The following is a 115,343-nucleotide window of genomic DNA, read 5'->3' on the forward strand; positions in this document are numbered from 1 at the left end:
GACGCTAGTTGTTGTGGAGCCGTCCTTGAAATACCACCCTGGTATGTTTGAGGTTCTAACTCTGGTCCGTTATCCGGATCGAGGACAGTGTATGGTGGGTAGTTTGACTGGGGCGGTCTCCTCCCAAAGAGTAACGGAGGAGTACGAAGGTGCACTCAGCATGGTCGGAAATCATGCAATGAGCATAATGGTATAAGTGCGCTTGACTGCGAGACAGACATGTCGAGCAGGTACGAAAGTAGGTCATAGTGATCCGGTGGTTCTGTATGGAAGGGCCATCGCTCAACGGATAAAAGGTACTCCGGGGATAACAGGCTGATACCGCCCAAGAGTTCACATCGACGGCGGTGTTTGGCACCTCGATGTCGGCTCATCACATCCTGGGGCTGAAGCCGGTCCCAAGGGTATGGCTGTTCGCCATTTAAAGTGGTACGCGAGCTGGGTTTAGAACGTCGTGAGACAGTTCGGTCCCTATCTGCCGTGGGCGTTGGAGATTTGAGAAGAGTTGCTCCTAGTACGAGAGGACCGGAGTGAACGAACCTCTGGTGTTCCGGTTGTCACGCCAGTGGCATTGCCGGGTAGCTATGTTCGGACGGGATAACCGCTGAAAGCATCTAAGCGGGAAGCCTCCTTCAAGATAAGATCTCCCTGAGGCCTTGAGCCTCCTGAAGGGCCGTGGAAGACTACCACGTTGATAGGCTGGGTGTGGAAGCGTTGTGAGGCGTTGAGCTAACCAGTACTAATTGCCCGTGCGGCTTGACCATACAACAGAGATGGTTACTAACGACTAGCTAAGCTAGCGGATTGTGAGTTAGAGACATACGATCGCTTGCGGTGTATTACTACAGATTGTTTTACCGACTTATTTGGGGTTATCGCCGGTCAACAATATGACCGAGGCAAACAGCGATAACACGGCAGGCCAAGCACATTGCTTATAAGACCAACGCCAACCCAAGCCAGTTTGCCTGACGACAATAGAGTTGTGGAACCACCTGATCCCTTGCCGAACTCAGAAGTGAAACGCAACATCGCCGATGGTAGTGTGGGGCTTCCCCATGTGAGAGTAGGTCATCGTCAGGCTTCTAATCCGAAAAGGGCCACCCAATAGGGTGGCCCTTTTTTTATGGCTGAAAATACTTTAAAGAAGCAAAAAACAAAAGAAAAAAATAAGAAAGGGAAGGAAGAGAGAGAAAGCAGAAAGTACTTAGTCGAAATTAAATAGAAAAAATAAAAATAGCTCTGAAAAATTTTAATGCTCAACTTTCTATTTAAAAAGTCAGTCAGTAATTAAAAAAAACCTAAAACTACCTGAGCACCTTAAACAGACGCTCTCCTAAAAAGCCTATAAAAATAGGTCTTTACCGATCTTCTCTCCAAACGCCTTTACACTCACTCAAAAAATAATCCAACAAAATAACTCGCGCAAAAACCAGAAAAGTACCCATACCACTCCCGTCAAAAATTAAATTTAGCCGGTAAAAATATCGGTGATTTTTTAGTCTCTGCAGTAATCCCCTGTAACCACGGGGCCTGTAGCCCGTTTATTAAAGTTATGCACAACTCTATCCAGACTTTCTGTTAGTAACCGCTGGCTGTGGAAATCCACGCAAAAAGTGCTGCTTTTTTACCCGTCTTCAATAGAGCCAAGCAACCACGGGGCTGGCAGGGGATATCCCGGAGTTATACACAACTCTATCCATGGTTTCTGTTGGTAACAAAGACGCCATAAAACGGACATCAGTTATTAACAGTGTTATGAGCGATAAATCTGTGGATTACTGCGGCTGATTGGTACGCCAGTATGCGAGAGAAGAAAAGTTTGGGGATAAAAAAAGCCCCACCAGGTGGGGCTTTAAAAATATCGTCTGTATCTTTTATTTATTCAGAGGCAGTAGGTACTCGCCCCAGGTCTCCTTCCATCTCGGTGGTCAGGAAAGACATTACAACCCAGGCCGCTACATTCTGGCGAAGATTCTCAGGGTCGACTTTATCCAGGGTATCGTTGGGTGTGTGGTGATAATCGAAGTAGTCGGTGCCGTCCTGGTATAGACCAAAGGCTGGCACACCGCGCGCAACAAACACACTGCTATCTGGGCCACCGTAAGATTCATTATTTCCGCGCTCAATACCCAGGGGGGCGAGGAGTTGCATCATTTGATCTGCAATATCAAATTTGCTCTCAGGAAGACGGGTATCGAAACGCCAGACTTTCCCTGCTCCAAAGTCTGATTCGGAGACGGCAATAATATTGTCCAGTTCTTTTACGTGTGCCTCCACATACTGCTTAGCACCTACCAATCCGATTTCCTCTGCACCAAACAGCACGACTCGCAAGGTACGGCGGGGGCGCTGTGGCAGCTCAGCAATTAGACGTGCAGTTTCCATAACAATGGCAACCCCAGCTCCGTCGTCCAAGGCCCCGGTGCCTTCATCCCAGGAATCCAGGTGCGCACCGATAATCATGACTTCTTCAGGTTGCTCACGGCCAGTAATCTCACCGATGACATTAAAAGAGGGGCCGTCACTCAGTCGCTCAGTTTCAACATCAAGTTTTACCTGGACTGGCTTGCCGCGTTGGAGCATAGCCTCGAGCAGGTTTGCATCAGGAGCGGAAAGTGCGAGTGCAGGAACTGGGTTTTCCACATCATCAACCGACATCATACCGGTGTGGGCAAATCGGTCTGAATCGGTTCCTACGGAGCGCAACAGCATGGCAGCAGCCCCTTTTTCAGCGGCAGCGCGCATTCCCAACTTGCGGCCTTGCGCCGCAGGGCCGTAGCCTTCTCCCGTGCGCGCTCTCTCCATACGCTTATTGATAAAAGCAATTTTGCCTTTCACTTGGCTGGCTGGGGCCTTCAGCAGGGCCTGCACATCGGGAAACTCGATAATTTCCGCTGTTAACCCTCCCGTAGGAGTGGCGGCGCCATAGCCGAGGGAGGAGACAACTAGTGGCTGGGGGAAAGGGGATATGACTTCGGCGTGAGCATGGCCACGAATCCAGCGGGGTACCTCAATTTGCTCGGTATAGACGCGATCAAAGCCAAATGCCTTCATTTTGTCTTGTGCCCAGGCAACGGCTCTTTCATCGCCCTCAGTGCCTGTCCGTCGTGGTCCAACCTCGATGGTTAAAGACTCTACAATACTGTAGGCGTCGGAGCTTTCCAGTGCCCGGTCACGTAATACTTCCGCCACAGATACATCTTCCTGTGACAGAGGGGCTGCCTGGGCTATTCCCAGTGCAATGGTAGTGATCAGTCCCCCGGTAAGGGAAAGCAGTGGTTTCAACATCGGTCTATCCTTTGTTAATACTCTTCGGTCTTAAGCTTTTGGCTCGTTATTTGATGAGGCAGCGATCAGTTGCTCGCGAATTTCACGTAACGTATGCAGGCCTTTTTCTGTAAATAAGTAGGGCGGTTCGCCAGTATATTCGCTGTCTTCAATACTGAGGCAACGTTGTCGCATCTCTTCAAGCTTTGGGTCGTGTCGCATTGGGCAGGCGAGGAGTGCTCGCCATTCAGTATCGCTGGCTTGCCCGGTGATTACATCTTCAAGGCCCTTAACAAAACTGCCTCGGTCCATTCGAAATCTGGGTCTGCGCAGGTGCATAAGAACCCAAACCACAATAACAAAGGCAATGAAAGAAAGAATAAGCGTTGCCAGCCAGGTCACGATATCAATCCTCCACTAATAGTTTTATTGCCACAGCAATGGTGGCAATAATGATTACCGGTTTGATAATACTGGCACCTCTTGCAATCACGAGGTTGGAGCCGAGACGAGCTCCTACAACCTGGGCAAAAGACATAGCGATAGCGAGCAATAGAAAAACATGGCCTCCAGCGATAAAAATTAGCATAGAGGTCACATTGGTAGCGAGCACAATAGGTTTTGTTGATGCCGTAGCCGCACGCATATTGTAGCCGAGTAGCGCTGCGAAGGCGGCTGCACAGATAGACCCCATCCCAGGGCCAAAGAAGCCCCCGTAAAAGCCGAGCCCACCGCCAACAACTAGATTAAAAGTAACGTTACTGATTCTGGGTTTTGAGTCAATGTCGGAAATGCGGGGGGACAGAATAAAGTAGAGGGCAATAGCAATGAGCAGGATGGGAAGTAAGGTATTGAGGCCAGCCTCCCCAAGTGAAGCGACTGTTAAGGTGCCTAGGCAGGAACCGATAATTGCAGCAAGTAGTCCTGGCCAGAGGGGGCGTAAATTCAACTGGCCTTTTTGCAGGAAGTTAATGGTGGATGATAGGGTGCCAAAGACGCTTTGAAACTTATTGGTACCGAGAGCATCGAGTGGGGGAATGCCGGCCCAGAGTAAAGCGGGGAGGGTGATTATTCCCCCTCCCCCGGCGATCGCACTGACAAAGCCTGCGGTAAAGGCGATTACTGTCAGTATCAGGTAGGTATAAGTAGAAAGCTCACTACTTAACTGTATCACGAGTGGACTGGTTACCCCTTTTCAAGAGTACTTTCATTATCGTGGTAATACCCCTGATACTTGCTAAAGCGCTTTTGGATCTCTGCCATATCCTGTTCCAGATCACCGATAGGCTGGTACAGGGAGTCAATGCAAATACGCTTATTGGGAAAGTCCCAGGCAACAAGCAAAATAGGAACTTGAGCGGTATAGGAAATCCTTAAAAAACCGTTCTTCCAGCGCCCTACTTTTTTGCGGGTCCCCTCGGGAGTAATCCCCACCCACATTTTTTCATTTTCCCGGTAACTCGATGCAACTTGTAGAGCGATATTACCTGCGGCGCGCCTATCGGTAGGAACACCTCCAAGCCACATAAATAGTCCTTTAAACGGGAAGAAAAAAGCTTCCTTTTTCATGAGCCAGGAAATTTTAATACCCAATGCCATAATAAATGGCATGGCAACCACAAAATCCCAATTGGATGTGTGGGGAGCCAAAGCCACCATGACTTTTCTTTCTGGAGGGATTTCCCCATCCATTCGCCAGCCGAGCATCTTGATTATCAACTTGCCAATAGCTTTGGTGATGCGATTGCCCAGCCGAGGTACTTCATTGGGTACTTCAGTAGGTATTTCTACAAACTGACTCATTATTTGCCTCTTTCTTACTGCTGTCACACTAAGGTTTCAACAAAGGTACTTAGACTTGCTGCTTTAGTGTTCCCGCGTGGCATAAAAGCGAACTTCCGGATAGCGCTCTTCAGCCAATTGTAAATTAACGCGCGTCGGTGCCAGGTAGGTCAGGTGTCCGCTGCCATCGAGTGCCAGGTTGGTACTGGCCTTGCGCTTGAAATTCTCTAGTTCTTTGGCACTTTCACTATCTACCCAGCGCGCAGTGTTCACGTTGACGTTTTCGTAGATGGCTTCAACTTTGTATTCGTCTTTTAATCGGTAAGCGACTACTTCGAACTGTAGTACACCAACTGCGCCCACGATAATGTCGTTGTTATCCAGCGGGAAAAATACCTGGGTGGACCCCTCTTCAGAAAGCTGCTGAAGCCCTTTTTGTAATTGCTTTAATTTGAGAGGGTCTTTTAAACGTATGCGACGGAACAGCTCCGGGGCGAAATTGGGAATGCCGGTAAACTTCAGTGCTTCGCCTTCGGTAAAGGTATCGCCGATCTGGATAGTACCGTGGTTGTGCAAACCAATAATATCGCCGGCAATGGCCTCTTCTACGTGGGTTCGGTCGCCAGCCATAAATGTCACCGCATCAGCAATTTTTACATCCTTGCCAATGCGCACATGCTTCATTTTCATACCGCGATTGTAGGTGCCGGAGCAGACACGCATAAAGGCAATTCTATCGCGGTGTTTGGGGTCCATATTCGCTTGGATTTTAAAAACAAAGCCGGAGAATTTATCTTCGCTGGGCTCTACTTTTCTCTCTTTGGTTTCCCGGGATTGGGGTGAGGGCGCCCATTCAACGAAACCATCGAGCATTTCCCTTACGCCAAAGTTACCCAAGGCCGTACCGAAAAATACCGGGGTCAGTTCACCGGCAAGATAAGCTTCCTGGTCAAACTCATGAGTGGCTCCACGAACCAATTCAATCTCTTCCCGAATATCCTCGGCGTACTCGCCAAGTAGTGCGTCAGCCTCAGCGGAGTCCAGACCCTTAATTTGAATATCATCGGGAATTCTGTGGCCCTGACCCTGGGAGAATACATGGATGGTATCGGTGTAGAGGTTATAGACCCCCTTGAAACCTTTTCCTGAACTCAAAGGCCAATTGATAGGGGCAGCCTGGATATTCAGAACTTCTTCAATCTCATCCATTACCTCGATCGGGTCGCGAATATCCCGGTCGAGTTTGTTGATAAATGAGAGAATCGGCGTTGTTCGCAAGCGGCACACATTCATCAACTTGATGGTGCGGTCTTCCACACCTTTGGCCCCGTCAATCACCATCAGTGCGGAGTCGACGGCGGTGAGTACCCGGTAGGTATCTTCAGAGAAGTCTTCGTGCCCCGGTGTATCCAGTAGGTTTACAGTCCTCTCTTTGTAGGGGAACTGCATAACGGAAGAGGTAACAGAAATACCGCGTTCCTGTTCCATCGTCATCCAATCAGAGCGTGCGTGGGGACCTTTTTTCCCCTTAACGGAGCCCGCTTGCTGGATTGCATTCCCGAACAAAAGAAGCTTTTCGGTCACGGTTGTTTTACCGGCGTCCGGGTGGGAAATAATGGCGAAGGTGCGGCGGCCGGCAAAGCCTGCCAGGGAAGAACTTTGACCCATACTTTAAGATTCGATCACTGGATATTCGAAAAAAATAGGGGCGTATTATACACGCAGGCGTTGCTCCGAGGGTGGGGTATACTGCGAAATTAGACTTGTCAGTTTACCAGCTCGGCGAATGGGGTCATGTCAATGGGCTGAGTTGCCAGCGGGACTGGCACACCTGGACAATTTGCTCAAATCCATTTGGATTAACACTGTACTCTGTTGTGGCCAACAGTCATCGAGGGGCTTTTAGCGGTGCAGTGGCAAACTCAGTTATTGAAGGGGAGAGGTTATGAGCCGGGAGCGTTTACAGGCATTGCGGGAAGAGTTGCAGCGGCAGGGTGTCGATGCTTTCTTGGTACCCCGGGCTGATGAGTACCAAAATGAAAGTGTGCCTGCGGCAGATGAGCGACTGCCCTGGCTGACAGGTTTCACTGGTTCCGCAGGAATGGCTGCGGTAGGCAGTCGAGAAGCGGCATTATTTGTTGATGGTCGCTATACCTTGCAGGCACAGCAACAACTCGGTGATCAACCCATTGAGTTAATGAGCCTCAGTCAAGTCGCGATCATTGAGTGGCTATGTAGTCAGCTGGATGCTGGTCAGTCTCTGGGGTATGACCCGCGACTGCACACGGAGCCGGGATTGGCCTTGATCAAGAAGCGATTGGCTGAAAGGGATATCCAACTACAGCCGATGGAACAGAGCCCGATTGATGCCATCTGGAATGACCGCCCCGCATCTCCCTGTGGGCCTGCACGCCCACACCCCTTCATCTTTACTGGTGAGCATTCCAAAGAGAAACGGCAGAGGATTGCCCGACGTCTCGCAGAAAAACGAGCCGATGCTTTATGGCTACCAAATCCTGAAAGCTGTGCTTGGCTTTTTAATATCCGAGGAGAGGATATTCCGCACTTACCAGTGGCCTTGGCCAATGCAGTACTTTACCGGGATGGCAGTGCAACTCTTTATTTGGGGGAGGGCGCTGTAGGGGATGCGTTGATCGAGCACTTGGATAAAGATGTAAGTCTAGTCGTGGCCAAAGGGGAATTATTTGAAAATATTAAGCGCCGCCACGTCAATAAAATATGGATAGATCCCCTGATTAGCAACAGTTGGACTTTACAGCAATTGCGAGCACTGGATATTGAACTAATGCTGGAAGGTGACCCGGTCACTGAAGCCAAGGCCTGTAAGAATGCGATTGAACTGGCAGGCAGCCAGGCTGCACACGAAAGGGATGGTGCTGCGGTGTGTGAATTCTTGGCGGAAATACCTGAACAGGTTGCCACAGGCCATTTTGACGAATTGTCCGCAGTAAAGCTTTTACGCAGTAAAAGGGAGGCTCGCGAAGGGTTTCAGGGCAACAGTTTTGAGACAATTTCTGGCTATGGTCCGAATGGGGCCATTGTGCACTATCGGGTGAGCCCTGAATCCAGTTTGGTTATGAAGCCGGAAGGGGTATATCTGTGCGATTCTGGTGGCCAATATCCAGATGGCACCACCGATATTACCCGAACTGTTGCTCTGGGTGAGTTCCCGCCCTCGGCAAAAGAAAACTTTACCCGGGTTTTAAAGGGGCATATAGCAATTGCGACTTTGCGATTCCCCAAGGGGACTTGTGGAGAGCAAATTGATGCGCTTGCACGCCGTTCGCTGTGGGAGGTGGGTCTGGATTATGCCCACGGTACCGGTCACGGTGTTGGTAGTTTCTTAAGTGTTCACGAGGGGCCACAGCGGATAGGTAAGGCTGTGACAGGTGTTGCTCTTCAGCCGGGGATGATCGTTTCCAACGAACCGGGGTTTTATCTCACTGGGCAGTACGGCATCCGTATTGAAAATTTGGTGTTTGTGAAAAAGAGTGAAAATTATCCAGATTTTCTAGAGTTTGAAGAACTTACGTTAGCTCCGATCGATCGTAATTTGATTGACGTGGCACTACTCACTGAGACTGAACGGGAATGGCTGAATCGCTACCACCAGAGGGTGCGAGATGTGATTACCCCGCTGGTTACTGAAAAAACTGCTGAATGGTTAAAATTGGCTACTGAAGCTTTGTAGTGTGAATCTGGGGGCTGCGTGCCCCCAGGCATAATTAATTTATCTCAAACTTATAGCCAGCACCGTAGACAGAGTGAATCAACTCTTTTTCAGGCATAAGCACTGATATTTTTTTGCGCACTTTTTTGATGTGGCTATCAATAGTTCGGTCGCTGATTACGCGGTAATCGGAATAGATGCGGTCCATGATTTGTTCACGGGAAAAAATTCGACCGGGCTCACTGTAAAGTAGGTCAAATAGGTGGAACTCCAGCGCAGTAAGGTTGGCGTCTTTACCTCCGATTCGCAGTTGCCCGGTATTTCTATCTAGTTCGATGCCACCATTTCCGACTTCGCCCTTTTGTGGTCGACGGCGCAACACCGCTTTCACCCGTGCGACGAGTTCCCTGGGGCTGTAGGGTTTACAAACATAGTCGTCGGCACCGGATTCCAGGCCGCGCAAACGATCGGGTTCCTCAATTTGCGCAGTCATTATAATAATTGGAACGTCGTTGCCTTTTTGGCGAATCTCTTCGCAAATCTCCATCCCATGCCGCCCAGGTAGCATCAGGTCGAGAAGGATCAAATCCGGTTTCATAGTTTCCACTTTGGGGATAACCTGATTACCATCAGAAATGATCTCGGCTTGATAGTCGGCGGCATGAAGATAATCCAGTAGTAGGTGCGCAAGTTCGGTTTCATCTTCGACTATTAATATTTTGGCGCTCATAACTTCCTACCATTTAATCCTTTGGCTTAGGGGTAAAAAAATACTTATTTCAAGACCGCCCATAGTGGACGGAGTTGCAGAAATGCTACCCTCGTGTGCTGTAACAATATTTTGGCAAATTGATAGCCCCAAACCCGCACCGCCGGTTTCCCGGCTGCGTGAACTATCTGCTCTATACAGGCGCTCGAACAGGTGTGGTATATCAGCACTGGCAACACCGGGGGCGGAGTCGGCGAAAGTGATAATGGCTGTTCGGGCTTCACAGCGCGCAGTTACTTTGAGTTGTCCCCCACTATCGGTGTAGCGTAGGCTGTTGGTTAACAGGTTGCTAAATAACTGATTGAGGCGTGCTTCATCTGCGTAGACTAACTTATCTTCCGATAGTTGGAGGTCGCTGCCCAAGCGAATACCTTTCTGGTCGAATGGAATTTCAAAGTCTTCGATAACACTTCGTAGGATATTTTCCAGGGAGATGTCGGACTTGCAGTAACTTAGTGCCCCCGCGTCGGAGAGAGACAACTCATAGAGATCATCTATCAGGCGGCTCAATTGTTGAATTTTGCTGTGCAGTATACGCAGGTTCTCTGGTGTGGCTGATCTGATACCGTCTTGAATGGCTTCAATCTGCCCTTTTAATACTGCGAGAGGTGTGCGCAGCTCATGCGAAATATCTGCCATCCATCGGTTTCGAGCATGTTCGTTTGCTTCCAGCGTTGCGGCGAGCCGATTAAAGTCAGCACTTAATTGGCCCAGCTCATCTCGTTGCTCTATATCAATACGGGTTTTAAAGTTGCCGGATGTAAGATGGGATGTTGCTTCGGTCAGCTTACGGATGGGCCTTACCAGCTGCCAGGCAAGGGGGATGGCAATGGCTAGTGCCAGAATGAAGGTGGCAACAGAGATAAGAGCGAAAGTCCGCGATTGCTCTTTAACAAACCCTACGGCCAAATCATCATCTAACACCGGTAGTGGATTGATAGCCAGGTAACCTACGGTTTCTCCATCCACAACCAGAGGCTGCATTACCATGTTCTCAGATCTTGAATAACGACCTATCAGAGGTCTTTTCTCTTTGTTCAACAGGACCAGGCGGGCATTAAGCGACTTGCCCACTGCGTGTTCAGGTGGGGGCTCAGGCGGGCGGCGGGGGCCCCTCGTACCCGGAGGTGGACGATGTGGGGGTGGCATATCCTCAAAGTGACTGGACATCACGCGTCTGTGGAGTCTTTGCCAGCGCCTGCTATTGCCGTCGATAGATTGCCAGCTTCCTTCGCTGGCGTAGATTTCTTGTAACTCATCTACTAAATCGCCGACCTCGCGAAGCTCCTGAGACTGGATATAGGTCATAAAACCATGCTTAAAGCTCCACTGAAAGAATACGAACATTCCGCCAACAGTAATTGCTGTAGTCAATAAGAAAGCGAGGCTTAGTTTATAGCGAATATTTAACGACATAGCCGGTAGCTTGGATTTCAGTAGCCTGTGTTCACAGTGAGCTCAGGTGCATTTTACTCTGTTTCCACTGAGGAAACGCGGCTCAGAAGATCAAGCCTACACTTACTGTAAATATCAGGGCAATCTTTTAACACTCCGAGAGTCTCACGATAAGAGCTCAAGCTAAGTGCCAATAAGCTTAGCTTGGTTATCCAAAGCTGTTCTTGGGGCCTCCATGCCCTGAGTCGGTAGGAGAGATTGAGTCCTTACTGGTAGTTACTTCTATTATTATCCCGGTTTGCCTGTGCTTACTCCCGGCTTTATTGGAGATGTAGAAAAACGATGCAATATCAGATCGGGCTTATCGAGCCGGATAAATAGAGTTGCAAGAATTCTCTTCCCTCCCCGGCTCCAGGTACTGTGGTCATGGGCGTTAAGAGTGACAGTAATTTGGTTGAAGTCCGATTTAAACAGCTTGTCGGGAAGGTGTAAGTCTGGACCATAGATTCGCTGTATTTTCTTACCGTTGATATAGAGATGGGCATGACCTTCCAGATATTGCTTTGAGGCATCATTGGCGTGGCGAGGGGATTCTAATTCGAACCGGTCGTAGTCTATATGTAGGTTATATCCGGACATTTTATCGCGACTAATGTCCAGTTCGATGCGCGGTGCAGCATTGTGTAAAGGGATCTCGACTACTGGGTGTTGGTCGCCGTTATGGCCCGTGTGTGAGTCTGGCTGTGCTGTAGCAAGGTTGGTTATTCCCCAGATAAAAGACCCGATAAGAACGGCTCGAAGAATTTTCATTATTGTCTCACTCCCAGGTTTGGCGATGGGGCAACATACTTCATTCAAACTGCTGTTGCTGTGAATACTTCTGGTTACCAGTGCTTTTAGTCTATCGGGTGCTATTGCTCCAGTTACTTCCATTACCTGGGGTGTCGGTCCCCGTAAAAACAAGGGACCGCAAAGCTTACACTTACTGCGACTCCAGGGAGATTTCCGGCGTATTAGGAAAGTGGCTTGGCCTTCAATGTTAGTGCACCGCTGAACTACTGTGTTGAGCACTCATTGACAATAGTTTGATCATCTAGCTTGCCGTAAAAGCGGGGGCCAAAAGTATATGGGAAGGCGGGGACAAGCTCACCATCATCATCGACAGTGACAGTCAGGTGGTAATGGTATCCCCTTTCGTCATCTGAGTGACCGTTATGCTGGTCCAAATATACTCCGCCTTCATTAGTCAGGTCTTCGTCCCAGTAATAGTCCTCGTAGAAAAAGCCCGCTGCTGTAGTGAACTCATTGCCTGACAGGGAGGTATAAGAGCCACTTGTCGTGGGGCCGGTATTCGATGTTGTTTCGACTCCTTGGGAGAGGTCGTATTCATCCACCAAGAGACAGCTTCTCTCGCCTGCTACGCCGCAACCGCTCTCGGAGCTGGGGTCGTCATAATCTCGTACAGCCCAGCTGCTTTCTGCGAGTTCTCCTTCACTCTGCCAGGGGCCATAGATTGCATAGCCGTCGGCGGTATAGCCGTAGACAGGGGAGTGGTCGTCACCTATATCGCCAACAAGATCGGCTAGGCAATCGCTATAAAAGTGATGGTGGTAATCTCCGTTTGCGGCGTGTCCACCACAGATATCCACATCGTAGACCTCAGCAACCGGTGCCAGGGTTTGCCAGGTGCCATCCACTGATTGACCATCACCCCAATCATAAATAGAGACGCCATTTACCCAGTAGCCCTGTACGCCGAGCCCCGTTGCGCACTCCTCCGTTGCGGGCTCGGGTTCGACAGGGATGTATCCGACATGAGAGACGTTCTCTGGGCAAACGAGCCCTGGTGGCCAAAATCCATAGCCGGCATCTACATCACAGGTGCCAATACCCGTATAGCCAATATCTTGCCCAAAGCTGACAATATCTCCAACGCTGACAGTGGGGCTGCCGGTTTCAAAATCAGAGGAGGCTAATGGACGTTCAAGTAGTCCGTCTAGAATACTTTGAGTAATTTCAATCTCGTAGTCGGGAACACCGGTTGCTGATACAACGGTGTATTCCCGGCCATCTACGGTTTCTGATGCTACGCTCTGGACGTTGACCAGAACCTGCTCATTGCTGTTACTTTCATAAATGTAAGGCGCGCGTTCGTCATCAGTATTCATAATCCAGACACCAGTATCAGTGCTGGAATCTGACTCTTCAGAGGAGGTCTCAGAAGAATCATCGCCATCCTCATCTGAGGAAGAGCCACTATCGCATCCCTGAAGAACTCCGAGAGATATTATCAACGCTAGTGTATAAGAGAGTGTAGGATGGCCATTCCGGTCAAAAATTTTAATTATTTTCATATCACACCGTGGCATATGGAGGAGTTGCTCCCCGAACCTAGCGCACAAAAGTGAATGAAATGTGGATGGCCTGCTAGCTACATTTTATATCCTCTTTATCGTCTTAATTTTTTTCAGATTTGTGCACTGCGTTCAAAAGCGATACTCCGTGAGTCAGGTAAAAATATCTTATTGCTTTATTGTAAATAGCCTAAGTAGCCTTTAATTATTGGGCCGGCTATTAATTAAATATTTTTTTGGGTATTAGCTCCAATTCTTTCTTTGAAAAATTCCAGATCTTAATCTAATTATCAGGTCGGCTGACTTTGGCTATTTGTTTGTTGCCCCCGATAGGTGATGTTGAAAAGCGGTGTAATACCAGCTCTTTCTTATCGAGGTGAACAAATAAGGTTGCCAGTATTCGCTTGCCACCGCGGCTCCAAGTGCTGTGGTCGTGTGCATTGAGAGTCACGGTGACTTGGTTAAAACCAGGTTTTAGTAATTTTCCGGGAATATGTAAATCCGAGCCGTAAAGACGTTGGATTTTTTCCCCATTGATGTAAAGGTGGGCGTGCCCCTCCAGAAACTGCTCAGAATCGTCATTGGCAAAGCGAGGGGATTCCAGCTCAAACCGATCGTAGTCAATATGTAGGTTATAGCCGGACATATCGTCGCGGCTCATGTCCAGTTCGATTCTGGGAGCGGCAACATGCAGAGGTATCTCTATCACCGGATGCTGATCGCCATTGTGGCCTGCGTGAGGATTTGGCTGTGCCGCATACGCGGTCATAGAGGCTGAAAAAATCCAGGCCAAAGACCCAGCGATAAAGAACCTGTGCATTTTCATTTAACTCTTACTCCCAAGCTTGAATATGAGTTAGCGGCCAACGGTGGTTGAGCAGCGATTGACGATAGTTTGGTCATCCAGCTTGCCGGCAAAGCGCGGGCCGAAGGTAAATGGGAAAGCTGGGATTAGTTGGCCATTGTTATCCTGTGTAACTGTCAGGTGGTAGTGATAACCTCTTTCACTGTCAGTGTGTCCATTAAATTGATCCAAGTATTCGCCACCTTGCGCTGTCAGGCTTTCATCCCAGTAATAATCCTCGTAGAAAAAACCTGCCGGAGTTTCAAATTCGTTTCCGGATTGAGAGGTGTAGCTGCCGCTGGTAGTGGGGCCGGTGTTATTTGTATTGGATACGCCACGATCAATATCATATTCATCGACTAGCAGACAGCTGCGTTGCCCGGCAACGCCACAGCCGGTGTCTGAACGGGGATCGTCGTAATCCCGTATTGCCCAGCTGCTTTTAGCTAGCACACCTGCGTCTTCCCATGGACCGTAAATTGCGTAGCCATCGGCGGTATAGCCGTAGATAGGGGAGTGTCCATCGGCGGTGTCCCCGGCAATTTCAGCCAGGCAATTACTGTAAAAGTGATGGTGGTAATCGCCGTTAGCTGCATGGCCGCCACAGATATCTACGTCATAGACTTCTGCCATGGGAGCCAGGGTATGCCAAGTGTTATTTACGGACTGTCCGTCACTCCACTGGTAAATTGAGGTTCCATTTACCCAGTAACCCTGTACACCGAGCCCAGTTTCACAGCTGTCAGTGGATGCCTCAGGCTCAGCAGGAATATAGCCTACATGGTCGACGTTTTCGGGGCACACGGGACCTGGGGGCCAGAAGCCATAACCGGCTTCTGAGCCGCAGCTGGAATTACTGCGATAGCCGATGTCCTGGCCGAAGCTAACAACCTCACCAGTTTGTACCAAGGGGTAGCCATTGACGAAGTCTGTAGAGGCTTTTGGACGGCTGATGAGTGCGTCTAGTATTTCCTGGGTTATTTCAATCTGGTAGTCCGGGATACCGGTAGCAGATACGCGGGTATATTCCTTTCCGGCAACGGTTACAGATTCAATACTTTGCACATTAACCAGAACCTGCTGATTACTGTTACTTTCGTAAATATAGGGGGCGCGTTCGTTAGTTGAATTGATAATCCAGGTAGTACCGGAGCTCTCTGTTACCGAGCTTTCTTCGTTACCTGAAATTGTCGAATTATCTGAGGAGCCGGAATTGTCTTCGTTAACGTCCGAAGAAGTGTCCTCGTTATTATTCGATGTATTGCTTGTTTCGTCGGTAGTTGTTTCTGTTGGATTATCTACCGTAGTATCTGTTGGACTTTCCTCTTCAACTGTATTGCTGTTTGAGTCGGTGGAGGAATCTGCAGTGTTATTTCTAGTGTTTTCTGAATTTATCGAGTTGTTGTTTTGCCAGTTTCTTCCATTGCTATTGCGAACAGGTACTTCCCTAACCGAACGTTGATCGTTGTTATGCCCAGAGTTGGGATTAGGTTGAGCCACAACACTGGCTGCAGTTAGCCAGGCTAATGAGCCGGCAAGAAAGTACCCGTTAATTTTCACGAGAAGGTTACCTCAATTTATCTTTATTGGTTACCGCCCCACGGTTGTTGAGCATCGGCTGACAACAGTTTGGTCATCCAATTTTCCGTAAAAGCGCGGTCCAAAAGTGAAGGGAAAGGCGGGGATTAATTGTCCATCGCTATCGACAGTGACGGTAAGATGATAATGGTATCCTCGCTCATCATCCGAATGGCCATTGTACTGATCTAAATAGACTCCACCTTGAGCTGTAAGTTCTTCGTCCCAATAATAATCTTCGTAGAAAAAACCAGCAGCTGTTTCAAATTCATTTCCGGAGGCGGAGGTATATGAATCACTTGTAGCTGGGCCAGTATTAGAAGTAGTTTCCACGCCTTGGGAAATATCATATTCATCGATTAATAAGCAGCTGCGCTCGCCGGCGACACCACAGCCACTTTCGGATGAGGCATCATCGTAATCTCGAACAGCCCAACTACTTTCCGCTAATTCACCCTCACTTTCCCAAGGGCCATAAATTGCATAGCCGTCGGCGGTGTAGCCATAAATTGGAGAGTGGTCGTCACCAATATCGCCGACCATCTCTGCGAGGCATTCACTGTAAAAATGGTGGTGATAATCACCGTTTGCTGCGTGACCACCGCAAATATCAACGTCGTAGACTTCAGCTAGGGGGGCGAGTGTATGCCATGTATTATCAACACTCATCCCGTCACTCCATTGATAAATAGAGGTTCCATTTACCCAGTAGCCCTGTACCCCTAAACCAGTTTCACAACTGTCAGTTGCAGGTTCAGGTTCAACGGGAAAATAGCCAACATGGGAAACATTTTCAGGGCAGACAGGCCCCGGTGGCCAAAAGCCATAACCAGCTTCTGCACCACAGGACGAATTACTTTTATATCCAATGTCCTGCCCAAAACTGACAATATCTCCAACGCTGACATAGGGGCTGCCGGTTAAAAAGTCAGAGGATGCTTTTGGACGTTCCAGGAGTGCATCGAGAACAGTTTGTGTAATTTCGATAGTGTAATTTGGAATGCCGGTTGCTGATACAACAGTGTATTCTTTACCGTCGACAGTTTCAGATTCAACGCTCTGAATATTTACTAGTACTTGTTCATTGCTGTTACTTTCATAGATATAGGGTGCGCGCTCATCATCAGTATTTAGAATCCAAACCCCGCTATCGGTGCTCGAGTCTGAGCTGTCACTATCATCTGATGAATCGTCATCGTCATTATCGTCACCGGAATCTGAGCCGCTGTCACTAGTATCTTCAGATGACGAATCTGAATCAGATGAAGAGCTGCCGCCTCCACCGCATGCTTGGAGTACGCCGGAAAGTAATACCAGAGATATTACATAAGGCAAAATGGACTTTCGGTCCGTGTCAAAAATTTCCGTTAACTTCATAGCACACCGTGAACTAGATGGGGGTTAGTCCAGAAATTAGCGGATAAAAGTGGAGAAAATGTGGATAAATATTAACCTAATTTGCAAAGGGTTAAATTGGCTCTCTATTTCTGCCTAGTTTGTGCGTAAGTTCAAAAGGATGGCTTTTTTTTCGGTATCAACAGTTAAAAAATTTATTTGCTGGAAAATTACTTATCTCGTTAATGACTTTCTTTGTATTTAATTTAAATAAAATATTATTCTTTCGATATTTTTTTGACTAAAAGGTCTAGGGAGCCTCTGAATAACTCCGTAATGCCTCTGCGGGTCTTGAAGGCTGCAGATGTTAGGCGCAGCTCGCCGCGAATGGCCGTAGCCCTTGGCAAGAGCTGCAACGCAGCAGCTGTGGCCTTCAAGGCCCGCCCTTCGGGGCTTGCAGAGCGATTCACACTCCGCGTTGCGACTTCTTGAAAGGTCTAGACATTCCTGCGAAGCCGCGCCTTGATTGTGAACCGCTCTGCATGCCAGAGGTATCACGGAGTTATTCAGAGGCTCCCTAGTAGTTGGCTGGCTGTATCTAGTGAAGCCAGCTACTGAAAGCAGAGGCCTGGATTCTGAGACTGTATTTGGGAGAGTCGCCAGTCTGGAAGCTTTGACCGGTTCCAGGCTGGCGTGGGGCTTTATCAATGATTTATAGGTGATATAGGTAAGCTGTTTTCTGCTGGCCTAGCTACATGGGCGGTGGGCCAGGGGGAAAACCTCCGCCGACTTCATCGGAGCAAACATTCACAATTGTCTGGTCATCGAGTTTGCCGTAAAAGCGGGGCCCAAAAGTATAGGGGAATGATGGTGTCAGCTGCCCTTCATCATTCAGCTCTACCGTTAGGTGGTAGTGATAACCATGCTCGCTGTCACTGTGCCCATTGTATTGATCCAGATAAGCGCCCTCCTGATTGGTCAAATTGGAGTCCCAGTAATAGTCTTCGTAAAAAAAACCGCTGGTGGTTTGAAAAAGGTTGCCTGATAGGGACGTAAAAGTATCGCTGGTACTGGGGCCGGATTGGGCAAGTGTATTTGTGCCCTGTGATAAATCGTATTCATCTACCAGTAAACAACTGCGCTCACCGGCAATCCCGCAGCCGCTGGTAGAGTCGGCATCGTCATAGTCTCTAGTGACCCAACTACTTATTGCAAGTACACCATCGGCCTCCCAAGGGCCATAAATGGGATAGCCATCAGCGGTAAACCCGTAGACGGGGGAGTGGCTATCTCCAGTGTCTCCAACCAAGTCGGCCAGGCAATCGCTGTAGAAGTGGTGGTGATAGTCTCCCCGAGCAGCGTGTCCACCACAGATATCAACATCGTACATCTCAGCGACCGGTGCCAGAGTATGCCAGGTACCATTCACGGACTGTCCATCGCTCCACTGGTAGATAGAGGTGCCGTTGACCCAATAGCCCTGTGGTCCGAGTCCACTTTCACAAGCTTCTTCTGAGACCTCTGGCTCAGTTGGAAAATAGCTGTTGTGGGAAACATTTTCTGGGCAGACAGGGCCCGGCGGCCAGAATCCAAAACCCGCTTCGGCGTAGCAGGTATGTGGATTGCTGCTAAAGCCGATATCCTGACCAAAGCTCACGATATCGCCAATTTGTACCGTGGGGCTGCCGTAGACAAAGTCGGTGCTCGCCTTGGGACGATTGATTAGCTCGTCGTAGATAGCGGTGGTGATTTCAATTTCATAATCCGGGATGCCGGATGAAGTGACTTGAGTGTATTCCCTGCCGTCGACAGTGACGGTTTCGATGCTTTGTACATTGACCAGGACCTGCTCATTACTATTGCTTTCGTAGATGTAAGGCGCCCGTTCATCGTCGGTATTTAGCACCCAGGGGCTGCTGTCATCGCCAGTATCGTCATCTGATGGGGGTGGATCTGAATCGTCATTGTTGCACCCTGTTAAAGGTGCACAGACCAGAAGTATTGTCAGTGCGCTGATTAATAGGGTGCGGGTTTGAAGGGGGGAAATCTCCTGAAGCCTCATCGAATCACCATCCATGTTTCGCAGTAAGAGAAGAAGGCGGGCTATGCTGCTGTCTGCCGGGGTTTGGAGGAATTTGAAGTTATCGGCAAAAATGGCAAGTAATGTGTACGCTGCCCGTTAAGGCACTAATTTCCTTGTGTTGTGTTTTTAGGGGGGGGGATAAATATGGGCCCAATCAGGAGTGATTCGGCCCACAGGTCGATCAGTTGGTTGACAGCTCGGGGCTGGATGTCGTCTCTGCTGTGCGTTGGTGCGTATCGCGGCGCAGCCACCACCAGGAAATAAAGCCGAGAATCAGGTTGGATGCTGCTGTAGCGACAAACAGGCCGGTCATGCCCCACAGGCTGTTTCCAATCCAGGCCAGGGGTAGGTAGAGGCCCAGTACCCGCAGGAAAGAAATAACAGTTGCAGGCAGCGGTTTTCCGAGTCCATTGAATGCGGCATTGGCAGACATCACAAAGCCGTAGCCGGCATAGCTGAGAGGCACGAGGGTCAGGTAGGCAACAGCGACAGCGAGAACCTCGGTGGAATCACTGAACAGACTTACGATAGGTTCTGCAACAAAGTAGAGAAGCACCGCCAGTCCCGCTCCAAATACCAGGCAGAACCTTGCCAGTACGCTCACGGTTTCCCGCAGGCGATCGGTTTTTTCCGCCCCGGCATTCTGTCCCATAAAGGGGCCGACCACAGAGGAAAGTGCGTAAAACACAATGAGTGCCAGGGGTTCTACCCGGAGTGCGACTCCCAGGCCCGCGACGGCATCTTCGCCGTGCACGGCAACGAGTGCAACGACAACACCTCCCGATACGGGAATAATGACATTGGTGAGCACAGCGGGAAGCCCGACAGCTAACACTTTGCGCCAGGATTCGAGTAGGCCGCTCAGCCGCCATTGTGGGGCTGTCATTAGGTGTTCTTTTTTGATGATGAAGTAGAGTGCAGCAATAAAGCTCAGGGCGCGCACGATAATCGTAGCGATAGCTGCTCCCTGGAGCTCAAGCCGGGGAAAGCCGAAAAGCCCAAAAATCAAAATGGGGTCGAGAATCAGGTTCAGCAGGGCTACCGCCACCATAATACGGCCGGTTACCGCGCTGTTACCAATGGCGCGAAGAGCGGCGAGCGCGACGGTCGGGACAATGACAAAGATGGTTCCCAGATACCAGGGGATCATGTAATCGGCAATAAGCGGAAGCATATCGGGGCCGGCGCCCAGCAGCTCAAATAGAGGGCGCATGGTGGCCAGGCCGATTACAGTAATCACAATAGCAATCAGCAGTGCCAGTACAGATGCGTCAGTTACCAGGCGGCGAACGTTCTTTATATCTCCAGCGCCGTAAACCCGGGCCACAGCCGAAGAGGTACCTGCGCCGAGACCGATAGCAAAGCTGTTTATGGCCATCACTACCGGGAAGGTAAAACTCATCGCTGCCAGGGGGCCATCGCCCAGCTGGGAGACAAAATAGGTATCGGCGATATTAAAGGACATGGCGGCGAGAATTCCCCAGACCATGGGTAGTGCCAGTCTCTGTAAGTGACTGGAAACTGAGCCTTCCAGCAGTGATGGGCTGCTTTTTGATAGAGACATGTATAACTCTTGTCAATCCAACGAGGGGGTTGGGAAGTCGGGAATAGTGTTACAGAGCAGGAGTGGTTGCCTGCCGTTCAAGGCCTTGTCGGTAAGGCGGGAATTCCGAATGAGAGGCTCATTCTACGACTGAGTGTCATTCAGAGCGAGACTCATGAGTACAGCGTCCTCGCGCATGCCGTTTTGCGCGGGGTAATAATTTTTGCGTATCCCGTCTTCAGAGAAACCCAGTTTGCGATAGAGGGAGCGCGCAGCGAGATTGGATACCCGCACCTCGAGCAAAATTCGCTCAACTTCGCTGGGTAATTCCGTTTTCACGCTGTTCAGCAGTGCCTCAGCGAGGCCCTGTCGGCGTCGCGCTGGCGATACGGCAATGTCCAGGATCTCTGCCTGGTCAAACAGGCTACTGATCACGCAACAGGCGATAATGTCGTCGCCTTGGATCAGGACCCAGCAGTAGTGGCCGGCGCTGAGACTCTGCTGGTATTGGGCTTCACTCCACGGATGACTGTGGGCACTTTTTGCCAGCTGGGCCAGAGATGCACAGTCGTCGGCAAGGGCGGAGCGCAACTGTAGCTCAGTGTAATTTAAATAGGTCATTCTGCGCGGGTTTCAGTCGGGTAACTAGTGCGCAACAGATTCCACAGGGGGCGTTTTAGTTCGGGGGCTCGCAGTAGTTGCGAGAGGCTGGGCATACTAATTAAGCGGGCCTTCTGCCATTCGACAACCTGGCTTTCCAATGGGATCGGAGTGCAAAAGTCTTGAGCTTCACTGCCCATCAGCCAGATGGATTTAACCGGCATACGGGAATAAGAGGCCTCCAACCAGCTGGAGAATGTATCGCGAGTCTGTGAGGCGTCTTCGGCAGGACCAAAGCGATTTTCTGTTAAAGGCCATTGCAGGCGCTCCTGTTGCCGGGGGAGCTGGTGCCAATGCAAGGCGCGGAGAATATTGTTGAACAGGGCTTCCAGGGGAAGAGCTGCACCGGGCTCGTGGCTGTCCACGGCCAGGAGTTCCTCCCCAATACGCCAGCAGTTCAAAACAAAAGGTTTAACACTTTGCTGGGGGGGGGCAACAGGAGCCGGTGTCACTGCCACCGTCTCTTGTGGGCGTTTTGTCTGGTCGGTGAGAGCGCTTATTTCATCTAGCACACGGGCGTTGCGCTCTGGACTTTGCACCGGCTGGGTAATTATCTGATCTGCTGAGTGGGGCAGTGGGTTTTGAGCTATTCCACTTGCAACCGGAAGCTGCTGAGTCCCAGCAGCTTCTTCGGCGGGAGGCAGTTCGGCTTGGCGAGGATCGGGTGCGAGCGGCAATACGAATCGGGGCACATAGCTTGGAACCCCAAGTACTGATAAATATTCCGCTCGCTGAAGCTCGTTCACTTATACGCCCTGTTTCTTACTCTCACTGCTGGCGAGCAAGTTTAACGCATCCATGTAGGCTTGTGCTGAGGCAATCAGGATATCTGTATCTGCGCCAACGCCGTTGACCAGGCGGCCGTCTTTTTCCAGGCGCACTGTAACGGACCCTTGGGAGTCTGTTCCTTGGGTGACCGCATTTACAGAATAAAGTTTTAAGTCGGCGCCGCTGTTTACCAGCTGTTCAATAGCTTTGAAGGTGGCATCTACTGGGCCGCCACCGCTGGCTTCAGTCTGTCGGGGCTCTCCGTCAATGGTGAGGCTGACAAAGGCCTGGGGGGCTGAGCCGATTTTGGTGCGCACATCCAGGTCACTCAGTTGGAATCGCTCTACCGGTGACTCGCCTCCGCTCACCAGAGAGTGCAAATCTTCGTCAAAGATCTCATGTTTCTTGTCGGCGAGGTCTTTAAAGCGGGCAAATACCTGCTGGAATTCTTCGGTATCGGCGAAATCTACCCCCAGCTCTTCGTAGCGGGCGCGGACGGCAGCCCGGCCGGAGTGTTTACCGAGAACCAGGCGGTTTTGACCCCAGCCGACATCTTCTGCGCGCATGATTTCGTAGGTCTCGCGGTGCTTCAGAACACCGTCCTGGTGAATACCAGACTCATGGGCAAAGGCGTTGGCGCCGACAATGGCCTTGTTGGGTTGCACTGGGAATCCGGTAATCGACGACACCATTCTCGAAGTGGGCACGATATGGCTGGTATCCAGCCCTGTTTCTACCGGGTAGAGATCCTGGCGGGTTTGTACTGCCATAACGATTTCTTCCAGGGAGGCATTACCGGCGCGCTCTCCCAAGCCATTGATGGTGCATTCCACTTGGCGCACACCGTTCATCACAGCCGACAGGGAGTTGGCAACGGCGAGGCCCAGGTCGTTGTGACAGTGGGTCGAAAAGATGGCTTTGTCGGAGTTGGGAACGTTTTCGATAACGCGGCGGAACATAGCCCCATATTCTTCCGGCTCTCCGTAACCAACGGTGTCGGGAATATTGATAGTGCCGGCTCCTGCCGCGATAACCGCTTCGATGATGCGGTACATAAATTCCGGCTCGGAGCGGCTGCCATCCTCGAGGGAGAATTCCACATCGTCGGTAAAGTTGCGCGCTGTTTGAACCGCTTTCACTGCCTGCTGCAACACCGCTTCCGGTTCCATTTGCAGCTTGTATTTCATATGGATTGGAGAGGTGGCAATAAATGTGTGGATACGCGAGGCGTTAGCATTCTTCAGGGCTTCGCCAGCGCGCACGATATCGGCATTGACCGCTCGGGCAAGGCTGCAAACCCGTGATTCGGTAACGGCTTCAGCGACGGCCTTGACCGACTCGAAGTCCCCGGGACTGGCAATCGCGAATCCAGCCTCAATGACATCGACACGCATTCTCTCGAGCATGCGGGCGATACGAATTTTTTCCTCTCTCGTCATAGAGGCGCCAGGACTCTGCTCACCATCGCGCAGAGTGGTATCAAAAATGACTAACTTATCTTTTTTAGTGCTCATTTTCGTTTGTTCTCCTTATTTGCTTTGAGGCTAAACAGGGGGCCTTGCCGCTGTCTATGCATCGCTCAAATAAAGTTTGGAATTCTGTTGGGGGTGGGGGGGAGAAAAATTATATGCCGCGCAGGGGCAGTCGTAGCGAGAAAGCTAGGGCAAGAAAAGACTGGCGCTGAGTGATAAATGGAGTCTTCATATACAACAGTTTCCGCATTAGGTCGGATTCAGGGCATTATGAAGCGGAATCAACCGAGAGGTCAATGTATATCCTAATATTGGCGTATTGTTTTCTTATTTTGTTATATTATTTTCGTTGCTGGCTATTTTTTAGTGTTTATATCCTGTTTTTGAAGGGCCGCCCCACTGAGGGTTTCAATGGGGGCCGCTATTAAGGGGTGGTATCGGTCAATTTATGCAGAAACTGCCACAAGTCTCCGTGTAGTTGCTCTACCTCGCTGCGGCTGATATGGCTGTTGTCCAGCTGTGCTGTCACCCACTCTCTGGCTCTTGGTTTAAGGGCAAGGCCTTCCTCTGTCACAGTGATCAGGGTTATCCGTTCATCCAGATTGCTGCGGCGGCGCTTGACCAGGCCGTTTTGCTCCATCCGCTTAAGCAGCGGGGTCAAGGTGCCGGAATCCAGCATCAGCCTCTGCCCCAGTGCACTGACGCTCTGCTCTTCTTCCGATGGCGCCTTGGTGTTGGCCCACTCCCACAGAACCATTAAAACCAGATATTGCGGATAGGTGATCCCCAATTCCTTTAGCATCGGCTGGTAGGCGCGGGTCATGGCTCGGGATGCGGCGTAGAGGGCAAAACATAGCTGGCGGTTCAGTGCCAGCTCGCCGGAATCGTCATCACAGACAACCATCAGAGCATACGCTCGATTTCTATCTCCAGGGATGCCGGTGCATCCTTTGGCGCGTAGCGTTTAACATTCTCGCCATTCTTACCGATCAAGAACTTAGTGAAATTCCACTTAATGCCCTCGGTTCCCAATAGGCCCGGCGCACGTTTCTTGAGCTCCACAAACAGCGGGTGAGCTTCATCGCCATTGACGTCCAGCTTGGCGTAGACGGGAAAGCTGACTCCGAAGTTCAGTTCACAAAACTCCTGAATTTCCTCATCGCTACCGGGTTCCTGCTTGCCAAATTGATTGCAGGGAAAGCCCAGGACGGTAAATCCACGGTCTTTATATTTTTTGTATAAATCCTCAAGGCCCGCGTATTGCTTGGTGAAGCCACACTTACTGGCCGTGTTGACAACTAGCACCACCTTGTCTTTGTAATCGGCCAGAGTGGTCTTTTGCCCATCAGCGGTTTGCACGGGAATTGAGTAGAGATCGGTCATTGGGAGAGCCTCGACGGTTTGTATTTTGCTAAATTTAGTTGTGCACAATCTTTTTTGCAACCGCTTTATTTGGGAGTAGCCCTTTTGCAGGCTTTATTGTGAGAATGATTACCAATTATATTATGCGCCAGATTGATAAAACCCTTTTGCAATAACAGTAAAGGATTCTCCATGCGCCTCACCTTACACTTGGCCCGCCTGCTAGTGGCGCTACTGGCCATTACGGTTCTACCCGTCCAAGCCCAGGCCTCCGGTCTATCAGAGCAGGAATTGCGCCAGCTGATGCAGATGGCAGAGTACATCGGTGTGGATTATCCGGAAGCGGTGGCAGATGGGGAGATCATTAGTGACGATGAGTTTGCAGAGATGCAGGAGTTCGCCTCGGTACTGATCGATCGCGGCGCACAACTGCAAGAGTCGCCCGAAGCGGTGATGATCCGCACCGAGGCGGATGCGCTGCAAGCGGCGATTCTTCGCAAGGCCAGTGTGCAGGAAGTGCAGGCACATACCGCCAAGTTGCGTCAGGGGCTATTGTCTATCGCCCCCGCGCTATCTTTGCCCACTGCATTGCTGAATGTGGATGAGAGTCGCGCTATCTACCAGGCGCAGTGTGTTACCTGCCATGGTATCGAGGGTAAAGGGGATGGCCCCTTAGCGGCACAGTTGGAGCCGGCGCCTACAAACTTCTACGAGTTGGAGCGCGCTGAGAATCGCTCCCTGCTGGGCCTTTACGATGCTATCAGTAACGGTATCGATGGCACTGCAATGACCGCCTTCAAAAACTTGAATGAGCAGCAGCGCTGGTCCCTGGCATTTTATGTTGGCGGCCTGGCTTTCCAAGGTGAAGTGGGGGAGGGCAAAGGCGTTGAGCCGAGCTTGCAGGATATCGTGATGTACAGCCCCAATGTGCTGCAGAGTGATCGCCCGGAACTGTCCGGCGCGGCAGTTGCTTCCCTGCGTGCCGACCCCACACCTTTCTTTGCTGGTGAAGAGAACCTCGGCGCCCAGCCGATTGAAATAGCCCGTGTACAACTGGAAAAGTCCCTGGTGGCCTACCAGGAAGGTAACTACGATCACGCTCGCACCCTGGCTATTAGTGCCTACCTGGACGGTTTTGAGATGGCGGAGAGCTCTCTGGATTCCCTCGACGCCGATCTGCGTAAAGCCACTGAACGGGAGCTGCTCGGGCTGCGCAGTCAGCTGAATGCCGATAGTAACCCCGAGCAAGTCACGGCTCAGGTACAGGTAATTCTTGAGCAACTGGGGCGCGCCGAATCTTTAATGCAGGAGACAACTCTCTCTGCGGGTGCACTATTTATTGCCAGCTTGGTGATTCTTCTGCGCGAAGGTCTCGAGGCGCTACTGGTAGTGATTGCACTGACAACGATTCTGGTAAAAACCGGTCGTCGCGATGCGTTGAAATTTGTTCACTTCGGTTGGATCAGCGCCGCGGTCGCAGGTGTTGTTACTTGGGTTGCCGCACAGAGTTTGGTTTCCATCAGTGGCGCCAGCCGGGAAGTTATGGAAGGGGTCGCAGCGCTTCTGGCCGCAGTTGTGCTCTTCTATGTGGGTTTCTGGATGCACAGTAAGACCCAGGCGGATCAGTGGCAGCAATATATCCAGAACAGCATCAACCGCAGCCTTAGCGCTGGCGCCCTGTGGGGCATCGCCGGTCTCGCATTTGTCGCTGTGTACCGCGAAATTTTTGAAACCATCCTGTTCTACCAGGCCCTATTGGTGCAAACAGCTTCCAGTCAGTACAGTGCCCTATGGGGTGGCCTCGCTGCCGGTGCGATATTGCTGGTTGTGTTGGGCATTGCCTTTGTGCGCTTCTCTGCTCGCTTGCCTATAGGCAAGTTCTTCTCCATGACGACCTATTTACTGTTGGCGTTGTCATTTGTTCTTGCGGGCAAGGCAGTCGCGGCACTGCAAGAAGCGGCGTGGATTGCGATTTCCCCGCTGCCGGTAAATCTCAGCTTTGACTGGTTGGGTATCTACCCGACTTGGCAAGGTGTTGGTATTCAGGGGGCAATACTGGTTGTCGCTCTGTGGTTGCTACTGAAAGGCAGTCGCTCAGATTCCAGTTCCGCTAAAGCGGCCTAAATGGCCTTCGGGTACCCGCAACTCTGTGGGTACTCTATTTTTAATAGCCGCCCCTCTTTATTCGGCACCCTTCAGGTTATCGAATAGCAGTTCTGGAGAAATTTCTGCAAGCGGTATTGGGCTGCCAACCTGTACTGTTGTCTTTAGGTTTCGTTTATAGCTAAACGAACCTTGGATCGATAGAGGGATAAGTGGCAATGATGCGCTTTGAAAATTTTCCTTGAGCAGAGTGACAAGCTCTGTAATTTCTTTCCTGCTGTTTTCTTCAATCAGGATGCACAGAAGATCCCTGTTTGCCTCTGCCTCATGAATCGCATTGTGCTTTCTCTTGAGCTCTGAAGCTTCGATTTCATAGTAGTTTTTGGGGAAATAGTCACTTTTGCGTAAAAGTGCGTGAAGCCTAGGGCTGTTAGTAATGGCGTCGCTGGGGATAAAGCGAACCTTGCGTTGCGTTGCCCCGCTAACAATAAATGGGGTTAGCAGGTTAGAGTAGCGAGCAATTAGAAGTGCTGAACCTTCGCTAGGGATTTGCTCAGTCCCCTCGTATTTCGTGCGCCTGGGCAGGATATAGATAAGCCAAGAAAGGGTGTCAAATAACATTTCCGGCATTCGAAAAATCAGGAGTACTAAAAGAGCGAAATTTAGTACGGCCAGCAGGGTAAATACCTGGGGAATTGTCATTCCCACAGGCCCGAGTAGCCCAATAATAGAAAAAGAAATAATGACTACAAATACGGCATTAAGGACATTATTTACAGAGATAACCTGCGCGCGAATTTGTTCTGCTGTTCTTTCCTGAATAATAGTGTATAGCGGTACGATAAAAATACCGCCGGCAACGCCAATGAAAGTCGTAATAAATAAGATGGTCAGTCCACCATCACTCTGTAGAAATTGGCTAAGGGATGCGTTGGAGAGCATCTGATAGTTTCCCGATAGGATGCCCAACCAAAGTCCCGCCACCGTCATTCCCAGCCCGCCGGCTGCCACCAAGCCCAGTTCAATACGCCCGCGAGACAAGCTCTCACACATTAGTGAGCCTATAGCAACGCCAACAGTTAGGCAGCAGAGTAGAATCGTGATTATTGGTTCACTGGCGCCAAGCACATTTCTTACAAAGCTGGGAACCTGGGTTAGGTATGCCGTGCTAAATAACCAGAACCAGGAGTTTGCAATAATTGCGTAAAAAACGGTGGGTGTTTTAATCACTTCCCGCATAATTCTCAGCGTTTGGCTGATGGGGTTCCAATCTATTTTTAAATTGGGGGCTGAGGAAGGAGCCGGAGGGATTGCCCTACTGGCGAGATAGCCTAGTACGGCGACAGTGACCATCACCAAGCTCAGATATAAAAGCCCAGGTTTTCCCTGGCCCACATCACCGGCTAGGAGGGTGCCGACAATTGTTCCAACCAATACTCCGGAAAAGGATGCAACCTGGGCTAAACCATTTCCTCCAAGCAATTCTGATTGCTTTAGGTGCTGAGGTAAGATGGCATATCTGACAGGGCTAAAGAAAGCTGTGTGGGTGGCAAAAAGTATCAATACAATGAAACTTAAAACTCGGTCATCAGTGAGTAGCGCAATGGCCCCGAGGATACCGATTAGTATTTCGGCGGCTTTAATAATTCTTATGACTCGACCCTTTTCATACTTGTCAGCTAATTGTCCAGCGGCGAGTGAAAATAGAAAATACGGTATGACATAGAGGCTACTGGCGAGATTAATCAGTGTATTGGCTTCTGCTTTGGCTAAATGAAATGCCAGTATGACTAGCAGGGAGTTTTTAAACAGGTTGTCATTAAAAACGCTGCTTAACAGTGATAGAAACAGTGGCATAAAGCGGCGACTGGCGAGGAGCTTGAACTGGTTGCTTTGCGCCATGGATAGGCCTTCGTCCCTGTGCCGCCCTTAGCAGCTATGTATTTCTATTCTCGCTATCAGAATAGGTGATCGGAATGATTTAAGGGGGGGGCTGGCATCGTGAGGGAGGAGAAGAATTTATGTGCCTACCAGTGAAGTAGGCACATATCCTTGTTGGTCAAGAAAAAGGAGAGGCTAGCGTTTCTCTCCGCGCAAGCCCAGCACCTGGCGGTATAGAGCCTCTGCCTTGGCACCGGCTGCTTCGACAGGCCTGCCGGCAACGACGCTCACCCGCGACCAAAAGCGCTTGGGCAATGTAGTGAAAGCATGGCCGTCTTTATGGCTGAAAAAGCTTCCCCAGAGACCTTGGAGGGCCATAGGAATTACAGGGACGGGGGTTCTCTCCAGAATTTTTTCTATGCCGGCTTTAAATGGCTGTAGCTCTCCGTCTTTAGTCAATTGACCTTCGGGGAATATACAGAGAAGATCTCCATCTTTTAGCCCGTCCTCAATGGCCTGAAAAGCCTGTTCATACCCTTCGGGGTCTTTCTGCTTGGAGCAAATTGGAATTGCCCTGCCTGTTTTGAAGACGAAGTGCAAAATTGGAATTTCATAAATGGGCTTATACATAATAAAGCGGATAGGACGGCGGACAGCGCCGGCGAGTAATAGTGCGTCGACATAACTCACATGATTACAAGCGATTAGGGCTGGTCCCTCTGTGGGTATCTGTTCAAGCCCTTGGTGCTTTACCCGGTACATGGTGTGGGAAAGGGCCCAGATCAAAAAGCGCATAGCAAATTCTGGCACTTTTGCGAACACAAAAATGGCGACCGCCGCATTCATAAGCGCAATAACAAGAAAGAACTGCGGTATGGTCGCGTCCAGCATATTGAGGAACAGAATTCCAAGTAGCGCCGAAGCCACCATAAAGAGGGCGTTCAAAATATTGTTTACGGAGATAATTTGTGCACGAATTGCCGGGTCGGATCGATCCTGGATCATGGTGTACAGAGGAACGATGTAAAGACCCCCAAACCCCCCCAGTAGTACCAGGCAACTGAGAAGAGAGTATGCACCATCGGTACTTAGAAATGCGGTAAAGCTGGGCTCATGGAGTTCTGCAAAGTTTCCCCCGACAATGCCCAGGGCGATACCACTTATGGTGAGTCCAGCAGCACCAACAGGCACCAGGCCAAGTTCAATAAATCCACTGGAGAGGCGCTCGCAGATTAAGGACCCAATCGCAATACCAATGGTAAAACTGCACAGCAGTAATGTAACCACTGATTCACTGCCACCTAGGACATTCTTGGTAAAACTGGGAATTTGTGTCAGATAGGCCGCCCCCATTAACCAAAACCAAGATATTCCAATAATGGAGTAGAAAATTGAGGGAGTATTCGCGCTGGCACGGAGTATTTTATGGGTTTGAGTAATGGGGTTAGGGTTTATTTTGAGATTGGGTGTGGGGGCTGGCGCTGCGGGGATTGAGCGGCTGGCCAGATATCCCAGGGTAGCTGCGCTCATAATTACGAGGCCTAAGTAGAGAATTCCCTGTTGCCCATGGCCTGTGAGGCCTGCGAGTAGGCTACCGACAATTGTTCCCGTTAAAATGGCTACAAATGTCCCCATTTCCACCAGAGCATTGCCCCCTATCAGTTCGGAACGCTTCAAGTGTTGAGGGATAATCGCGTACTTCACCGGGCCAAAAAAGGCGGACTGTATGCCCAGGAGAAAGAGCACAGTTAAACAGAGTGCGTTGCTTCCGCTAAAAAGAGCGAAAACTCCCAGTGCACCGATACCGATCTCTCCTAGCTTAATCCAGCGTATTAACCTCCCCTTGTCGTATTTGTCTGCTATCTGACCGGCGGAGGCAGAAAATAAGAAAAAGGGAAGAATAAACAAACCAGCAGCCAGGTTAATTAGTGCGTTCGCTTCGCTTTCCACCAGGCGAAAGGCGATCATGACAATTAGGGCATTTTTATAAACATTGTCATTGAAGGCGCCCAGGAACTGGGTGCTGAAGAACGGCAAAAAGCGGCGGCTAGTGAGAAGATGAAACTGAGACTGGTTAGCCATTGGCAACTCTCTTCTTATTTAAGTGAGCTAATGGTAAGTCATACTGCCGACGGGAGGTATCCCCCGTGATAGTGGGTACATTGGTTCGATAGATTAGGGGTTGTTGGGGGGAATTGATCGAGGGAAAACCTGGCCGCATGGGCGGCCAGGTGAGGGTACCGGTTTACCAGACAGTTACCCGTTCCTCTTCAGGCAGGTACATACCGTCGCCTTCCTTAATGTCGAATGCTTCGTAGAAGGCATCGATATTTGGCAGTACGCCTTTCACACGATACTCAGCAGGAGAGTGGCTATCTACCTTCAAGCGGCCACTGAGGGCTTTATCGCGCATCTTGCTGCGCCACACCTGAGCCCAGCCCATAAACACCCTCTGATCGCCAGTAAAGCCGTCAATAACAGGTGCCTCTTCGCCATCTAGAGACATTTTATAGGCTTTATAGGCAATTCCCAGGCCTGACAAATCGCCGATATTCTCGCCCAGGGTCAGCTCGCCGTTGATGTGTTCACCCTCAAGCGGCTCGTATGCGTTGTACTGGGACACGAGCTTGCTGGTCAGCTGCTCAAAATTGTTACGGTCGGAGTCGGTCCACCAGTTGTTGAGATAGCCGCGTCCATCAAATTTACTGCCTTTATCATCGAACCCGTGCCCAATCTCGTGGCCGATTACACCGCCGATACCGCCGTAGTTGACTGCATCATCCGCATTCATATTAAAGAATGGTGGTTGCAGAATCGCTGCAGGGAATACGATTTCATTCATGGCTGGGTTGTAGTAAGCATTCACCGTCTGTGGGCTCATACCCCACTCATCGCGATCAATCGGCTTACCCAGCTTATTGCGATCGTAAGAGGACTCAAACAAGTTGGCTGCCAGAACGTTGCCAATCAGGTCGTCGGATTTAACCGTCAAGTTACTATAGTCACGCCACTTGTCTGGGTAGCCGATTTTGGTGGAAAAATTGCTTAGCTTAAACAGAGCCTGCTTTTTGGTATCTTCGCCCATCCACTCGAGGGATTCGATAGATTCTCGGTAGGCGGCTTTCAGATTGTCCACAAGTACAATCATTCGCTCTTTGGCTTCGGGTGGGAAGTGCTTTTCTACGTAGCGCTTACCGACCAGCTCGCCAACAGAACCATTAACGAATTCTACTCCGCGCTTCCAACGGGGTTCCATCTGTTCGATACCGTGAACGGTGGTGCCATAGAAGTCAAAGCGCAGTTGTGCGATTTCGTCATGCATGTAGGGCGCCATTGCATTGAGTACTTTGACCTTCAGGTAGCGCTTCCAGGTTGCCAGTTCAGTATTAGCAATAATCTCATTGGCCGCTTCCAGATACTCAGGCTGGCCGACAATAAAACTATCCGCTTTCTTCAATTGGGCTTTGGCCAGGTAGCTGTCCCAATCTATAACGGGCATTAGCTCTTTAAGTTCAACAATAGTTTTCTTGTTGTAATACTTTTCCGGATCCCGGTTATCAACGCGGCTGCGATGGTGTTTTGCCAAACTTTTCTCGAGTTTGAAGATTTTGTTGGCAAAGTCGTCAGCCTCTTTAAGTCCCGCGAGGTCTTGCAGGTCAGTGAGGTAGGTTATATAGGCTTCGCGGAGTTTCTTACTCTTCTCAGTGTCCTCGAAGTAGTAGTCGCGGTCAGGGAGTCCAAGGCCTGCCTGCCACAGGAAAGTCATGTAGTTTTCTACTTGCTTCAGGTCCTGCCAGATGCTTCCGCCAAATGGTACATCGTAGCCGACGGTATCCGCATAGGCGAAGAAATCGGTAAGATCCTTGCGGTTTTTAATTGCATCGACTTTGGCGAGTTCGCCGGAAACCGCGGAGAGCCCTTTTTTCTCGATCAGCTTTTTATCCATAAAGCTGTTGTAGAGATCTCCAATTTGCTTGGCATCGGCGCTCTTGGCTCCCTGGCTGGCTTCCATAATCAGAGCTTTGACTTGTTCGGTACTTTGGTCTCTCAGAATAGAGAAACCACCCCAGCGGGACTTGTCCGCAGGGATCTCAGTATTCTTCAGCCAAGTGCCGTTTACATAAGCAAAGAAGTCGTCTTGAGGCCGTACACTGGTATCCATAGCGCCCAGGTCAATACCCGAGGAAAGCTGAACTTGCTCAGCGGTAGCTTTACTACCGGTGGAGTGGTCGTGAGCGACAGCAAACAGAGGGAACTGGGCTCCCGCCAGGGTACCGGCAATAGCGAGTGGTAATAGTAACTTTTTCATTTTTGCTCTTTTGGCTGAATATCCGCCGAGCATACTAAAAGCAGGGGGTGAGCTGGGGCAAGAGGGCTGCGCCTAGCTGGGGACAAGTTGAGTTGGAGGGAGTTTAACCAAAAGCCCCGCATCGCGGGGCTTTTGGCACAAGTTGAGTAGCTATTTAATCTGGTAGGCGGAAAGTGATAGGGATAGAAAAGTTATAAGTATCTGTACCTAGCTGCGCAGGGACTCCAGGGTAGGGTCCAGCTCTGCGTACAGCAGCTTGGGCCTCCCGGTTAAGGCTGGCATGACGGGATTCTTGTATCGGCTGGATATCTCGTACCTGGCCTTGAGAATCAATAGTCACATTTAGGCGTACACTGCCTTCATGGCCCCGCTCTTGGGCCCGTTTGGGGTAGCGAATGTAGCGGAAGGTGTGCCGCAGCAAGCTGGAGTGATAGATCTGGCGTGCCAGAATCATATCAGCCGTCAGAGGAGCCTCTTCCTCCTCTTCCATCATATCTTCGGCATCTGCAGCCAGGAGCGGGCCATCCTCAGGAGGTACCGTAATAAGCTCAATCTCTTCCTCAGCTTGTGCTGGAACGGCCCCTTCCGGTTGAGGTCCCTGTTCACTGTCCTCTTGAATACTATCGGCCTCAGTTACAACCGCTGCTGCGGGAGCGGTTGCGGCTAGGGCCAGAGTTGGAGGCGGAAGATCAGCAATTTCAATAGCCGGTTTAGGTTTAGTGGCTTCAGTTGGCGCCTCTTCCGCGGCAGTGGCCTCTTCCTGGCTTATTTGCTTGAGTTGTAATTCGGCAACTCTCTCGCTTGTTGGGGCCAGGGACTCGAATGTAGTTACCAGGCTACCTGACACTTGGCCGGCGGAAAGCAACCCATCTTTAAAGTCAGTAGAGGGAGGGACAGAGCCAATCCAGGCTCGTAGCAAGGTATTGAAGAAGTCGGGGTCAGCAATCTCTCCAAGTCGAATACTGTTGAGGGAGATTGTTGTCGAGCCGGTATCGGCGGCGAACTCGATACTCAATTGATCACCGTGAGCAAAGCGCCCCTTAAACAGATTGGCAAAGGTCACCATGTTTTCTGCCTGGCTGCTGAGCGTATCTCCGCGGTTGTTAATCGCAATGGCTTCCATCCATTGATTGCGGAGTCGCCGTGCCGGCAGACTTTTGGTGATAACACGAACCTCCAAGCGCCGAGGAATATTGTTATCGAGTAGTGTGCTGGAATCCCGGGTTAGATTTTCCGAGTATATTGCAGCGATATAAATGTCTTTATTAAATTGTTTTTCTAGTGCAAGACCGTTTAAAAGTGGTGCAGCTTTCGCAGTGAGAGCAAATGTAAACACCCAAAAGGAGAGGACAATTTTTATCGATTTCATTGTTCTACGGTGTCTCAGTAGCAGGAGCAAAATGTTCCGCTAAGTAAGAATTCAGGGGCCCCAACCCCAATGCACACAAGTCAGATTAAAAAGTGCGCGCCCAAAGCTTGTGAGAGTACAATGTACTACTCACTACACCTAACTCTACTGTAACTGGAACGGAGTTCAAGCCTGATAAGGTCAGACTGTCCTCATTCGCCCAAGATAAAGGGTTGGTAAGGAAACGATTGTCACACTTAGAAACAGGTGTGCTAGGTCGATATCGTTTAGAATGGCACTTTGCAGAGTGGCTTAGGCCACTCTTTTCAGGAAAATGGAATAGTTTTCACTAAATTTGAATTGTGCATGGAAATTAAACCTCTTAGCGAGTATCCACGGGATGCTGTGGATCGTCTTCTCAATGTCATCCATCTATTTCGGGATATTCGTGCCTCGAGTGAGTGGCAATACGATGTATTGCTAAAGCGCTCCCGGTTGGTCAGCCTTCAGTCGGGTGAACAGCTGCTGCGTGCAGGGGATGTGGATCAATGGGTCTACTTCTTGTTACGCGGCGAGTTACATGTGAAGGTGAACAGTCCCGCAGCTGAGGAGGCTCCGGGAAATGAACGTCCTTTGGCGGTAATACGTCCAGGTGAGTTATTTGGTGATTTGTCGATGCTATTGGCGGAGCCCCGCAGTGCTGATGTATTTGCCGCGAATAATAGCCAGGATACTCAGGTTCTAGGCGTTGATTGTACGCTGTTTGGTGACCTGGAAGACTTATCACTTTTACAGTTGCCAGCAAAACTGGTTTTCTATCGCAATATGGTGCATTCATTGCGTTGGAAACTGGAGGTCTATAGGTCCAAGTATCCGGGGCATCAGTTGGCGAATAGCCATAGAAAGCTGAAACTTTATACGGGACCAAAAAATAGCCGGGAAGAGTTAATTGCCTTAGCGGAACAGGCGAAAGCTTTGGCTCAAATTCTGCTCGACTGGAATGCGGAGTTTGGTTCTGGTGAGCTGGTTGATGATGAATCCGACATGCTTGGATTTCTGGAATCTATGTTGTCGTAGAGATTTCCCGTTCAAACCAAGGGCGAGAGAATTATTTCCTCGCTCCAGACTGCTCTCCCTCCTCTTTGTACTTATTTTTATTGGCACATGTGTACACCTTTCTTAAGGGGGGACTATCTGCTGATTCCAGTCTAAATTTGTAGATCACTCGGATATTTCATTTGCCCGACATTAACCACGTATTTATTGACAGAATTCGAGTAGGACACAGCGGAGTTTTTTATAAGTCGCTGTGATTGTGTAAAAATCGCTTCGCTTCAGTTGTTATCGCAGATCCCTTCGATTGGATTTAAGACCCGCTTTTGCGATGGCGCATCATTGCCCAACAGGTTTAGTAAGTTATGAATGTATTGGCATCAATCTGGTCAAGGCGCAATTACCGGATGGCAATTATTGTTTCGGTGATCGCTATTTTATGGCTGCTGAGTGGGCAGTTATTCTCCGATGCAGAGGATGAGCAGTCAGAATCTAAAGAGGTAACTGCCAAGAAGCCAGAGCCTGAATTGCGAATTCAAGCCCAAATCATTGAGTCCAGCCCATACGCCACTCAGATACTAGTGAATGGGCGCACTGAGGCTAACCGGCATGTACGTTTGCGCGCTGAACTGGATGGCATTATTGCTGCACTTCCAGTTGCGGAAGGGCAGACAGTTAGACAAGGGGATGTCATTTGCGAAATCGAGGCTGAAGATCGTATTGAGCAACTGGCATTAGCTGAAGCGGCAAAACGCAAAGCAGAAATAGACTTTGCCGGTGCCGAGAAACTTAAGAAAAAAGGACTGCAGTCGGATACCGCAATGGCCCAGCAGCAAGTTGAGCTTGCCCGAACCAAGGCGGAGTACACACGTGCCAAAGTGACGGTAGAGAAACTGCAAATTCGTGCACCATTTGCTGGAGTAGTGAATAGCCGAGCGGTGGAGCTGGGAGATTTTATTCGCCGGGGAGAGGAATGCGCGACCATTCTTGACTTGGATCCCATCCTAATTGTTGGCGAAGTTTCAGAGGATCAAGTGGGGAGCCTTGTTGAGGGCGGGCCGGCGAGAGCCCAATTACAAAGAGGACTGTTAGTAGACGGATACCTTCGTTATATCAGTCAACAGGCGCAGGAAATTACTCGGGCTTACCGAGTGGAGGTAGCAGTAGATAATCCAGGTAATCAACTTCCCGGAGGCTTGAGTGGTCAGCTGGTCCTCCCGACCGGTGAAATAACGGCCCACCATATTAATGCATCTCTACTCACGCTGGATGATAGCGGTGAATTGGGGGTGCGGACTCTCAATGATAAAAACCGAGTGCAATTTATCAATGTTTCATTGGTTGGGGATGGTGATGGCGGCGTCTGGGTTTCTGGACTGCCTGACACAGTCACTCTGATTACTGTGGGACAAGAATATGTTACTACGGGAGATTTGGTTCGTGCAGAAATACTGAAAACTGGGGAAGAGTTTTCCCGGGAGAACCAAGCGAAGGAAGCTTCCCCAGTAGATTCCGCTGAGGTGACTCCGGTATCCGAAACTTCAGTGATTCCCGAGGGGGATTCGCGATGAAGATGTTGGAAAGCGCTATTCAAAGAAATCGCAGCACAATATGCCTGATGCTGCTGATTGTTTTAATTGGCATAGTTGCTCGCGCAGCGATGACAATTGAATCAAGCCCTGAGGTGAACCCCCCATTTGTAATTGTACAGGTCACTCATGAGGGAATTTCCCCAGAGGATGGTGTACGCCTGTTGGTCCGCCCTCTGGAGAAGGAAATTCGTGCGGTAGAAGGGGTTGTCGAGGTGATTGCTGTCGCCCGGGAATCCCTTGCATATATCGTGATTGAATTTGACTCTGCCATTGGTGTAGATGATGCCGTCGATGATATTCGCAATGCTGTAGAGCGGGCCAGGGCTGAGCTGCCCCGGGATGCCGACGAGCCCACCGTGGAGGAAGTATCCGCTCAACCTTTCCCCACCATTGTCGTTACCCTATCCGGCGAGCAAGTGAATGAACGGGTTTTACTGCGCTCGGCTGAATTGCTTAAGCGAAAGATAGAGAGTATCCCTGAGGTGCTCGGTGCAGATCTCCACGGTAATAGGGAGGAGGTTGTAGAGGCAGTGATTGATCCGGTGCGACTGGAGCACTATCAAATCACCAGTGCGGAGTTAATCAATGCGGTATTGGGGAACAATCTCCTAATTCCTGCAGGGGAGCTGGAAACCAATCGGGGCCGTTTTTCAGTGAAAGTCCCTGGGTTGATTGAGACCGCTCAGGATGTTTATGAAATTCCGCTCAAGAAGTCACGCGATGGAGTTGTGACCTTGGGTGCTGTTACAGATATTCGCAGAACCTTCAAAGATGCAGTGAGCTACACCAGTATCAATGGTCGTCCGGGGCTCGCTATTAATGTTGAAAAGCGCAACGATGCCAGCTCTGTCGATGTCGCGGATCGAGTCCGGGAAGTCGTTCAGGCTGAATTTGGTGTTTTGCCGCAGGGAATTACGGTTGAGTTTGTTTTTGACCAATCTGATTTTGCGCGGGATATGGTCAGTGAGATGCAGGGAAACATCCTGACCGCGATGCTACTGGTAATGATTATTGTCGTTGCCGCGCTCGGCTTTCGCTCGGGAATTCTGGTGGGACTGGGAGTGCCCTTCTCTTTGCTGTTTGGTTCCATCATCACCTGGTATCTGGGTTATTCGTTTAACTTTATGGTGATGTTCGGAATGTTGCTGGCCCTCGGTATGTTAATTGATGGTTCCATTGTGATTACCGAGTTTGCCGATCGGAAAATGGCTGAAGGCTTGTCAGCAAGGGAGTCATATATTGCATCAGTCAGTCGGATGTTCTGGCCGGTAGTTGCCTCAACGGCGACTACCCTTGCAGCATTTTTGCCGATTATGCTGTGGCCTGGAGTGGTGGGAGACTTCATGCGTTACCTGCCCGTTACAGTATTTGCAGTATTGGCGGGGTCACTCTTGTACGCCCTGTTTTTTGCTCCTGTGCTGGGTTCACTGTTTGGCAAAAGCGCAATGGATGCCTCTACTCGTAACTACCTGAGCCAGTTAGAGGATGGCTTACCTCGAGCCCTGCCTGGAATTACCGGCTGGTATGCGCGTATTCTTGAGAAGGTTCTGCAGAGCCCATTGGGTGGGTTCTTAACCACTATTGCCATTCTGGTTGCCATCTTTATTGGCTTTGTCAATTTTGGTGCGGGTGTTGAATTTTTCACGGATACAGAAGAGCAATACGGTAATGTAGAAATTAGGGCCCAGGGCAATTTGTCCATGGAGGAGAAAAAAGCCCTGGTGGTGCAAGTGGAAAGAGCCGTGCTTAGTGTGCCTGAGGTCCGAATAGCTCACACTACTATTGGTTCTGGCGGAATTTCTGGAAATTCTGATCGTTCCCCAGATCAAATCGCCAATATGTTAGTGGAGCTTTATCCCGCAGAGGAACGCGAGCGACGGAGCCGCGACATTTTTGCCGATATCCGTTCCCGCACCTCAGATTTTGCCGGAATTAAAGTAACCGCAAATGTAATGGAGGGAGGGCCGCCGGTAGGCAAGGATATTGTTCTGGAGTTGCGCAGTCAGAACTATGAGCAGCTACTGCTGGAAACCTGGCGACTACACCGTGCAATGGAGGAAATTGGCGGGTTGCGAGATATTGTAAACACCGCGCCACTACCTGGCATCGAGTGGGAAGTGAAAGTCGATCGAGCCAAGGCTGCTCTATATGGTGCCGATCTAACTGAAGTTGGCAGGGCGGTGCAGTTGGTTACCAATGGCGTCCGGGTTGCAGAATATCGACCCGATGATACGGATGAAGAAGTAGATATACGTATCAGGTACCCCAGAAGTGCCAGAGGCATAGCCGCGCTCGATCAGCTAAAAGTTAATACCGTGCAGGGTACCGTTCCGATTAGCAGTTTCGTACATACGGAAGCCATGCCCAAGGTCGATAAGATTGAGCGAATCGACGGAATTACTCGCATGCAAATTAAGGCTGATGCGCAAGAGGGGATTCTGCCGGATGACAAAGTGAAGGAAATAAGGAAGTGGTTGCAGACTAATCCGGTGGATAATCGGGTTGAGCTGCTATTCCGTGGGGCGGACGAGGAGCAGAATGAGTCTTTTCAATTCCTAGGCATAGCCTTCCTCCTGGCTCTGTTTTTAATGTTTATCCTGTTAGTAACACAGTTCAACAGCTTCTATCAGTCTTTATTGGTACTTTCATCTGTGATTATGTCCACTTTGGGAGTGATGTTTGGCCTGCTAATAACACAAAGCACCTTCAGTGTGATTATGACTGGAGTGGGTATTGTGGCGCTGGCTGGAATCGTGGTGAACAATAATATTGTACTGATAGATACCTATAATTTCGTGCGTAAGAATGAGCCGAGCCTCACACCAACAGAAGCAGCAGTAAAGGCATCGACACAGAGGCTGAGACCGGTCTTTTTGACAACGGCAACAACTATCCTCGGGTTGTTGCCCCTGGCGCTAGGCGTCAGTGTGGATATGGTCGGGCGCAATATTGTTGTCGATGGAGTGATAGCCTCTTTTTGGGTGAAGCTAGCCAGTGCAATTGTTTACGGGCTTACCTTTTCCACTTTGCTGACGTTATTGGTTACACCCATTATGTTAGCACTACCGGGCCGCTCCAAGAAGAGGGGTAATCCAGAGGGGGTTATTGAGTCGGTAGCAAGTTAGTGATGGCTATATAAGTACTGTAATCATAATTAGTGATCACAAAGTTCGGGGGCTTAGGCCCCCGTTTTTATAGCGGGGAATTTATGAATAAGGCTAAATGGCCGAATGAAGTTTTAGAGCGTAGTGGACAGCTTAAGGAGAATTTATCGGGACCTTTTAAGGAGCTGTTGCGTGAGCATCAATTACCATGCGATTTCCTCCTGGTGCTCGAACAAATTTTTCTTCCCCTCGGAGTTTGGGTACTGACTCGCCATAAGCGCAGTAATCCATTAATAATTGGGGTTAGTGGGGGGCAGGGTACCGGCAAGTCGACCCTGGCGGATGTGTGGCAATGTATTTACCAGGCGATGGGCTATCGCTGCTGTGTTTTGTCTCTGGATGATATCTATTTAACTCTGGAACAGCGCCGCAAGTTGGCTACACAGGTACACCCTTTACTCGAAACTCGTGGTGTGCCGGGAACCCATGATATTGGCTTGGGGATCAGCACGCTCAAGGCCCTGTGTGCATCCAGTAGTGATTCCGCTATCGCATTACCTAGGTTTGATAAAGGACGTGATGATCGGATCCCTAAGCACTTGTGGCCCGTATTCAGGGGGCAAGTTGATGTTGTTATCTTCGAAGGATGGTGCCTAGGAGCCAAGCCTTCAGAAGGGTATGAAGGATCGCTCAATGAACTGGAGTGCAGGGAAGATAGTACTGGCGAATGGCGAAATTTTGTTAATCAACAGTTGGAAGATTCTTATCGAGATCTTTTTTCGCTTATCGATGTATGGGTGATGCTCAAAGCGCCGAGTATGGAATGTATCGTTGAGTGGCGTAAGTTACAGGAACATAAACTCAGGGTTCGCTCCGGAATGGGGATGGCAGATCAACAAATTGTTCAGTTTGTACAACACTACGAAAGAGTGACGCGGAGCTTGCTAGAGGATATGCCGGATTGGGCAGATTGTGTTATTGAGTTGGGGGAGGACCATCAGGTGAAGGGCTTGCGGATGCAGTAAGATCTGTTTAAACCCTGGCGAGGCCAGGGTTTAAACTAACTGAATAAATCAGTTTTACTTAAGCGCTGGCTTACTTAGCCTTGGGCGGACGACCGCGACCGCGCTTTACAGGAGCAGCTTCAGTTGCTGCTGCGGCTGTGGCTTCTGCTTTTTTGGGGCGCCCTGGCTTTTTCTTAGCGGCTTCCGCTTTTGCTGGGCGACCGGGCTTCTTTTGTGCGGATTCTGCCTTAGGTGGGCGGCCACGACCGCGTTTTACAGGAGCAGCATCAGTTGCTGCGGCGGCTGCGGTCTCTGCTTTTTTGGGGCGGCCGGGCTTTTTCTTAGCGGCTTCAGTTTTTGCTGGGCGACCGGGCTTCTTTTTGGCTTCAGTGGCGTCTTTTTTGGGACGGCCAGGCTTTTTCTTAGCTTCTTCGGTCTTAGCGGGACGACCAGGCTTCTTCTTGGCTTCTTCAGTTTTAGCTGGGCGGCCGGGCTTTTTCTTAGCTGCGGTGGCTTTCTTCTTGTCAGCAGCAGCGGCTTTTTTAGCGGCAGCAGCAGTTTTCTTCGCTTCGGCAGCGGCTTTTTTCTTTTCAGCAGCAGCCAGTTTCTTAGCTACAGCAGCTTCTTCTTTAGCGACGATCTTAGCTACCTGAGAAGCCAGCTTGTTGGCGGCTTTGATTTCAGCCAGTGCATCTTTGGCTTCAGTTGCGGCAGTTTTGGCTTCAGTTGCAGCAGTTTTAGCTGCAGCGGCGGCTTCACGTGCTTTTTTCAGCTGTTGCTGTTGAGCAGCAGTCTTTTTCTTAGCTCTAACAGTCGCTACTTTATCTTGAGTAGTTTTTGCTTTAGCGGCAGCCTTCTTGGCACTGTTTGCCAATTTCTCGGCTTTGACAGTCAGGTCTTTTTCCTGCTTAAGGCGGGCAGTTTCCAGTTTAGCGGTAAGGGAGCGTAGCTCCGCTTCCATTTTTGCGACGTCGCTGGTAGCGACTTGAGCAGCTTTTTTAGTAGCCATTTAAATATCCCTGCAAAATGAATTGTTTTAGTAAGTGGGGGCATTCCTATCAATTATTCTCAGCCATCTTTAACGGAATTAGGCACCGTCCAAGATGCATGTTTTCGGCAGAAAACAATTGATAGTGAGTCCCCCCAAGCTAGCGGCGCTAATTGCAGCTTATTTGTATACCTAATTGCAAGTCCTTTAGATGGTTTTTTTCTATTTAATGTAAAAAAAATGGCTTTTTTTTACATATTTTTCAATTGGGGGCCGTTTGAACTGTGTTTTTGATCTTTTTGGGAACTTGAAAGCACTCATTACTGGTGATTCTTTAACTTCAATATTCTTTGTATCAAGTCAGTATCAGTGGCGTTAAATAGTTGAGTAATTTTGTAAGCTTTATGAACCTGTTGGTTTAGTTGTTTTGGCTTTTATAGTTGGATTTTGATGGTGGCAGATAGTTTCTGTTCATCAATTAACAGAGAGCCGGATTAACAAAACTTAACTGCGAGCTTTTGCCTGCGTCAATTAGCGGGCAACTTCCATAGCTGGTTGTGTAACCTTGCGTATTGAAGTGTGATATTCAAATTGCGGAAAGTTGGCAAGTGTCAAGATGTCAGAGACAGCTTGAGTCCTATTGCCGTACCCTGGTATTTAGTAAGGAATTAAAAACTGGGGGAGAACTCACACTCATGTACGGGATCTAGTGCCGCGTATATAAGTACCAACCGGTTGGGGTATTTGGGGTCTTGGCTGCCGGGATCTGCCATTACTGCTACGAGGTTTACTTTTACACGGCGGAAAGTAAACCAGTGATAAATCTAGTTATAACCATGTATATAATGGGACGGAACTGTATTAGTTTGTGCTCTTCGGTCGAGGTCTTTTTCATTACCGAGAAAGCGAGCGCTTGGTCTCCAGTCATTTGTTTTGCTATCACGTGACATCCCTGCTAGTCATAAAAGGAGTAGAGGGCAGTTATTCAGAGGCAAGTAATACCAGAAGCTATTTGAATGCAGTCCTGATTATCCGTGCGTTGATCAACAATCTTAATGATATTTTTATGGGCAATGCTTCTGCTTTGGAGTGGCTGCTCTTACCAAAGGCAACCTTATGAGTTTTGCAATGGGAGAGGGGGAGAGGACTGACCCAGTAACAGAATATCTCTGTCACTGGGGTGATATGGAGTCAATCGTGTAGCTTTATAGTGGCCCGTAGGGCAAATAACGATTGTTGGAATTCTGGCGAATCCATAACAGTTGTTCTTTTGTTAATGGCGTCGAGCGTTGCTTGAGTACTTTGGCGAGGGGAATTACTGCAGACTCAGCGCCGGCGTCCCAGCCTGGCAGATTCATTTCTGCCAAGGTAAAGAAGCGGATCAATTGCCATAGCTGGGCACTGTTCCAATTTTCGCTCTCTTCAATCCAGTGTTGGAAGGGAAGGCGAATAAGTGTGGAGGGTACTTTTTCAAACGCTCCTACTGATTCTGTAAAAGGTTTATCTGACTCTGCAATTTCGATAAGTCTGAGCAACTGCTCCCGGTTGAATTCTTCACTGGTTTCATTTTGTGGGCCACTTACCTGTGGCTCCCAGGCTCCTACGCTCATACTTACTCCTTATAAAGGTCCGGTTTCTTGCTGTTGCATTATAGCGAGGGGGGCTGTGTTCAGGGGGATCTTACTCTAGATAACAATGAATAAAGAGGTCTTTGAATTAATCCACATTACTTCTTCGAATCTAATGAATCGTTTTGTAGTAATTTTGGAAGTCTTTATAAAGGAGTTGGGTTGCGATAACAGGGACTAAACCTACGGGAAAATCAAATCTGTCGGTGCTTATTTGAGATACTATAGAAGAGATTCTTGATATTGAGGTTCAAATGGAATTTATTGCTAAAGCACTGCCGGCGACAAAGCGAGTGGCTCTGGTAGCCCATGACAACCGTAAAGACGCCATGATTCAGTGGTGTCTCAGACATCACAATCTGCTCAAACGACACCAGTTATTGGCTACGGGGACTACTGGTGGAAAAATTGAAGATGCGACGGGTTTAAGTGTCGAAAAGCTCTTAAGTGGCCCTCTGGGAGGTGATCAGCAGCTCGGAGCGAGGATTAGCGAGGGGCAGGTGGACTTACTGATATTCTTCTGGGACCCCTTTGAGCCCATGCCCCATGACCCGGACGTCAAGGCACTACTGCGTATTGCTGCAGCGTGGAATATCCCAGTGGCTTGCAACCAGAGCAGTGCAGATATGGTGGTACAGTCACCATTGATGGACCAATCCTTCGAGCATGAGGTGCCTGACTATCACAGCTATCTAGCAGGACGTTAGTCGGAATTTTTGCTTAAAATTTGATCTTTTCTGTCGGCTCGATTCTGTAACTTATTGATTTTTAAAGTTTATTTATCTCTGTTATCGCTCGCACTTGCAATGCTTGCGAAATCGCGGCAATCTTGCCCACCAGATTAGACCGGTCAATCCGGCACCCCTGATATTTGAAAATTGCACGGTGTTTTATGAGTAGACGACGCGGAAAGGCCGTAGAAGAAGAAAAGGCAGATATCGACCTGACGCCCATGTTGGACGTTGTGTTTATCATGTTGATCTTCTTTATCGTGACTGCTTCATTTGTTAAAGAGAAGGCGCTGGATGTGAATGTGCCTGATCCGAATGAGACCAGCAATGCTGAGCCAGATCCTACCAAGCAGAATATTCTGTTGATGGTTAGCGCAAATGATGAAATCACCATGGCGGATGGCAGCCGTATTGACAGCCGTGCTGTACGGGCCCGTATCGCCCAAATGTATGCGGAGAACCCGCAGGCAATGGTGATTGTGCGTGCACACAACAAGTCTAGTGCGGATACTTACGTACAGATTGCGGATGCCGCGAAGGAAGTGAGCCTGGGTATTCAGGTCTCCCTGGTACCTTACGAGGACTAAGTTCCCAGTGAGTTACCCGCGCTTAAAAAGCCAGCATATTGCTGGCTTTTTTCATTTGTGAATTATGGTTTTGAACTGGTCACAAATTGGGGGTACTCAAGTACCCCTCAAATGAAATCCGATATCAAAATTCTGAACGAATTGCCCAGAGGTCAGGGAAAACCGGTCTAAATAGGGTTCCCTGTAAATAACCTACCCCGCTCGATCCACCAGTCCCCATTTTCCTGCCAATTGTTCGCTCGACCATTTTTACATGTCGGTAACGCCACTGTTGTAACGAAGTATCGATGTCCACCAAAGCCTCACAGATTTCACTTACCAGTGGATCATTGCGATAGATATCGATCAGTATTTTCTGGACGGCTGAAGAAGGCTCCGCAACTTGGCTAAAATCTCTTTCAAGCTCATTAGCGGGTACCTTATGCCCCTCGTGAACCAAAAAATTTAGGAAAGCATCCCAAAGGGTCGGCGCCTCAAGGCGCTTCATCAAGCGCTGGTAGTGCTCTGAGCCAGGGGTATAGTTTTCCAGTTTTTTCGGGTCCTTGGCGCCGTAAAGAAATTCCAACTCGCGAAACTGGTACGACTGAAAACCACTAGCCGTGGATAGTCGATCGCGGAAAGACATAAACTCCAGGGGGGTTAGGGTTTCCAGGATATCGACCTGCTGAATCAAAGTACGATAAATCGTGTCGACACGTTTAAGTGTATGCAATGCGCGATTGCGTTCACCTGCGTTGAACAGTCGCACCAGGAAATCCAGTTCATGCAACATTTGCTTGAACCAGAGCTCGTAGCTTTGATGAATAGTAATGAAAAGTAGTTCGTCGTGCTCGGGACCATCGGAAAGGGGTTTCTGGCACTGCAAAAGCTCGTCTACTTTTAGGTAAGAGCTATAAGTTATTGTCATAGTCAGCTGCTTCCTGAGTGTGTTTTGACCAGTTACAAAATAATGCTCTCTTTAGCCGGTGTGGATCAAAACAAAAATTACGGCAAAGTGATTTATATTGGACCCATTATAAAGCCCGGAGCTCTTTGAATGGAAAACCCAGCACAAAACCTACGTGTCAATGGCGCTCGCCTTTGGGATAGCCTGATGGAAATTGCTGAGATAGGCGCGACCCCAGCGGGCGGATGCAATCGACAAGCCCTGACAGATGAAGACCGTGAAGGGCGCGACCTTTTCGTGCGCTGGTGCCGAGATATAGGCTGTGAGGTCAGAGTGGACCAGATGGGCAACATTTTTGCCCGCCGACCGGGAGCAGATAACAGCTTGCCTGCGGTAGTGACTGGTTCTCATTTGGATACCCAGCCCACGGGTGGCAAATTTGACGGTGTATATGGCGTACTTGCCGGCCTGGAAGTTCTGCGCACTCTAGAGGATCAAGGTATCAGGACCAAGGCCCCATTAGAGGTGGTTGTATGGACTAATGAGGAGGGTGCGCGCTTTTCCCCTGCAATGGTGGGCTCCGGGGTTTGGGCTGGTGAATTTAGCTTGGAGTATGGGCACAGCCGCGCGGATAAATCGGGTATCACTATCGGTGAAGAGTTGGAGCGGATCGGCTATCTCGGTACTGAGCCCGCTCAGCCGAGGGCTATTAAGGCTTCATTTGAAGCGCATATCGAGCAGGGCCCGATCCTCGAAAAACAGGATCAGGTAATTGGTGTTGTCACTGGTGTACAGGGTATTCGCTGGTATGACGTAACTTTTTACGGAACGCCTTGCCATGCGGGTCCAACTCCGATGGAGGACCGCCGTGATCCGGTCCAGGCAATGTCCATTCTGTGCGAGCGCATGTATCGTGAAGTCCGGGAGTATTCAGAAGATGCGCGTATGACCTGTGGGGATTTAAGGGCGGCGCCGGGCAGCCGAAATACAGTTCCTGAAGAGGTTGTGCTAGCACTGGACCTCCGTCACCCGTTACCTGAAGGCTTAAACCATCTGCATAAAGCCTTGTATAAGGCGGCTGAAAGAGTACAGGAAGAGACAGGTACCAGAGTCGATATTCGTGAAGAGTGGTACTCACCTCCCGTCGCCTTTGATAAGCATTGCATTGATTCGGTTAGCAGTGCTGTGCAGACCTTGGGATATAGCAATCGCAAGATGGTTTCAGGTGCTGGGCACGATTCCGTATATGTTTCCCGAGTCGCCCCTGTCTCTATGATCTTTGTGCCCTGTGAAGGAGGGCTGTCGCACAATGAAGCAGAATCGGCGGAGCCGGATCATCTTGAGGCGGGTTGTAATGTGTTGCTTCACGCAATGCTAAACAGTGCGGAGCAGGCTTAAGTAGCAGTAAAACAAGTGCTTCTGTCAACTCTCGGCGTTGCACTGTCTTTGTTTTGGCATAGTTGATAACAAGTTGGAATTTAGGCGAATGAGTAATTTTACTTTGAAGCACCGTCAGGATAACGGCGGTACGGCACCCCTGAGTGAGTGGGGGATGGATTCAGAATACGGCGTACTGAGAGATGTTCTAATTGGGCCTGTGGATAACTTCAGCTGGCGCACTGGTAATGCGAGTGCGCGACGTGCCGAGCGCCTCGGTATGAAGTTTGATCACAAGGTGGCGATGACACAGCATGGAGAGATGCTCGATGCCTACCGCCATGCAGGAGTGAATACGCACCTTATTCCAGCGGATAACACATTGCCCTACCAAATTTACGGTCGCGATTCCTCGGTAATGACCCCTTGGGGGCCTATCGTGACTCAGATGTTCAGCCCTTGGCGCCGTGGTGAGTGGGCGCCCATAGTGAAGAAATATGCAGAGCTGAATATCCCTATTTACGACATTATCACCGCAGGCTCTCTGGAGGGCGGTGATTTTATGGTGTTAGAGCCCGGCGTTATTCTGTGTGGCTACTCCGGCGAACGCACCAGCCCGCAGGGATTTGAGCAGATGAAAAGTTGGGTGGAAAAAGAGGGCTGGGAAGTTAAAGGCTACCAGTTCGATCCGTTCTTCCTGCATATTGATGTGATGGTAGCCATGCTTGCGGAAAAGCTGGCAGCAATTTGTGTTGATGCTGTTGAGCCGGAGCTGGTGCAGTGGTTTAAAAGCCGAAATATAGAGATTATTGATATTCCCTTCCCGCAGGTATTGGAACTTGGAGTGAATGTCGTTGCCCTGGGGAACGATCGAGTGATGCTACCTAAGGCCAATACCGGACTGGCGGAGAAGTGTCGCGCACATGGCCTGGAAGTTATCGACCCAGATATTTCAATGATTACTCCGGGGGGCGGTGGCGTTCATTGCATGTGCCAACCTCTGCGCCGGGATTCAGCCAATAAAGTTTGATTACTGTTGCTGGTTACCTAGAGGGCCCGGTCACTGGTGACCGGGTTAATCCCGTCAACGAAAGTGGTTGATTAGGAACTCGAACCTCTGGGAGTAGCGGTTAATATGAATCTCCTAAATAGATGGCCTACAGCGGATTAAAAGTGGCTTCCGTTGGGGTTCCATAATTAGGCTACTGAGAGTAGCCCAATCTACTTCTTACCCCGGAGAACAATATGCAAAGCGAATGCGCTGAAATTCAGGCTCAGCTTAAGGACCGCATCCTCGAGATTACGATTAATCGACCCGGTCGCAAAAATGCCCTGACTATGGCCATGTATACCGCGATGGCAGGGTTATTGAATAGCGCTGCTACAAACCCGGATGTTCGCGTCGCGATTATTACCGGTGCTGAGGGCATATTTACCAGTGGTAACGACCTGACAGATTTCCTGGGTGGCTCTGCCGAAGGGGAGGAGTCTCCGGTTTTCCAGTTTATGAGTGCTCTTTACCACTTCCCCAAGCCGGTAGTTGCAGCCGTTAATGGCCCCGCAGTAGGTATTGGTACAACCATGCTGTTGCATTGCGACCTGTCTTTTGCTGGAGACGACGCCATGTTCCAGATGCCATTTGTGGACCTGGGGCTGTGTCCAGAGTATGGCTCCAGCTACTTGTTGCCCAGGATCGCCGGCCATGCCAAAGCTTCTGAACTGTTATTGTTGAGCAAGCGTTTTAGTGCTCAGGAAGCCGTTGAATTTGGTATCTGTAATGCCGCAGTGGCGCCAGAACAGGCCATTGTTCGCGCACGTGAAGCCGCCGCTGAGTTAGCGAGGAAAGCTCCGGCTGCCCTCCGTTTAACTAAACAGCTTTTGCGCAGAGCAACTCTAGAGAAAGGGTTAGAGTTTATTCAAGACGAAGGCCGTTACTTTAAGGAGCGCCTCGCCTCTGATGAGTTTAAAGAGGCTGCTATGGCCTTTATGGAGAAGAGACCAGCGGACTTCTCCAAGTTTGATTAAGTAAAAAAAGGCCGCACTATGCGGCCTTTTTTCTGATTTCATTTTTTAACGATCCCTATGTCCCCGGGAAAGATAGTTAACGGCTCTGTCGGGGTGGTCGGTAAAGAGACCGTCAATGCGCAGCTGATATACAGCGAAATGCAGGAAGTCCTCGAAGCTTTCAAATTCTTCGGGAACCTTGCCTGTATCCGCGCGGAAGGTATAGGGGTGAACTTCTAGCTGTCTGCGGTGTGCCCGGCGGACAACACTGTTAGCTCTTGGTTGGCCATCCGTTACTTCCATTAACATAGGATACCAGGGGCCAATCCCATCTGCGTAGGTGGCGATTTTGCGCAAGCCCCCCTGTTGCAGCATCCAGTCATAATTGTACTTTTCAATTTCTCCATTCACTTCGACCAATTTTTCCCCCCAGTCGGTAGCGGCGATCAATTGAACTAATGATAGATCCATCCCCATGGAGGGCATCAGCTCAAATTTAACTCGCTGGAGCTCCTCTGCGTCAAAGCATTGGAAAAAAACTTTGTGATCGCGATCGGTATAGCCGTATTTCTTGAGTGATTGCAAGGCTATAGAGGCAATATCTTTTCCTTCCCAGTGATGGAAGTAGGGTTTTTTAATCTCCGGGTAGATGCCAATATCGTAGCCCAGGGATCGGTTAAGCCCCTGGATCAATTCCAGTTCTTCCTCAAAGGTGGACAGCTTAAAGCTAGATTTCCATATTGGAAATCTCTCAGGGTATTTTGCTTGAAGTCCATCCTCACTATCTATGAAGGGCTCTGATACCTGAAGCTGCTTAAGTTCGCTCAGGGTAAAATCGATAGTGTAAAAGTGACCATCATCGCGTGCACGCTGGGGAAAAACGTCGGCGACATTAGTTACACTATCTAGATAAATATCGTGCATTACGATCAAGTGATCATCTTTGCTGAGTACCAAGTCTTGCTCGATATAGTCTGGACGCATAGCGTAAGCCAGCGCTTTGGATTCGAGGGTGTGTTCAGGTAGGTAGGCAGAGGCACCTCTATGAGCTACCACAATAGTTTGTTTATTTCTCTGATCAAAGTTGTCCGCGCAGGTTAGTGTTGCGGCTACAGAAAAGCCAATCAACACTACTGATAGAAGGTTTTTTAACATGTGATAAAGGCCCGTGATGAATTGTGGGGCACTTTCTAGCAGAGAAATATGACAGGGATATAACTGAATACGAGAGCCCCGTCGGGGCGAGGCTTTCGCAGAGCGAGCGTAGAGCTATTCAGCGCGGCTTCGTCTATCTGATAGGCATTATGAACCCTGGACACTCTAATTTCTTCTCTCTTGAAGCTTGGCTTTGAAGGCTGCTCGATTTTCTTCTTGAAGCTTTTTGAACTCTGCTAATTGTTGATCCGTCAGTACGGTGGACATTTCACTGAGCGTAGATTTTCTGATAGCGGCCATTTCTTTGCCTAACTGGCGCTTCTCACGAAAGCTCATCTTTTGGATAGCGCCAGAGGGACTTTCTATGTTAACGCCGTATTTTGCAAGCACTTGGCGGCGTTGTTCATTGGCTGATTCCAGGATTGGCTTTACTTTTTCTACCTGCTCATCAGAGAGGTTAAGCTTGGCTTTAGTTGCCTCTAAGCGCTCCGCAAGTTGTGCGGCATGGTCATTATCTGCCCAAGCTAGGGTATTTGCAGAAATGGTAATTATTGCAGCGATTATCAAACTGAATAATTTCTTCATTGTGACTTCCTCGTTAATGAGTAAATGCCGTTGCTGTGAGGAGTATGATAATGGCTAGATTGTAAGCCAGTGCCATCCAACGCAAGGAAGTGTAAATTCCCTATTCCCTCTCATATGGACTGAGATATTCCAGGATATCCACAGTCAGATACTTCTACTCAAGATAATTCTAGACAATTCTGGTTGGCTAGTGCGCCTAGGTAAGTTAATAGAAGATAAACCGACATCCAGTCAGCCCGGGAACCATGAATCGATGAGGGTTAATAGTCAGCAAGCAAAGATTGTCGCCTACAGAGGAACCGGTGAAATAGAGGGTAAGGAGTAGCACTCTATAAAGGGCTTGCTTATAAATTGGTGTATCGTCTTGGACCGCTGGTTTAGGTATTAGTAGGAAGTTAGGCATTCTAAAACGGCGCTATTTCAGCGCCGTTAAAATCTAATCAAGACTTGAGGCAGGTAAAATTGCCTTGTTGGAGTACAACCGCTGTGCTATGCCGCGATGATGCCTGCCAAAAGCGTCTTAATCCCCTTCACACAGTGGCTTCGTGAGACCATAGATAGTCGGCATAGATTTCCCGAAGGTCTTTTTTGCTGACTTTGCCTGTAGCCGTATGGGGGATTTCCTTGGCAATGACACAGTCATCGGGAATCCACCAGTTGGCAAAATGCCCTTTAAAGGATGCCAGAATCTCCTCAGTTTTTAGTGTTTTGCCTTCAGCAGGAACAATGATCAGGAGAGGCCGCTCAGCCCACTTTTCATGGGCAACCCCAATAACAGCGGCTTCGGCTACTCCCGCCTGTGTCATGGCAAAATTCTCCAGCTCAATAGAGGAAATCCACTCGCCGCCGGACTTGATAACATCCTTAGTGCGATCAGTGATTGTCAGGTAGCCGTCAGCATCGATCGTGGCAACGTCACCAGTATCAAACCAGCCGTCTTCGGTAAGTGCTGACTCTTTGGATTGGTAGTAGCGCTCACAGACCCAGGGACCACGCACTTGAAGGGCTCCAAAAGCCAGCCCGTCTTGTGCCAAGGTATTTCCCTCGGGGTCTACAATACGCATCTCGACCCCAAAGCCCGCTCGGCCCTGCTTGAGCCTGAGGGCCTGTGCTTCGTCTTTAGAGAGGTTCTCAGGTATGCGGGCATTGTAGGTTCCCAGCGGGCTCATTTCAGTCATGCCCCAGGCGTGATGGGTATATACCCCATGCTTTTGCTCGAATTCCTCCATAATACTCCAGGGGCAAGCCGATCCACCCACGACTACTCGATTCAAGCTGGGTAGGGTCTCTTCACTTTCCCGCAGGTACTTGAGCAGGGCGAGCCAAACGGTTGGAACGCCGGCAGCGATAGTAACGGCTTCCTTTTGAATTAATTGACTGAGCGTTTCTCCACACCCCATTTTGGGGCCAGGTAACACGAGTTTTGCTCCAACAGCCGGTGCCGCATAGGGTATTGACCAGGCGTTGACGTGAAACATGGGAACAACAGGCAATATGGCTTCGTCCCTTCTAATCGCAAAGACATCTGGCATCAATACGCCGTAGGTATGCAGCATCAGAGAGCGATGGGAATAAAGCACCCCTTTGGGATTGCCTGTTGTGCCTGATGTATAACAGAGTGCTGCTGCACTCTCTTCCTCTAATTCAGGCCATTGAAACTCAGTGGGCTCTGCTGCAATCAATGTTTCATAGCAGTAAACATTGCTCAGGCTTGTGGCGGGCATATGTGCTTTATCAGTTAGCACAATGATGCCTTCAATCGAATCTAGATATTCTGCCAGAGATTCGATTAGGGGCATAAATAGTGGATCAATAAACAGCCATCGATCTGCGGCATGCTCAATAATGTAAGATATTTGCTCAGGGAAAAGCCGGGGGTTAATGGTATGGCAAACGAGCCCGCTGCAAGAAGTTGCGTAGTAGAGTTCAAAATGCCGGTGATCGTTCCAGGCAAGAGTACCAATTCGATCTCCATCATTGGCTCCAAGCTTTTGTAGTGCATTTGCCAATTGCGAGACTCGCTCAAAAGCTTGTTGATAGCTATAACGAAAATCGGGGTTATCCAAGGTAACTGAAACAATCTCACTATCCGGTGAGTTGCTTAGAGCATGCTTCATAATACCGGTGAGGATGAGCTGGGATTGCATCATCATGCCATTCATCACTTACTCCTTATTATTATCTTTTATTTTCAGATAGACACTAACCCTCCAAAATTTTGGGGGGTGATAGAAAAAGGATTAGGGGCTGATTCTTATAAAATTATTGAACGATCTTTATCCATTCTCCGGGCTTGGGTTCTCCTCGGGGATAATAACCATTTAAGAGGCGTAATTGCTCCTCTGCATATTCGCCGATTTCCATATGTTTTGCCAGGGAGGCAAAAGTAGTTTTTTCATTGGCCTGGACGTAGCGCAAGCGTTTGATGTCCTTCTCTTCTACAATGTCAGTTTGTCGTAGCGGCCTGAAGCTTCTAATGCTGGTCAGGAATAAATTGTCATATTTATCAATAGCTTCTGGATCTGAGTCTTCATCATTTGTGACTTTTCCCTGCAGTACAAATTGTCTGCTACCATAAAAAATTACCGCAATTCTGTCTGGATCTGCATCCTCTTTTTCAAGCGGTGGAATTTTTCCGGTATGGCCTTCAAGTCGATATTGATTGAGTTTCTCCCCTTTCTCCAGTTGTCGTAGATCGAACTCTGAGCGCAGAGCCATGTCAGCGGGCTGGTTGCCATCACGTTGGGTCACTGTAATGGTAATTTGTGCACTTTTATCAGGTGCAGAGCCGACAATGGCTGAACGTTGATTTTCTACCAACCAGCCATCGGGAAATAGAAGGGAGAAACCCAGCCGCTTGTGATTGTAGCGATTTTTAGTGGACTGCTGTGTGTTTTGTCCATATACAAGGCCATCTGTTTTTTCCCGATAGTATTCTACTTTGGTTTCTTTGTTATCTTCGGGAAGCTGGCCCGCAGCGTTTACAACTTCCTGTAGGCGAAGGTCATTTCTCGGGTGAGATGCAAAAACACCATGGTAAGTTTGCGGTTTCTTGCCCTCAATACGGGCACGGCGCCGGGCAAATGTCTCCTGATCCTTTAATAGCCCAATAACATTGATCATGGCCTGGGGATCATAACCAGCGTTGAACATATACTGGGCGCCGAAGCGATCCGCTTCCAGTTCCATCTCGCGGCCGTAGCCCTTCACAGCAGCTGTGCTATATAAATTTGCAACATCTCCGACTACACCACTACCGGTAACCAAAACTGACAGTACTGATACAACGCTGGCTCCGGTCGCAGCTGTTTTTTGCCTTACCGCATGACGGGCGGTGATATGGCCAATCTCGTGAGCTAGTACAGCGGCCATTTCAGCTTCTGAGTGCAGGTAAGTTAGAAGGCCTCGGTTGATGTAGATATACCCACCGGGAAGGGCAAATGCGTTGATATCCTGGCTGTCGATGATCGTAAATTGGTACTTGATATCCGGTCTGTCACTGGCGGCGGCAACTTTTTGGCCGACATGATTGACATAAGCGGTTAGGACTGGGTCTTTATAGATTGGAGTACTCTCTATCAGTTTTTCATGCATCTCTTTACCGATAGAGATTTCCTTGTCCTCTGACATTAGAACCAGGTCAGGCTTATTGGTGGCAGGGTTAAATGCACAGCCTGCACTGAGTATTAGGATAGCGCTGGCAAAAACACGCTCGATGAATTTCATTACCCCTGGCCTCCCGTAGCGTCTTAATTTTTATGAACTGGGTGTTACTGCTGGCATCAAGAATTGTTGGAGCTGCAGCGCCATTCCTTTACAGGCATTATTCTGGACCCTGGCGATTAGTGGTATTGGAACCACGATTGCGGGCATATAGGAGGTTCCTTTGGCATCTGCACTAAGTTTCCCAGACAGTTCGCGGTCCCTGAAATCCCATACTGCCGCTTCGTAGTCAGATTCTTTATCCCAAGTCCCAAAGCCAAAGCACCCTGCACCGCCGGTACTGATGGTACAGCTGATAGAGCCGGCACTGGCTGTGGTCTCTGTCGAACCATCAATCCAGACGATGTACTTCACTCCATAGGTTTCCATTCGCTCACGCACACTTTCATTTTCCATCAGGCGATCTAGGGAGCGAACATGCATAGGTGCTGTCCTGGGTTCAAACCAGGGGTACATAAGATCGACAAAGTCTTGCTCTGGAATAATGTTTACACCTAACTCAGGGTTGTGTAGTTCTCTACCAACACAGGCAATTAAATCAGGCTCTGTTTCATATTCACTGGAGTGACGGCGGCCCAGGATGACGACGGAATCTCCTTCGGCAAGCTCACCGTCGGAGCGCCGATACTCATCAATTACGACAGTGGTACAACCGCTAATAAAGATTATCGCTGCAACTAGAAGTGGCTTGAACACGATTTACTCCTCTTATTCAGCCTTTTTGGCTTTCACCTTGATTTCTCTCAGTGATAGCGATCGGCGTTTCCCTGAGAGAAAGGCCTGTAGTTCAGGAACTTTCCCAAACCCGGTATAGAGATTTGCTCCGGCATCGCGCAGGGCGATATTTATCGCCTGAGTTAATGCCTGTTCCTGGGACTGTAAAAATGCGGTAGGGGTTTTTCCGTAAGCGGTTATTACCCAGTTGGCAACCTGCCCGCCACTGGGGTCAAATGCGGTCATGTTGTATTTAATCCATACCTCAAAAATATTGACCCTTGTCTCTCTGGGCATTGTGAACTGCAGCTCTCGCACTTCTGGAACTATCACCAGTTCGACATTGGCGGGGACTTCTTGTGGATAACTGGATAGAGATACGGTATCGGTAAACATGGAACCCAATACTGTTTCAAAAAGATTTTTTTGTGCTCTGCCTGTGCTTATATTCCATTCTTCACGATCTTCACTGTCTTCTTTATAAGTGAAACTTTTAAAGTCCTCACTGAGGTAGAAGCCTACTGTTATTGGCAATTGATCGCCTATTGGGGCTGGGTAATTGCCATCTACCTGTACTGTATGACTGCAAGCACCCAGGAAGAAACTTACAAGAATAAGTACCTTTAGGTGTCCAAAAGAAGTCGACCTATACCTCATATGTTCCTCCTTGAATCATTTAACTAGCGAAAGTCATTCAACCCCACGAAAGTGCCGCCATTTCGATAGGTGAGTTCGCGCATAAGGGCCGCAAAGCGCAGTCCTGTGGTTTGTAGGTGTGGAGGGCGAGAGAACTGTACAGGGAATCCTACAGCATGGATTCTGATATTTCGTTTTCCCTCACCGTGCTTAGCATTTACCCGTTCGACAGCTAACATAACCCTGCGGATTGATTTTCCGGTGAATTCATCGCCAAGCACATAAATACTGATTTTCTTACTGGGATCATAAAAGCTGCGGACGGCTTTCTGGATACCTTCAACAGGGCTGGAGTTACTAAAAGGATTCCAGGACTTCAACCGCTTTAATATCGCTTGGCGGCGTCCTGGGGTATCAGGTATCCACTTGTTTCGATAATTGAAGAACATATAGTCCCCCATATCATTCATGACCTGGATACCTTTAACATTGGGATAAAGGTCTAGAGTATTGACCATCTCCGCCATCATTCGGTCCCAGCCGTAATTAAACATACTGCCGGAGGTGTCGATAATGAAGAGAATGTATTCGCTGTCGACAGGGATTCCGCCAATAACATTGTTTTTACGCTGGTAGTTCTCGCCCAGTAGGCGACGCATTTCATCAGTGATGGATTGTAGTGCAATGGTCAGCTCACCTTTGAGTTTGCCATCCTCACTTTGCCCTTCGGTTTTACTGGCAAATTCCGCTTGAAGTGCTTCCAACTCACCGCGTAGGTTGGCAATTCTCTTGCGCTCGATATCGATTTGTTCTCGCTTTGAATTTAGATCCCGGTTGATAACTGTGGTCTCACCACGGATTTCCGCCAGCTGTTGCTGTAGTTCCAATACCTGCCCTTCGAGGTCTACTTCAGCTTCCTCTAATACAATCGGTTCTGCAGTCTTGGCGATCATCAGCAGCAAAACAATTGCGCCAAATCCGCAGCAGATAACATCCAGGAAAGAAATGCTGAACTCCTCCTGGCGACGCTTTTTTTGTGCTCCTATCATGGCCAGTCCCTCGAAGGTGCAAGGAAAGAGCCTTTGCTTTGCATCGCCAGCTTCCAAAATTCACTAGCCGCAAATGGGTCCCCCTCCATAGGGGCAAGAATGACATTGATGGGGATATTCTTGGGGAGCACTTTAACCGCGCGCTTGAATAGACTGCGCCTGTCTCTACCCGAAATAGTGGGTTTTCTGGGCGCACTCATCCCTTGGGTCGGTAACCCATCGGTAATGAGAATAATGTTGTCGGGCAGTGGCGTCATAGCGTTAATAGCGTTAAATACTCTCTCTAGACTGGTACCATTTTCCGGCACTACTTCATCTAGCCCCTTGATAGCCTGGTCCAACTGGTCGCGGTCATCCACATTGAGCCAGCGATCTTCTGTACCGGCTATTGCGGCACGAAAAGAGGTATTAAAAGTATAGATCTGGTATTGGCTATCCCTGGGAAACTGAGCAGTAAGCCAGGAGACTGTGCTGACGGCCCTGCGCCATTTTTCAGTTTTGCGTTTTACCGGTGAAGACATGTTACGGGCGCGTATTATTTTAATAAGCTCGTCGCCGAGCATAGACGCCGATGAATCTAATAGTATCAGGATGCGATTACCGCCTAGGCGCAGGCCGGTGAGGTATTGACGATCTCCATCACCGACAAATTTGCGAACGTTATTTCCCAGCTTTTTATTTTCTTCCTCAAGGTTCTTTTTCGCCTGCTCCAGTTTTTTGAGTTTATCTTGTAGCCTCTTGATATCCTCTTCTTCATCGATACTGTCGATTTCAGCGATATTGCCTTTGGTTTCCTCTATTTGCTCCAAAATGCGTCTGGCAAGCCCTTGAGCCTCAACCAGTTCATCACTAACGACATCCAGAGTATTTCTGGCTTGAACTAAGTGTTCCTGTCCAAATTCCACCTCCTCTTCCAGAAGGTTCACCTCGGCAGTGAGATCTTCAGTCTCTACTTCAACTTGGTGATCGGAGCCGTGTTTGATAATAAGAAAAATTAACGCTACTGCCCCAAAACCACAGGACATGATATCGAGGAAGGACAGGCTAAATGTGGAAAAACGACGCTTTTTACGCCCCATATCGCTCCACGCTAATCGCAGTTATCACATCTTGATAATCTGCAACTCCAATTGTATCGCCGGCGTTGAGATTAACGGGTGACTCAATCTCTTTTCCATTGAGTGTGAGCTGAATTCCAGCATCCACCCGCAAAGCAAGTCTGCCGGCATGATTTGTGACTGTTGCGGCAGGGTGCTCCGGTGGTGTTGGGGTGACTTGAAATTTCTCGTCATGCCAGAAAACGAATAGAGGTTCCTGGGCGGCCAGTGCCTTGTGGCCAAAAAGTAAATGTGTCGCTACGGTTTCTGAGGATTTCTCTACATGCACCTTGACCTCGTTGGGGGGGAGGGCAGTGACAGAGTTGATCAGTTTCAATGTACTGCTATCACTGCGTAATTCTTTCCAGCGATGATTTATGGCATGTGCAATGGAGTCTCTTGAGAGAAGATGTACACGTTGGGCCAATTGAATTCCCCCTGGGATATCAGCCCAGCGATGGGAGATAAAACTCACACTTTGACTTTCCTCCAGGTTTTCAATCATTGCCCGTATACGAGAAAGGAGAGGGGTTGTTGCATCTTGAAGCTGCCGCAGGCTGATCTTTGCTGTTCGATCATCAAGTTCAGCTAGAACTTCTCCGTGACGCATCGCTCGATCAGTCCACTGGGGCATCAAATCATAGAGTTGCTGTTCTGATTCAGCTGAATGGAGAGGGTCAAATCGGCACTGCATAATAAATGCATCGGTAAATACGCGAGCCCAGGATTCCTGGAAGTTGTGTAGTCCTGCGTCGGCAACAGTTTCTACCGTTTTCACCGTGGCTTGCTTATCCACAGCAATCTTTGTTACCAGTGTCTGGTGGAGTTGTAGGTCGATATGCAGTTGGATTCCTGCAGGAGCCAAATTACCCAGGCACGCGGTTGCTGCATCAACAATGCCTACGATATTGATATCGCTGACTTTAATAACTCCCAGAAGTAAGGCCAGTTGTTCGTGGGTAAAATTGCCGGGAACAGCGAGAACAATTTCATCGGGAAGGTCACAGTGCTCCGCTATTTCCTGAAGGTGGCAGTAGACCAAGTCGGCATGATGGCGGCAGCGTTGATTTTCTGACTTTAGCGACTCGAGGCTCAGTCTTCTCCAAAACTGGTTGTTAACCTGAGTCGGATGGCTCCTGGCACGCATTTGAGCTGAGGTACCAATATGAATTTTATTGTGTTCAATAACTGCAATTCCAGGACTTTCCAGTACCTCGTTAGTATTTGAAAATACACGTAATCCGCAGTCATTTATTTCCAGGACGCCTTGTCCCATGGGTTTATTCCTCGCTACGACTTATTCAGGTAAAACCGCTAGCTGATTTTCAGAAAACGCAGTAAGCGGTTGTCACAGTAACTTTGTGTATCCAACACCAGGCGCTCCTGCATGAGTTGTAGCTGGTGAGTGAAAAACATAATGACGATACTAATTACCAGGGCGATAAAGGTAGAGTTAAACGCGACCCCCAGACTTACCGTCACGCCAGCTATATCCCCCTCTACGGCTCGATGCGCCTGTGATAATGCTTCGCCGATACCTCGTACCGTGCCAATAAATCCGATAGATGGAATAGCCCAGGTAATATAGCGAACCATTGCCAGTTCAGAGTCGAGTCTGTCTCCCTCAGTTTCGCAAACCTCTTTTACAGAGTTGGAAACGGCGGCGACATTCTTGGTAGAACCGAATCTCTGCAGGGCGGTGAGTAGTGCCCTGGGAACTAAATATCGTCGTTCCTCTTCAGGAAGGGCTTGTATCGGGCGGGATAAATCACGGGTATCCTCGGGAAGAATAGGAGTTCCCTCGCTGATATTAAGTAGAGCTTTGTCCAGTAATTTTCGTTCGCGAATGCTTCTCTGTGCCTTTAGTCCCATAATGGCCATTGCCCACAACATCAGAACAAAGCAGGCCTCTTGCTCATAGTCGCGCATCACAATGTAGATAGAGCGTTGTTGAACGTAGGTTTCCCCAGCGGCCTCCCTCGCCAGTTGCTCCTCAATTAGCGCATCTGCATTAGGGCGAATAATGGCGACATAAATCGCGTGGACCAAAATAATAGACCCCAGAAGAGCAAAGACCTGGAAGACAAAATCTGATGATTTAAATTTCATGGCGATACTCGCTAGAGGCTATTTCTATATATCTACGGGAAAGGAAACCGATAAGTCTTCGGAGATTTCTTCCGAGGCCTTATAGTCATCTGAATTACTTTTATTCCTAGTTATTGGTGCTTCTTTCTTTGGAATTACTGCCGCTGTTTGTTGGTTCTCTTCCGGCTTGTTTTCATCTTCTGCGTACGCGAAGTTGATAAATAGAAGCAGTAAGGTAAGTAATAAAAATTTCACACTAGTCTCCTAATTCACCCAGCGGGCAAGGCGGAAGCCAATATCATTACGAGCGGACTCTCCGTAATCACGGTAGGAGAGGCGTAATTCAGTCAAACCCGAATGACGCCAACTGGAACCACGGATTACATGGAAGTCCCCATCCTCCGGACCGACAGGGTTTTCTTCGATACGTCGGGATAACCCGGTCCCTATCGTGTATAGATCGTGAATCCATTCAGAGACATTTCCACCTAAGTCATAAATACCAAAAGCATTAGGACTGTAGCTACCTACCGGTGAGGTAGCTGCGTAACGATCACTGTAGGTGCGAAGGACTGCAGGAACTAGTTTTGTGGCAGTAGTATCTGCGTAGTTTCCGGAATTGTTCTTTATTGGTAGCTCATTTCCCCAAGGGAATTTTTTCATGGTGCCTTGATCGTATCGTGCAACCCAGGCCCATTCGGCTTCAGTCGGTAAACGATAACCGTTGGCTGCGCCATCAAAGCCCACAACACGTCCGGCTTCCGTCAAATAGACCGGTGTGAGACCGTCTCTTTCACTGAGCCAATTGCAAAATAGCACTGCCTCTACCCAACTGACATTTACAACTGGCAGATTGTCATTGTCGAGACTGACACCATTTACATGGCTTGAGGTGTGTAGGCGCTTGAAACGCCGATATTCCCGGTTGGTAACTTCAGTGGTCCCAATATAGAAAGGCCGATTTAGAGATACTTGACGCATAACCTCATTTGCCCGCCGCCCCTGTTCTCGTCGGGATGATCCCATGGTAAATACGGCGTTGGGGCGCATGAGCTTCATGGTGCCGCCAGCTGCGTGACGCAAAGTTGAGGGGGTTTCTCTCCAGCGCGCTTGTTCGGATGTAAGCAGTACCGCTCTGACAGTTTGCTCCAGTTTGGTGCTGGGAATGACACGAGTGTCAAATTCCTGGTAGCCCTGTTTGCGTACGACAATGTTATGGCTGCGAGCTGGTAGGTTAAAAGTTTGTCCACTGTTCCCGGCGTATTGACCATCAATGTAAACTTCCGCATCTGGAGGGACGCTACTGACGTGTACCCTGCCGTACACAGCATTTAGGTTTATATTCAGGTCACGCTGTGTGCCAGCACCGAGGTCAACAGTGTGCTCAATAGAGGCGTAGCCATCCTTGAAGAAGCGAAGTCTATGCCTGTGGCCGGAGGCCAATTCCAGTTCCAGTGGGGTATGACCGCGAAACTCTCCGTTGACTGTCACTCCCGCTCCCTCTGGGGTGGTAACAACGCGTAAAAGTCCATCAGCGGGTCCCAGGCTGACGGTTGCTAGCGTTTGATCGACACCGGCTGTAACAGCGACAGGAATATCGACAGTTTTATGTTCCGGCAGTGAAATGGACACGGTTCTGTCGCCCTGAACTAATTCGGTGGTCAGTGGTGTTCTGCCGAGAACTTTTCCTTCAACCGTGACCGTGGCCCCGGGAGGGTTGCTGCTGACGGTGATATTGGCCCAGGCCGGTCGAAGCGCGGCCTCCAGTGTGTGGGTATTGTCTAGCCCCTCAACATTGATTTCACGGGTGAACGGCAAGTACCGGTCTGATAGGACAGTCACACGCATAGGACCTGCGTTGATCGCTTCCACAAGACCATTTCTATTGGGTACTTCCCGTCCATTAATAAGGATTTTTACTGGTACAGGGGGCGTTGTTTTAACCTGTAGGTGGCCTGGAAGTTTTTCCAGGGAAACAGAGTGGCGACTGTGTCCGTCACGTTTTACTTCGACTTCGCCGCTCTGGGGTAAGTAGCCGTCGGCACTGATCGTGAATTGATAATTACCAGGTAAAACCAAATGGCCATCGCCCAGAGGGATGGCGAACCCACTGACCTTGATGCGGGCATCAACCGGGTTGGTATCAAAGATTAATGACCGCGCCATAATCAGATAGCTGAGTGCAAAAATAGCGAGTAAAAGGCAACCTGCGACAATCAATGCTCGCTTAGAAAGAAAGAGTCGCGCGCGGGTAGATTTTATTTGTACCGGGGTGAATCCAACTGGCTCAATCAGGCTTTGTTCCTGAACTGGCGGCTTTTCATCCTGGACAGGTACTGCTTCCTTCACTGTCATTTATGTTTCCCTATTGCTGGTACTTATAGATTTTTCGCAATGGCATTGGTTTGGCACGCATCGCTTTATGCTCAGTCAGCCTGACCAAAGGTGGGTACACAATTTTCTATCTGCAGAAAGCTTAGCTTGCTGGCGTAATCTGCATGGGGATTTATAGGGTGTTTGTCACAGAACACCTCGTTTCGCTCAGCTCAACGAGGTGTCTGTTGTCATCGCAGCTCATTACGGAAAATCTTATTTTTAGAGTTTATGCTGCTGTCTGGGTTCTCTCATTTAACTATTATTGGCACCGTTTATCCTTTCGGCACATTGGATAACAACTTCCGTTGTGGGCTTACCTGGTTTTACAACAAACTCTTGGCGAACGTCCCGGTAACCTTCTCTGGTACCAATGGCGATATAGCGCCCAGGTTTCAGCGCGATTTCCCTCTGGTCAAAATTACCTAATTTCCCTACATGGTAAATGGTGACACTGGTGGTTCGATCCGACTTGAATTTAACCGGTAAGGGGATCAGGGCTTGTGTCAGGGCATTTTCAAGGTCTTCAATTTGTCTTTGCAGCCTTGGGGTTTTAGTATTGAGTTTGCGAGCGTCTGTTAGTACTTGTCGGGCAAAATAGTTCCTTTTACCTTCGCCAAGGGTTAATGGATCTTGAATTAAGTCTTTTAACTGGTCATCCAGCTTTGCTCTGGCAGCAGCTCTAGCCTTGCCTGTTATTGCGTCCACCAGGCTAGAGTCCTTCTTGACCAGATCTGTATAACTTTTTAGGGCTCTGTGCCATTCTTCCTTGGTTTCTTCCATGCGGGCTTGTTGGAGGAGTTTTTCTATCTGCACTCTGTCAGCTTCATTTTGTGCTTGTGCTAAGCCGATATCGGGGGCTTTTGCTGTTGGCTTTAAGTTCTTTGCTCGATGAAAATAGGATTTTGCCGATTCAAATTTTTCTTCGGCAATTGCACCGTAGCCAGATGACATCGCGCTTTGATAATCCCTTTCTGTAATTGCACCCTCAACCTTTACTAATAGATCCTGAGCATCGGCTGTTTCTGAGTCGATCGCGAGAGATTTCTTGAGCTGTTCCTGAGCCAAATCCAATTTGGCCTGTTTAAATGCCTTTGTTCCTTGAGTTAAGTACCACCAAGCGAGGGGGAGTTTGTCGGCTCGCTCAATACCCTTAAGGCCTCTGGGATGGTTATTGGATATGGTTAATACCATCTTGAAAGCATCGCTGGCGGAATCCTTATCTCCCTGACTCAGAGCTCGATTACCTTCACTAATATGCGTCTCAATGCGCTCGGGAATACTATCTTTCAGGTACTCTAATGCCTGGAGTGATTCCCGGTATTTTTCGAGCGCTGCCATAAAATTGCGTTTGCGATAAATTTCATCAGCTTTTAGAGCCAGGTCTTCAGCAGAGTAGAATTCTTCAAAAGCCCATACTTCTACCTTTCGATCTTTGAGCTCTTCTTTGATTTCAAGAATTTCCTGGAGAACCTTTTGAACCTCCCTGCGCTGCTGCATTATTTCTGCATCGCTATAAGGAGATTTTTGGTTGCTCTCTACAGCTGCGCTGTTTCCAGGCTGTACGGAGACAATTGTATCGGCTGAACGCTTTGGTGGTTTTACAACTTGAGGAAGCCCCCAAAATACACCGACCAGTGCGCTTACCATTATCACCCCAAGAACGGCGGGCCAGTAGGACCTTTGCTCCCGTTGATGAATAGCGTTGGCAGTCGTTGACTTAGGGGATTTAGAGCTTTCCTCTCCGCCGAATGTGAATTCTGCGGGCTCTATATGAACTGTATCTTCCTTGGAGTTATCGCGGTGCTGCATAGTGATTCCGCCGTGTTATTCAATGACCCAGTGAAGATGTTGGGTATTCAGTAATAACTAATCACAATGATTAGCGTGCTTTTTGGGTACCTCTAACGTGATTTAAATGCTGTTACTGACTGCGCCAGTTTCGGCTTCATAGATTTCCTTGAGAATTTCCCGCCATTGCCGATACTGATTTTCAACAGTACCTGTGAGGGTAATAGTGCGATCTTCCAGCTCAACAATTTGCGGTTCTACCTCTGCCTCGATGGAGTCTCCTAATTCTTGCAGAGCTTCCAAATGCATCTTGGCATCGGATTTTCGGTCAAATGCACTTTTAACAAGATAGCCCCCGGCACCGATCCCAACCTGCCCAGCTGCCTGGGCGCTTCCAGTACCAGCGCCAGCAGCTGCAATACCTCCAATAATGGCTGCTGCTCCCATAATTGTGTGATTGCGGGCTTTGCGCTTTAACTCTCGCATCTCCCTTACTTCTTCATAGCTGCGGGCTCGCCATTCCTGATAGGGAACTTCCATACTTTTGGCGAAGGTGCCGTAGTACTCCTGCAGAGTGTCGACAAACAGATAATCTCTTTCCCGTATTTTTCTTACCCTCTGTAACATGGGGTCATTCTCTGCGGGTAAAGCACTTAAAAAATAGACACCCTCAGCACTTTGAGTTAAATAGCGATTGAATGCCTGGGGAGAAAAATCCCGTGCAAACCGCATCTCAGAAATTGTGCGCAGCTCTACGATTTGCTGATTTGAAAGCTTTTGTCGGTAATTCAGCATATCGTTAGCAATACGGTTATAGATTCCCTGAAAAGCATCTCCTTCAGTAGGGTGCTTTCGGTCGTAGGCATAGTGGGATGCGTTCTCTGAATACTGCTTGGTAAACCACAACTGCCCCCGGGAATCGGATACGGTGATTTCCACCGTCAGCTTTTCTCCATCAGATTGCAAAATACGCCCGGATACGGTCACATCAATATTGGTGCGGCTCGATGGAATAACCCTTACAGCTCCCCACCCCAGGCTGGACTGCAATGAATCGGCAAGGGTGACAGCCATATAGCGGGATTCAGCTTGACGAAGCTCGGGAAAAACAAGCTCATCTTCATCTGCTTGTGCTGTATCGAGACCTGGATTGAATTGAATAACGCCGACATCCAGCAGTCTCTCTTCGGGAACATTGTTATCTTCGATTGTTAGCGGAGTAAATGCGGTAGTTCTGACTTCGGTAGTGGTACAACCATTGATAACAACAAGAGTTAGTAAAAATGCTGCGACTCTTGTTATGAACTGATACTTAACCGGTCGGGTTTTTTGGTTGGTCGACATATCGGCGTTCTCCAAGACTACTGCGTTGCACTTTTATACTTGCGATACTCTTCCCAAAGCTTTTCGCGCAATTCGGGGTCAGTCTCGCGTGTGGCAGCTTCACGAATCTGTCGAGCTACGACGTCATCATCTGTACCACTGGGTATATCGGCAGGCACAACTGCCTGTGAACCACCGTGATTAAAATCACCTTTACGTCCAGAGGCGGGCAGTCCGGGACCGGTTATTTGTCCACTGGAGTTATTATTTTTGGGGCCGTTACCTGATGTTGGGCCTGCATTGGGGGGAGGTGGAATTTCGGCTTCTACAGATTGAATTAAGTCTTCTAGGGATTCCCCTGCTGGTGGTGCCTCATCCATCGCCTCTTCTTTATTTTCATCGGAGGCTGACCCCGGTCTGTTTCTTACAAAGTCACGCTCCCGCAAAATCATGCCGTCATAGCTGACCATAGTGGATTCAAACTGGCCCTCAAGTTCTGCAACGCGATCTGCCGATGAAGTGGGAGCTTCATTGGGGGCACTTCCGGAACGTGGCGAACCACCGCCGGGTTGCCCAGAAGCTGAACTGCTGGCAGGCGCGCCGCTGGCCGCTGAGCTACTACTGGATGAGCTGCTGCTAGAAGCTGAGCTACTACTAGATGATGCGCTGGAAGACGAGGATGATTGCTCCTCCTCAGAAAAATCAATTTCTTCGGGAGGCGTTCCATCTTCACCAGACGAAGGATCAGTAGGTTTCTCTCCATTTTGGCTGGTTTGTTCGGGATCCGTATAAATTGGTGACGATGGATCATTTGAACCGTTTGGGTCCGGCATTTGATCCCCAGGTGAACTTTGATCCCTCGACTCTGATCCGCTACTTCCACTACTGGAGGACTGGCTCTGTTCTGATCTTGCTGTAGGCATATTCGCACTGGGCTGGCTGGAAGAGCTGCTACTAGGCTGCCCACTGCTTGAAGCCGTTGATTGGCCAGATCTTTGCGAACTACTGCTGCTACTAGATTGCGATTGCGATTGTGATTGCGATGCAGAACTGGAAGATGAACTGGAAGATGGTAAAGATGGCATTGCTGGTGGCTGTGACTGAGTTTGTTGGCTCTTGCACCCACCGGTTAAGATCGCCGCCAAAGCAATTGGTACCAGTACATTTGACAAACAGCTGTGGCGGTGAATTTTTTCTACCGCTGCTCGAGGTGTCATCTCTTTCTCTCCTAGACTGTTTGCCGGTGTGACCGCGTGAGACACATGAAGTGTTTTTCCGGTACTAGCAAATGCTCAATGTGGAACTTTAAAAATAGTTGTTATTTGATTATTTGCGTAGATTCCACATCGAGCTGGTGTCAGTGGTGATAGGTTTCTCAGTCGAATATAAAGCGTTGCACAATTCCGCGGGTTTCCACCGCCTCTCCATCTTCAAACCTTGGTCTGAATTTAGCGCGTTTTAGAATGTTTCTAACTTTTGAGCGGATCTTCACTTTATCTGAAGGGTAAGCCCTGAGTATTTTTATATTCCTCGCCTTGCCAAAAGCCGTGACATCATAGGAGACCGTAATCCGGGAATTGGCTAGGGCTTTGCTGTCCGACTCCAAAACGGGGAGCGCGGGTAAAGCCACAGGCCGTCCAAATATGTCCTCAATTTCATCGTTAGAGGCACCGTTATCCCAAAGTGCCTTGTAGGCCTCACCGTAGGTTTGGCGTGCGGAGTGCCACTTGTTAAACATCATGTACCAGTCGCCGAGTTCAACTTTGGCTTTGGCTGAGGCTGCCGGGGGGGACTTGGGGTTTCTTTGGTAGACATCAACGATACGGGTAATGGCTTTTTTCCCGGTGTTAAAACTCTTCATCCGGTAGTGATCTAATTTGGTTCGCTGATGTGAGTCGGGGCCACTACCACCAAAGCTGGCGTTAACAAAAACTGGAGAGTTGGGTTCACCCTTATAGGTGGCCAGATAATAGTTAGTTGCTTTTAATCCGCGCAGGGCATCAACAAGGCGAAGGTCGGTGGAACCAAAGTTTTTTGTAATAATATCTACCGCCAAACTGTAAAGATTGGTTGCACTAATTAGATGCTCAAATAGCGTGTCCCCTTTTTCCTCCACATAAGCCTGTAAATGCCAACGACTCAAGTTGTTGATTACTGGCAGCATACGGGGGTCTTTTTCGCCGTAATTTTTCTGGTAGAGCCAGTAGAGGTACTGCTGGTTGTCGTTAGCTTCTTCCCACTGATTGAGCGCTATTTGACTCTCGATCAAGCGCTTGATCATAGGGATTTGGCTTAGTGAATAGAGCCCCTCATTGACTCTGCTAATCAGCATTGCACGACGAAATTCAGTGACAGCCTGCTCATGATCGCCAGCTTTCTGTAATGCGGTGGCCAGCCCCAAAAGCTGTTCATCAATACCGGCGCCATAAGCACCATATTGGGCTTCGAGCTCCTCTATACGTTCACGGTAATTTTCTACAGCCTCGGAGGGCCTTAGCTGTCGAGGTGTTTTCTTGAGTGGTTTCGAGGCGGCTTCAATAAAGGCTTTTGGAGGTGCATTAGTTTGGACTGCCACAGGTGCGCCATCGTCGGCCAGGGCGCCATTACACAGCAGTGCTGTGGCTGTAAACATCAAGCCGATAGCAAAGGAATTGCTGGTATCTATCTGTGTCACGATTGAACCACTTCCGTTTCATATTTGGCTTCACCGAATACCAAACAGCTGAGGTTGGAACCTGCACCTGTCAGTTTTCGGGTCTTATTTCCGCTCGCCCACTGCAACAGCGAATACGGCGGAAGTTCTCTCCTGAATGTGGTTCTCTCGACCCTGAGCGCATTGAGGGGGTATCCTCAAGCTCACAGTGACGGCGCGACTGGATGCTTATAAGTGCCTGCCTGGCCGCGTATTAGTCAGTATAGCTAGCACTATGTGCCAAGAAGGAAGCTGCGGCGGGTACTTCAGCCACTTAATGCCCATTGCGCCAGCATGCCTGTGACCACCCTTTTGGTTTAGCAGTTGGGAGTGCAAATTAGGGGTGAGGGACTGTAAGTAGATGCCAAAAATTTGTTGATTACGTCCGATATCGCGACTTGGCAGCGAAGTGTAGCGAGTGGCTTGGTTGGCGCTGGTGCCACATCAGGATGGCGGAAGCTAAATAGGTGGATCATCATCCTAACAAGTATGCTGAATTTGGGGTTAGATTACTGCTGTTGCTGTATCAGAGGTTGATCTATTTGGATTGCAGCGTAACAAGCGCCATAATCAGCTGATTCGAATTCAGAGGAGAGCTCAGTGAGTATCTATATCGATCCAGAGATCGCGGTAAGCCTTCGGGGCTATGAAGCACCCGAGAAGCTGGGCTTTGGAACCGCCATGGCCCCAGTAATGTTTCGCGCCATTTGGCAGGATGGTTGCTGGAGTAGTGGAGAGTTGATCCCCTATGCGCCTCTGACCGTCGACCCTGCTGCTAAGGTACTTCACTACGCGCAGTCATGCTTTGAAGGAATGAAGGCCTATCGAACTTCCGAGGGGGGAGCTGCACTGTTCAGGCCCGAAATGAATGCTGCACGAATGGCATATTCAGCTAAGCGCTTATGTATGCCTCCGGTTCCTGAGTCCCTGTTCCTGGATGGCGTTCGTGTTGTGACTGCTTACTGCGCTGGCCTGCTCCCGAGCAACAGCGGTGAGTCCCTGTACCTGCGTCCTTTCCTAATGGGAACCCAGCCGGACCTAACGGTTTCAGCCAGTAATGCCTATGAATTTTATGTAATAGCTAGTCCCTCGGAAGCCTACCATTCCGGCAATATGCGTTTGTGGGTTGAGAGAGAAGATGCTCGAGCTGCAGTAGGGGGAACTGGGGATGCTAAAGTTGGCGGAAATTATGCCAGTTCTCTACTTAGTATCGGCCGCCTTAAAGAGCGAGGTTATGATCAGTCGCTTTGGTTGAGCCCCTCTAACCGGCAGAGTATCGATGAGCTGTCAGGGATGAATTTTTTTGCGGTCATTGATGGCGCTATATATACCCCAGCGTTGAACGGCTCAATTCTCGAAGGCATTACCCGATATTCTCTGATCCAGCTTGCGGAGGGATTGGGGTACAAGGTTGTTGAGCGGGCGATCCCCATTGATGAACTGTTAGAGCAGGTAGCTTCTGGAGACTGTAGCGAAGCTTTTGCTTGTGGTACTGCTGCAATAATCAGTCCTATCAGCGTAATCGGTGATGGCGATAGGGAGTACGAACTAGCCGATGCCCCAGGTCCTGTTGCAGAGCGTTTGCGACAAGCACTGCTGGATATTCAGGAGGGGCGTTCTGAGGATGCTTACGGGTGGATGCACTCTGTTGAGCCTGTAGTTTAAGTACTAAATCTTCGTACCCGGGCAGTTTCCAAGGCTGCCTGGGTCTAGTAACCCGCTTTTCCCCACCATAAATCCTGCTTTATCCTTCGCGGGTTTTTTTGTAGCAGTATTTTCTATTTACTTGTTTCCAAGCGAAACGCTCGCGTAAACATTCCCGCCAATTTAATTGAGTTTGTTGACTTGTGCGACCTTAACACCTAAAAGTGAAGGGGTTAAATAAGAAATAAATTGGAGCTTGAGAGTGGCCTGATTGCGGTACACCTCATTTTGACAAGCAGTTCCAAGATCAATTTGAGCTAATAGGTCTCGCTTATAGTTCCTTGCACAGTCGAGGATAACGAGATGTTGACCCATATGCTTGGCCTTATGCTGCAACCACGTAGACAGTGGCAGCTTATTGGCAGTCTCTCTGAACGTAATCTGCGTAGACAGGTTCCTTATGTCATCGTTCTGGCATTACTTCCTGCAGCTGCTTGGTATTTTGGCACGACACAAGTTGGCTGGACGATTGGCACTGGTGCCCCGGTGAGAATTACGGGACAAAGTGCTTTGGAATTGGTCGCCGTATTTTATTGCACAATGGTTTTGGCTGTTACTGCTATTGGTTATTTTATCCATTGGATGGCAAAGACTTACGGAGCTGAAACTCACCCCCTTAAAGGCGTTGTTGTAGCGGGTTTCACTGCCACGCCTATTTTTATTGTGGGTATTGCAGGGATTTACCCTGTGTTGTGGCTGGACATATTGCTCGCAACTCTGGCGGTTGCTTACGCCGTCTATCTGCTTTATTTGGGAATTCCTATAGTGATGGGTGTTTCTGAAGAGCGTGGCTTCCTTTTTGCCAGTGCAATTATTACGGTGTCACTCGTCATGGCAGTCATTGTTATGGTTGCTACAGTTCTATTCTGGAGCTATGTATCCGCACCGGTCTTTTACTCCTCTTGAGTAGTTTGGGCTCCTAGCTATCACTAGATGAAATGTCGTTTCAGGCATTTTCGCCAGGAGATTTAGGGCTGTTGTTGTGGTGGGGATACAAGCTATCGACGTCGTACCCGGTGAATGGCTCATATTCACGGGTACGGCGAAGTCTCTTCTATCCTGGCTGTAACGACAATGCGTAAAGTAAATGACCGCCTTTCGGGGTTTCTTGAAGAATTCAACAGCTCTATGAAAGAGCTCTACTCGAAGGGCTTTGAGTTCAACCCCATCAATGTTCGGGAATCGACCACAAAGTTTATAGATAAGTATGTGACCGATATTCCAGATGTTGCCTCGGTACGAGATGGCATTATCTATGCCTCTGGATACGATGTACCAGTAAGAGTCTTTGTCCCCTATCCCGATGAGGTTCTACCTGTTCTTGTCTATTTTCATGGCGGTGGTCATGTAGCTGGAAACGTTTATTCATTTGACCCGATTTGCAGAAAGATTGCCCGGGAGACTCGACATATTGTTGTTGCGCCTGAGTACCGGTTGGCCCCTGAGAATCGCTATCCGAGCGCAGTAACAGATTGCTATGCTGCAGTTATTGGGGTTTGGGCGGCACTGGATAGATTGGGCCTATATTATCAACAGAGTTTGTCTGTCGCTGGGGATTCTGCAGGTGGCGCTCTGGCCGCCACAATGTCTCACCTGGCTCAATTTGACTACAGCGTTAAGATTAAAAAGCAGGTTTTAATTTATCCGGTTCTCGATTACACCATGCATTTACGGTCCCATGAAGAGAATGCGGTAGGCTATTTTTTAGAGGCACGAAAATCAATTTGGTACTTGGGGCAATATTTTGCTGAGGGGCAGTGTAGAAAAAAAGCATCCCCTCTTTTTATGGATTTTACGGCAGCTCTTCCTGAAACCTTGGTTTTTACCGTAGAGTTTTGCCCGCACCGGGATACTGGGGATATTTACTACCGGAAAGTGGAAGAGGTGGGTGTTAGATCTGAAAATGTTCACTTTTCCGATATGATTCATCCATTTTTGATTCTTGAAGACTTGGTGAAAGGGGAGTGCGCAAAAGTTTATGCTGGCATGAATAGTTTCCTGAATGACTAAACTTACGGCTTTCCTTTTGTAATTGAGTACTGGTAAGATAATTTATACCCATTATCAAACTCTAGTATTTCTTCTGAATTTATTGATCTTTCGATAACTATCTCCGCTATTGATTTAATAACTTGTTTAGGTTCTGCGTCCATGCAATGTATGCTCATGGAGTTAATGGACATGTCAGCGCTAATTACTCGGTGTTCAACAACCTGAATGAGCAGCTGCTTATCACTTTGGTAGAGCTTGAAACCAGGCCCCTCCGTCATCCATTTTTTGTACTTTGTAGCGCCCCACGGGCCTTTGCACTTTATTGCTTGATATTGAGTTGATGATATTTTGATATAGATAGGCTCGCTTCCTTTGATATCTGCACTTTTATCGATAGGTTGTTCTGTGTAGAGGTTTGATCCATTAGGAGCAGTGATCTGTATCGCTATCATTTCGGCAGCAGCGTCAAGTGAGCAGAATACGTAAATAAGAAAATACAAAAACTGACATTTTTTAATTGAAGTGCTGGCCATCTTGATTTCAATAAGTGGTTTTTGTTTTTGGGAGTATGGCGCTTAAATGAATTTCTAGGGTTGTCTTCTGTATTAATAATAGCGCCTTGATAACGAGGTGTTGGTTGGATAGTATCAAAGTGTGTATTTAGTCCTGTTTTCACCTTTAAATTGGTACATGAGTACCAATTTGAGGTTTGAGTAGCTCAATTGACAATAATTTATATAAAAGGTGTGGCTATGAAGACTTTAGCGTATATGGGAGTAATTCTGGCTTTAATAGTATCCGTTGGATGTTCTGAACGGCCTGAATCCAGAGTTGAGGACAGTTCCAGTAAGGTTAATTTTCAAAAGCAACTATTAAAAAAACTGATATCTGCAAAGACCGGGGATGTTATTACTATTCCTGAGGGTAAATTCCATATTAATCGTAGTTTATCCCTGAATATTGATGGGGTAACGCTACGTGGAGCTGGCATGGATAAATCTGTCCTCTCCTTTGAGGGGCAAATTCAGGGTGCTGAGGGGATATTAGTTAATGCCAGTAACTTTATTATTGAGGGGTTGGCTATTGAGGATACCATAGGCGATGCCCTGAAAATTAATGAGGGCAAAAACATTATCATCAGGGATGTTCGTGTTGAATGGACCAATGGCCCGTCTACCCAAAATGGTGCCTATGGTATTTATCCTGTACAGACTGAAAATACTTTAATCGATGGTGTGGTAGCTATTGGTGCTTCAGATGCCGGAATTTATGTCGGTCAGTCGCGGAATGTTATTGTTCGCAATAGCCGTGCAGAATTTAATGTGGCGGGTATTGAGGTAGAGAATACGATCGGTGCAGATGTTTACAACAATATTGCTGTGAATAACACTGGGGGAATTCTTGTTTTTAATATGCCTAATCTTCCGCAGCCAGGGCACGGTACACGTATCTACAACAACCAGATAAAGAATAATAATACTGGAAATTTTGGTCATGAGGGCACGCCGGTTGCTGCCGTGCCAGCAGGGTCTGGGGTGGTTATTAACTCGAATGATCGGGTGGAGATTTTTGAAAATGATATTTCTGATAATGATACTGCTAACATATTGATCAGCAGCTATTTTACGGCTGGATACTATAGTGATAAGTCTACGCAGGCTGATTTTGACCCATACCCAGAGGGGATCTATATCTATGCCAATAACTTTTCTGGCGGTGGTACATCGCCAGATCATCTTAAGTTAAAAGCCCTGAAGCTAGCTATGTTTGGAATCTCAGGTACACTGCCGGATATTCTTTGGGATGGGGTTGTTGATCAAAGTAAACTGGTGGATGGTCAAATACCTGAGGCATTAAAGTTATGTATTGATAACGAACCTGCAGGAATTCTCAATATAGACTTTGGAAATGAGTATAAGAATATATCCACGGATATAGCGCCTCATCAGTGTCATTTGGAAAAGCTTGCCAAAGTAGTTTTAGACTTTGATTCAAAGCTGGAAAATGAAGACCATTTGGCAGTGATAGAGGTAGATAATGAAGAATAATAATCAAATAAGTAGGAAGCTTATCTACTCTATTTGGAGTCTTATATTATTGGTTGGCCTTGCGGGGTGTGAATCATACAAAAAGGATGTTCATTTATTTCCAGTAGAAGAGGTACCCGAAAAACTCAGTGCATGGAATTTATTGAGGCTGGAGAAAGGTGTGCTCTTCCCTGCGGAAAGAGCATTACCTTACGATTTAAATACGGGGTTATTTACCGATTATGCTCATAAGTTCAGAACTGTCTGGCTGCCTGAGGGGGCTTTTGCAACCTACGGAGAAGAACAGTTTAATTACCCTGTCGGAACTATCCTAAGCAAGACATTTTACTATCCACAGGAGAGTAGTGGTGTAGTTCGTCGTACCGATGACTTCTCTGCGGATTATGTTGAGGGGCGCTTTGGGCAGGCACTTGATTTAAATCGTGTCCGTCTCGTTGAGACACGACTTTTAATCCGCAGGCAGGAAAATTGGCAGGCGCTGCCCTATGTCTGGAATAAAGAGCAGACTGAGGCAACTCTTGAGATTGCTGGAGATGTGAAAAATTTTCAGTTGGTTAGCCTGAGCGGGCAGCAGGAAAACCTTAGCTATGTAGTACCTGACGCCAATCAATGTGCTGGTTGCCATGCAGAAAAGTTTACTGACAAAGCCATTTCTCCTCTCGGCCCTAAAGCTCGACATCTGAATAAAGACTATCCCTATGGTAGCGGAGTAGAGAATCAATTGCTGTTTTGGCAGAAGGCCGGCTATTTACGTGGGCTGCCTGATCTGAAAAGTTTGCCGAGAAATGCCAATATTTACGATGCGACTGTGTCGCTCGAGGATCGCGCCAGGGCTTATTTGGATATCAATTGTGGCCACTGTCACAATCCCACTGGGCCGGCAGATACCTCAGGGCTTATGTTGCATCATGGCGAAACTGATTGGCGCAAACTTGGGCTATGTAAACCGCCTATTGCTGCGGGTACAGGCAGTGGAGGGCATTTATTTGCAATAGTACCGGGAGAGCCTGAAAATTCTATTTTGAATTTTCGTGTAGAGTCTACCGCGCCTGGGGCCATGATGCCTGAATTAGGTAGAAGCATGGTGCATACAGAGGGCGTTGAATTACTAAAGCAGTGGGTAAGCTCCCTACCGGGAAGCTGCACTTAATCTTTATTGGAAGCTATCTGGAAAGAGCTATATGAAGAGGAGTTGGGTATGGAGGGGACAACTCCATACCCGTTTCCTGGAGACGAGTAATTCAGAAAGATTCAGCCGTATGCTGCAGTTTCAGCAACAACTGTTGCAGCTGGAATTAATCCGTTGATCATCAAGGTGACGGTGCGTTCCAACAGCGGTGAGTCGATAGCAATAGCACCGCTCAAAATTTCATACTCAAGGTTCAGGATCGTACCGTGAGCAATTTGTGCAGCCGCTTCAGAATCAGCCAGACCCAGTAATTGGAAGAATTCCTTAATCATTGACTCTCTGGCGTGATTGGCCATCCGCACCGCGCGGGTCAGCTGCTCATTGCGAAGCGCTTCATTGCGGAATGCCAGTTCAACCAATCTGCGATCCCGGTCTTCAGCCTGGGTGCGGACATGAGTAAGAATAAAACGGGTCAATTGTTGAATCAGCAGTTTACGACTGCTATGTGACGCCCGTTCTTGTGCGGATAAATTCCGTGCCGCACTAAAACTCTCTTCATGCAGTTGGCGTGTAGCCTCGAGTCCCTGCTCAACAAAATAAGTAAATGAATCGCTGATCAGGTCATTCAGGTCTTTGAAATAATAAGTAGTAGCCGCGAGAGGAACGTTAGCTTCGCGGGCGACTGCACGGTGCCTGATGCCGCGGATACCTTCTTTAACGATCAGTCTCAGGGTGGCCTCTAGAATCGCCTTGCGCCGCAGACGGCTATCTGCGCGTTGGGCCCGGCGGCCGTGGTAGACCAATTCAGACTTTCCAGTGTCTACAGTCATAGCATTATCCCTGTCTTATTGCGTTGGCGCCGATAGCAAGGTGAAGCTGGTCGGCCGTGCCATTCTAGCCAAACAAAATTAAAAAAAGGGAATAATGCTATTACATTCGATTACACGAATATTGCACTGGTACAGCGCAATAAATGTAAAAAAGTGGGGATTTGATGATGTATCTCATCATACTGAAAAAGTGAAAGATGAAAAATCCGCAAGATACAGATTAGTGAGGGGGTTCACATTTTGGCTTTTGGTGAAAAAATTAAGTTCTGCAATCGATTGGCAGGATAAATCGCCATTCAATTGCAGAATTAAATTGGTTAGCTGCTGCTTATCTTAAGAGATTTTTCCGGTAACACGTACGCGCTTTGAGCCTGGAATGATCTTAACTTTCTGGCTTTTATGTCTTTCAATACCGATATCAATGGCGTTTTTTGCTGCGATCAATAAGCCGGCGACAAGGAATGCACCGGGAGGAAGCACGGCAACAAGAACGCCTGGATAGTCACTGCCAAAAATGGAAATACCCCAATCTTTTGCCATTGAACCAAATAACAAGTCCATATCTGAAAATAGCGTGCCTTGGCCAAGAATTTCTCTGACTGCGCCAATGGCGATGAGTACTGCAGTGAAACCTATACCCATCATAAATCCATCTGCCAAGGACGGAAGTACGGGGTTTTTACTGGCAAAAGCATCTGCTCGTCCCAGGATCGCACAGTTGGTTACGATTAGCGGGATAAAAATACCTAGCACCAAGTAAAGCTCGTAGGTATAAGCCTTCATCAATAGCTCAACGCAGGTAACGAAGGTGGCGATGATCATAACGGAGGCTGGTAAACGGACAGTATCCGGAATTTGTCGTCGGATCAGGGAGACCGCAAGGTTGGAGCAGGTGAGAACTCCGGTAGTGGCTAAGCCGAGGCCGATGCCGTTCACTACGGAACCGGTGACCGCCAGCAGGGGACAGAGGCCAAGCAATTGCACCAGCGCGGGGTTATTTTTCCACAGCCCATTTTGGGCGATCTCTGTGTAGCCGGGAGTTGCCATCAGTTCTGCTCCTCAACCGCCGCAGGTACTTGTTCCGAGTCGATTTCAGAGTTCTCAATCTCTACCGCTCGCTTGGACATTGGCGCATTAAATATTTGTTCGTGGTGCTGGGCTACAAACTCAAGCACCTGGTGCACTTCATTGACGACAGCGCGAGGAGTAATTGTTGCGCCAGTAAATTCATCAAAAACACCGCCATCCTTTTGTACCTTCCAATCGGCTGAAGGCGGATTTTTTAGTGACAGGCCGTCAAACTGGAGCACCCAGTTACTTTTTTTCAGCTCGACTTTATCGCCCAGCCCCGGAGTTTCTGTGTGGCTTGTTACCCTGACGCCAGCAATAGTGCCATCGCGATTCACACCAACGAGTATTTTTATCGGGCCGGAATATCCATCCGGTGTGACTGCGGGCACAATGACTGCGGAGACTTTTCCGTCCTCTTCCCGCGCGAGATTGATATCTCCACCTTGTTGCAGGCCTAGCTGATTCCAGTAAGGTTTTGGAATTGGATAGGTGTCTACCAACATGTCATTACTGTGGCGTTCCAATGGGATAATTTCCAGTAGTGCTTTCGCCGAAGCTTCCCGGATAGCTCTCTCAATCGGTTCTTTAGTCGTAATTTGGGTCACTGCGAGTGTACCTGCAGTGACCAGGGCGATAAGAGTGAGAACGGCGGCATTGGAGGCCATTGACTGTTTAAGCATCAGCTCTCCTCCAGGTCGGTAGCGCGGCGGGAGCCCTTGTGGCCATAGGTCCGTGGAAGCGTGTAGTTATCAATGGTTGGTGTTGCAAAGTTCATCAGCAATACAGCAAAAGCCACCGCATCGGGGTAAGTGCCCCAGGCCCGGATTACATAAGTGAGCAGCCCCACACCAGCCCCAAAAATCAGGCGGCCCCGGTTACTGGTGGCACCGCTGACAGGGTCGGTAATAATAAAGAAGGCCCCAAACATGGTGGCCCCAGAAAATAAATGCAGTACGGGGGATCCCTCTGACAAGGAACTGCCGCTGTCGTAGAAAAACAGGGAAATCAGAGTGAGGGTGGCGAGCATGGCAACCGGTGCATGCCAGGTAATAATGCCGCGAAATAATAAGAACAGTCCACCTAACAGGAATCCGAAGCTGACGGTTTCCCAACCGACTCCAGCAAATGTGCCTTTATTGAGGACCGGCTCCATTTCATAGAGCTGGGAAAGAAGCACTGACTCGTTTAACCGCACGATTTCCAGCGGTGTAGCGCGGGTAAAACCATCGACATTGTAGCTACCGATTACCAGAGAGAAGGCTTCTTCCAGGCTAGGTGTCCCACCGATAACCTCTGCAGCTCCCACCCAGCGGGTCATATCTACCGGGAAACTAATCAGCAGGACAACATAGCCCACCATTGCGGGGTTAAATGGGTTGTACCCCATGCCGCCATAAAGATGCTTGGCCAGGACAATTGCCACCGCAGTGCCCACTATCGGCAGCCACCAGGCACAGTAGGCTGGAAGCGCGATACCGAGCAGCAGTGCAGTTACAAAAGCACTGCAATCCCGCAGATAGAATGCTGCCGGCCTGCCGCGCAATCTCATTACTGCTGCTTCACACAGAAGCGCTGTGATTGTGCACAGGGCAATATTGATCAGCACTCCGATACCGAAATAAATCACCATCGCCAGCACACCGGGTATGGTGGCCGCGGCGACTTGTAGCATGACTTTGGTGGTGTCATTGCCGGAGCGGGCGTGAGGGGAGGTGGCGCGCATCAGAGACATTATTGCTTTCCGTCCTGTGCTGCTTGTTGTTCGCGCATTTTGTCTTCCAGTTTTTTTTGTAGCTTCTCCAGGGCACTTTCGAATGCGCCCAGATTGGCATCATCTTCATCCCGAGCCTTTTGCAGGCGAGTCTCAGCTTTGGCGACGCGCTTGCGCAGTGCTTCGATATCTGCAGCAAGTCTGTCGGCGTCACTCATCTGGGCTCGCGCCTCAGCGGAGGCACGGGCTTTGGTAATTGCCCGCACAGCTGCATTGGTTTCTTCCTGGTTGGGCTCCCGGGTGGCATCCCTATCGGCGCGTCGTTCGGCAAGGGTCAACTTGTGTTGTGCTTCCTGCAATTTCACTTCAGCAGCTTTGAGTTGCGCTGCCAATTGGTCGCGCTGGCTCTCATCGGCAGCTTCCAGTTTATTGCGGATGCGTTCCACCCGGCTCTCGGCACTGGAAAAAGTACGCTGGGCGCGGGCCAAAAGCTGCTTAGGATCCTCCTGGCGGGACTTAACTCGCGCCAGGGCGGCGGCGACAACATCCGCTTCCTGCTTCTCAGCTTTGGCAGTCGGAGATTCAGGGTTTTGGTCCCTTTGCTGGCGAGCTTGTTCAGCGGCTTTGCGCCGGGCTTCGCGTTTCGCTTCTTTCTCTTTTTCAGCTTTTTCAAGACGCAACTTGCGGAATTCGAAACGATCGCGTGCGCGATCGGACTTTTCTTTCTCCGCTTCAGCAGTGCGAATTGCACCTTTGGCAGCGCGGTAGTACTGAACCAGGGGAATCGTACTGGGGCAGACGTAAGAGCAGGCACCGCACTCGATACAGTCAAACAGGTTATAGGCCTGTAACTTCTCCCGTTCGTCGGCGCGGGCATACCAATAGAGTTGTTGCGGTAGCAGGGAAGCCGGGCATGCCTCTGCGCAAAAACCGCAGCGAATACAAGCTTGGGCCACCGGTGCTGGCGGTAGCTCCTCACGGGTCGGTACCAGCAGGCAGTTGGTGGTTTTTACGATCGGAGCGCGTTGATCGTCAATCGTATAACCCATCATCGGACCGCCGATGATCACCTTTTGCATCAGGCCCCGATGGACACCGTGGTATTTGAGGATATGTTCTATGGGAGTGCCGATAGGCACATCGATATTGCGCTGCTGCTCCAGTGCTTTGCCGACAACAGTCGTCACTCGGCTGATCAGGGGTTCGCCAAACCGAATCGCGCGATATACCGCGCGAGCAGTGCCGACATTCTGGCATACAATCCCCACATTGGCCGGTAGCCCTTTGTTGGGCACTTCTCGGCCGGTAAGGATTTGAATCAGCTGTTTTTCGCCGCCGGACGGATACTTTGTGGGGAATACCACGATATCGAATCGAGTGCCTTCGACAGCTTTGCGCATCGCGCGGATAGCTTTGGGCTTATTGTCTTCGATACCAATCAATACCCGTTCGGGCTGGTCGAGGATATGGGCAAGAATTTCCACGCCGGCAATAATTTCGTCGGCACGCTCCCGCATAAGCATATCGTCGGCAGTGATATAGGGTTCACACTCTGTGCCATTGATAATCAAAGTATCAATTTCGGCGCCGCCGTGAGGGTCTAGCTTCACAGCGGTTGGAAACCCGGCACCGCCCATGCCGGCAATACCGCAGTCGCGGATCTTGTCCAGAAGCTCTATCGGTGAAACCTGAAGGTAATCTTCGCACGGGGTGAGATCGCACCAGGCATCGTCGCCGTCTGTGCGAATGACAATGCAGTCCTCCAGCAGACCCGAAGGGTGTGGCACTGGATAGGGTTCAATGGCCATAACCCTGCCGGAGCTGGGAGCATGCACTGGACAGCTAATGAAACCGTCGGCCTCGGCAATCTTTTGTCCCTTTAATACCTTATCACCGAGGTTCACCAGCGGTATGGCGGTGGTACCAGAGTGCTGTAGCAGTGGTACGATCAAGTCCTCGGCGAGGGGGATCACTCCTATAGGCTCACCGGTACTCTGGTGTTTGTTCTCGGGAGGGTGCACTCCGCCGGGGAAGTCGTTGGGGCGCAGCTCGCGCGCTTTTTCACTGGCAATCAGTTGTGCCTCGCGGGCTGCGCGTCTCTCCTGAACGGCCTCTCTTTGTTTGGTCTTGCTATCTACGGGGTTCAAACCGCGCCTCCCCCGGTATGTTCTTGAATAGTGCGGCGATCGCTGGCAATTAGCACCGAGCTATCGCTGGGTTTGTGTGGATGCCAATCCTGTAAAGCGGTTTCCAGGGGAACCATATCGATACAGTCAACGGGGCAGGGCTCGATACAAAGGTCGCATCCTGTGCACTCGTCGGTGATCACCGTGTGCATATATTTGGCGGCGCCCGCAATAGCATCTACCGGGCAGGCCTGAATACATTTGGTGCAACCGATGCACTCTGCCTCGCGGATAAATGCCACTTTTTTTACATCTTCAACGCCGTGCTCGGCGTCCAATGGCATGGGCTCTATATCCAGCAGATTGGCCAACTCATTGATAGTGGCCTGCCCGCCGGGGGGGCACTTGTTGATGGTATCGCCGTGCACTATCGCTTCTGCGTAGGGGCGACAGCCGGGGTAGCCACACTGGCCACATTGAGTCTGTGGCAACAGGGCATCGACCTGCTCAACGAGCGGGTCACCCTCCACCCGGAAGCGAACGGCGGCGAAACCCAGCAGGGCACCGAATACCAATGCCATGCCACCGAGCACCAGCAGGGGAGAAGAAATTTGTGAAATCCAGTCCAGCATTTCGAAACCCTATACCAGACCGCTAAAGCCCATAAATGCCAGCGACATCAGTCCGGCAGTGACCATACCGATTGCAGCGCCGCGAAATGGCAGCGGGACATCGGCGGCAAAGAGGCGCTCGCGCATCGAGGAAAACAAGATTAATACCAGGGAGAAACCCACTGCTGCGCCAAATCCGTAAAGAGTGGATTGTATAAAAGTATGCGCTTTCATAGTGTTCTGTAGGGCGACACCCAACACGGCACAGTTGGTAGTGATCAGCGGTAGAAAAACGCCTAACACCTTGTACATCAAGGGGCTGGTCTTCTGGATAAACATCTGCGTGAACTGTACGACAACAGCAATCACCAGAATAAATGAGATGGTGCGAAGATCTTCAATACCAAAGGGGGCCAACAGATAGGTGTTGACCAGGTATGAACAAATAGAGGCCAAAGTAAGTACAAAGGTGGTAGCGCCGGCCATACCCACAGCGGTCTCCAGTTTATTGGAAACTCCCATAAACGGGCACAGGCCGAGAAACTGCACTAACACATAATTATTGACCAAGATGGTGCTGAGCAGAATGACGGCAAATTCGGTCATAACAGGTCCGGTTAAAGCCCGAGGGCGGAGTGGCGCGAACAGCGGCAATGGCGTCGGCAGGGTTAAGGTGAGACTAGCACCTTCCTTGTGAGCACCGTCGAATGCCGCGCAGGGCGGCTATTATGGTTGAGTCGCTTGGGGGCTTCAACTCGTGAGGAGGGTGGCAGGGGAAAAGGGCCGACAAAGGGCCACCTCTGGATCAAAAGGCCTCCACTTGGAGTAAAGGTGGAGGCCTTTGTGGATACTATTTGCAGTACCTATGTCAATTTGAAACGATAGGTACAAAATGGGTAACCCAGTTTGGTACTTGGTGTTAAGCGTGGGGTAGAGGCAATACAGTATATTGACGCGGCATGCGTGTTTTTGCTTGAGAGCAACCTTAAATTCAGTTGGAGCAGTTTAATGTCGAACGAAACCTACACTCCCCCCAAGGTTTGGCAATGGGATAAGGAAAGCGGGGGCGCTTTTGCCAGTATCAATCGGCCGGTAGCGGGTGCGACCCATGATAAAGCGCTGCCGCAGGGGCAGCACCCGATGCAGCTCTATTCTTTGGCCACGCCGAACGGGGTTAAAGCGACGGTGATGTTAGAGGAGTTATTGGAACTCGGGTTTGAGGGAGCCGAATACGATGCCCATTTAGTCCGTATCACTGAAGGAGAGCAGTTTGGCAGTGGTTTTGTTGAGGCAAACCCAAATTCCAAGATTCCGGTCTTAGTGGATCACAGCACTACGCCACCAATTCGGGTATTTGAAAGTGGCTCCATACTGCTTTACCTGGCAGAAAAGTTTAATGTCCTTTTGCCCCATACACCCGAGCAGCGCACCGAGGTTTTGAATTGGCTCTTCTGGCAGATGGGCTCGGCCCCTTACCTGGGGGGAGGCTTTGGACACTTTTATGCCTATGCACCGGAAAAATATGAATATCCGATCAACCGATTTGCTATGGAAGTAAAGCGCCAGTTGGACGTATTGGACCAACAGCTGGCAAAGCATCCGTATGTGGCGGGAAGGACTTATACCATCGCCGATATTGCGATCTGGCCCTGGTATGGGGCTCTGGTGCGCAATGAAGCTTATAGTGCGGCGGAATTTCTCGATACCCAGAGTTATAAAAATCTCAATCGTTGGGTGGGGGAAATTGCAGAGCGGCCAGCAGTAAAGCGCGGACGAATGGTCAATCGAACCTGGGGTGAGCCCAGCGAACAACTACATGAGCGCCACAGCGCCGGTGATTTTGACAATAACACCCAAGATAAAGTGACTGATAAGGATGTTGATTAATACAGGGTATTAATAGGTAAGGCTGGCACAAGGATGTGCCAGTATCTATTTTCTAAGGTTATTTTCCGGTGCCCCTCTTTTTAGAAGTGGCCGTTGAATTAATATTTATATAAAGAGTAGCGTCGGCTAAAAAGCCCTCATAGACAGCATAAACTGAACCACCTGTGAGGTGCGGGGCAATTGCCATAATTTTTCCGCCGCGAAGCCGGCGATTAAAGCGAGGCCTAAAACCAATGGCAGGGGAATTCCCTGTAAACGCTGCTGAACATCTTGCTGTTGCTGATTTACGATTGCCAATACACTGAGCCGCTGTCGCTCCGTATCCCGGCTGCATTGTTCGATCTGTTTATTTAAAGACTTCAGTGACATCGTTTAAAGCCTCTTTAACTTGTCGCTTGGTCTCTTCAAAACCCAGTAGGGGCACCAGCTTCTTTTGATAAACGATAGCTCCCGCCAAAATAGCGACCTGGATAAGAATAAATACCAGAAATGCCAAATAAATAGACTGGGAAAAATAGTAGGCAATCAGCCCAACGCCTCCACAGAGACTGACGATGAGGGCCGCACTTAGAGGCAGTAACATCAGTTGCAGGGCAACAATACGCTTGCCGGCTGCAATCGTTCTATCCAACTCCAACTGGAATAGCTTTTGAATATTAGCCAACCAGGCAGTCAGTAGGGTCAGTGTTGCCTCGGCGCGAGCAAGGGTAGCTTCAAGGCTATTTTCACCTTCTCCATCAGAGTCTTTCCCTGAGGGAGAAGGTGAAGACTGACCCGGGCTGCGCTCCTGCGCAGCGGAATCGGCATTCTCGCCAGACGCTTGGGACTTTTTTTCATTGCCCATCAGGGGGTGTCCTTACCAGTCGAAAAAAAGAGAGAAGCGTTACTTAAAGAGCTTCGCAATTGCCCAGCCAACAACAAATGCACAGCCAACAGCGAGAATGGGGCGCTCCCGAAGTGAGGACTCCGCTTTTTCCATTACATCGGTGGCACGTTGTCTCTGGGACTCTACAGAGGTCCGGGCCCTCTCTTTCAAGCTGCCAGCAGCTTGTGAAGCGGCCTCTCCAGCAAGATTATAGGCCTGTTGCAGCTTCTCCCTACTGGAGTTCGTATGTGGAGATCTTGCGGTTGCCATCAGGTTTCTCCTCTCGGGGTTTAATTGCCGAGGAAGTCTATAGTCCCGCGTGGTAATTCCCACTTGAAAAAGGGGTTTTTTTCACGCGATTTTTGCAGGAAAAAGTCCCTGTCTCTGCTACTGATCTTGGACTATGGCTGGCAGCTGTTCGGGCCCGGTCGTAGTTTCAAACGGCAAAAGCCGGCCTGAGTTCACAGAGGGGATTAGTCCTCGGACCGGCAGATGCCTGAGATGGCTTGGGTTAGATAAAAGCGAGTTGTTTATGGATGGCTGGTACTCTCACTTTTCCAGGTTTCAATATTCTCTACGACCCCGTTGAGTAGGCGCTGGCGTGATTCACGGCTGATCCAGGCGTTGTGGGGGGTGATAATCAAATTGGGGATATCTCTGTCCAATAGTGGGTGACTGGCGGGTGGGGGCTCCTGGCTGAGGACATCCAGCGCCGCCCCCCCAAGGTGTCCACTGCGCAAAGCATCCGCCAGTGCCTGTTCATTGACCAGCCCGCCCCGAGCCGTATTGACCAGGAGTGCGCCGGGTTTCATCGCGGCGATGAATTGCTCGTCTACCAGCTGATCGGTTTCTTCTGTGAGCGGGCAGTGCAGACTGATGACATCGGACTCTGCACACAATTGTTGCAGTGGCGTCCTGCCTTCAGCGGGTGTGCCGCTAAATGATTCAGCCACCAGTACCCGCATGTCCAGGGCTTCCCCCAGTTTTGCCACCTTCTGCCCGAGGGCACCAAAGCCAATGATACCGAGTGTTTTTCCTGCGAGTTCAACCACTGGGTGATCGAGCAGGCAAAAAATTGTAGATTGGCTCCAGCGTCCGGCAAAAACATCGTTGTGATAGCGGTGCCACTTGGAAGCAAGAGCCAGGATCAGGGCAAGAGTGTGCTGTGGTACAGAAGCCCCCGCATAACCTTTAACGTTATACACCGGAATATTTAATTCCTGTGCGGCGGCGAGATCGATGTTATTTGTACCGGTTGCACAAACACAAATCATTTTTAATTTGCTGGCCTGCTCCAATAATGTGCGGCTTATTATGACTTTATTGGTTATTACCACCTCGGCCTCGGCGATTCGCTCCGCGACTTTTTCGGCGGGAGTCGTTTCATAGAAGTCCCACTGGTCTAGACTATTTGTTAGGGCCGAGGTATCCAGCTCCTCAAGCTTCATTGTCAAAGTGTCCAGAAATACGCCGCGCATGACATCTCCTCGATAGATTTGCAGTGTGGTGGACATGCTACGGCAGTGAAGAGGGAATGCACAACTTTGCTGGCCAGCGGCCTTAACTGCGCATATTCGTGGCTACGGTTGGTTTGTCGGGGCCTTTCTGTCGCAATTGAAGAGGGCCTCTATGGGAATATCGTTTACCGCTGCCAGTCTTGTTTTAATTTCTGCATTTCTACACGCGGGTTGGAATTTACTGGGGAAGTCCCGCACACCAACTCCCGCCTTTTTTTGTATCGCGACTCTCAGTGTTGGAATTTTTCTTTTACCGCTAAATTTTTGGTTGCTATATCAGGTTGATTCACTCCCGCGAGGTTTTTGGATCCTCCTTATCGGTAGTGGTTTTTTTCAAATGATTTATATGGGGGGCTTATCCCTCGCCTACCAGCGAGCCAATATGGGATTGGTCTATCCCGTTGCTCGAGCATTGCCGGTATTGCTGGTTGCACTGGCAACGGTATTGTTGGGGCAATCGTTGCCTTCACTCGCCTGGGTGGGAATGCTGTTGGTGACAATTGGCTGCCTGCTGGTACCGCTGGTGTATTTCCGCGAGTGGCACTGGAGAGCTTATTGGCGCGCGGACTGCGCCTGGGCGCTGGTAGCAGCCATTGGCACTGTGGGCTATTCACTGGCGGATAAAGGGGCGCTGATTTACCTGGGGGATGCTGCGGGAGGCACTATCCCTGCGCTTGTTCTGGCCTACAGCTATTTGGGGATGCAGTTTCTCGCCTGTGGTGTATGGCTGCTTCTGGGGTGCTTGGGGCAGAGTGGCACTGCGCCATTGATCCAAAGTTTTCGGGATTTGAAGGTCGGGGCTCTGACCGGTGCCATGATGGGAGCGACTTACGGCCTGGTACTGCTGGCGATGACAATGACTGAAAATGTGAGTTATGTAGTCGCCCTAAGGCAGTTGAGTATTCCCCTGGGCGTGGGTTTGGCGGTCTGGTTACTCAAGGAGCCGGCACACAGGCCCCAGCTGCTGGGAGTGGGGCTGGTGTGTGCCGGCTTGATTGCAGTTTCCCTGCGTTAGCGCAGGGAAATTACATTACGCGCATACCGGGTTTGGCGCCCTCGTGGGGCTCCAGTATCCACAGGTCCTTACCTCCGGGACCCGCTGCCAGAACCATACCCTCACTGACACCAAAGCGCATTTTACGCGGCGCCAGGTTAGCGACCATAACGGTGTGCTTACCTTCCAGGTCTTCAGGGGCGTAGGCGCTTTTAATACCGGCGAATACCTGGCGGGTTTCGCCGCCCAGGTCCAGGGTTAAGCGCAGCAGTTTACCGGCGCCTTCAACATGCTCAGCTTTGGCGATCAGGGCGATCCTCAAGTCTACTTTGGCGAAGTCATCAAACTGGATTTCCTCAGCAATGGGGTCCTCCGCCAGAGGGCCGGTAGCAGCTTTGGTTTCCGCTTGTAGCTGGGCCAAGGATTCCGCAGCCGCATCCATAACTGCATCTACCTGGGTTTTCTCCACCCGTTGCAGCAGCGGCTTGAACTTCTTGATTTCGTGATCTGTCAGCGGTTTGGTTGCGCTGTTCCAATCCAGCTCACTGTTAAGGAACTCCGCCGCTTTTTGTGCAGTGTTGGGCAATACCGGGGCGAGCCAGGTGATCAGGGCGCGGAACATATTCACACCCTGGGAGCAAATAGCCAGAACCTCAGCTTCGGTGCCCTCCTGCTTGGCCAGGGACCAGGGAGCCTTGTCGGCGATCCAGGCATTGGCGGCGTCGGCCAGAGCCATAATGTCGCGCATGGCGCGGGCGTATTCTCGCTGCTCGTAATACTCAGCAATTCGTGGAGCCGCTTCTACAAATTGGTTCCACAATTGTTCGTCGGCCAGTTCGCCGGCCAGCTTGCCACCGGACTTGCTGACAAACTTGGCGGTGCGAGAGGCGATATTGACTACTTTACCCACCAGATCAGAGTTCACCTTGGCGATAAAATCGTCCAGGTTCAGATCCAGGTCATCGACGCCACCGGTCAGTTTGGCGGCGAAGTAGTAGCGCAAATACTCAGGGCTCAAGTGATCCAGGTAGTTGCGGGCATTGATAAAGGTGCCGCGGGACTTGGACATCTTCTTGCCGTTTACGGTAAGGAAGCCGTGTACGCAAACTTTGTTGGGGGTGCGGAAGTCCGCTGAGTCCAGCATGGCTGGCCAAAAGAGTGCGTGGAAGTTGACGATATCCTTGCCGATAAAGTGGTAGACCTCGGCGTCGCTGTCTTTTTTCCAGTACTCCTGCCAGTCCAGCCCTTTGCTGTCGCAGTAGTTTTTGAGACTGGCCATATAGCCAATGGGAGCGTCGAGCCACACGTAGAAATATTTGCCCGGCGCATCGGGAATTTCGAAACCGAAGTAAGGGGCGTCGCGGGAAATATCCCACTCTTGCAGGCCCTCTTCCAGCCATTCGGCCAGCTTGTTGGCCACTTCATCCTGGAGAGTGCCGGAACGGGTCCACTCGCGCAGGTATTCGGTGAATGCGGGCAGGGTAAAGAAGAAGTGCTCTGACTCCCTTTCTACCGGAGTGGCGCCGGAGATTGCTGATACCGGATCGATCAGTTCGGTAGGGCTGTAGGTGGCGCCACAGGCTTCACAGTTATCACCATACTGGTCAGGCGTACTGCAACGGGGGCAGGTTCCCTTGATATAGCGATCCGCCAGGAAAAGCTGTTTCTCCGGGTCGAAAGCCTGGGTAATAGTGCGCGATGCGATGTGGCCGTTTTCGCTGAGGCGGCGGTAGATCATTGCCGACAGCTCGCGGTTTTCCTCTGAATGGGTGGAGTGGTAGTTGTCCACACCAATCAGGAAGTCTGCGAAGTCGCGCTCGTGTTCTGCCTGCATATTGGCGATATGCTGTTCCGGGGTCAGGCCCAGTTGTTCAGCTTTCAGCATAATTGCAGTGCCGTGAGCATCGTCGGCACAGATATACAGGCAGTTATTACCGCGCGCACGCTGGAAGCGGGCCCAAATATCGGTTTGGATATATTCGAGCACATGGCCCAGATGTAGGGAGCCATTGGCATAGGGCAGTGCGCTGGTGACGAGAATGTTGCGCGTATCGGACATCGGTTTTTCCATCGCTGTGGGGTTGCGGCCAGGGACTCACGGAGAGTGGGCCGAAGATCGTCAAAAGACCGCGGAATATAGCAGATTTGCACTATGTCGTGGAGGGATCAAGCTGGCTTATGTGAATCCTTGTTTGGCTGCTGTGGCTGGTGTTAGGCCGCGTCATCCGACACAATGCGAGCCAATCTAGAAGCGCTGAGAGGGAGATACCGTGAGCGATCATCATCACGATCATGACGAGCTGTCACAGGAAGTTCAGGCTGAACTGGAGCGACTGGCGGAGTGCCTCGGCCAGTTGCATGATCCTGCCAGTGGCTTGCCGCTGGATGATTTGGACGCAGAAATTGAAGTTGGGTATGAGGACGAAACTGTTTTCGCCGGGATTACCCTGGGATATCCGTGTGCGAGCCAGGAGGCAGACTGGCACCAGAGAGTAGAGGAAAGCTGTCAGCCGCTGTTGAAAGCCGGGCCCCTCAAAGGCTCTAAGTTGCAGTTTGAGCTGTTCAGCGATATTCCCGCTACGCCGACTTCCGGGGCGCCGGAAACTCTGGCGAAGGTAAAAAATATTGTTGCCGTGGCGTCGGGTAAAGGCGGGGTTGGCAAGTCCACGACTGCGGTCAATCTGGCCCTGGCCCTGGCGGCGGAAGGTGCCCGGGTTGGTTTGTTGGATGCTGATATCTATGGCCCGAGCCTGCCCACTATGCTGGGAACTGAAGACCAGCGCCCGCATGTGAAAGAACAGAAATTCTTTGTGCCGGTAGAGGCCCATGGAATAGAGACAATGTCTCTGGGGTACCTGATGACCGAGGAGACCCCTGCGGTATGGCGCGGGCCTATGGCCAGCGGCGCGCTCAACCAGATTCTCAGTCAAACCCTGTGGGGGGAAAGTCGGGATGGGCTTGATTACCTGGTTGTGGATATGCCCCCGGGTACCGGGGATATTCAATTGACGCTGGCACAGAAAACTACCTTGGCCGGTGCGGTAATTGTAACTACCCCTCAAGACCTGGCACTAAAAGATGCCATTAAGGGCGTGGAGATGTTCCGCAAGGTATCGGTACCTGTGCTGGGTATTGTGGAAAATATGGCGCTGCATACTTGTTCCAAGTGTGGTCACAGCGAGCCAATTTTCGGTACTGGTGGCGGTGAGCGAATCGCTGCAGAGTACGATACCCATTTACTGGGAGAGCTTCCGCTGGCACAGAAAATCCGCGCCGATGTGGATAGCGGACAGCCCAGTGTTATTTCCGATCCAGATAGTGAAATTGCTGGTTTTTATTGCGAAATTGCCCGCAAGGCTGCTGCCCAGATCTGGTTAAACAGCAGTGATGACAGCGATATGCCGGAAATCGAAATAAGTTGAACCCATTCGCGATATTGATCACAAAGAAATAATTTTCTTTGTTTTTCTGTTTTTACCGGGCTCCAATATTTCTATATTGATGCAGCCCGGTGTCCCTCATTGAAGTAAGCCGTACTAGTTTGTTCCTTGTTTTATGGTACATATTTCCTTTTAGCGATAGCCCACTTCTGTCGCGCCCTGGGTAAATTAGAAGTTTCAAAATATTTCATAGAATTACCTGGTAAAAAACAGGGGTATTTTGATCGTACTAGTTACTTATTGTTTTAAAAATCATAAAGCCGATATTTTTTTGCGATATAGACCGCTTATGATTTTTAGGTGGCAGTATTTGCAGGTTTTTTGTCGCTTATTAAATGTAGTTGGGGCTGAGGGTATTAAAACGGGTTTACGGGTGCAGTATTTTCGCCGACAAACGTCAAACCCTTTATACGGATGTTGGATTGCCGTTGAGGTAGAAGTAAATATCAGGAGTGTACGAGAAAAAAGTCTGCCTTATTTCGCGTTTTCAATACAGGTAAGACAATAAAAAGAGGCATTGCGGAAGCTGTAGTCGATAAAAATAAAAAAGACAAGCGCACGGGTGCTGTTATCAATGAATTTTCATATTAGCTATCGGCCGGCGGGTGGAATAGCGCGTGTGCTTTTTTTTGGTCCGGTGGGGTATAAGGACAAAATAGAAGCCATTGCACTACTGGTGGAAAAGTATCGCCACCGAAAACCCCTACGTGTACTACTCGACCTGCGTTATGCGCGCAGCAAAACCACACTGGAGGAGCACCAGAAATTTATTCACTTTATTGCTGAGAACCCTGTACTGCGACGGGCATTTATCGCGGTGTTACATCCGCGAGGGCGCTGGACCTGTCCGCTGCCCAGCCATGGCTCCTGCCTGTGCAGGCTCAGTTCTAGGGAGTTCGTTGTGGAGGCCGAGGCAGAGGCCTGGCTAGCCCAGATAAAGGTCGTACCTCAGCCTCTTGCTCTCTAGGGGAGGAGTTAGTCCTGCTGGTTGCGCGCCTGTTGGGCTTCAGCCTGGCGGCGGCGCTCCTCCCTCTTTTGCTCGCGGCGGGAGACGGTTTGCGCGCGGGCGTCCTGGCCAATGTGTACTTCACCGCGCTGTTTGGCCAGCTGAATTTGCTTTTCGCGCTCGCGGAAACGGGCTCGGTCGGCTTCCGGTACCTTGTCGTGGCAGTGCGGGCAGCTTACGCCCTGCTCGAACAGGGGAGATTGCTGGTCTTCCTCAGTGATGGGCATGCGGCATGCATTGCATTGATCGTATTTGCCGCGTTCCAGGTTGTGGTTGACTGTCACCCGCTCATCGAAAACAAAGCACTCGCCTTCCCACAGGGATTCTTCTGCTGGGACTTCTTCCAGGTATTTCAAAATACCGCCGTGGAGGTGATATACCTCTTCAAAGCCCTGCTCTTTCATATAGGCTGTGGACTTCTCGCAGCGGATACCGCCGGTGCAGAACATGGCGACCTTCTTGTGCTTGGCCGGGTCCATATTCTCTTTTACGTACTGCGGGAACTCGCGGAAAGTTTCAGTTTCCGGGTTGATGGAATTCTTGAAAGTACCAACCTGGAATTCATAGTCATTGCGGGTGTCCACGACAACAACCTCTGGGTCGCTGATCAGGGCATTCCAGTCTTTGGGTTTGACATAGGTGCCGACGGTGCGCAGTGGATCAATGCCCTCTACACCCATGGTGACAATTTCTTTCTTTAGCTTCACTTTGCTGCGCAGGAAGGGCATTGCCTGGGTGATGGACTCTTTGTAGTCCAGGTTGGCGAGGCGCTCGTCTGACTTCAAATGGGCTAATACCGCGTCGATACCTTCGCGGGAGCCGGCTACAGTGCCATTGATGCCCTCTTGGGCCAACAGCAGGGTGCCGCGAACACTGTTTTCTTGCATCACCTCCAGCAGTGGGGCGCGAAGCGTTTCAAAGTTCTCAAGGATAACGAACTTATACAGTGCACAGACAACAAATTGGTTCATGGTACTTCCTCAGTTGCGGGCCGGATCGCAAATCCGGAGCAGAAAAAATCGCCGCGCATTTTATCGCAAAAAAAGGAGCTTGTCGTACAGTAAGCAGGCGGTCCGCATCTGCAAGAAAAGGGATTTGTAGTTGACCGTCGGGCCGCAAGTTGTCAAAGTTCTGGCCGAAATTTCAAGGTCACAGCGAGGCGAATCCCATGGGCGAAGAGTTTGCACCGAAAGAGTCGGAGTTGAGCCAGATCTATCGGGAGGGCGAGGTTTCCGTCCAGATCGATATTTATGAAGATGGTGAGGGCGGCTGGCTGCTTGAAATCGTCGATGAACACAACAACTCAACCGTTTGGGAAGACGCGTTTGAGAGTGAGCGGGAAGCGCTGGATGAAGCGCTCGATGCTCTTAAAGAGGAGGGGATCGCTACCTTTGTTGGGCCAGTTCAGGAAGCCGATGGCAGCTGGTAAGCCCTCTTCAGAATGAATCGGCTGACTGGCAATTCCCAGCGGGAGTTGTGGCAAAAGTCGGCTGACATTTGTTCAAACTGCTATGGTTAATGTGAGAAGGGAATCGCGACTGTGTAACAGCACACCCAATCACAGTGCCGCCGCGAGACAATGGTGGAATCCAGGTCTCCGGCGGTACTACCTAACCTGCGGTTACCCTCCCCATGAACCTGCGCTACCTTATTCTGCTGGTGACTGTATTAAGTCCACTGGTATCCGCAGAGAGCATCCGCCTTTCCAATCGACAGCTGCTCACCACTGACCTGAAAGAAGCCCGACTTATCTCCGAATTGAGTGGCTATGCCATCGTTGCCGGGCGCCATTGTCTCGATTGCGACGAGAACCTGGCAATTTATATACAGAGAGTTGGCCGCGCCGATATGGGGATAAACCCAGAGAAAATTGGTATTGAGGCTGATCGCTATACCTATCCCGGCCGTTATCTAGATTACATGACCAAGAAACTGGTGGAAAAAACCCGTATGTTTTATGGGCTCTGTCACGAGGGGCAGCCATCGCTTTTATGGCTAACGGAATACAGGGAGGGTGAGCGCTGGGTAAAATCAGAATACTTAATATTAATTGGCGAGGATGGATTAAAACATCGCTATACCGAGAACCAGCAGCCGAGCCTGTTTTATATCGGAAATTCAAATTGTATAGAGCTAGAAGGGTTTTTAATGGAGATGGAACCCTGATTGCTTTTTGCTGGATTAGATATAAATTCTTTTAACAATAAAAAAACCCCGCTGGAGGGCGGGGTCACAAGCTCTGTTGAAATTAGGTCTAATTACTTTACGGGTTCAAAAACAATCTTCAGTTTTTTCTTGCCCCAGGCGCGGGCTTTCTTAATGTCTTTCTCCATCCAAACATCGATTCGGTTAGTAAAACGCTTGTTCATACGGTCGCGCACGGTATAGGTGCCAGGCAGACCTTCAATTTTAACTTTGGCGCCGTTAGTCAGACCGTGTTTTTCCAGGTCACGGGATACGGCGATAATTTTGTCACCGGGGCGCAGGCGGTTGTTCCAAGCTGCTACCCAGGGATCACTGTCAGTTTGTCCGGGTACAGAGTTGTAAGCAGTTGCGTCAACAATCATGGTTTTCTTAAGTGCTGCTGAGGCATTAACGCTTACACCGATAGCGAGCAAGGCAGCAATAAAAAAGGCAGTATTTCGCAGAGTCTGTTTCATCATGTCCCATTACCTCCAGGTCATAAATGGTCACAAGCCAAGGGCTGCTTGTGAAATTTCCAAGTTTGTTTGGAAATCGTTGATCAATATTTAATCAACGCTGGCTATATTACCGGCGATTCCTGAGGTATCAACTTTTTCCTGCAAAGCGAGAAAAAGCCGTATGAATTGGCGGGTTATTTACAGAAAATAAAAAAATGGCTTAATTCTCAGATATAAAGAACAATAAAATTGCACTGTATATATTTTGTACAGAAGGAAATGGCCGGATAGAACCCAGCTCCTTGGTAAATGGTTTCAAAAGAGAAAAATTGCGTGACAGCGATGTCATTCTAAAGAGTCGTGCTAGGAGTGGTGGTGGGCATTGCTTAGCATGACTGGAACAGTAAAAAATTCCTCATAAATTATTTGTGACTTATTCTCCATATATTGCTGATATGACAAAAAACAGCAGGTTTTAGCGGAAAAACCGGTGCGTCACATTAAAAAGTGCAGGGAATCCCCAGTACTTACAGCGCGGTTTCGGGGTTTTCCAGTATCGGTTCCACCTGGCTGCGCAATGCGGATAAGTAGTCACTGTCTTCCTGGAGGTCCGGCAGCTTGTGCTGCATGTCCAGCTTCACCGTTTTTTCCAACCAGATGATGGCTTCCTCCAGGTTTCCCTGCCATTCACAGACTTGCCCCAGGTTGAAATAGGTGATGGCAAGGTTCTGCCATTCCTCCTGTTCGCGCAGGCCTTGGATTGCACTCTTATATAGAAGGTAAGCCGAGCGTAAAAGATGAGCTCGCTGAGTGTGCTCCTTCTCTGTTGCTGCTTGCTGATGGTAAGTGTGTGCCATGGCCGACCGCACTCTTGCGGTGGACTGCGGTAGCACCGCGCCCTCATCCAGGTAATTGAGGACCGATTCGAACTGTGCGCGGGCAAGGGGGTAGAGGTCAGGTCGCGCTTGGGCGCTAAATGCATTGAGCACAATACCGTAGCGGTAGCGCAGGGCCTGCTGTTGATCCGGATAGTCGGACAGCGAGGAGATGGCCTTTTCGTAAAGTGGCAGTGCGTCGGCGTAGTTGCCCGTGCGGGCGTAGGTTTCAGCCTCAGTAACCAATGCCAGGGAGTGTTGGGCCTGGGATAAATGGTGCCCTAATTGTTGTTTCCCGGAGTTTGAGCTTATGGATATTGCTGCTAGCAATACGGCGATGCCAAGCAGTGCATAAAACAGCATGAGCAGGTTTGAGAGATGTTTGTGCATAGGCACTTCCCGCAGGCTACTTTGGGTGGACGGTAAGAGACCCGGAGATATGGGCCTCTTACGTCAGTAAATGCCTATTTATCCAGTTGCGCCAGTAGCCCCTGTAGCGGATGGCGCAAGGATACGCCTGCAAAGCGACTGGCCTGGCAACGACAGGAATAGCCGGTGGCCAACTGGTTTTCGCCACTGTTCAATCGGGGCGCCCAGGATTGCTGGAAAATGACTCGTGAGGTCTCTTTGTGATCTGCTTCGTGGCCATAGGTACCGGCCATACCGCAGCAGCCGAGGCTCTCGGTAGCGAGTTCCAGGCCCAGGGCAGTGAAAACATTTTGCCAGTCTTTCACCGAGGCGGTGGCATTGGTTTGTTCACTGCAATGGGGCAGAAGCTGGAAGCTGGCGGGTTCTATGCGGTGGCGCTGTTGTTCCAGGTGCTCCCGCTGGGAAGCCAGCCATTCCTGCAACAACTGGACCTTGGGGGCCCCATCGCCCATCAGCTTTTTATACTCCGAGCGATAAGTCAGGGTCATTGAGGGGTCGATGCCCACAAGGGGAATACCGCTGGCGGCGAGGTCGTTAAGCATCTGGCTGTTTAATTCAGCGACCCTCTGGAACTGGCGCAGGAAACCGTGCACATGCAGGGGTTTGCCGTTGGCGCGGTAGGGCGCCAGCATGGGGACAAAATCGAGCTGCTTTAGCAAGCGCACAATGTCGGCAACCACTTGGGCATCAAAATAACTGGTAAAAGCATCCTGTACTATCACCACTGCGCGACTGCGCTGTGCCGGGCCCAGGGACTCCAGGCAGGCCGCACTGGCGACAGGCACACCCAGCTCCGCCATAGTCGCTTTCAAGGTTTTTTCCGATAACAGTGGGCTGTCCACCATGCCGAACAGGCGCTCCATCAGAAAGGAAACTGGCTTGAGTTTTAGTGGCCAGTTGTATAACTGAGGTAGCTTGGCCAGGTGTGGCATCAGGAATTCCAGCCCACCGACGGCGTAATCTTTTAGCGGACGCAAATAGCGGCTGTAGTAGAGTTCAAGGAATTTGCTGCGAAACTCCGGCACATCCACTTTTATCGGGCACTGCCCTACACAGGATTTACAGGCCAGGCAGCCTTGCATCGCCTCGTTAACTTCGTGGTTGAAATCGTACTCTCCCCGGGTTTTTGCCAGGGAATTGATAATGCGCTTGGGGAGTCCGACAAAAAAGGAGCGTTCCCGCAGGCGCTGGGCACTGGAGACCGCATCAACATTTTTTTCGCTGAGCAATCGCAGCCATTCGCGCATTAATGAGGCGCGCCCCTTGGGAGAGTGAATACGGTTGCGAGTGGCCTTGTAGGAAGGGCACATGGCATCGTCGGGGTTCCAGTTAAAGCAAGCGCCATTGCCGTTGCAGTGCACACCTTCTTCATAGCCCTCCCAGACCTGGGCGGGAATTTGCCGGTCCCGCTCGCCTCGGGTGGATACCTCGTCAATTTTCAGCAGCTGGCTGTCATCATTTGGGGTAGCTATTTTCCCCGGATTGAGTTGGTTGCGAGGATCGAAGGTGGCTTTGATTTTTTGCAGCTCAGGGTAGAGCTCGCCAAAAAATTCCGGTGCGTATTCAGACCTGACACCTTTCCCATGCTCCCCCCACAAAAGGCCTTTATATTTCTGTGTGAGGGCGACCACCTGATCGGTAATCGGACGAATTTGTGCGGCTTGCTCGGGGTCTTTCATATCAATTGCCGGGCGCACGTGCAGCACGCCCGCATCGACATGGCCAAACATACCGTAGTCGAGATTGGCCTTATCTAATACCGCGCGGAACTCAGCGATAAAATCCGCCAGGTTTTCCGGTGGTACCGCCGTGTCCTCGACAAAGGGAATTGGGCGTTTTTCTCCCTGGGCATTGCCCAGTAAGCCCACGGCCCGTTTGCGCATGGCCCAGATTCGATTGACCTCGGCGTGGCCTCGGGCAATGGAATAACCGAAACTTTTACCTGCTTGGCCAATAGCTTCATCAATATGAGCAGTAAATTGGGCCAGTGCCTGCTCCAATTCCTCTTCGCTATCGGCGGCGTACTCGACTAAATTAATGCCCTTGACCGGGCGATCGTCCGCTGGGAAAAATTCACTGACGCTGTGCCAGACGATATCTTCCATCGCCAGCTGCAACACTTTGCTGTCCACTGTCTCGATAGACATGGGACCGGCCAGCATCAGGTCTTTGGCGTCGCGTAGCGCCTCTTGAAAATGGTCGTACTTTAAATTGACCAGAGCGACACATTTGGGGATTGGCAACAGGTTGAGTTTTGCCTCGGCGATAAAACCCAGGGTTCCCTCTGAGCCACAGAGAACACTATTGAGGTTAAAGCCTTTATCGTCGCGAATATGAGCCAGGTCGTAGCCGGTGAGGCAGCGGTTGAGCTTGGGAAACTTTGCTGTGATTAATTCTGCTTTTGTACGCGCGATAGAATCACAGACTTGGTGAACCTGTGAAGAGCGTTTATCCCCGACACTAACTTGTGCCAGCTCCTCATCGTCGATCGGGGCCGAGTGCCAAATCTCACCGCCCAATAATACGGTGTGTAACTCCAGCACGTGATCGCGGGTTTTGCCGTAGACACATGAACCCTGGCCCGAGGCATCGGTATTGATCATGCCGCCAATGGTGGCCCGGTTACTGGTGGAAAGCTCCGGAGCAAAAAAGAGGCCGTGGGGTTTGAGTGCTGCATTCAGTTGATCTTTGACCACACCGGCCTGTACCCGGACCCAGCGCTTCTCAACATTGATTTCGAGGACCTGGTTCATATGGCGGGAGATATCCACAACCAGTCCATCGGTCAGGGACTGGCCGTTTGTACCGGTACCACCGCCACGGGGGGATAGCACTACCGAGTGAAACTCCTCCCTGTCAGCCAGCTCGGCGAGCAGCTGCAAGTCACGACTGTCGCGGGGATAAACAACGGCCTGGGGGAGGACCTGGTATATCGAATTATCGGTAGCCAGGACCGTGCGGCTGGCATAACTGGGGGTGGTATCGCCACGGAAACCTGCGTCCTTCAGTTCCTGCAAGAACTGCAAATAGAGCGCCTGAACCTCGTCGACTTCGCGCAATGCTGGAATCATGAGCTAATCCGTACTTTCCGGGAGGTGTGGGCCGCATCGCAGACCGGGGACTGGCGATAAGAGTGCGCGCAGCGCTAAATCTCGGAATGAACGCGGCTTTGCATTGTAGCTTTGGTTTGCATTTGCGCAAGCCACGGCGACCTTGCAGGAGATTTTCAAAAACTTATACAAAGGCAGAGCTTGTATAAGTTTTAGTGGCAGGCTATAAAAAAGGTAGGCCATTACCTGCTCACCTTGTGACTATGAATATTCAATTCCTGCCGCATAAGATTCCCGTTGGTATCAGCCGCTGTGCCGTGGGTGATCCAGTTCGATATAACGGTAGCCATAAGCACAGCAAAGTCTGCACTCAGCTGCTGGGTAATTGCTTTGATCTGCAAGCTTACTGCCCGGAAGTGGCAATAGGCTTGGGAGTGCCCCGCCCGCCAATTCACCTGATTGTCAGTGATCGCCTGCGCGCAGTTGGGCGCGATGACACCAATATCGATGTGACAGAGGACCTTGAGGCTTACGCAGATGAGATAAGCCCGGAGGTTGAGCAGTTGCGCGGTTTTATCCTGATGCAAAAGTCTCCCAGCTGCGGTGTGCGTACTACCCCCCATTACAAAGAAGATGGTCGCGGTGTAATGGCGCATTCGGCAGGTCTATTTGCTGCGCGTGTGAGAGAGAATTTTCCCCACCTCCCTATGGAGGAAGTCGGGCGACTGAATGCCAGCGATATTCGCGAGAACTTTTTAACCCGAGTATTTGCTTACGATGCCTGGCATCGCTATGTATCGCCGGATCCTCGACCCGCTAAAGTTATTGAGTTTTACACCGCTTATAAGTACCTCTTGTTAGCCCATAGCCAGCCTCTAACCCGTGCCTTGGGTCAGTTTGTTTCTAACTCTCGTGCGGTGACCCCCGAAGAGTTCGCTTATGAAATTCGTGGGCGGATTATGAATATTCTCTCCCAACATGCATCGCGCAAGGATCGAACCAATGCACTGATGCACAGCCAGGGGCATTTAAAGGGCTATTTAAGCCGGGAAGAGCGGGCTGAACTGGCCCAGCTTATCGAGGAGTACCGGCAAGGGCATAAACCGATTTCGGCGGTGCTTACTATGCTCCGTCATTACTTGCCGAGAAGCCCACACCACTTTATCCACAGCCAGGTCTTGCTCGCTGCCGAGCCGGCTGAATTAGGTTTATGTGAATTTCGATAATGAGCGTCATGTCAGCCCCAGAAGTTGTTGAAAAAAACTATTTTCCGATTCGTGAGATAGCTCGGAGGACCGGGGTGCACCCCGTGACCTTACGGGCCTGGGAGCGCCGCTATGGTTTACTAAAACCCATGCGCACCAGCAAAGGGCATCGACTTTATAGTGAAGAGGAAGTCGAGCAGATTGAAAAGGTCCTGCAATGCCTCGCCAGGGGCGTTTCCATTGGTCAAGTGCGAGACCTGTTGGCGAGAGAGCAGGACAAATTGGGGTTGCCAGCGACTACAGGCGATGGAAAAAACAATTGGCAGGCGATGCTGGATGAAACCTCCAGTCTTCTCAGAGACTTTGCAGAACCCCAGCTGCGCCGCCGTCTCGATCAGTGGTTTTCCTCATTCCCTGCCGCTTTGCTATTGGAGCACTGGTTGAAACCTTTGCATGTGCGGCTTGAGCGATTTCGCCTAACTGAAGCCCATGGAGCGCAGACATTTTTCTGGCCTCTGTTAAATGAACAGCTACTTCTGGCTAATGGTATGGCCAGGAAAAACCTGGACAAAGACAAGTCCCAGGCGAAGCCCCGTGTTCTTTTACTGGAAATTGGCGTTCAGGGCCAACAGGCATTTATACAGATGTTTATTGCGGTACTCCTTGCCGCAGGAATAGAGGTCGTTACCCTGGCTTATCCTGCGGGATTATTGGAGCTGGGAAGTACGGTCAAAAAACTGGGTGCTCAGGGAGTGCTTTGCTATAGCCACAAGGCTCTGCCGAAAAATATTCTTGAACGTGAGCTACCAAGTGCTGTTCAGGGGATGACGGATCCTCTGTGGCTTGCGGGTGATTTTATTGAGGTGCAGCGTTTGGCTTTGACTGAACTGAACCGACTCCCTTTAACAAAAGTACTTGCCGGAAATACAGAGAGTGCAGTTACACAATTGCGGGAGTCTTTAAAGCTATGAGTCGCCCAGTGACTTTGCCGCGTGGCCTGGTATGGCTACGCAGTGACTTACGCCTCAATGATAATTCAGCACTTTACCAAGCCAGTGTGCAATGTAAGGAGGTGGCTGCTGTATTTATTGCCTGTCCGGATACCTGGCAGAGCCAGGATGAAGGCAATCCGCTGGTGACTTTTCGTATCGCCTGTTTGCGTGAATTACAAGATGGATTAGAGGAGCGCAATATACCGCTGTACTTCATTGAAGTTCCTACTTTTGCTCAGGTTCCAGGGGTTCTTCAGCAAATAGCTGAGCGCCTGAATATCAATGCTCTCTATGCGAATGCTGAATATCCACTCAATGAGTTGCGCCGTGATAATGCAGTAAAAGATTTACTGACAAAAGAGGGGGTTCAGGTTCAGTTCTACAGTGACCGCACCCTGCTTCCACCGGGAGCAGTAAGAACCGGCGGAGGGGAACCCTACAAGGTGTTTACCCCATTCAAGCGTGCACTGATTCAATTGTGTGCCGATAGTGAAATAAAAACCTTACCTAAGCCTCGGAAAATTTCAAACCGGGAAAATGGAGCACATTGGCCAAAGTGGTTTTCTTTATCTGAAGGGCAGAAATTAAGCCAAAAGATTCCAGCGCAACTGTCGACATACTCGATAGATAAGATCGACAATGAAGGCCTGATTAAAGGTTGGCAAGCAGGAGAAAAGGCGGCACTGAAACAGCTCAAGAAGTTCAGTGGAAAAATATCTGCTTATCAGGCAGAGAGAGACTTTCCAGCACTCGATAGTACCTCCTGTTTATCCCCCTACCTAAATAGTGGCGCTGTTTCGATTCGCCAATGTATAGCTATGGCGCTGGATATGAACGAGGGACGTTGGCTGGGTGGAGATGATGGGGCGGCCTGTTGGATTAGCGAATTAATCTGGCGGGAGTTTTATACCCATTTGTTGGTGGACTTTCCCCGTCTGAGTAAAGGGAGGCCATTCAAGCAGGAGACTGACCAAATCCCCTGGTCCTACAATAAGGGTCAGTTTGAGCGTTGGACTTTGGGTGAGACTGGGGTTCCGATAGTTGATGCAGCGATGCGACAGTTAAATGAGACTGGCTGGATGCATAATCGACTGCGTATGATAGTAGCTTCATTTCTCAGTAAAAATATGCTGATAGATTGGCGATGGGGTGAGCGCTACTTTATGCAGCGCTTAATTGATGCAGACTTTGCTTCCAACAATGGGGGCTGGCAGTGGACTGCCTCCACGGGTACTGATGCTGCTCCCTATTTCCGTGTATTTAATCCTTATAGTCAGTCGCAACGTTTTGATCCCAATGGAGATTTTATCCGCAAGTTTATACCTGAGCTAAAGGAGCTGAGCGACAAAGCCATACACGATCCACCGCCGACTCAAGGCTATCCTCAAGTGATTTGCGATGTGGGGGGTGGACGGAAGCGAGCGATTGAAGTTTTTGCCAATTTGAAGTGAATTTGAGTGCGACAATGCGATTTAGAACGCTTCATCCTCAGTATGAGCCACGATAGATAGCTCGCCATTTAAATCGAGTTCCACAGAGAAAACGATAGGCCTACAGCAAACTTGGCAGTCCTCAGTGTACTGTTGAGGCAAAACTGATGAATCAACCAGTATTTTTATGATTTCACCACAATAAGGGCAGTAAATACTTCTCTCCACTATTACCTCTGGCACAGGATAACTCCGTCTGGTGATTGTCAGATTTCCTTCTTTAGTCCATGCGAATTAATAGCATAACTATACTTCAACCTTTAGTCAGTCCCCTCTAATTGCAGAGTTACTCAAAATAGGAAGCGGTAACCATGAAAATTGCTATGGCGCTGTTGGTTGTCGTATTTATTGTTTTTTCATCTGAGATGTATGCAAGCTCGCGCAGTGAAGTATCTGATCTTATTAAAAATTTTTACAGCACATTTAATAGTTCATCTCCGCCGAGTAGTTTAAAGAAGTACTTTGCTCAATCCCCTTTATTTTTTATCGGTGAGCAGCCGGGGTTGTCTAATCATCCCGATTTAATCCCAGTAATTATCGGCCAGTTGCGTAAAACTATGGATCTAGAGACATATCCATTTTCCGGATTATATATAGAGAAAATTTATGTTTCAGAAGATGGCTCAGCAACATCGCTTGTTGTTTTTCAGCGATCCAAATCAAAAGAAAGGAATAGGAAAGCTACCTGCAATATCTTGTCGATAGCAAAACTGGAAGGTGGCTGGAGGATTATGGGGTGGACACTGATTTCTACTTCGGATGAGCGGGTCTGTACTTGGGCCTAAGTAAGTCTGGGTAAGGTTATGAATTCTAAAGTGTGTTAACAAGGGTGAATATAAAAAGTAGAGGCTTGTGGCTAGTATCGCTATCACTGACGAGGCGGGTTGTTGGGATGTCCCCCTTTTTCGATTATAGTGGCGCAATTATAAGTATAGATAGAAGGAATGCCGAGTTTAGCTAGGTATGAGTCGTCACTATGGGGTACTTTCTTGAGTTTGGATTTTTGGGGCTTTTCGTATCAGCATTCCTGGCAGCGACCATTCTGCCGCTAAGCTCAGAAATTGTAATGACTGGTCTATTGCTCCAGGGGCTCTCCCCTTGGATCCTGATAATAGTCGCCACTACTGGGAATGTAGCGGGCTCTCTTCTCAATTATGCATTAGGCTACTGGGCCAGTTTGGGCGTGATCAAGAAATGGTTGAGAATATCTGAAGAGGAATTTATAAAGGCTGAACAGAGATTTAAAAAATATGGGGTATTCTCCCTGTTTTTTTCCTGGGTGCCTATTATTGGTGATCCCCTTACTGTAATGGCTGGTATTCTAAGAATTCGCTTGGTTTGGTTTTTGTTGTTGGTTGCCACGGGTAAATGTCTACGCTATCTGGTGGTTTACTATATGGTCTTGCAAGCATCTTGATGCGGATATTAAGTTAATAAGAGATTTTATTTGAGTGTTTTCACAAAAATTTGAAGTACGAAGAAAAGACGTATTTAAAATGAAGTCAGGCTCTCCTTCAGGGCGGCAGCCAATCGATAGTAGCTATATACTTGATTTGGCAGAAGTGGAACCGGGTATCTACTTGGTTGAGTATCCTAATGCATTTGGCACCTGGTTAGCCTCGTTTCAAGGAAACTCCCATCTCCTGTCGAAAGTGGATTTTCTAAATCAGTTTAGTTTCTCCTTTTCTATTCAAGTGGGGGATGATGGAGAGCTGTCTTTAATCCATAAAGAAGAGGTTGTGAAGTTTTGCTCAGTAATTGAGTATGGGCTTGTTACACAAGGGGTTGATAAGAAAGAATTAGATTTATTGTCTCTAATAGAACAAAATATTTGTAATGAGGTTAAAGTAATTCTTGGTGATTACAAACAGTTTTTAGATATGGAGGAGGGGTTTTACGATATAGAGAATGGGGCCATTAAATGTAGCTCCCTATATATTGGCCAGTATGATGAAGGTACCTATATTGTAACTCTCTCAGGGGTACGAATGGCCCAGAGTATTTCAAGTTCAGACTTAAAGAGAGCTTTTGTTGATTTTGAAAGTGGGGCTTTCCAATCTGTTGATGACTATAAAAATGTAAATCTAAAAGTCAAAAGGGTTTTTGTTAATGCTCTAGGTGAATTGATAGGGTATGCTAACCATCTGAGAGCTAACTCCAGATTGTATGATAAAAATCAACTTCTTGTAATTGAGAAGTGTGAGCCTTAATGAGTTTATGCAGTTATGGCTCTAGACAGTGAAGGTGGTGGTATCTAAGGTTAATCTTGACAGTTATTTTTTAGAAAATGACATTGTTTAAGAATTTCCTTTCTCTGTTGTGATGAAAATAGGTTTAAATCAACATGGGCTGAGTGGTTGTGTCCCGTTATGGAAATGGAGTTAGGTGGTTTGCCGTGTGTTTTAATTGAAAGTTTATCTGACATTGGAATGATTATATTGCCATAGAGTGATCTATAAATGATGTGACTATCCGTGAACTCAAGGCTATACTCGTCTACCTTTCCTTTTCCTGAGTTAAATATTAATAGCCAGAGTGTGGTCAGCACTGGGATTAAGCATAATCCTACTAGATATATTTCTAGGACTTCCGTTTCTTGGGGGGCTTTAAATATATAAGCTAGTGTTAGGTATAGAGATAAAGGTAGACTGATTTGGATGGCCAGTCTTTTGGATCTAAAAATAATTCCCTGTGATCTAGATTGGGTAAACTTCATATTTTTATATATTGATTGTATTGCTGTGTAATGTAATTACCACAACATCTCTAACAGCCTCCCCTGGAAAAAGAGGGGTGATGGGGCTTACGTAGTGTTTGAGTGACCTGTCGTTCAAAACTAAAGCTTTTCCTGGGGTTAGTGTGCCATGAAATATAATTTCATTTTCATCCAAGCTGCTGATGAATGACTCGCCTCCATTGACATTATTCCTATTAATACAATTAATCGCTACATAGTCAAACCCATCTTGGTGAAAACCTTCAGGGGTGGGATAAGCGTTGAATTCATCTGTAGCACGAACTCTTATCTGGTGGCATCCGACCTGATACTCGTTTGCCGGTATATATTGGCTGGATACTAGGTGCCTTACAATGCTCTGCGAAAATATTTTAGCACTTGGTTCCAGTGCGGGGTAGTGACGCTCTATATCCCCGAGGTATTTGTTAATCGTTTTACTTTGCATGAAAATGGTACTAGAGCTCCATTCGATTGAGTTGCCACGATATAATCCTGAGCAATATGTTCGATAACGATATGAATATTGGGATTTTAAATATTCATCTGGAGGGAGTCGAGCAAAGCTGTCCTCAAGATCCTCAGGGATATGTCTACGAATTTGGGTAAACTGAAACATCTGACTTGCCTCATAATACGAATAAGATGAGGTTTACATTAGAATTTTAATGTGAATGACTGTTCTTCAAAATTTTTAAACGCCGTTTTTTGTTTGTAAGATATTAAATTAATCTGGGAAGGGAGGCTAATGACTAGGCCTCCCTCCTGATTTAATAGACTGAATACTTATTGTAAGGAGGGTGAGGTAATTTAAAGGCTAACGAGATCTTGTAGCTTTTGCTGGATTTCTTTTAAATGTTCCGGGTGTGCAGTAGAGATTTTGGCCTCTTGTAAAGCGAGTCTATAGGCTGTTGAAAGTGCTTTCTCCCGAGATGTCTCGATATCTGGTTTTACACCAGTCCCCTCCCAGTTAGTTTTGGTAATCGGATTAACTGCCTTGGCGATAGGGATTGCTATTGTAAAGCCATTCTCAAGGGAGAAGTACTGCCAGGGATTTGCCCCACCTTTGGTAGCCTCTCCAATAATGGTTGCACGGTCCAGGTGCTTTAAATAGTACGCAAAGGCCTCTGCTGCTGAGAAGGTATCGCTACTGGTTAATATATATACCGGGGTAGCTTGCTACCTTTTTACCCTGAACCTTTTCCTGACTCCAAATCTCTGTAATATTGCCCGCTGGCTTCCAGTGGATGCTATTGAGGTGGGTGGGTTTATCAAAAAGATAACCGCTGATAAGGCCGCCCATAAAGCCATTGCCACCACTATTCTTTCTCAGGTCAAAAATAATAGCGCTAGTATCTTGGATTAACACTATAGCTGCAGCCACTCGACCTTGGGACTCCTCGTTAACATGGTCAAACCCCCAGAAATCAATATAGCCGATGTTACCCTCTAAAACTTCGACTCGGGTAAATCCAGAATTTTTTCTACTGAGCTTACTAAACCAATCTTCGTGTTTCGGCTGCTGTTGGGGAGATTCTGGATCATCCCAGCTTACACCAAAGTGTTTATCATGATTTGTTAAATCGGATTTAATAATTCCAGCCACTGACTCTGTATCAGTGGCTTGTCTGAATGCCTCTGATTCTGCAACTTTATCTAATGAAGAGTGAATAGCTTCCAGGTTTTCTTGCAAGACATAGTTGGAGGCAATCTTTTTCTCGATAGAATTAACAAGCTCCAACTTCCTTTCCTGAGAAATTTCAGCGCCGATTGCCGTAAGTGAACAGGAGAGCAAAAGTTAGGTTAGTAATTGTTTCATCTTATCCATGATTTATATTTACTTATTGGTTTTCAGGTGTTAACGATAACACGCAATCAAGTCGTAATAGATAGTCTCGGAAGCCCAAAGCTGGTTAACATTAAGCATATCCAGAGGCGCTAAGGGGCCAGTTTCGCACCTATACCGGGATTGGAGCTTGCCCTCCATCTTTGAAGATTAAAGTTAATCTAAATACAGCGAAAACTTGAGGGAGATTGCTGCGAGCCAGGTGAAAGGGGCATGGGGCGCGGACGGGATGTCAAAAAAGAACATCGCAATGAAGCTTTGTCCATAGCCCTGGGATTTTCCTGGCTCCGGTTAATAGTATTCAATTGCAGTGGGATGGGGTGATACCTTGCTTGAGTTTTACTCATTACTCGCTCTCTCTGGGACGCCAGGATCGACCTGAGTAACTGAGACTAAAAATCTATTTCTAGTCGCGATCCGCGCGAACACACTGGCCCCCGCATTATCTGCGGGAATACCTGAGAAAAGCTCCCTCTAATGCGAAATTGACGGTCATATAGCGGCACCGATTACCCAGATGGTTGTTACCTTAGCCCCTATAAATGGCTGCTAAATAGTGAAAAACGTGACAAATTTTACCCCCAGGTTCAGCTTGCAAAGTGAGGCTTTGAATGGTGAGGACGCCAATGTTTGGGCTGTGAGTGACCGGGCTCACGATCTCGCCAATAAAGGGGAGGATGTCATCTTTCTCTGTGTAGGTGATCCCAACTTTGACACCCCCGAGCCGATCCTCGACTTTGCCCGCGCTCGCCTGGGAGTGGGGCGCACCCACTATTCCCCTGCGGCCGGGGAGCCAATGTTGCGCAGGGCTATCGCGGATATCGAGAGCAAGGTCTCTCCCCACCCCTGTAATCCGGATGATGTTGTTGTTTTCCCCGGTGGAACCAACGCTATCTACGCAGTACTTGCCTGCCTGCTAAACCCCGGTGAGGAGATAGTAATTCCCGAGCCGATGTATATCGGCTATGTCCCCATTTGTGATGCCTTGCGCCTCTCCGTAAAGCGAGTGACTTGCCCGGCGGAGACCAATTTCGCTTTTGATGTTGACGCTATCAAGGCCTCCATCAGTGAGCAGACCAAGGTCGTTATGATCAATACGCCGGTAAACCCGACTGGCGCGATGGCTACCCCTGAACAATTGCGCGAGTTGGCGGCATACTGCCGCGAGCGCAATATTTGGCTGGTGTGTGATGAAGTTTATTCAATGATCACCTTTGCCCGCCGCCACACCTCTCTGCGTACGGCAGCGGAGTCGCTGGATAATATTGTTGTGGTTGATGGCTTGTCCAAATCCCACGCCATGAGTGGCTGGCGCCTGGGGTGGGCAGTGGCTCGTGGTCCCCTGGTAGATCGTTTGATTGCTTTTGCAGGGGCGACAATTTTTGGATGCCCTCAGTTCATCCAGGAGGCTGCAGCCTTTGCCCTGGAGTTTGATAGCTACTTCGTCAAGCAGATGCGGGATGCCTATCAGCAGCGTCGAGACCTGATTGTTGAGAGGATTGGCCAGATACCAGGCTTGAGTTGCTACAGCCCTGAGGCTGGGATGTTTGTAATGGTGGATGTCTCCAAGGTATCCAGCTCCGGGCAAACCTTCGCTGAAGCTCTTTTGGATGCTGAGCGGGTCTCGGTACTGCCTGGCGCGCCCTTTGGTAGCAGTTCAGTGAATCATGTTCGCCTCACCCTGGCGGCTGATGAGGCCGAGTTGTCGCGGGCCTTGGATCGCATTGAACAGTTCGTCACCAGTGGTAACCGCCAGGCCGGTTAGGCCTTTGCCGGGAGGCTGGTTGTCGCCAAATTCGCCTTTGAAGTGATGACAAGTTTCCCATGCCGGTGGCTGTAATGTTTATGCCACCGGCGAATACCGCTATCCTTGCCCCCTTTCAGATTCAAAAGAAAATAGCTCCGTGAAAATTGACCGGCATAATTTGCGTATTTTGCAGGCCCTGCAATCAAACGCACGTACAAGTAACCTGAATTTGAGTGAAAAAATTGGATTATCGGAAAGTGCCTGCCTGGCCCGGGTTAAACGCCTGACCAGTGAGCGCTATATCCGCGAGTTCTTTGCCGAGATAAACCTGGATAAAGTTCGGCATGCAGAGTTTTATGTAAACGTTGCGCTTAAGCGGCAGGATGCCCGTACCAGTGAGAACTTTCGCCGCATTATTAGCGATATTCCACAGATTGTTTCCTGTGTGAAGATGTCTGGTGAGTTCGACTATATGCTGCATTTCGTCTGCCCGGACGCGGCAGATTTTAATCGAGTCTCAGAGCAGTTGTTGGCCAATGAAGAGGCGGCGATTTCCCGTATGACTTCTCATTTGGTGATTGAGAAAACCAAGCCTTTTACCGGCTACCCACTGGAACTCTTGTTTCAGGACTGAGCCTTAAATTAACCGGTGCCCGTGATTTGCAGGGCGCCGGTTAATGTTCTCTGTTATGGGAAAACAATAAGCAGGATGCGCTCAATCACCCAGTAGCAGGCAATGCCCCCCAGCGTATACGCGACCACCGTAGCGACTGGTATTCCGATACCTCCACCCTCCCCGAAAGAGTATTGTTCGCGGTTCCGAATGGCATACCCTGGCCAGAGTTTAAGGAGCTTTTGATACAAGTTGATTGCTGTAAGAACAGCAGTGATAAATACTAATTGCCCCACTTCCACACCGAGATTAAAAGTCAGTAATGCCTGGGGAATAGCCCCCTGGGGAAGCCCAATTTCCCCCAGTACACCGGCAAAACCCAAACCGTGTAAAAGTCCAAAAGCAAAGGCAACTGCCCATGGGTAGCGACTGGTCAAACTGAAAACACCATGCCTCTGGCGTACAGCCTCTCTGGCTGCCAGTAAAATACTGAGGGCGATAATCGCCTCCACTGGCGCTGATGGCAGATGGATATAGCCCAGTACGGCAGCTGCCAAGGTAATACTGTGGGCGATAGTGAAAGCAGTGATAGTGCCGATCAGCTGGCGAAGGCTTTGTTTGAGTAAGATCAGGGCCAAAACGAACAGCAAGTGATCGACACCGAGAAGAATATGTTCAACGCCCAGCACAAAGTAAGTTTGAGCGATTTGGAACTCGCTGGTGGGTTGGTCAAGGGTCCATTCTGGCTGGTCCGGTGTCAGTCGGATAACTTGCTCGCGCCCATCTAGCCAGGAGAGCCACACTAGCGCATCGGTCATTGTGCTCTGTAGGCCATCGATATGAATAGATAGCTGTTGTAGCTCCCTGGGGTGATGGATGGTCCAGTGCTCTGTGTAGTAGCCCTTACTTATTTGCGCTCTGGGTTGGCTTAGGGGGGAGGCAGCTTGGTCCAAATGGACATTCAGAGCTAGGCGAAGATCGCCTTGTGCGGGCAATCGCCAAAGTACTTTAAATAATTGTGCATCAACTTGAGTTATGCCCAGGTAAGCCGGGCGCAGTTCGTGGGCAGATAGTATTGGGGTAAAGCTGAGGAGCAGAATGAACAGGAGTGGCCGGATGTGCATCACTTGACGGCAACCTCGGCTGAGAGGTTATCCGGCTTGTGGACAGTGACCTCGTAGTTTTTACGGTACTGGAGATACTGCTCCTGCAGAATCTTCTTTTGCGCCTGGAATTGCCAATCATTTAGTACGCGGCTGCGTATTTCAGCCAATGCCGGTAGCTGGGTGGACTTGATTTCCTCAAGGAGGACCAGGTGATCACCTAAGGTCGAGCGGACTGGACCACTCCACTTGCCAATAGGCAACTTGGACAATTGAGCGGAAAATCCCAGCCCAAATTGCCTGTCTATTCGTGGCTTTGAAGTGTCGATAAAAGCAGCTGGCAGTAGGGTTGAGTCTCCAATCATTGGGAAAGCCTGACCGCTGTTTAGCTGCATGAGTAAGTCGTTAAAATCACGTGAATCTGATGAGGCCAGATCCACTGAGAAAAATCGTTGTTGGAAAGATAGGGTGGGGGGATTCTGGTATTTATCAGCCTGACCTTGAAGGAATTTCTCCAATACTCGATCGCCAGGGTCTTGAGTGTCAGCGAAATTACGCGCCGTAAGTTCCATTTTCATTCGTAGGCGGCGGCGGATTACCGTATCGTTCTCGGCTAATCCCAGGGCAAGCGCTTCCCTGTAAAGTATTTCCTCTCTTAGGTAATTCTCAATAAGTTGCTCCAGCTCGCTATCGGTGGGGTACCTGTGCCACTTGCGCTCAAACACCGAACGTAGATGTTCGACGCGCCCCTCGCTGATAACAATCTCTTGTGCAGGCGGTTCCAGGATTTCTCCCAATCCCAATAGGATTAGGGCGATCGAAATAAAATACAGCAGGGGCTCTTTCGCCAATGACTTGAGGAAGGTGGTGGTATTCAAAAGCGCGGCCCTTATTTTGGAGTGGGTCGGAGTTGCGCTGTGGATTCTAATTATGGAAAGACATTCTCAGTTTGCCAGTAAGAAAATATTGATAAATCCATCGCTTTGTACCAAATTGGTGAATTGTTCCGGCGTATGGCGGGGTGTGGCTCATATATACTGTGACAGTACTCCAAAGCGGTGTTCCCCTTGTATAGGGGTGAGTAACAGAAATTAGAGGGGAGAATCGATTGAAATATTTGGGAAGAGTCTATTTGACACTCAATCTATTGGTTTTTGCTTCTATTGGCCTCTGGGCCCTGTTTAAACCGCAGAGCCTTGCGAATGAAGTGGATTTTTCATTTGATACCCCCGAAGCCATGCCCGAGTTTATGGCCACTTATGGCGGGTTTATGTTGGCCATTGCGGTGATTCTACTGGTGGCTTTGGCTATGCGCCCGCACCGCAGGGTTGCTTACGCTGCGATGTCTATCGCCTATATCGGCTTCGCTCTTGGGCGCCTCTACGGAATGTTATTTATCAGTGGTTTTGATCAGCGCAATTTAGTGCTTTTTGCTATCGAAGTCGTCTTTGTGATCTGGGGACTTTACTGTTACCGAGAATCCCGCTGGTTGCCTTTGCAGCATGGCCATTAACACGGTTGTTACGGCTAGTAGAAAGGAGCCGGGAGAACCCCGGCGCCCATTTAAGTGATTTGAGTGGGTTAAGCGTGAGCTTTTGCGCCTTCTGCTGCGCTGTTGTCTATTTCCACCTCTTTTTCTCCCCCGTGTAATTGCCCATCCACTGCTTGCCGGAAGACTTGCTTGTAGTCCTTAAATTCTGTGCCCATCCAGCGATCCCACCAAGTGAAGTAAAAGCCGTAGTTACCCTGGAAGCGCTGGTGGTGCAAGTCGTGGTGAGTCGTGGTTGTGAGCCTGTCCATAGGGCCGTCGACCCAGCTGCGGGGGTGGAACTCGCGGCCAGTGTGCAGCATGGCGTTGCGGAAGATGCTGATAAATAAAAAGGTGAACCAAATAGTTGGATTAAGTGGCAGTATCAGGGCTATCAGGGGAGAGAAAGCGCCCATCAGGACCGCTTCACCTACGGAAAAACTGTATGCCGTCCAGGGCGTGGGTGTTCTGGACTGATGGTGTAGGCGGTGGAAGTGTTTAAACACCTTGGGATGGTGCATACCTCGGTGGGTCCAGTAAAAATAAGCGTCGTGGATCAAAATCACTACTGGCAGGCTGGCAATACTCCACCAGAGTGGATAATCGCTCCACTGCCAGTAAAATTTGGTCAGTCCCAGATCGTGCATCATGGTGGTAATAATCCCTACCAGGGTAAAGATACACACCGTTAATAGTGAATAACTCACCTCCCGCCGAATATCTTTCCACTCGGCACGACGCTTTTGGATACGGCGCCGGTTCATCCAGGTGCGAAACAGCCAGCCGGCCAAAATACTCATTACTGAAGCGGCCAGCACATAGCGAAATAAACTCAACTGGAAATGTTTGGCTCCGTCCTGGGATATGTCGACTAAAAAATCCATATTCTCACCATCATTATTCTTCTATTGAAGGGAGACTCACCGGTGTTAAATCGGGTCTCGGTGAGCCGGGCACGCAGCGGGAAAATCGCTTTCACCGCGCTCCCAGTCTGGGAGCCTTTTACTTTGCGGGCTTACGGAATATGAAAAAATGCTGACGGATTATTTCAGGAAAGGAGATTCAGGCGGGCAGCTTTTCCCGGCGGTACTCAGTGGGGGTTTGGCTGTGACGGCGCTTGAAAGCAGCGTTAAATGGGCTCAAGGAGCGATAGCCGATGTCCAGAGCAATGGTGAGTACTGGCAAATGGGCCTGCTCCGGGTCTGCCAACCGGTTGCTGGCCTCATCAATACGAAACTGATTTAGGTATTCGTTAAAATTGCGATAACCCAGATGGCGATTAATCAGCACACGCAGCACATGTTCGCGAATATCCAACTGCTCCGCGAGCTCCCTGATGGTGAGTCCGGTATGGCGATAACCACCGTTGTGCATATGTTCCTGTAATTTTTGCAGCTGGGTTTGCTGTTGTTCATCCAGTTCAGGTGGCGGAGCTAAAGGCTGTTCTTCCTCCTCTGGCTCGCTCCTCTTCGGGCGCGGCAGGGATTCTCCCAGAGCGCTGGGGGAAAGGGCCAGCAACCATAGGCAGGCAACCAGTGACAACAGGCTGGCAAATAGTGCGTGCAGTGTCGGTACACCGTTGGGAAGCGGGCGGTAAGCAAAGATAGATTCTGCGCCAATTACTACCAGCATATAGGCGCCGACGGCGATAAGTAGGGTTGTGCGCAGGCGTCGGCGCTCTGCGACCAAGTCCAGGTGAAACTGTCGTTGTAGTGTCAGTAGGCCGAGGCTGATTAAACCGAGTTTGAGTAGCTGCGAAAGGGTAAATAGTGGGGATTGCTGATCTGACGTCAATGGCAATGGTGCGTGGTAGGCGACTATGCCGATGACCAGGGTAATACCAATCGGAATCCAGCCCCACAGGGGAAAAGGCTCTTCCTCGCGGCATAACAGGTGAGTAAACAGCCAAAAAATTGCGGGAATCAGAGTAATTGGCAGGTTAAGCAAGAGCGCAGTAGGTCCACTCAGTTGTGGCAGGATGGGCCAGAGTAAATAGCAGATCACGGCTATCAGCAGGGCCAGTAAGCAGCGCCCGGCAACAAGCCGGTAGTGATGTATAGCAACCTTGGTTGCCGCCAATAAAAGAAGAGCGCATGCACCGCCGGAGAAAAATAAGTAGCCGGCGGTCATCGTTTATCTCCAGCGCTCGGCCCAGGCATCCAGGACCTTGCTGCTATAAGTATGGCGGCCGTAGCTACCATTGTAATAGGCGAGGGCGTTGGCTAGATTGCCTTTGGCTTTCTTGATGTAGTGTTTAAGAATGGTACATCCGTACCTTAGATTGGTGTCCATATCGATCAGGTTATCGTCGGGTCGACCGATTTCATTTTTCCAGAATGGCATTACCTGCATCATACCCAGAGCGCCAACGCGGGATATCGCATAGGGGTCAAAAGCACTCTCAATCTGGATAACCGCCAATACAATTTCCGGGCGCAGCCCGGCCCGAGTTGCCTCCCGGTGGACTGCTTTCAGTACGTGCATCCGCCGCTTGGGATCTTTGATATAGCGGGACAGAGGCTGGGATTTAGACATTAGCCACACTTCCGCATCGAAGCGGTCCACAAAGCTGTCGGCCTGGGTAACTGCGTCCTGCAGGGCGAGGCGCAACTCCGGGTCGATCTCGGCTCTACTGCTTTGAGCCTGGGCGGCACAGCAGGTAAGGCAGAGCAACAAGAGGGCGGTGGCTTTTTTTATCATGGGGTGATTCTACGAAAAGCCCGGCAAAATGGGCAGCGTGATTTTGTGACGCCGCCGATAAAAAGCACTTTTGCCGTAAGAGGTCCCGGCCTGCTTGGGGGCAGACCGGGCGGCTCGACAATTATTGATTAAATTTTTCCAATAACACTTCTTCGAGCTGGGATACGGCAAACTCCTGGCTTTCCGCATCTCCGCGACCTTTATATTCCACCACACCTTTTTCCAGGCCGCGATCGCCGATAACAATGCGGTGGGGAATACCGATCAGCTCCACATCGGCGAGCATAGCACCCAGTCGCGCTTTGGCTTCGTCCATCAGCAATACATCAATACCCTTGCTGCGCAGGGACTCATACAGGTGCTCGCACTTTTCCCTTACCACATCGCTCTTGTGCATATTGATTGGCACAATCGCCAGCTGGAAAGGTGCAATCGCAGTGGGCCAGATAATCCCTGAGTCGTCGTGGTTCTGCTCAATGGCCGCAGCAACGATACGGGAAACGCCGATGCCATAGCAGCCCATGGACATAACCTGCTCTTTACCGTTTTCATCCAGTACTGTGGCATTCATAGCGCGGCTGTATTTGTCGCCTAACTGGAAAATGTGGCCGACCTCGATGCCCCGTTTGATTTCCAGGGTGCCCTGGCCATCGGGACTGGCGTCGCCTGCCACTACATTGCGCAGGTCTTCGACGCGGCCCAACTCCACATCGCGACCCCAGTTCACACCG

At 49.5% G+C, this 115,343-nt stretch carries 100 protein-coding genes and 2 rRNA genes (2 of these 102 running past the window's edge); 33 read left to right on the top strand and 69 right to left on the bottom strand.

Features of this window, described 5'->3' with window-relative positions:
• Together ACG1BZ_RS03075 and rrf are read left to right on the top strand one after the other, a co-directional pair.
• Positions 1-764 (top strand): 23S ribosomal RNA (locus ACG1BZ_RS03075); it begins 2,118 nt to the left of the window's first position.
• Between the two features lie 203 nt (positions 765-967).
• A 5S ribosomal RNA gene (gene rrf / locus ACG1BZ_RS03080) occupies positions 968-1,083 on the top strand.
• A gap of 798 nt (positions 1,084-1,881) precedes the next feature.
• On the opposite strand, the gene ACG1BZ_RS03085 is transcribed toward rrf, so the two are convergent.
• The 5 genes from ACG1BZ_RS03085 to ACG1BZ_RS03105 form a co-directional block, all read right to left on the bottom strand.
• Positions 1,882-3,291, bottom strand: a complete 1,410-nt coding sequence (locus ACG1BZ_RS03085; RefSeq protein WP_413664328.1) for a M20/M25/M40 family metallo-hydrolase — start codon at positions 3,289-3,291, stop codon at positions 1,882-1,884.
• A gap of 30 nt (positions 3,292-3,321) precedes the next feature.
• Positions 3,322-3,672: a hypothetical protein gene (locus ACG1BZ_RS03090; protein WP_413664329.1), complete on the bottom strand. Its 351-nt coding sequence runs from the start codon at positions 3,670-3,672 to the stop codon at positions 3,322-3,324.
• A gap of 4 nt (positions 3,673-3,676) precedes the next feature.
• Positions 3,677-4,444: a TSUP family transporter gene (locus tag ACG1BZ_RS03095; RefSeq protein ID WP_413664330.1), complete on the bottom strand. Its 768-nt coding sequence runs from the start codon at positions 4,442-4,444 to the stop codon at positions 3,677-3,679.
• An 11-nt stretch (positions 4,445-4,455) separates the two neighbouring features.
• Positions 4,456-5,073 carry a 1-acyl-sn-glycerol-3-phosphate acyltransferase gene (locus ACG1BZ_RS03100; RefSeq protein ID WP_413664331.1) on the bottom strand — a complete coding sequence of 206 codons (618 nt, stop codon included), beginning with the start codon at positions 5,071-5,073 and terminating at the stop codon, positions 4,456-4,458.
• A 63-nt stretch (positions 5,074-5,136) separates the two neighbouring features.
• Positions 5,137-6,720, bottom strand: a complete 1,584-nt coding sequence (locus ACG1BZ_RS03105; RefSeq protein WP_413664332.1) for a peptide chain release factor 3 — start codon at positions 6,718-6,720, stop codon at positions 5,137-5,139.
• A 277-nt stretch (positions 6,721-6,997) separates the two neighbouring features.
• Between ACG1BZ_RS03105 and ACG1BZ_RS03110 the strand changes: the two genes are divergently transcribed.
• Positions 6,998-8,764, top strand: a complete 1,767-nt coding sequence (locus ACG1BZ_RS03110; protein ID WP_413664333.1) for an aminopeptidase P family protein — start codon at positions 6,998-7,000, stop codon at positions 8,762-8,764.
• Positions 8,765-8,798: 34 nt separating this feature from the next.
• Here the strand turns inward: ACG1BZ_RS03110 and ACG1BZ_RS03115 are convergent, their stop codons facing one another.
• From ACG1BZ_RS03115 to ACG1BZ_RS03180, 14 genes are all read right to left on the bottom strand, one after another.
• Positions 8,799-9,473 carry a response regulator gene (locus ACG1BZ_RS03115; RefSeq protein ID WP_413664334.1) on the bottom strand — a complete coding sequence of 225 codons (675 nt, stop codon included), beginning with the start codon at positions 9,471-9,473 and terminating at the stop codon, positions 8,799-8,801.
• A gap of 6 nt (positions 9,474-9,479) precedes the next feature.
• Complete coding sequence (locus ACG1BZ_RS03120; protein WP_413664335.1) at positions 9,480-10,928, bottom strand: ATP-binding protein; 1,449 nt, start codon at positions 10,926-10,928, stop codon at positions 9,480-9,482.
• A gap of 267 nt (positions 10,929-11,195) precedes the next feature.
• A complete protein-coding gene (locus ACG1BZ_RS03125) occupies positions 11,196-11,717 on the bottom strand; it encodes a hypothetical protein (protein ID WP_413664336.1) in 522 nt (173 codons plus the stop codon).
• Positions 11,718-11,962: 245 nt separating this feature from the next.
• Positions 11,963-13,261 carry a YHYH protein gene (locus ACG1BZ_RS03130; RefSeq protein WP_413664337.1) on the bottom strand — a complete coding sequence of 433 codons (1,299 nt, stop codon included), beginning with the start codon at positions 13,259-13,261 and terminating at the stop codon, positions 11,963-11,965.
• 283 nt (positions 13,262-13,544) lie between these two features.
• Positions 13,545-14,087: a hypothetical protein gene (locus ACG1BZ_RS03135; RefSeq protein ID WP_413664338.1), complete on the bottom strand. Its 543-nt coding sequence runs from the start codon at positions 14,085-14,087 to the stop codon at positions 13,545-13,547.
• Positions 14,088-14,117: 30 nt separating this feature from the next.
• A complete protein-coding gene (locus tag ACG1BZ_RS03140; protein WP_413664339.1) occupies positions 14,118-15,665 on the bottom strand; it encodes a YHYH protein in 1,548 nt (515 codons plus the stop codon).
• A 30-nt stretch (positions 15,666-15,695) separates the two neighbouring features.
• A complete protein-coding gene (locus ACG1BZ_RS03145) occupies positions 15,696-17,060 on the bottom strand; it encodes a YHYH protein (RefSeq protein ID WP_413664340.1) in 1,365 nt (454 codons plus the stop codon).
• Positions 17,061-17,769: 709 nt separating this feature from the next.
• Positions 17,770-19,080 (bottom strand): YHYH protein, encoded by a 1,311-nt coding sequence (locus ACG1BZ_RS03150; protein ID WP_413664341.1) that lies wholly within the window; start codon positions 19,078-19,080, stop codon positions 17,770-17,772.
• Between the two features lie 202 nt (positions 19,081-19,282).
• Complete coding sequence (locus ACG1BZ_RS03155; RefSeq protein ID WP_413664342.1) at positions 19,283-20,665, bottom strand: MATE family efflux transporter; 1,383 nt, start codon at positions 20,663-20,665, stop codon at positions 19,283-19,285.
• A gap of 123 nt (positions 20,666-20,788) precedes the next feature.
• A complete protein-coding gene (gene rimI / locus ACG1BZ_RS03160) occupies positions 20,789-21,265 on the bottom strand; it encodes a ribosomal protein S18-alanine N-acetyltransferase (RefSeq protein WP_413664343.1) in 477 nt (158 codons plus the stop codon).
• The gene (locus ACG1BZ_RS03165) at positions 21,262-22,050 is read right to left on the bottom strand and encodes a hypothetical protein (protein ID WP_413664344.1); all 789 of its coding nucleotides are present in this window, start codon (positions 22,048-22,050) and stop codon (positions 21,262-21,264) included. Before ACG1BZ_RS03165 ends, rimI begins: the two co-directional genes overlap by 4 nt.
• On the bottom strand, positions 22,051-23,586 hold the full coding sequence (locus tag ACG1BZ_RS03170; RefSeq protein WP_413664345.1) for a 2-isopropylmalate synthase: 1,536 nt from the start codon (positions 23,584-23,586) through the stop codon (positions 22,051-22,053). It lies immediately after the preceding gene.
• Between the two features lie 382 nt (positions 23,587-23,968).
• Complete coding sequence (locus tag ACG1BZ_RS03175; RefSeq protein ID WP_413664346.1) at positions 23,969-24,448, bottom strand: MarR family winged helix-turn-helix transcriptional regulator; 480 nt, start codon at positions 24,446-24,448, stop codon at positions 23,969-23,971.
• Positions 24,448-24,927, bottom strand: coding sequence for a glutathione peroxidase (locus ACG1BZ_RS03180; RefSeq protein WP_413664347.1), 480 nt, complete (start codon positions 24,925-24,927; stop codon positions 24,448-24,450). The genes ACG1BZ_RS03175 and ACG1BZ_RS03180 overlap by 1 nt, the downstream gene beginning before the upstream one ends.
• A gap of 171 nt (positions 24,928-25,098) precedes the next feature.
• Here ACG1BZ_RS03180 and ACG1BZ_RS03185 point away from each other — a divergent pair, with 171 nt between their 5' ends.
• Positions 25,099-27,030 carry a cytochrome c/FTR1 family iron permease gene (locus ACG1BZ_RS03185; RefSeq protein ID WP_413664348.1) on the top strand — a complete coding sequence of 644 codons (1,932 nt, stop codon included), beginning with the start codon at positions 25,099-25,101 and terminating at the stop codon, positions 27,028-27,030.
• Between the two features lie 57 nt (positions 27,031-27,087).
• Here the strand turns inward: ACG1BZ_RS03185 and ACG1BZ_RS03190 are convergent, their stop codons facing one another.
• The 4 genes from ACG1BZ_RS03190 to ACG1BZ_RS03205 all read right to left on the bottom strand — a co-directional run bounded on the left by ACG1BZ_RS03190 (position 27,088) and on the right by ACG1BZ_RS03205 (position 34,568).
• Complete coding sequence (locus ACG1BZ_RS03190; protein ID WP_413664349.1) at positions 27,088-28,911, bottom strand: MFS transporter; 1,824 nt, start codon at positions 28,909-28,911, stop codon at positions 27,088-27,090.
• A 174-nt stretch (positions 28,912-29,085) separates the two neighbouring features.
• Positions 29,086-30,972 carry an MFS transporter gene (locus ACG1BZ_RS03195; protein WP_413664350.1) on the bottom strand — a complete coding sequence of 629 codons (1,887 nt, stop codon included), beginning with the start codon at positions 30,970-30,972 and terminating at the stop codon, positions 29,086-29,088.
• A 163-nt stretch (positions 30,973-31,135) separates the two neighbouring features.
• The gene (locus ACG1BZ_RS03200) at positions 31,136-33,199 is read right to left on the bottom strand and encodes a M13 family metallopeptidase (RefSeq protein WP_413664351.1); all 2,064 of its coding nucleotides are present in this window, start codon (positions 33,197-33,199) and stop codon (positions 31,136-31,138) included.
• Positions 33,200-33,353: 154 nt separating this feature from the next.
• Positions 33,354-34,568, bottom strand: a complete 1,215-nt coding sequence (locus tag ACG1BZ_RS03205; RefSeq protein ID WP_413664352.1) for a TonB family protein — start codon at positions 34,566-34,568, stop codon at positions 33,354-33,356.
• A gap of 345 nt (positions 34,569-34,913) precedes the next feature.
• Between ACG1BZ_RS03205 and ACG1BZ_RS03210 the strand changes: the two genes are divergently transcribed.
• The 4 genes from ACG1BZ_RS03210 to ACG1BZ_RS03225 all read left to right on the top strand — a co-directional run bounded on the left by ACG1BZ_RS03210 (position 34,914) and on the right by ACG1BZ_RS03225 (position 41,321).
• On the top strand, positions 34,914-35,624 hold the full coding sequence (locus tag ACG1BZ_RS03210) for a Crp/Fnr family transcriptional regulator (RefSeq protein ID WP_413664353.1): 711 nt from the start codon (positions 34,914-34,916) through the stop codon (positions 35,622-35,624).
• Positions 35,625-36,007: 383 nt separating this feature from the next.
• Complete coding sequence (locus ACG1BZ_RS03215) at positions 36,008-37,171, top strand: efflux RND transporter periplasmic adaptor subunit (RefSeq protein ID WP_413664354.1); 1,164 nt, start codon at positions 36,008-36,010, stop codon at positions 37,169-37,171.
• Positions 37,168-40,317 carry an efflux RND transporter permease subunit gene (locus ACG1BZ_RS03220; RefSeq protein WP_413664355.1) on the top strand — a complete coding sequence of 1,050 codons (3,150 nt, stop codon included), beginning with the start codon at positions 37,168-37,170 and terminating at the stop codon, positions 40,315-40,317. The genes ACG1BZ_RS03215 and ACG1BZ_RS03220 overlap by 4 nt, the downstream gene beginning before the upstream one ends.
• A gap of 83 nt (positions 40,318-40,400) precedes the next feature.
• A complete protein-coding gene (locus tag ACG1BZ_RS03225) occupies positions 40,401-41,321 on the top strand; it encodes a phosphoribulokinase (protein WP_413664356.1) in 921 nt (306 codons plus the stop codon).
• Positions 41,322-41,391: 70 nt separating this feature from the next.
• Here ACG1BZ_RS03225 and ACG1BZ_RS03230 read toward each other — a convergent pair whose 3' ends face one another.
• Together ACG1BZ_RS03230 and ACG1BZ_RS03235 are read right to left on the bottom strand one after the other, a co-directional pair.
• On the bottom strand, positions 41,392-42,309 hold the full coding sequence (locus tag ACG1BZ_RS03230; protein WP_413664357.1) for a hypothetical protein: 918 nt from the start codon (positions 42,307-42,309) through the stop codon (positions 41,392-41,394).
• Between the two features lie 1,184 nt (positions 42,310-43,493).
• Positions 43,494-43,898: a hypothetical protein gene (locus tag ACG1BZ_RS03235; RefSeq protein WP_413664358.1), complete on the bottom strand. Its 405-nt coding sequence runs from the start codon at positions 43,896-43,898 to the stop codon at positions 43,494-43,496.
• A 272-nt stretch (positions 43,899-44,170) separates the two neighbouring features.
• Between ACG1BZ_RS03235 and ACG1BZ_RS03240 the strand changes: the two genes are divergently transcribed.
• The gene (locus ACG1BZ_RS03240) at positions 44,171-44,623 is read left to right on the top strand and encodes a methylglyoxal synthase (protein WP_413664359.1); all 453 of its coding nucleotides are present in this window, start codon (positions 44,171-44,173) and stop codon (positions 44,621-44,623) included.
• A gap of 185 nt (positions 44,624-44,808) precedes the next feature.
• On the top strand, positions 44,809-45,234 hold the full coding sequence (locus ACG1BZ_RS03245; protein WP_413664360.1) for an ExbD/TolR family protein: 426 nt from the start codon (positions 44,809-44,811) through the stop codon (positions 45,232-45,234).
• Positions 45,235-45,358: 124 nt separating this feature from the next.
• Here the strand turns inward: ACG1BZ_RS03245 and ACG1BZ_RS03250 are convergent, their stop codons facing one another.
• Complete coding sequence (locus ACG1BZ_RS03250; RefSeq protein ID WP_413664361.1) at positions 45,359-46,141, bottom strand: tryptophan 2,3-dioxygenase; 783 nt, start codon at positions 46,139-46,141, stop codon at positions 45,359-45,361.
• Positions 46,142-46,270: 129 nt separating this feature from the next.
• On the opposite strand from ACG1BZ_RS03250, the gene ACG1BZ_RS03255 reads away from it, so the two are divergent.
• From ACG1BZ_RS03255 to ACG1BZ_RS03265, 3 genes are all read left to right on the top strand, one after another.
• Positions 46,271-47,518, top strand: coding sequence for a Zn-dependent hydrolase (locus ACG1BZ_RS03255; RefSeq protein WP_413664362.1), 1,248 nt, complete (start codon positions 46,271-46,273; stop codon positions 47,516-47,518).
• An 88-nt stretch (positions 47,519-47,606) separates the two neighbouring features.
• Positions 47,607-48,527, top strand: a complete 921-nt coding sequence (locus ACG1BZ_RS03260) for a dimethylarginine dimethylaminohydrolase family protein (protein ID WP_413664363.1) — start codon at positions 47,607-47,609, stop codon at positions 48,525-48,527.
• A gap of 215 nt (positions 48,528-48,742) precedes the next feature.
• A complete protein-coding gene (locus ACG1BZ_RS03265) occupies positions 48,743-49,522 on the top strand; it encodes an enoyl-CoA hydratase (RefSeq protein WP_413664364.1) in 780 nt (259 codons plus the stop codon).
• A gap of 45 nt (positions 49,523-49,567) precedes the next feature.
• Here ACG1BZ_RS03265 and glpQ read toward each other — a convergent pair whose 3' ends face one another.
• From glpQ to ACG1BZ_RS03345, 16 genes are all read right to left on the bottom strand, one after another.
• Positions 49,568-50,656: a glycerophosphodiester phosphodiesterase gene (glpQ, locus tag ACG1BZ_RS03270; protein ID WP_413664365.1), complete on the bottom strand. Its 1,089-nt coding sequence runs from the start codon at positions 50,654-50,656 to the stop codon at positions 49,568-49,570.
• A gap of 165 nt (positions 50,657-50,821) precedes the next feature.
• On the bottom strand, positions 50,822-51,241 hold the full coding sequence (locus ACG1BZ_RS03275; protein WP_413664366.1) for a hypothetical protein: 420 nt from the start codon (positions 51,239-51,241) through the stop codon (positions 50,822-50,824).
• 530 nt (positions 51,242-51,771) lie between these two features.
• Positions 51,772-53,403, bottom strand: coding sequence for a long-chain fatty acid--CoA ligase (locus ACG1BZ_RS03280; protein WP_413664367.1), 1,632 nt, complete (start codon positions 53,401-53,403; stop codon positions 51,772-51,774).
• A 100-nt stretch (positions 53,404-53,503) separates the two neighbouring features.
• Positions 53,504-54,967, bottom strand: coding sequence for a M48 family metalloprotease (locus tag ACG1BZ_RS03285; RefSeq protein ID WP_413664368.1), 1,464 nt, complete (start codon positions 54,965-54,967; stop codon positions 53,504-53,506).
• Positions 54,968-54,997: 30 nt separating this feature from the next.
• A complete protein-coding gene (locus ACG1BZ_RS03290) occupies positions 54,998-55,660 on the bottom strand; it encodes a hypothetical protein (RefSeq protein WP_413664369.1) in 663 nt (220 codons plus the stop codon).
• A gap of 12 nt (positions 55,661-55,672) precedes the next feature.
• Positions 55,673-56,335 carry a hypothetical protein gene (locus tag ACG1BZ_RS03295; RefSeq protein ID WP_282934292.1) on the bottom strand — a complete coding sequence of 221 codons (663 nt, stop codon included), beginning with the start codon at positions 56,333-56,335 and terminating at the stop codon, positions 55,673-55,675.
• A 23-nt stretch (positions 56,336-56,358) separates the two neighbouring features.
• On the bottom strand, positions 56,359-57,363 hold the full coding sequence (locus tag ACG1BZ_RS03300; RefSeq protein ID WP_413664370.1) for a VWA domain-containing protein: 1,005 nt from the start codon (positions 57,361-57,363) through the stop codon (positions 56,359-56,361).
• Positions 57,360-58,442: a VWA domain-containing protein gene (locus ACG1BZ_RS03305; RefSeq protein WP_282934290.1), complete on the bottom strand. Its 1,083-nt coding sequence runs from the start codon at positions 58,440-58,442 to the stop codon at positions 57,360-57,362. Before ACG1BZ_RS03305 ends, ACG1BZ_RS03300 begins: the two co-directional genes overlap by 4 nt.
• Positions 58,432-59,736: a hypothetical protein gene (locus ACG1BZ_RS03310; protein ID WP_413664371.1), complete on the bottom strand. Its 1,305-nt coding sequence runs from the start codon at positions 59,734-59,736 to the stop codon at positions 58,432-58,434. The genes ACG1BZ_RS03305 and ACG1BZ_RS03310 overlap by 11 nt, the downstream gene beginning before the upstream one ends.
• Before the next feature lie 38 nt (positions 59,737-59,774).
• Entirely contained in the window at positions 59,775-60,569 is a 795-nt protein-coding gene (locus ACG1BZ_RS03315; protein ID WP_282934287.1) for a MotA/TolQ/ExbB proton channel family protein, read from the bottom strand.
• 24 nt (positions 60,570-60,593) lie between these two features.
• The gene (locus tag ACG1BZ_RS03320; protein ID WP_413664372.1) at positions 60,594-60,803 is read right to left on the bottom strand and encodes a hypothetical protein; all 210 of its coding nucleotides are present in this window, start codon (positions 60,801-60,803) and stop codon (positions 60,594-60,596) included.
• A 9-nt stretch (positions 60,804-60,812) separates the two neighbouring features.
• Positions 60,813-62,903, bottom strand: coding sequence for an SUMF1/EgtB/PvdO family nonheme iron enzyme (locus ACG1BZ_RS03325; RefSeq protein ID WP_413664373.1), 2,091 nt, complete (start codon positions 62,901-62,903; stop codon positions 60,813-60,815).
• A gap of 273 nt (positions 62,904-63,176) precedes the next feature.
• Positions 63,177-64,733, bottom strand: coding sequence for a hypothetical protein (locus ACG1BZ_RS03330; RefSeq protein ID WP_413664374.1), 1,557 nt, complete (start codon positions 64,731-64,733; stop codon positions 63,177-63,179).
• Between the two features lie 102 nt (positions 64,734-64,835).
• The gene (locus ACG1BZ_RS03335; protein WP_413664375.1) at positions 64,836-66,056 is read right to left on the bottom strand and encodes a hypothetical protein; all 1,221 of its coding nucleotides are present in this window, start codon (positions 66,054-66,056) and stop codon (positions 64,836-64,838) included.
• 17 nt (positions 66,057-66,073) lie between these two features.
• A complete protein-coding gene (locus ACG1BZ_RS03340; RefSeq protein WP_413664376.1) occupies positions 66,074-66,868 on the bottom strand; it encodes a hypothetical protein in 795 nt (264 codons plus the stop codon).
• A 542-nt stretch (positions 66,869-67,410) separates the two neighbouring features.
• Positions 67,411-68,709, bottom strand: coding sequence for a hypothetical protein (locus ACG1BZ_RS03345; RefSeq protein WP_413664377.1), 1,299 nt, complete (start codon positions 68,707-68,709; stop codon positions 67,411-67,413).
• A 618-nt stretch (positions 68,710-69,327) separates the two neighbouring features.
• Between ACG1BZ_RS03345 and ACG1BZ_RS03350 the strand changes: the two genes are divergently transcribed.
• The 3 genes from ACG1BZ_RS03350 (at position 69,328) to ACG1BZ_RS03360 (ending at position 72,441) form a co-directional block, all read left to right on the top strand.
• Positions 69,328-70,392, top strand: coding sequence for a branched-chain amino acid aminotransferase (locus ACG1BZ_RS03350; RefSeq protein WP_413664378.1), 1,065 nt, complete (start codon positions 69,328-69,330; stop codon positions 70,390-70,392).
• A 342-nt stretch (positions 70,393-70,734) separates the two neighbouring features.
• The gene (locus ACG1BZ_RS03355) at positions 70,735-71,337 is read left to right on the top strand and encodes a Yip1 family protein (protein ID WP_413664379.1); all 603 of its coding nucleotides are present in this window, start codon (positions 70,735-70,737) and stop codon (positions 71,335-71,337) included.
• 168 nt (positions 71,338-71,505) lie between these two features.
• Positions 71,506-72,441 (top strand): alpha/beta hydrolase, encoded by a 936-nt coding sequence (locus ACG1BZ_RS03360; RefSeq protein ID WP_413664380.1) that lies wholly within the window; start codon positions 71,506-71,508, stop codon positions 72,439-72,441.
• Positions 72,442-72,443: 2 nt separating this feature from the next.
• Here ACG1BZ_RS03360 and ACG1BZ_RS03365 read toward each other — a convergent pair whose 3' ends face one another.
• The gene (locus tag ACG1BZ_RS03365; protein WP_413664381.1) at positions 72,444-72,956 is read right to left on the bottom strand and encodes a hypothetical protein; all 513 of its coding nucleotides are present in this window, start codon (positions 72,954-72,956) and stop codon (positions 72,444-72,446) included.
• A 219-nt stretch (positions 72,957-73,175) separates the two neighbouring features.
• Between ACG1BZ_RS03365 and ACG1BZ_RS03370 the strand changes: the two genes are divergently transcribed.
• Together ACG1BZ_RS03370 and ACG1BZ_RS03375 are read left to right on the top strand one after the other, a co-directional pair.
• Positions 73,176-74,471 carry a parallel beta-helix domain-containing protein gene (locus ACG1BZ_RS03370; RefSeq protein ID WP_413664382.1) on the top strand — a complete coding sequence of 432 codons (1,296 nt, stop codon included), beginning with the start codon at positions 73,176-73,178 and terminating at the stop codon, positions 74,469-74,471.
• A complete protein-coding gene (locus ACG1BZ_RS03375) occupies positions 74,461-75,621 on the top strand; it encodes an SO2930 family diheme c-type cytochrome (protein WP_413664383.1) in 1,161 nt (386 codons plus the stop codon). The genes ACG1BZ_RS03370 and ACG1BZ_RS03375 overlap by 11 nt, the downstream gene beginning before the upstream one ends.
• 101 nt (positions 75,622-75,722) lie before the next feature.
• Here the strand turns inward: ACG1BZ_RS03375 and ACG1BZ_RS03380 are convergent, their stop codons facing one another.
• From ACG1BZ_RS03380 to rsxA, 7 genes are all read right to left on the bottom strand, one after another.
• The gene (locus tag ACG1BZ_RS03380) at positions 75,723-76,430 is read right to left on the bottom strand and encodes a TetR/AcrR family transcriptional regulator (RefSeq protein ID WP_282934272.1); all 708 of its coding nucleotides are present in this window, start codon (positions 76,428-76,430) and stop codon (positions 75,723-75,725) included.
• 333 nt (positions 76,431-76,763) lie between these two features.
• Positions 76,764-77,477, bottom strand: coding sequence for an electron transport complex subunit E (locus ACG1BZ_RS03385; RefSeq protein ID WP_282934271.1), 714 nt, complete (start codon positions 77,475-77,477; stop codon positions 76,764-76,766).
• The gene (gene rsxG / locus ACG1BZ_RS03390; protein WP_413664384.1) at positions 77,477-78,181 is read right to left on the bottom strand and encodes an electron transport complex subunit RsxG; all 705 of its coding nucleotides are present in this window, start codon (positions 78,179-78,181) and stop codon (positions 77,477-77,479) included. Before rsxG ends, ACG1BZ_RS03385 begins: the two co-directional genes overlap by 1 nt.
• Entirely contained in the window at positions 78,181-79,233 is a 1,053-nt protein-coding gene (locus ACG1BZ_RS03395) for an RnfABCDGE type electron transport complex subunit D (protein WP_282934269.1), read from the bottom strand. The genes rsxG and ACG1BZ_RS03395 overlap by 1 nt, the downstream gene beginning before the upstream one ends.
• On the bottom strand, positions 79,233-81,287 hold the full coding sequence (gene rsxC / locus ACG1BZ_RS03400) for an electron transport complex subunit RsxC (RefSeq protein ID WP_413665840.1): 2,055 nt from the start codon (positions 81,285-81,287) through the stop codon (positions 79,233-79,235). Before rsxC ends, ACG1BZ_RS03395 begins: the two co-directional genes overlap by 1 nt.
• 68 nt (positions 81,288-81,355) lie before the next feature.
• Positions 81,356-81,970 (bottom strand): electron transport complex subunit RsxB, encoded by a 615-nt coding sequence (gene rsxB, locus ACG1BZ_RS03405; RefSeq protein WP_413664385.1) that lies wholly within the window; start codon positions 81,968-81,970, stop codon positions 81,356-81,358.
• Positions 81,971-81,979: 9 nt separating this feature from the next.
• Positions 81,980-82,555: an electron transport complex subunit RsxA gene (gene rsxA, locus ACG1BZ_RS03410; protein WP_108731788.1), complete on the bottom strand. Its 576-nt coding sequence runs from the start codon at positions 82,553-82,555 to the stop codon at positions 81,980-81,982.
• A 402-nt stretch (positions 82,556-82,957) separates the two neighbouring features.
• Between rsxA and yghU the strand changes: the two genes are divergently transcribed.
• Entirely contained in the window at positions 82,958-83,836 is an 879-nt protein-coding gene (gene yghU / locus ACG1BZ_RS03415; protein WP_413664386.1) for a glutathione-dependent disulfide-bond oxidoreductase, read from the top strand.
• Positions 83,837-83,962: 126 nt separating this feature from the next.
• Here yghU and ACG1BZ_RS03420 read toward each other — a convergent pair whose 3' ends face one another.
• The 4 genes from ACG1BZ_RS03420 to ACG1BZ_RS03435 form a co-directional block, all read right to left on the bottom strand.
• Positions 83,963-84,205, bottom strand: a complete 243-nt coding sequence (locus ACG1BZ_RS03420) for a hypothetical protein (RefSeq protein ID WP_413664387.1) — start codon at positions 84,203-84,205, stop codon at positions 83,963-83,965.
• Positions 84,183-84,680, bottom strand: coding sequence for a hypothetical protein (locus ACG1BZ_RS03425; protein ID WP_413664388.1), 498 nt, complete (start codon positions 84,678-84,680; stop codon positions 84,183-84,185). Before ACG1BZ_RS03425 ends, ACG1BZ_RS03420 begins: the two co-directional genes overlap by 23 nt.
• A 39-nt stretch (positions 84,681-84,719) precedes the next feature.
• On the bottom strand, positions 84,720-84,971 hold the full coding sequence (locus ACG1BZ_RS03430) for a hypothetical protein (protein WP_282934265.1): 252 nt from the start codon (positions 84,969-84,971) through the stop codon (positions 84,720-84,722).
• Between the two features lie 260 nt (positions 84,972-85,231).
• A complete protein-coding gene (locus ACG1BZ_RS03435) occupies positions 85,232-86,179 on the bottom strand; it encodes a D-2-hydroxyacid dehydrogenase (RefSeq protein ID WP_282934264.1) in 948 nt (315 codons plus the stop codon).
• A gap of 151 nt (positions 86,180-86,330) precedes the next feature.
• On the opposite strand from ACG1BZ_RS03435, the gene ACG1BZ_RS03440 reads away from it, so the two are divergent.
• On the top strand, positions 86,331-87,233 hold the full coding sequence (locus ACG1BZ_RS03440; protein ID WP_413664389.1) for an EamA family transporter: 903 nt from the start codon (positions 86,331-86,333) through the stop codon (positions 87,231-87,233).
• 10 nt (positions 87,234-87,243) lie between these two features.
• Here the strand turns inward: ACG1BZ_RS03440 and metG are convergent, their stop codons facing one another.
• Positions 87,244-89,271 (bottom strand): methionine--tRNA ligase, encoded by a 2,028-nt coding sequence (gene metG, locus ACG1BZ_RS03445; protein WP_413664390.1) that lies wholly within the window; start codon positions 89,269-89,271, stop codon positions 87,244-87,246.
• A 211-nt stretch (positions 89,272-89,482) separates the two neighbouring features.
• On the opposite strand from metG, the gene apbC reads away from it, so the two are divergent.
• Positions 89,483-90,634 carry an iron-sulfur cluster carrier protein ApbC gene (gene apbC, locus ACG1BZ_RS03450; RefSeq protein WP_413664391.1) on the top strand — a complete coding sequence of 384 codons (1,152 nt, stop codon included), beginning with the start codon at positions 89,483-89,485 and terminating at the stop codon, positions 90,632-90,634.
• A 592-nt stretch (positions 90,635-91,226) separates the two neighbouring features.
• Positions 91,227-91,619, top strand: coding sequence for a hypothetical protein (locus ACG1BZ_RS03455; protein WP_282934259.1), 393 nt, complete (start codon positions 91,227-91,229; stop codon positions 91,617-91,619).
• 8 nt (positions 91,620-91,627) lie between these two features.
• On the opposite strand, the gene ACG1BZ_RS03460 is transcribed toward ACG1BZ_RS03455, so the two are convergent.
• Entirely contained in the window at positions 91,628-92,629 is a 1,002-nt protein-coding gene (locus ACG1BZ_RS03460) for a rhodanese-related sulfurtransferase (protein WP_413664392.1), read from the bottom strand.
• A gap of 197 nt (positions 92,630-92,826) precedes the next feature.
• Between ACG1BZ_RS03460 and ACG1BZ_RS03465 the strand changes: the two genes are divergently transcribed.
• On the top strand, positions 92,827-93,087 hold the full coding sequence (locus tag ACG1BZ_RS03465; RefSeq protein WP_413664393.1) for a hypothetical protein: 261 nt from the start codon (positions 92,827-92,829) through the stop codon (positions 93,085-93,087).
• Positions 93,088-93,290: 203 nt separating this feature from the next.
• Positions 93,291-93,824 (top strand): hypothetical protein, encoded by a 534-nt coding sequence (locus tag ACG1BZ_RS03470; RefSeq protein WP_282934257.1) that lies wholly within the window; start codon positions 93,291-93,293, stop codon positions 93,822-93,824.
• A gap of 92 nt (positions 93,825-93,916) precedes the next feature.
• Here ACG1BZ_RS03470 and ACG1BZ_RS03475 read toward each other — a convergent pair whose 3' ends face one another.
• From ACG1BZ_RS03475 to ACG1BZ_RS03485, 3 genes are all read right to left on the bottom strand, one after another.
• The gene (locus ACG1BZ_RS03475; protein ID WP_238152122.1) at positions 93,917-94,321 is read right to left on the bottom strand and encodes a 3D domain-containing protein; all 405 of its coding nucleotides are present in this window, start codon (positions 94,319-94,321) and stop codon (positions 93,917-93,919) included.
• A gap of 506 nt (positions 94,322-94,827) precedes the next feature.
• Entirely contained in the window at positions 94,828-95,565 is a 738-nt protein-coding gene (locus ACG1BZ_RS03480) for a tetratricopeptide repeat protein (RefSeq protein ID WP_413664394.1), read from the bottom strand.
• 74 nt (positions 95,566-95,639) lie between these two features.
• The gene (locus tag ACG1BZ_RS03485; RefSeq protein WP_413664395.1) at positions 95,640-98,675 is read right to left on the bottom strand and encodes an FAD-binding and (Fe-S)-binding domain-containing protein; all 3,036 of its coding nucleotides are present in this window, start codon (positions 98,673-98,675) and stop codon (positions 95,640-95,642) included.
• A gap of 242 nt (positions 98,676-98,917) precedes the next feature.
• On the opposite strand from ACG1BZ_RS03485, the gene ACG1BZ_RS03490 reads away from it, so the two are divergent.
• The 3 genes from ACG1BZ_RS03490 to ACG1BZ_RS03500 all read left to right on the top strand — a co-directional run bounded on the left by ACG1BZ_RS03490 (position 98,918) and on the right by ACG1BZ_RS03500 (position 102,302).
• Positions 98,918-99,880 (top strand): YbgA family protein, encoded by a 963-nt coding sequence (locus ACG1BZ_RS03490; protein WP_413664396.1) that lies wholly within the window; start codon positions 98,918-98,920, stop codon positions 99,878-99,880.
• Between the two features lie 74 nt (positions 99,881-99,954).
• Entirely contained in the window at positions 99,955-100,830 is an 876-nt protein-coding gene (locus ACG1BZ_RS03495) for a MerR family transcriptional regulator (RefSeq protein ID WP_413664397.1), read from the top strand.
• Complete coding sequence (locus ACG1BZ_RS03500; protein ID WP_413664398.1) at positions 100,827-102,302, top strand: cryptochrome/photolyase family protein; 1,476 nt, start codon at positions 100,827-100,829, stop codon at positions 102,300-102,302. The genes ACG1BZ_RS03495 and ACG1BZ_RS03500 overlap by 4 nt, the downstream gene beginning before the upstream one ends.
• A gap of 21 nt (positions 102,303-102,323) precedes the next feature.
• On the opposite strand, the gene ACG1BZ_RS03505 is transcribed toward ACG1BZ_RS03500, so the two are convergent.
• On the bottom strand, positions 102,324-102,524 hold the full coding sequence (locus ACG1BZ_RS03505) for a CPXCG motif-containing cysteine-rich protein (protein WP_413664399.1): 201 nt from the start codon (positions 102,522-102,524) through the stop codon (positions 102,324-102,326).
• A gap of 128 nt (positions 102,525-102,652) precedes the next feature.
• Here ACG1BZ_RS03505 and ACG1BZ_RS03510 point away from each other — a divergent pair, with 128 nt between their 5' ends.
• The 3 genes from ACG1BZ_RS03510 to ACG1BZ_RS03520 all read left to right on the top strand — a co-directional run bounded on the left by ACG1BZ_RS03510 (position 102,653) and on the right by ACG1BZ_RS03520 (position 104,551).
• Positions 102,653-103,126 carry a hypothetical protein gene (locus ACG1BZ_RS03510; RefSeq protein ID WP_413664400.1) on the top strand — a complete coding sequence of 158 codons (474 nt, stop codon included), beginning with the start codon at positions 102,653-102,655 and terminating at the stop codon, positions 103,124-103,126.
• Positions 103,127-103,317: 191 nt separating this feature from the next.
• Positions 103,318-103,758: a YqaA family protein gene (locus ACG1BZ_RS03515; RefSeq protein WP_413664401.1), complete on the top strand. Its 441-nt coding sequence runs from the start codon at positions 103,318-103,320 to the stop codon at positions 103,756-103,758.
• A gap of 34 nt (positions 103,759-103,792) precedes the next feature.
• Positions 103,793-104,551: a hypothetical protein gene (locus tag ACG1BZ_RS03520; RefSeq protein ID WP_413664402.1), complete on the top strand. Its 759-nt coding sequence runs from the start codon at positions 103,793-103,795 to the stop codon at positions 104,549-104,551.
• 510 nt (positions 104,552-105,061) lie between these two features.
• Here the strand turns inward: ACG1BZ_RS03520 and ACG1BZ_RS03525 are convergent.
• The 3 genes from ACG1BZ_RS03525 to ACG1BZ_RS03535 all read right to left on the bottom strand — a co-directional run bounded on the left by ACG1BZ_RS03525 (position 105,062) and on the right by ACG1BZ_RS03535 (position 106,816).
• Complete coding sequence (locus tag ACG1BZ_RS03525) at positions 105,062-105,694, bottom strand: 2OG-Fe dioxygenase family protein (protein ID WP_413664403.1); 633 nt, start codon at positions 105,692-105,694, stop codon at positions 105,062-105,064.
• Between the two features lie 191 nt (positions 105,695-105,885).
• On the bottom strand, positions 105,886-106,236 hold the full coding sequence (locus ACG1BZ_RS03530; protein WP_413665841.1) for a S41 family peptidase: 351 nt from the start codon (positions 106,234-106,236) through the stop codon (positions 105,886-105,888).
• Entirely contained in the window at positions 106,223-106,816 is a 594-nt protein-coding gene (locus ACG1BZ_RS03535) for a hypothetical protein (RefSeq protein ID WP_413664404.1), read from the bottom strand. The genes ACG1BZ_RS03530 and ACG1BZ_RS03535 overlap by 14 nt, the downstream gene beginning before the upstream one ends.
• 670 nt (positions 106,817-107,486) lie before the next feature.
• Here ACG1BZ_RS03535 and ACG1BZ_RS03540 point away from each other — a divergent pair.
• Both ACG1BZ_RS03540 and ACG1BZ_RS03545 read left to right on the top strand, forming a co-directional pair.
• The gene (locus tag ACG1BZ_RS03540) at positions 107,487-108,686 is read left to right on the top strand and encodes a pyridoxal phosphate-dependent aminotransferase (protein ID WP_413664405.1); all 1,200 of its coding nucleotides are present in this window, start codon (positions 107,487-107,489) and stop codon (positions 108,684-108,686) included.
• Between the two features lie 139 nt (positions 108,687-108,825).
• Positions 108,826-109,302 carry an Lrp/AsnC family transcriptional regulator gene (locus ACG1BZ_RS03545; protein ID WP_108731811.1) on the top strand — a complete coding sequence of 159 codons (477 nt, stop codon included), beginning with the start codon at positions 108,826-108,828 and terminating at the stop codon, positions 109,300-109,302.
• Between the two features lie 53 nt (positions 109,303-109,355).
• On the opposite strand, the gene ACG1BZ_RS03550 is transcribed toward ACG1BZ_RS03545, so the two are convergent.
• Positions 109,356-110,405, bottom strand: a complete 1,050-nt coding sequence (locus tag ACG1BZ_RS03550) for a HupE/UreJ family protein (RefSeq protein WP_413665842.1) — start codon at positions 110,403-110,405, stop codon at positions 109,356-109,358.
• Positions 110,405-111,262, bottom strand: coding sequence for a peptidyl-prolyl cis-trans isomerase (locus ACG1BZ_RS03555; RefSeq protein ID WP_413664406.1), 858 nt, complete (start codon positions 111,260-111,262; stop codon positions 110,405-110,407). The genes ACG1BZ_RS03550 and ACG1BZ_RS03555 overlap by 1 nt, the downstream gene beginning before the upstream one ends.
• Before the next feature lie 230 nt (positions 111,263-111,492).
• Here ACG1BZ_RS03555 and ACG1BZ_RS03560 point away from each other — a divergent pair, with 230 nt between their 5' ends.
• Positions 111,493-111,897, top strand: coding sequence for a DUF4345 family protein (locus tag ACG1BZ_RS03560; protein ID WP_282934243.1), 405 nt, complete (start codon positions 111,493-111,495; stop codon positions 111,895-111,897).
• Between the two features lie 68 nt (positions 111,898-111,965).
• Here ACG1BZ_RS03560 and ACG1BZ_RS03565 read toward each other — a convergent pair whose 3' ends face one another.
• From ACG1BZ_RS03565 to ACG1BZ_RS03580, 4 genes are all read right to left on the bottom strand, one after another.
• Positions 111,966-112,796 (bottom strand): sterol desaturase family protein, encoded by an 831-nt coding sequence (locus ACG1BZ_RS03565; protein ID WP_413664407.1) that lies wholly within the window; start codon positions 112,794-112,796, stop codon positions 111,966-111,968.
• A 178-nt stretch (positions 112,797-112,974) separates the two neighbouring features.
• Positions 112,975-114,042, bottom strand: a complete 1,068-nt coding sequence (locus ACG1BZ_RS03570; RefSeq protein WP_413664408.1) for a helix-turn-helix transcriptional regulator — start codon at positions 114,040-114,042, stop codon at positions 112,975-112,977.
• 3 nt (positions 114,043-114,045) lie between these two features.
• Complete coding sequence (locus tag ACG1BZ_RS03575) at positions 114,046-114,612, bottom strand: lytic transglycosylase domain-containing protein (RefSeq protein ID WP_108731817.1); 567 nt, start codon at positions 114,610-114,612, stop codon at positions 114,046-114,048.
• 121 nt (positions 114,613-114,733) lie between these two features.
• Positions 114,734-115,343, bottom strand: partial view of a proline--tRNA ligase gene (locus ACG1BZ_RS03580; RefSeq protein WP_413664409.1) — the end only. 1,118 nt of this gene lie beyond the right edge of the window; 610 of the gene's 1,728 nt are visible here — the last part of the coding sequence; its start codon lies beyond the right edge, outside the window — the gene reads right to left on this strand; the stop codon is at positions 114,734-114,736.

The organism is Microbulbifer sp. CNSA002, from assembly GCF_047324085.1.
Classification (GTDB): domain Bacteria; phylum Pseudomonadota; class Gammaproteobacteria; order Pseudomonadales; family Cellvibrionaceae; genus Microbulbifer.

What these genes read in the sequence shown, in the direction of transcription:
- ACG1BZ_RS03085 (WP_413664328.1), bottom strand. Translation starts at nt 3,291, where the DNA reads ATGTTGAAACCACTGCTTTCCCTTACCGGGGGACTGATCACTACCATT.
- ACG1BZ_RS03100 (WP_413664331.1), bottom strand. Translation starts at nt 5,073, where the DNA reads ATGAGTCAGTTTGTAGAAATACCTACTGAAGTACCCAATGAAGTACCT.
- ACG1BZ_RS03105 (WP_413664332.1), bottom strand. Translation starts at nt 6,720, where the DNA reads ATGGGTCAAAGTTCTTCCCTGGCAGGCTTTGCCGGCCGCCGCACCTTC.
- ACG1BZ_RS03110 (WP_413664333.1), top strand. Translation starts at nt 6,998, where the DNA reads ATGAGCCGGGAGCGTTTACAGGCATTGCGGGAAGAGTTGCAGCGGCAG.
- ACG1BZ_RS03115 (WP_413664334.1), bottom strand. Translation starts at nt 9,473, where the DNA reads ATGAGCGCCAAAATATTAATAGTCGAAGATGAAACCGAACTTGCGCAC.
- ACG1BZ_RS03120 (WP_413664335.1), bottom strand. Translation starts at nt 10,928, where the DNA reads ATGTCGTTAAATATTCGCTATAAACTAAGCCTCGCTTTCTTATTGACT.
- ACG1BZ_RS03125 (WP_413664336.1), bottom strand. Translation starts at nt 11,717, where the DNA reads ATGAAAATTCTTCGAGCCGTTCTTATCGGGTCTTTTATCTGGGGAATA.
- ACG1BZ_RS03130 (WP_413664337.1), bottom strand. Translation starts at nt 13,261, where the DNA reads ATGAAAATAATTAAAATTTTTGACCGGAATGGCCATCCTACACTCTCT.
- ACG1BZ_RS03135 (WP_413664338.1), bottom strand. Translation starts at nt 14,087, where the DNA reads ATGAAAATGCACAGGTTCTTTATCGCTGGGTCTTTGGCCTGGATTTTT.
- ACG1BZ_RS03145 (WP_413664340.1), bottom strand. Translation starts at nt 17,060, where the DNA reads ATGAAGTTAACGGAAATTTTTGACACGGACCGAAAGTCCATTTTGCCT.
- ACG1BZ_RS03150 (WP_413664341.1), bottom strand. Translation starts at nt 19,080, where the DNA reads ATGAGGCTTCAGGAGATTTCCCCCCTTCAAACCCGCACCCTATTAATC.
- ACG1BZ_RS03155 (WP_413664342.1), bottom strand. Translation starts at nt 20,665, where the DNA reads ATGTCTCTATCAAAAAGCAGCCCATCACTGCTGGAAGGCTCAGTTTCC.
- rimI (WP_413664343.1), bottom strand. Translation starts at nt 21,265, where the DNA reads ATGACCTATTTAAATTACACTGAGCTACAGTTGCGCTCCGCCCTTGCC.
- ACG1BZ_RS03170 (WP_413664345.1), bottom strand. Translation starts at nt 23,586, where the DNA reads ATGAGCACTAAAAAAGATAAGTTAGTCATTTTTGATACCACTCTGCGC.
- ACG1BZ_RS03175 (WP_413664346.1), bottom strand. Translation starts at nt 24,448, where the DNA reads ATGGTTGTCTGTGATGACGATTCCGGCGAGCTGGCACTGAACCGCCAG.
- ACG1BZ_RS03180 (WP_413664347.1), bottom strand. Translation starts at nt 24,927, where the DNA reads ATGACCGATCTCTACTCAATTCCCGTGCAAACCGCTGATGGGCAAAAG.
- ACG1BZ_RS03185 (WP_413664348.1), top strand. Translation starts at nt 25,099, where the DNA reads ATGCGCCTCACCTTACACTTGGCCCGCCTGCTAGTGGCGCTACTGGCC.
- ACG1BZ_RS03190 (WP_413664349.1), bottom strand. Translation starts at nt 28,911, where the DNA reads ATGGCGCAAAGCAACCAGTTCAAGCTCCTCGCCAGTCGCCGCTTTATG.
- ACG1BZ_RS03195 (WP_413664350.1), bottom strand. Translation starts at nt 30,972, where the DNA reads ATGGCTAACCAGTCTCAGTTTCATCTTCTCACTAGCCGCCGCTTTTTG.
- ACG1BZ_RS03200 (WP_413664351.1), bottom strand. Translation starts at nt 33,199, where the DNA reads ATGAAAAAGTTACTATTACCACTCGCTATTGCCGGTACCCTGGCGGGA.
- ACG1BZ_RS03205 (WP_413664352.1), bottom strand. Translation starts at nt 34,568, where the DNA reads ATGAAATCGATAAAAATTGTCCTCTCCTTTTGGGTGTTTACATTTGCT.
- ACG1BZ_RS03210 (WP_413664353.1), top strand. Translation starts at nt 34,914, where the DNA reads ATGGAAATTAAACCTCTTAGCGAGTATCCACGGGATGCTGTGGATCGT.
- ACG1BZ_RS03215 (WP_413664354.1), top strand. Translation starts at nt 36,008, where the DNA reads ATGGCAATTATTGTTTCGGTGATCGCTATTTTATGGCTGCTGAGTGGG.
- ACG1BZ_RS03220 (WP_413664355.1), top strand. Translation starts at nt 37,168, where the DNA reads ATGAAGATGTTGGAAAGCGCTATTCAAAGAAATCGCAGCACAATATGC.
- ACG1BZ_RS03225 (WP_413664356.1), top strand. Translation starts at nt 40,401, where the DNA reads ATGAATAAGGCTAAATGGCCGAATGAAGTTTTAGAGCGTAGTGGACAG.
- ACG1BZ_RS03230 (WP_413664357.1), bottom strand. Translation starts at nt 42,309, where the DNA reads ATGGCTACTAAAAAAGCTGCTCAAGTCGCTACCAGCGACGTCGCAAAA.
- ACG1BZ_RS03235 (WP_413664358.1), bottom strand. Translation starts at nt 43,898, where the DNA reads ATGAGCGTAGGAGCCTGGGAGCCACAGGTAAGTGGCCCACAAAATGAA.
- ACG1BZ_RS03240 (WP_413664359.1), top strand. Translation starts at nt 44,171, where the DNA reads ATGGAATTTATTGCTAAAGCACTGCCGGCGACAAAGCGAGTGGCTCTG.
- ACG1BZ_RS03245 (WP_413664360.1), top strand. Translation starts at nt 44,809, where the DNA reads ATGAGTAGACGACGCGGAAAGGCCGTAGAAGAAGAAAAGGCAGATATC.
- ACG1BZ_RS03250 (WP_413664361.1), bottom strand. Translation starts at nt 46,141, where the DNA reads ATGACAATAACTTATAGCTCTTACCTAAAAGTAGACGAGCTTTTGCAG.
- ACG1BZ_RS03255 (WP_413664362.1), top strand. Translation starts at nt 46,271, where the DNA reads ATGGAAAACCCAGCACAAAACCTACGTGTCAATGGCGCTCGCCTTTGG.
- ACG1BZ_RS03260 (WP_413664363.1), top strand. Translation starts at nt 47,607, where the DNA reads ATGAGTAATTTTACTTTGAAGCACCGTCAGGATAACGGCGGTACGGCA.
- ACG1BZ_RS03265 (WP_413664364.1), top strand. Translation starts at nt 48,743, where the DNA reads ATGCAAAGCGAATGCGCTGAAATTCAGGCTCAGCTTAAGGACCGCATC.
- glpQ (WP_413664365.1), bottom strand. Translation starts at nt 50,656, where the DNA reads ATGTTAAAAAACCTTCTATCAGTAGTGTTGATTGGCTTTTCTGTAGCC.
- ACG1BZ_RS03275 (WP_413664366.1), bottom strand. Translation starts at nt 51,241, where the DNA reads ATGAAGAAATTATTCAGTTTGATAATCGCTGCAATAATTACCATTTCT.
- ACG1BZ_RS03280 (WP_413664367.1), bottom strand. Translation starts at nt 53,403, where the DNA reads ATGAATGGCATGATGATGCAATCCCAGCTCATCCTCACCGGTATTATG.
- ACG1BZ_RS03285 (WP_413664368.1), bottom strand. Translation starts at nt 54,967, where the DNA reads ATGAAATTCATCGAGCGTGTTTTTGCCAGCGCTATCCTAATACTCAGT.
- ACG1BZ_RS03295 (WP_282934292.1), bottom strand. Translation starts at nt 56,335, where the DNA reads ATGAGGTATAGGTCGACTTCTTTTGGACACCTAAAGGTACTTATTCTT.
- ACG1BZ_RS03300 (WP_413664370.1), bottom strand. Translation starts at nt 57,363, where the DNA reads ATGATAGGAGCACAAAAAAAGCGTCGCCAGGAGGAGTTCAGCATTTCT.
- ACG1BZ_RS03305 (WP_282934290.1), bottom strand. Translation starts at nt 58,442, where the DNA reads ATGGGGCGTAAAAAGCGTCGTTTTTCCACATTTAGCCTGTCCTTCCTC.
- ACG1BZ_RS03310 (WP_413664371.1), bottom strand. Translation starts at nt 59,736, where the DNA reads ATGGGACAAGGCGTCCTGGAAATAAATGACTGCGGATTACGTGTATTT.
- ACG1BZ_RS03315 (WP_282934287.1), bottom strand. Translation starts at nt 60,569, where the DNA reads ATGAAATTTAAATCATCAGATTTTGTCTTCCAGGTCTTTGCTCTTCTG.
- ACG1BZ_RS03325 (WP_413664373.1), bottom strand. Translation starts at nt 62,903, where the DNA reads ATGACAGTGAAGGAAGCAGTACCTGTCCAGGATGAAAAGCCGCCAGTT.
- ACG1BZ_RS03330 (WP_413664374.1), bottom strand. Translation starts at nt 64,733, where the DNA reads ATGCAGCACCGCGATAACTCCAAGGAAGATACAGTTCATATAGAGCCC.
- ACG1BZ_RS03335 (WP_413664375.1), bottom strand. Translation starts at nt 66,056, where the DNA reads ATGTCGACCAACCAAAAAACCCGACCGGTTAAGTATCAGTTCATAACA.
- ACG1BZ_RS03340 (WP_413664376.1), bottom strand. Translation starts at nt 66,868, where the DNA reads ATGCCGGACCCAAACGGTTCAAATGATCCATCGTCACCAATTTATACG.
- ACG1BZ_RS03355 (WP_413664379.1), top strand. Translation starts at nt 70,735, where the DNA reads ATGTTGACCCATATGCTTGGCCTTATGCTGCAACCACGTAGACAGTGG.
- ACG1BZ_RS03360 (WP_413664380.1), top strand. Translation starts at nt 71,506, where the DNA reads ATGCGTAAAGTAAATGACCGCCTTTCGGGGTTTCTTGAAGAATTCAAC.
- ACG1BZ_RS03365 (WP_413664381.1), bottom strand. Translation starts at nt 72,956, where the DNA reads ATGGCCAGCACTTCAATTAAAAAATGTCAGTTTTTGTATTTTCTTATT.
- ACG1BZ_RS03370 (WP_413664382.1), top strand. Translation starts at nt 73,176, where the DNA reads ATGAAGACTTTAGCGTATATGGGAGTAATTCTGGCTTTAATAGTATCC.
- ACG1BZ_RS03375 (WP_413664383.1), top strand. Translation starts at nt 74,461, where the DNA reads ATGAAGAATAATAATCAAATAAGTAGGAAGCTTATCTACTCTATTTGG.
- ACG1BZ_RS03380 (WP_282934272.1), bottom strand. Translation starts at nt 76,430, where the DNA reads ATGACTGTAGACACTGGAAAGTCTGAATTGGTCTACCACGGCCGCCGG.
- ACG1BZ_RS03385 (WP_282934271.1), bottom strand. Translation starts at nt 77,477, where the DNA reads ATGGCAACTCCCGGCTACACAGAGATCGCCCAAAATGGGCTGTGGAAA.
- rsxG (WP_413664384.1), bottom strand. Translation starts at nt 78,181, where the DNA reads ATGCTTAAACAGTCAATGGCCTCCAATGCCGCCGTTCTCACTCTTATC.
- ACG1BZ_RS03395 (WP_282934269.1), bottom strand. Translation starts at nt 79,233, where the DNA reads ATGTCTCTGATGCGCGCCACCTCCCCTCACGCCCGCTCCGGCAATGAC.
- rsxB (WP_413664385.1), bottom strand. Translation starts at nt 81,970, where the DNA reads ATGCTGGACTGGATTTCACAAATTTCTTCTCCCCTGCTGGTGCTCGGT.
- rsxA (WP_108731788.1), bottom strand. Translation starts at nt 82,555, where the DNA reads ATGACCGAATTTGCCGTCATTCTGCTCAGCACCATCTTGGTCAATAAT.
- yghU (WP_413664386.1), top strand. Translation starts at nt 82,958, where the DNA reads ATGTCGAACGAAACCTACACTCCCCCCAAGGTTTGGCAATGGGATAAG.
- ACG1BZ_RS03420 (WP_413664387.1), bottom strand. Translation starts at nt 84,205, where the DNA reads ATGTCACTGAAGTCTTTAAATAAACAGATCGAACAATGCAGCCGGGAT.
- ACG1BZ_RS03425 (WP_413664388.1), bottom strand. Translation starts at nt 84,680, where the DNA reads ATGGGCAATGAAAAAAAGTCCCAAGCGTCTGGCGAGAATGCCGATTCC.
- ACG1BZ_RS03430 (WP_282934265.1), bottom strand. Translation starts at nt 84,971, where the DNA reads ATGGCAACCGCAAGATCTCCACATACGAACTCCAGTAGGGAGAAGCTG.
- ACG1BZ_RS03435 (WP_282934264.1), bottom strand. Translation starts at nt 86,179, where the DNA reads ATGCGCGGCGTATTTCTGGACACTTTGACAATGAAGCTTGAGGAGCTG.
- ACG1BZ_RS03440 (WP_413664389.1), top strand. Translation starts at nt 86,331, where the DNA reads ATGGGAATATCGTTTACCGCTGCCAGTCTTGTTTTAATTTCTGCATTT.
- metG (WP_413664390.1), bottom strand. Translation starts at nt 89,271, where the DNA reads ATGTCCGATACGCGCAACATTCTCGTCACCAGCGCACTGCCCTATGCC.
- ACG1BZ_RS03455 (WP_282934259.1), top strand. Translation starts at nt 91,227, where the DNA reads ATGAATTTTCATATTAGCTATCGGCCGGCGGGTGGAATAGCGCGTGTG.
- ACG1BZ_RS03460 (WP_413664392.1), bottom strand. Translation starts at nt 92,629, where the DNA reads ATGAACCAATTTGTTGTCTGTGCACTGTATAAGTTCGTTATCCTTGAG.
- ACG1BZ_RS03465 (WP_413664393.1), top strand. Translation starts at nt 92,827, where the DNA reads ATGGGCGAAGAGTTTGCACCGAAAGAGTCGGAGTTGAGCCAGATCTAT.
- ACG1BZ_RS03470 (WP_282934257.1), top strand. Translation starts at nt 93,291, where the DNA reads ATGAACCTGCGCTACCTTATTCTGCTGGTGACTGTATTAAGTCCACTG.
- ACG1BZ_RS03475 (WP_238152122.1), bottom strand. Translation starts at nt 94,321, where the DNA reads ATGATGAAACAGACTCTGCGAAATACTGCCTTTTTTATTGCTGCCTTG.
- ACG1BZ_RS03480 (WP_413664394.1), bottom strand. Translation starts at nt 95,565, where the DNA reads ATGCACAAACATCTCTCAAACCTGCTCATGCTGTTTTATGCACTGCTT.
- ACG1BZ_RS03485 (WP_413664395.1), bottom strand. Translation starts at nt 98,675, where the DNA reads ATGATTCCAGCATTGCGCGAAGTCGACGAGGTTCAGGCGCTCTATTTG.
- ACG1BZ_RS03490 (WP_413664396.1), top strand. Translation starts at nt 98,918, where the DNA reads ATGAATATTCAATTCCTGCCGCATAAGATTCCCGTTGGTATCAGCCGC.
- ACG1BZ_RS03500 (WP_413664398.1), top strand. Translation starts at nt 100,827, where the DNA reads ATGAGTCGCCCAGTGACTTTGCCGCGTGGCCTGGTATGGCTACGCAGT.
- ACG1BZ_RS03510 (WP_413664400.1), top strand. Translation starts at nt 102,653, where the DNA reads ATGAAAATTGCTATGGCGCTGTTGGTTGTCGTATTTATTGTTTTTTCA.
- ACG1BZ_RS03515 (WP_413664401.1), top strand. Translation starts at nt 103,318, where the DNA reads ATGGGGTACTTTCTTGAGTTTGGATTTTTGGGGCTTTTCGTATCAGCA.
- ACG1BZ_RS03525 (WP_413664403.1), bottom strand. Translation starts at nt 105,694, where the DNA reads ATGTTTCAGTTTACCCAAATTCGTAGACATATCCCTGAGGATCTTGAG.
- ACG1BZ_RS03550 (WP_413665842.1), bottom strand. Translation starts at nt 110,405, where the DNA reads ATGCACATCCGGCCACTCCTGTTCATTCTGCTCCTCAGCTTTACCCCA.
- ACG1BZ_RS03565 (WP_413664407.1), bottom strand. Translation starts at nt 112,796, where the DNA reads ATGGATTTTTTAGTCGACATATCCCAGGACGGAGCCAAACATTTCCAG.
- ACG1BZ_RS03570 (WP_413664408.1), bottom strand. Translation starts at nt 114,042, where the DNA reads ATGACCGCCGGCTACTTATTTTTCTCCGGCGGTGCATGCGCTCTTCTT.
- ACG1BZ_RS03575 (WP_108731817.1), bottom strand. Translation starts at nt 114,612, where the DNA reads ATGATAAAAAAAGCCACCGCCCTCTTGTTGCTCTGCCTTACCTGCTGT.